We start from the raw sequence: 114,747 nt of genomic DNA, 5'->3' as shown, positions 1-114,747 counted from the left end.
TGGGTCTCGATGCCAGCGGCCCTGAGCTGGTCGAGCGCCCTGACGCCATAGACGGCGCCGGAGGCGCCGCTGATGCCGACGATGATGCGGGGAGGCTGTGGGCCGCCCCCGCCGCCCTGCCAGAGTGAAGCCGATCCGCTCACGCGTTTTCGAACCAGTCCGCAAGGTCGACCTTGTCGGCAAGGCGGATCTTCTTGCGTTCGAATTCGGCCTTGCGGTGGAACGGCTTGGTGGCGTCGACGAGCAGGCGCCCCCAATGATCCTTGGCTTCGTCGCGATAGAAGGAAGGCGTATCGGGAATGATGATCATGTCCTTGTCGGGACGGCAACGGGTCAGGGTCGCCCACATCACGTCGTCCATGCTGTAGATGTCCACATCCTCATCGACGACGGTGACCACCTTGGCCCAGATCGGCTCGGCGCCGATGGTGGCGAGCATCACCTGGCGGGCGTGCCCCTCGAACTGCTGGTCGACCTTGATCACGGCATGATTGACAAAGGGCTGGCAGGTGACGTCGAGAATGCCGGGTAGCGCCGCGCTCAACCGCTGGAAGATGTTGGCGGACACCGACAGTTCCAGCGTCAGCACCTCCTCGGCCGAACCGCACAGTATGCTGTGGAACATGGCGTCGCGCCGCACGGTGACCCCCAAAACCTCGAACACCGCATTTGGGCCTTCAGGGACGTAGTAACCCATGAATTCGCCGAACGGGCCCTCAGGCCGGCGTTCGTTTGGCAGGAAGCGGCCCTCGATGACGATCTCGGTGTCGGCTGGAACCTCGAGGTCGATATACTTGCACTTGCGAATGGCGATGGGGCTGCCCTTCAGCCGCGCCGCGACCTCAAGCTCGTCCACGTCATAGGGCAGCGGAGCCGCGGCGGTGAGGAAGGATGTCGCCGGTGCGCCGATCAGCATCGCCGCCTCCAGCGGCTTGCCCATCTTCTCGGCCTTTTCATGATAGATGGTGAGGTGATGGCGCGGCGCCAGGCGGCAGCGCAACTCGCTGTCGCTCACATACATCGAACGGTGATAGGACAGATTGCCGACCCCCGTTTCGGGATCCTTGGCAATGAACATGGCCGAGGTGAAATAGGGCGCGGCATCGCGATCGGAGTAGGTGATGAGTGGCAGTTCAGACAGCTTGCATTCGGTCAGTTCCGGGTCCTCGACGGTGACGAAGGGTTCGCCAACGCTTGTCGAGCCGAGATTGGCAAGATTGCTCCACTGACGACAGAAATCGGTGGAATCGATGCCGATCACCTCCGCCAGGCGCTCCCGCGAGCCATAGACGTTGGTAACGACCGGAAAGCGTGTGCCCTTGACGTTGTTGAAAAGGATCGGCTTGCCCCAGCGCTTCTGGGCCACATGGGTGACAGCCGCCAGTTCGTGGAACGGATCGATCTCCTTGTCCACAACAAGCAGGTCGCCGCGTTCACGCAAGCGGGCAACGTAGTCTCTCATCGGATTCTCCTGGATGCCGGGGCACTTCGCTGTTGCATAGTGCCGCCGCGGCTCGGTGTGGCTTCATGTGAACTGCGCAACCGGTAACGGTCGCCCGGATAGAGGAAGCGGCTGCGGGTGACAGGCACGCCTTCGCGCCATGTGCGGCGATCGAGCAGAAGGCAAGGCTGGTTGCCGTCGATCTCAAGGGCCCGCCTGCTTTCTTCGTCGGCCCGGATGGCCCGGATCGTATTGTCGACATAGGTGACTTCGGTTTCCCGCAGGAGGTAGGCGTGAGGCGTAATGCGGGTGAAGTCCTGCTTCAGATAGCCGGGGGCCTCCGCCGGGTTGACGAAGCGATCCTCGATCTGGATGGGCGTTCCATCCTCCTTGTGAAGCAGGCGTGAGTGGCAGACCGGCCCTTCATAGGGCAGGGGCAGCATGCCGGCGAACGGACTTTCGGGGGGCACAAAGCCCAGAAAGAGCACTTCGCTGGTATGCACGCCGCCACTGAGGGCGATTTCCTCCGAGACGTCGGGCAGATCGAATATGGCGCACTGCATCCGGGGGCCGACGACGAAAGTGCCGCGACCCTGGATTCGAACCAGCATGCCTTCTGACTGAAGTTCCCGCAGGGCCCGGCGCACTGTCAGGGAAGAGGCGCCGAATTCCTCGGCGAGCAGTTCCTCGGAAGGCACGCGGAAATCGGCAGGCCATTCGTCGCCGCGTATGCGCTTTTCAATGGCCGACTTGATCTGCCCGTAGAGGGGTTGCGAGTTTTGAAGTTCGTTCGCCATTCCAGCCCCATTGTAATATCATATGTTAGGTTAATTGATACGACGAGTTCGGCTGGATTGTCCAGCGCCATTTGGTTCGCTTTGATCATGGCGAGTCTGGAATCGGCGGCAATTCGCGGGAAATTGGTGAAATCTGAGACCAGTTGGGAAACGACGGTCTGTTAAGCCGCGAATCCTAACCGCTTGACAAAGGCTATGCGTCACTTATCCTATCATATATTTTCTAATGTAATATATAAATCTCTTGGTGCGGGAAGGGTTGGAATGAGCAGCGGGATCGTTCGACATAGCGAGAACAATCGCATGAGTCTTGCCGTGGAGGCGGGTGGCTTCGTTTTTCTGGCTGGCCTTACCGCGGTGGAGACGCGCGGCGCTACCGTGGCCGCGCAGACAAAAGAGATCCTCCAGAGGATCGACCATCATCTCGCTGAAGCAGGCAGCAGCAAAGGGAATCTCGTCAGCGCGCAGATTTGGTTGACGGACAGCGCTACGTTCAACGAATTCAATACGGTTTGGGAAGAATGGGTCGCCGATGTCGGCAAGCCCGTTCGCGCCTGCGTGGAGTCGCGGTTGGCTGATCCTGCTCTTAACGTGGAAATCATGGTCACGGCTTGGCGGTGAGCGGCCAGTCTTTGTTGATAGACGGGACGTCTTCGCGCGGCAAGCCTGCCAAGGTTCTCGATGATCCCGCGTGGAGCGATAAGACTTTCTCTGCGGAACACGGCAACGCGGCGGCATGATGGAAGCGATATCCAAACGCGACTGGGACGTGATCATTATCGGCGGGGGCGTTGTCGGATGCTCCGCGGCATATTATGCCGCCAAGAATGGAATGCGTGTCCTGCTAGTGGAGCGAGACGCACCGGGATCAGCGCAATCTGGCCGCAACGTCGGCTTTGTCCGTCAGCAGAATCGCGACTTTCGAGAACTTCCACTGATGATCGGCGCCCTGTCGATGTGGAAAGAAATCGAAGCGGAACTGGGGCGCCGGGTGGGATGGCAGCAAGGCGGGAACCTGTCTCTGGCGTTCAGCGAGGCTGATCTTGTTTCCCGGCGTGCCTGGCAAAAGCGGGCGGCCGAAGAGTTTGGGCTCGACACGCGGATGCTGTCGGCAACGGAAACCCACGCGCTGGTACCTCAACTGGCAACTGATTGCGGCGTGGTCGGAGCGATGTACACGCCCAGTGACGGGAAGGCCGAGCCTGCCCGAGCGACCCGGGCTTTTTTTGATGCGGCGCTCGGAGCCGGAGCGGCATTCGCTTTCGGTGAGTCGGTCACTCGCATAGAAACCGGCGCCGGGAAAATCTCCGGCGTCCGGATCCGCGGTCGGCTTTACCGCGCGGGCACGGTAATCGTCGCCGCGGGAGCCGGGAGTGCCGCCCTGTTGAGGAAGGCAGGACTGGATCTGCCTCAGGAGTTCGTCCGGGCGACGGTCGCAAGAACGGTGGCGAGGCCCGAATCGCGCATAGCGGCCTGCGTCTCGGGTCAACATACCGGCATCCGGCAGGATCTGAACGGGGCCTATTTGATATCCGTCGCCGGAGGTGAATACGACCTGCGGCTGGATTCCTGGCGGCATATGCGATGGTACGAGGCCACACGAAAGTCCAATCCCGATGCGGCACGCATAGATTATCTTGCGCCGATCAAGCGGTTTTTTCCGTTGCGGACACACTTGCCGGTCGCCGACTTTCCACCCAGCCGCGACAACCCGCGTCCGGAACTATTTCGCGTGGAGCAGGCGAATCGTGAGTTTTCTCGGCTCTTGCCGACATTGGCCTCTCTGGAGATCGAGACCTTTTGGGCGGGGATCATCGACACAATGCCGGATGTCATTCCGGTCCTGGGCCCAATTGAAGGCATATCGGGCATGCTTGTCGGAACAGGGTTCAGCGGTCATGGCTTTGGCCCGGGTCCGATGGCCGGAAAGGTTCTCTCGGACCTCGCCGCGGGCCGGCGATCGCCCGTTGACATTTCGGCCTTGTCACCAATGCGCTTCGCAAAAAGTTGGACCTCGCCGAAGGCAGGATGAATACTGCGGAATAGGTTATCTCGCAGTAGGGACCGTCTTGCCGCAACTCGTCGCGGACTCGCGCTTAACCGGATCTTGGTCTCGATCTTGATGGCAGGCGCTTCAGCCGCTTCAAGATGCGCAACTGCCAATCCGCAGGCCGGCCGGGAAAGACTAAAAAGGCGGCCGCGAGGAGGGGGAGCCATACAGCCCGGAAGCAGAGCGGTCCACTCCGGGATTGTCCGTTCACCCCAGGATTACCGAGTCGGATCTGGACGCGGTGATCTCAATCTCGACCCGGGCACCGGAAGCAGGAATCTGGCAGATGAGGAAGGTGCTTGTTGGTCTGATGTCGCCGAAGACCTCACCAAGAACCGGTACGACGGCCGATGCCGCCTCGGCATCCGTAACGAAGACGCGGCTAACCACAGCATCGGCCAAGCTCGATCCCGCCTGGCGAAGGGTATCGTTGATCGACGACAGGGCATTTCGTGCCTGCTGGGCTGGATCCTCGGGAAACTCGTTTGTGACTGGATCGCGTCCAGTAGTGCCCGAAACGTAGATGATCCTACCATCGATGACGGCTTTGGCGTAACCGGCTATGGCTTCGGACGAGGCCCCGGAAAAGATTCGATTGCGCATGAAAGTTCCAGCCTCAAGTTGAGTGATGCTGCCGATGGGTAGGGTAGGCCCGGTATTCCTGCGCATCACAGAAAAGGGACATGGCACTTGCGCGGCCCGACAGGACATCCAAAGTCAGATCGGCCCAGCCGGGTTGCGCATAGTTGCCTTTACTCGATCGGTTCACCAAGCACCGGCATTGGGCATTGAGGCCCAAGGCTCCCCCGGCGGCAACGGTGTACCTCGCTGCATCAGTTCGATTGAAATGAGGTCGGGCGATCGGACAAACGCCATGCGACCATCTCGCGGTGGTCGGCTCAGCGTAACGCCGCCCTTCACCAGCCGCTCGCAGACTGCGTAGATGTCGTCCACTTCGAGGCCCAGGTGCCCGAAATTCCGGGCCGATCCATAGTCCTCGATATCCCAATTGTAGGTGAGCTCGATCTGCGGCGCGCTGCCTCCGAGAATCTCGATATCGTTGGGAGCACAGAGGAAGACCAAGGTGTAGCGGCCTTTTTCATTTTCCGTGCGCTTCACTTCGACAAGCCCGAGCTTGTGCACGTAAAAGTCCAAAGCAGCATCCAGATCGCGCACTCGCACCATGCTGTGGTTGAACTTCATCTCATCCTCCGCAGTTAATCAAACTGGGACAGTGCTATACGTTTCAGCAGCCAATTTCCATATCAATAAACGTCAATAATGATATTTTTGATCTGCGCTGCCCACTCGGTCCGCTTTACGGCGCGCATATTGCCAATTCTGCTGTTTTTGCCCATCCTTGCAAGGGCTTGAGCTTCTCGGGTGGCGTCCAGGGAATCGTCTCGGCCTCCGTGCCCATGGGATGGGATACCGGCAAGCGGCGAAGAAGAGGCCGGATCAATCAGGGGATTCAGGCATTGGGCTTGATAAAACTGATATTATAGCATAGAAGAAAAAATATCATATCCACATGGAGCGAGAGAGTGTCGATTCTTGAGGCGATTGGCCGGGTAATCATTGGCGGTTTTTTCCTGATCGCCGGCGCGCGGCACTTTCTGCATTTCAAGCAGCGGGTCACGGTGGTGAAAACCAGCTATGGCTGGCTTTTGCCGGCGCCGATAATGGCTGCCGGGTTTGCGACTCAGGCAGTGGCGGGCCTGGCGCTGATCGCCGGATACTGGGTATTGCCGGCCGTCGTTGTGCTGATCGCCTTCCTTGTGGTGGCGACCCCGCTTTACCACAACATGTTTATGTATAGCGGGCCGGAACGCGACCGACACTTTTACATGATCCTGGTCAATTTCTCGCTTGTGGCGGCGTTGCTGCTCCTAGCGGCAGACGCGGTCTAAGGGTCAGGCCGATGGCAGAGCCTGATGAAACGTGCGACGTATTGGTCGCGGGATCTGGCTCGGCCGGCCTGGCAGCGGCACTTCGCACTTCCGCCGCAGGTCTATCCACCATCATTCTTGAACGGACCGGTCTCGTCGGCGGGACCACGGCGATGTCCGGAGCGGCCGTCTGGATTCCGGCGAACCACCACGCTGCCGCCGCTGGCCTGTCGGACGACCGGGGGCGCGCCCTGACCTATATCCGGGCTGTGGCTCCCGACGGTTGGAGGGAGACCGAAGACGCGCTCTGGCGCAGCTTCGTCGATGAGGCCCCGAACATGCTGGCCTTCCTCGAAAGGGAGACCCCGCTACGCTTCTCGCTGATGACGGAGGGCGATCCTCATCTCGAAAGAGCAGGAGCCGTGAATGTCGGGCGGATGCTGTCGCCCGGGGTGCTAAGACGGAAGCTAGCCGGGCCCTATGCCCGGATTCTGAGGCCCCCAAGTCTCCCGCATGTATTCACTTTCCAGGAGATGCTTGAACTCGACCCATTCCATCATCCGGTCGAAGCCGCCTTCAGAAGGTGGCCGCAACTGTTCTGGCGACTGCTAACCGGCGCCAGAGGGATGGGAACCGCCCTCGTCACGGGGCTGCTCAAAGGCTGCCTGCACCATGGCTGCCGTATAACGCTCGAAGCCCGCGCGGTCGCCCCGATCGTTGAAAAGGGACGTGTGAAGGGGCTGGTGGTCGAGGCGGCGGGCGCGAAACGGAGCATCCTGGCTCGCAAGGGAGTCGTCCTGGCTACCGGTGGATTTGAATGGAATACCGAATTGCGGGAAAAGCATTTTCCCGGGCACTGCGATTTCATCGCAAGTCCGCCGGGAAATGATGGGGACGCTGTTCGTATCGCGGTTGCGGCCGGTGCAGAACTTGCTCACATGGATCAAGCGAACATCACTGGAGGCTTCCCGCTGAGTGGGTCACGTCGACCCTTTGGCGTCAGCTCTTTTTTTCACCAGGAACCCAACGCGATTGTTGTCAACCGGCATGGCCGACGTTTCGTCAACGAATACCGCTTCAACCTCGGGGAAGTCATAGATGAACGCGATCCCTCCACCGGTCAGCCGGTTCATCTGCCGGCATGGCTGGTCAGCGATCAAGCGTTCCTTAAGAACTCGCCCATCCTGCGGCACTTTGCAGCGCGCAATCCGGGTTGGATCAAGAAGGCGCAAACAATCTCGGCGCTTGCCGAAGCAACCAAACTGCCCGCCGATGAATTCGCGCTGACGATCGAGCGTTTCAACGCGTCCTGTGCGTCCGGCGTGGATGGACAATTTCATCGTGAGGGTATGGCATCGGGCCAGGCGAAGAAGGGTCCCGGGAAAAGCCGCCTGTCACCGATCCAAAAGGCTCCCTTCATCGCAATTCCATTCAACCGTACCATCGTCTCAACCAAGGGCGGACCTCGAACCGACGCCGGCGGTCGCGTGCTCAGAGCGGACGGAAGAGTGGTCGAAGGTCTCTATTGCGTGGGCGTGGCGATGGCTAATCCGTTCGGCACGTGGGCGGTGGGAGCCGGCACCACATTGGGGCCCAACCTGACGTGGGGCTACATCTGCGCGGAGTCCATCGTCTGCGCAAACGACTGAGCCATTTCGAAGGGTGCCTGAAAAACGAGCAGTCAATGACCACGCGATGGCCTTCAAGTGAAAGGACCCGGCGCTGCTGGATGCCGAAGGGCACGCCGGCCAGCATGGCCGGCCAAGGCGGCGCTTGCCTTCCATGGCGGCGGCCTCGTCGAAGCGGCGTAGCGTTCCCGAACCTTTTGGCATGCGCCCCTTCCAGGTTCGTGCGGCCGTCACCATCGACGGAAGCGGGAAGGCGGCGCCAAAAATCGCCGTCCGCGTCCATGGATTGCCAGGTTCAGATGATGCGCGAAAGAAACGCGCGTGTCCGCTCATGACGGGGGCTGCCGAAAATCAGCTTTGGTGGCCCTTCTTCAATGACCATCCCGCCGTCCATGAATACGACCTTGTCCGCCACATCTTCGGCAAAGCGCATTTCGTGAGTGACAACGATCATCGTCATGCCGTCGGCGGCGAGCGAGCGCATGACGTCGAGCACCTCGCCGACGAGTTCGGGATCCAGTGCACTCGTCGGCTCATCGAAAAGCATGAGCTTGGGCTTCATCGCCAAAGCGCGCGCGATTGCCACCCGCTGCTGCTGGCCGCCGGAAAGCTGATCCGGATAGGCATCGAGCCTGCTGCCCAGCCCGACCCGTTGGAGGAGTGCGATCGCCTCGCCGACAACCTCCTTCCGTGGGCGCTTTTGAACCAGGATGGGGGCCTCGATCACATTCTGCAGCGCAGTCATATGGGCGAACAGATTGAAACGCTGGAAGACCATGCCGATATTGGATCGCCTGACGGAGATTTCCCTTTCCTTAAGTTCATAAAGTCGATCTCCCCTGCGGCAGTATCCCACCAGGTCGCCATCGACATAGAGCGCCCCGGAATCGATCTTCTCCAAATGATTGATACATCTGAGCAAGGTCGACTTGCCTGAACCGGAGGGGCCGATCAGGCATACGACCTCTCCGAGTTCGACATCGAAATCAATTCCCTTGAGGACTGAAAGGGCGCCAAAGCTCTTGCCCACCTGAACGGCGGAAACCATGGGCATTATCATTTCGAATTCCTTATGCCTGAGCCACCGAACATCCGTCTCGACCATGATACCGTTGCCGTGCGGTCTCCCCGAGCAAATCGTTTCTCTATCCGTCCCTGTATCACGGTCATCACAGAGGTTATGGCGAGGTACCAAACGCAGGCGACGAGCAGCAGCGGGATGGTCTGGAAGGTGCGCGATGAGATCGTCTGGACCGAATAGAGAAGATCGGATAGCGCAATGACGCTCACCAGCGACGTCATCTTCAGCATCCCGATCGTCTCATTGCCCGTCGGCGGCACGATGACTCGTACTGCCTGCGGGAGAACGATCCGCCTCAGAATCTGTCCCGGCCTCATTCCCAGCGCCCGAGCAGCCTCCTGCTGACCTTGATCTACCGACATGATGCCGGCGCGGACGATCTCCGCCATGTATGCGCCCTCGTTGAGGCCGAGGCCGAGCAGGGCGGCAGAATAGGGTGTGATCAGATCGTTGGCCGAACCTCTGAAGAAGGTCGGGCCGAAGGGAATTCCAATAACGATTTCCGGTATCAGGAAGGCGAGATTGTACCAGAAAATGAGCTGCACAAGGACCGGCGTTCCGCGGAAGAACCAAAGGTAGAGCCCGGCCGGGACATTGAGAAAAGGGTTCTCCGAAATCCGCATGATCGCGAGGATGACGCTCAAAACGGTTCCGATGCACATCGCGGCAACGGTCAGCCATAGTGTCAGTCCAAGCCCTTGCAGGACGATCGGCTCAAACACGTTCGCGAAGACCACGTCCCACCCAAAGTTGGCATTGGTGACGATTCCATGAGCCAGCCATATCGCCGCCGCCGCCATGGCCGCTGCGGCGATCCATCTGCCCGGCTTGCGGACAGGAACAACCATCAGCTTGTGATCAGACGCAAGATTGCGTTGCAGCCGCTTCTGCTCCGTCTGGTCGAGCGGCGTCTCAGGCACGAGCCGGCCAAACTTTCGTGGTTGCATGGCTTCCAACATTTCCTCCCATGCGCCGTAGTCTTGCAAGAAGATTCGGCGCTGTCTTCATCGAAGTCCGGATGGTTGTCCCGGCCGGTTTTTTCCGGCTCCGATTCCCGATTGGGCGATCGGAGCCGGAAAGCTGCGGTGCCAAGGCAACGATGGAAGCTTGTGCCTTGGCCGTTCGGGTCTCAGTTGGCGGTCGCGCCCTTGGAGACCAGATTGATGCCGGGCGTTTTCAGCTTCAGAGCCGCGATATCCCACTTGTCCATGATGCGGTCATAGACGCGTTCATCCATCAGCGCTTTCGTTCCGGCCAATAGCGCATTGGCCAGTTCCGTGTTGTCTTTCTTGACGATGAAGCCGTCGATTTGCTTCGGCAGCACGTCAAGCACAATCAGCTTCACCGGCTGAGACGACTGTTTCTTGATAAACGCGGCGGCGGAAGCATCATTGACCAGGAAGTCGACGCGGCCTGAAAGCAGCGCCAAGATAGTGGCATCCGCCGAAGCGAACTCGTTCGTTGCGATCGGCGCCTTGCCGTTCTTCACGCAGAGAGGCGAAAGCAATTCCTTGATGCTCTGGACAAATGTCGTGCCCTTCTGCGCGCCGCTTTTCAGGCCGCACAGGCTCAGCGGATTGTCGGTGATCGCACTGTTCTCAAGCGTGAAGATGCCGTTGATGGAAATCGACAGATCGACGAACGTCACCTGTTTCTCGCGCTCGACCGTGTCGGAGATGCACTCCATCGCGGTGTCGTAGCGACCGCTCTGGACGCCGGGAATCAAGCCATCGAAGTTGATTGATTCCGCTTTGACCTTGACCCCGAGCTTCTTCGCCAGGGCATCCCAAAGGTCCGGCTCCCAGCCGATCATCGTGACATTGTCTTCCGCGAAGCTCTCGCACGGAGGATAATGCGCATCGGTCGCCAGCTTGATAATTCCGGAATCCTGGATGCTCTTGGGCAGCATCGCGTGCAGGGCCGGATCGGTCTTGACCGAAGCTGTGATTGCGTCATCGGCAAGCGCGACTGTCGGCCTGCCGAGCACGAGAGCGGTCACGGCAAGGAGCCCGACCGAAACTGCAAGTATCACTTTCCTCATTTTACTTCCCCTTCGCTTGTGTGGTTGAATGGGTTTGACACCCTTTTGTTTGCTCACCCCTTCTGCCGAGGGTGCTCCTGCCGGCCAGCTATCGAACCGGCTAATTTTGTTCGCGTCAGGCAGGATGGCTCACGCCCTTCCCGATCTTCGGTTTCTTAAATCTGTCAGCGAGTAACGCGTGTGGATCGCCTCGGGATCGAGGGCGAGTTCGATCAGGGCAGGCGTGCCAGAGCCGATCGCGCGCTCGAACGCCGGAGCGAAATCCTCGGTCTTACGCACACGCTCGGCGTGGGCGCCGTAAGCCTTGGCAAGCATGCAGAAATCGGGATTCGTCAGGTTGGTCCCATTGACGCGGCCTTCGAGCCTGTTTTCCTCATGGATACGGATCGTCCCGTACATGTTGTTGTTGAAAAGCAGGATGATGACGTTGGCGCCGTACTGGACAGCGGTTGCGAGTTCTTCTCCGCACATCTGGTAGCAGCCGTCGCCGACGAAATTGACGACAACCCGCTCCGGGTAAAGCAGTTTCGCCGAGATGGCGGCCGGAAGGCTATAACCCATCGAGCCGCTAATCGGACCAAGTTGCGTATGCAGCTTGTAGTGGGCGAAATATCTCTGACTCCAGGTCGCGTAGGCGCCCACGCCGTTCGTCACGATCGCGTCATCGGGCAACCGGTCCCGAAGCCATTTCATCATGTTTGGCAAGTCGATCGGACCTGGGCACGGTCCCGGCGTCGTTTCCATCTCGAAGGTTTTGCGCAGCCGGCGGACCCATTCCGCTCTCGCAGCGCGGTCGACCGGAGGAAGCTTGGCTAGCGCGGCGGCGAACGCGTCGTTGCCGGCAAGTATTGCGAGGTCGACCTGAAAGACCCGGTTCAATTCTTCCAGGCTGCTCGTCACATGGACGAACTTTTGCTTCGGCACGGGAATATCAAAGAGCGTGAAGCCCTCCATATATCCGGCACCAATCGTGTTCACATCGCTGAGCGCGTCATTGACCATGATCACCAGGTCGGTGTCCCTGATGTGCGAAAGCAGAGCCGGATTGGCGCCAATGCCGATCTCTCCGGCGTAGCATTGCAGTCGATGGTCGATGATGTCCCGACGACGAAACGTGGTGACGACCGGCACGCTGCAATTCTCGGCAAACCGCTGGATGTCGTCGCGCGCCTGCTCGGTCCAGCCCGAGCCGCCGACGATAATTAGCGGCCGCTCCGCATCGCAGAGCATGGCGCGCACCTTCTCCATGTCGGCGAGCGCGGGTGTCCCAACCGAGGCTCGCCTGTAAGGCTTTCCTTCCGCCACGACGCATTCCTCCTCGAGCACGTCCTCCGGCACCACAAGGACGACTGGACCCATCCGGCCGGTCATGGCCGTGTGGTAGGCCCGCTGGATGAATTCCGGGATACGTCTCGGGTCATCTATCTGCGCTACCCATTTCGTCATGGGCGCGAACATCGTGCGAAAGTCGTAGGACATGAACGCTTCGCGCTCCATCAACCCACGCTTCACCTGGCCCACCATCAGGACCATCGGCGAAGAATCCTGGTAGGCCGTGTGCACGCCGTTCACAGCGTTGGTGGCGCCGGGACTGCGTGTGACAAATGCAATGCCGGGCCGTCCGGTCAGTTTGCCATGGGCCTCAGCCATCTGGGCAGCGCCGTTTTCGTGGCGGCAGGTGACTGTGCGGATTTCCGGATGACGGCACGCCAGAGCGTCCAGAACGGAAAGAAAGCTCTCGCCAGGGACGTGGTAGACAAGTTCGGCTCCGTTGAGCCTAAGTTCGTCAGCGAGGATCTCGCTGCCTTTCCGCTTCATCATCTGCGCACCCGCTCCCCGGCCCGACTCCAATCTACCCGCTGACCTTCAACCGATGACAAAGGGGTTCTCGATTTCTTTGGCCATAGATAGCCACACCGCCTTCGTCTGGAGGTATTCGCGAATGCCCTCCACGCCGTTTTCGCGCCCTAAGCCGCTCTTCTTGTAGCCGCCGAACGGAGTCGTGTAGGAGATGTCGCGATAAGTGTTGATCCAGACGCTGCCCGCATCGAGTTGTTCGGACATGCGGAGCGCACGCTTCATGTCTGAAGTCCAGACGCCGGCCGCCAAGCCGAACTCGCTGTCGTTCGCGATCGCTACCGCTTCTTCCTGGTCGTCGAATACGATCGTCGAAAGGACCGGGCCGAATACTTCCTCGCGGGCGATCCGCATATCGTTTTTGACGCCGGTGAATATGGTCGGCTCTATGAAGAAACCGTCCTTGCACTCGGCAAGCTGGGGTCGCTTGCCTCCCAAGACGAGGCTTGCGCCCTCCTGCCTTGCAATGTCTATGTAACCCAGCACCCTGTCGTACTGCATGGCGTTGGCAATCGGGCCGATCTGGGTCTCTACCTTGCGCGGATCACCGACGCGTGCCGCGCCGCTAAAGGCCGAAAGCTTCTCGACGAACTGGTCGTGAATGCGTCTTTGCACGAGCAGGCGCGAACCGGCGATGCAGGTCTGTCCTGTCGCTCCGAAAATGCCACCGACCACGCCGCGGACAGCGTTGTCCAGATCAGCATCATCGAAGACGATATTTGGCGATTTGCCGCCCAGCTCGAGACTGACCCGCTTCACGTCGCGAGCCGCAAGCGAATACAGATGCGCTCCAGTTGCCGTCGAGCCCGTGAAGCCCACATGACGCGTCAATGGGTGCGTTACGAGCGGCTCGCCAATTTCCTTGCCAAACCCGGTCACGACGTTGATCACCCCAGGCGGGAAGCCAGCCAGTTCGACCAACTCCATAAGCTTCAGGGCGGTGGCGGACGTATGTTCCGCCGGCTTCATGACGATGGTGTTCCCCGCTGCGAGAGCGGGCGCGGCCTTGAGCGAGAAAAGGAGCAACGGCGCGTTCCATGGAACGATGCCTACGCAAACCCCCAAAGGCTCCGGACGGGAATAGCTCAGCGCCGGCTTGTCGCAGGGATGGACGACGCCTTCGATTTTGTCGGCCAGACCCGCATAGTAGTAGTACCATTTGGGAATGTAGCGGATTTGATGCCGCATTTCCGCGAGCAGGCGGCCATTGTCGCGCACCTCGATTTCCGCGAGCGCGTCGGCATGTTCTTCGATGAGGCTGCCAAGCCGATAAATAAGCCTTCCGCGCTCGGAGGGATGCATGGATCCCCAGGGACCTTTTCTGAAAGCACGGTCCGCAGCGCGAATGGCGCGGTCAGCGTCCGCGGAATTTCCTCTCGGCACCAGCGCCCATGGCTTGGCCGTGAAGGGATCCACCGTCTCGAAGTAATCCCCTGATGCCGGCTCGACCCACTCGCCGCCGATATACATCTTCATTTTGCTGAGCTCGCCCGCCATCCGGTTCTCCTGTCTTCCTCACTCAAGGCCCTCGTCCGATGCCCTGATGCGGGACATCTGAGAGGTGAATTAAACATCTTTTCCAGATAATAATAATATCATTTCATGGAGAAAATACCGATACTTTCCGCTTGTCAAGGGCACCGAACCGGGAAAAGGGGGCAGGATGCGTGATGGAGAGGCTAAAAATGATATCCATACCGAAGCTCCAGATGAGCCCTCAGGCGCAGCACGGGGGACCAAATCTGTCGTCGAGAAGCGCATGATGTTCGTGGCGGTCGGATTGCGCGAACGGCTCACCCCGCTCAAGGTGCGTCCGCCCGGCACGCCGTGCTTTGAGGCGCAGGCCGGCACGCAAGCGGCGATCGAGCACATCGCGTGGCTCGGCGAGCAATGTGCTGGTGTCGACGCGGCGCCGCCGCTGGACCGGCGCATCGTGACGGGATTGGAGGCGGCGACCGCCTACGAGGCTGGGTTGATGGATCGATTCCTCGCCGGTACGACGGCCATACCCGGCCTGACGCTCTCGGCATCGCCAGCCGCAACCGACTGGACGCGCGCGTGCCGACCTTTAGCTTCCGGCTGGCCAATCGCTCGCCGCTGGAAAACGCGGCTGCGCTGGCTGAGGAAAAACATCTTCGGCTGGGCCGGCGACTCTATGCCATGAAGCCTCCGGCAGGCTTGGACCGCGCGAAAAAAGGCGTCGCACGGCTGGGTCTGTCACACTACACCACGACGGACCAGGTCGACCAAGCCATAGAGGCCGTCGCCCGGCTCGCGGTCCGACGGGGGGAGCATTAAGTAGGCAAAAAGGGGACCAGCTGTGGCTGCTGTGGATAATGGGTCCTGGTGTCTTGCTGATTGGGCCAGCTAGCGCGCACTCTCACAGCTATGGTGGCAGAGCATGTCGAATTGGCCTTGTTTGAGCAGTCACTCGGCAACATCGAAGGCCTCAATCGACCGTTCTGTGATCGTGTGGCGGACGCTGCGGAAAAAACCGAAGGGTCGGTTCTGTTCGATGTCCGCGTTGACGGCGATACCTGGGTTCAGCGGATAGCTGCGATTGGATATGGCGTGATAGGTACAGCTATAATCGTGATGGGGAAGAACGGACAACTTAGATGCGCATCGGTAGACGGGGATACCGCTCTTTTGGTGTCAGAACTGGCTGCCTGGAATGCGTCTCCGCTTGGTGAGCAAGCGAAGATTGATCAACGCGGAGCAGCCAACATCCTGCTGGCGACGCTCCGTAGTTCAGGTCACTTCGGCAGTGGTGGCTGGCGTTCCTGAGCGAGGCTTATGCAGCCTTCTGGCTAACCACCAGCGGGATAGTCGAGTTCCAACGATCCAGATTTCCAGGGCGGCAAATTGCTTGCCCTGTGACGTCCCGTGACTGACGGTCAGGTCTCCCTACCTGGGCGGGTTGGGCTACAATACCGGCTTCGCCAAAGCGGTCGATCTTGCTGGAAGCTTGCTGCCGCGGTCACGGGTTGAGCCATGCCGCATGGCAGCTACGTACAGGCAGCCTTACAGCAGCAGAATGAAAACCGACCACCCTATTCCCGCCTGTACGGCACGCCCAGCATAGCCGGTGCGCTGGTCCGCGAGCGACGGATCATCAACGCAACGATCGCCGCAACATAAGGCATCATCAACATATATTGGTAGGGAATGGCGATACCGACGCCCTGGATTTGCAATTGCAGCGCGTCGAGGAAGGAGAACACCAGAGCCGCCACGAAAATCGGGTAGGGGCGCCATAGGCCGGCGATGACGATGATGATGGCCAGCCAGCCGCGCCCGTTGGTCATGTCCGGCACGAAACGCGCCGCCTGGCCGACGGAGAGAAACGCGCCGGCAACGCCCGCCATCAGGCCGCCGAAGAGCACGGCGGCATATTGCACCGGCGCGACCTTTACCCCCTTAACATCGAGGGCCTTGGGATTGTCGCCGGCGCAGCGCACGATCAGTCCATAACGCGTCCGGAACAGGAAGAGCCATACCGCCGGCACCATCAGAAAGGCTATGTAGGTCAGCACCCGCTGGTCAAACAGGATGGGGCCCAGCACGGGAACATCGCTCAGCCCTGGCACCGGCACATCGGCGAAGAAAGGGATGGTCGGCGTCTTGCCATCGCCAGCGAAAGCGGAACGCAACCAGTATGTGGAAAGGCCGGCGCCGAGCAGGTTGACGGCAAGACCGGTGACGATCTGCTCTACTTTCAGCGTGATCACCAGCACGGCAAAGACGAGAGCCATCAGCGCGCCGGTAAATCCGGCAGCGAGGACGCCCAGCCATAACGACCCGCTTTCATAGGTGGCGAGATAGCCGGTGAAGGCTCCCATCAGCATCATGCCCTCAAGACCCATATTGTAGACGCCGCTGCGCTCGGCGATGAGTTCTCCAAGTGCGGCGAGCAGGAGCGGGGTGCTGATGCGGATGGTGGCCGCCGCCACACTGACCAGGATTGAGGTTTGAAAGAGTGCGTCAAGCACGGCCGACCCTCCGCAGGCGGAAATTGCACGCTGCCCAGCCAGCTAGGAAGAACAAAAGCAGGATCGCCTGGATGGCGTATATCAGCGCCGAGGGCACGCCGGTCTTGATCTGCATGAGCGTAGCGCCGTTGAGCAACGCTCCGAACAGCACCGAGGCAACGACGACGCCAAGCGGATGCAATTGGCCGAGGATGGCCACGATGATGCCGCTGTAGCCGTAACCTGCTATTACGCCTGCCTTCAGGCGGTAATGGACGCCGTAGACTTCCGTGATCCCCGCGAGCCCCGCAAGCGCGCCGGAAACCAGAAGCACAACTATGACCAGCCTTCGAGTATTGGTGCCCTGTACATCGAGCGCGCGCATGTTGGACCCGGCAGCCTTGATCTCATAGCCCAGCGGTGTGCGCGTCAACAGCATGTGAACCAAGCCAGCCGCCACAATCGCCAGCAGGAAGCCGGAATGCAGGCGTGAACCGGAAAACAGCAACGGAAGCACCGAGCCCGGATCGACCTTCGGCGTCTGTTCGAAGAAGGCGCCCGCCTCGCTCCATGGGCCGCGCAGCAGCAGCAGCGAAAGGACATAGACGATGATGTAGTTGAGCATGACGGTCGAGATCACCTCATCGACCGAGAAGCGGGTCTTCAGCACGCCCGCAAGGCCGGCATAGAGTGCGCCGCCGACAATGCCACCGGCTATAACCACAGGAATTTGGATGAAAGGCGAAAAGCCGGTGAGATTGTGCTGCGCCCAATAAGCGAACATGGCGCCGGCAAAAACCTGGCCTTCGGCGCCAATGTTCCAGATACGCGCGCGGAAGGCGACACACGCGGCAAGACCGGTGAAGATCAGGGGCGTTGCCTTGACCAGCGTTTCGCCGGCGGCGCGCAACGAGCCAAAGCTGCCTTTCAGGAGAGCCGTGAAGGCGGCACCCGGGCTGGCGCCCGCGGCGGCGAAAAGCAGACTGCAAACCAAAACCGCCGCGATCGCCGCCAAAGCAAGTGCAACGATGCGCGCGGTCGGCCGCGGTTCCAGCCGGCGCTCGAGGCGCCACTCCACGAGGTTGAAATCGGTCACGCCGCAGCCTCGCTCCCATGGCCGGCCATCAGGCTGCCGATTTCGTCATAGGTGGTTTTTTCCGTATCGCGCACCGCAAGGACGCGGCCGCGAAACATCACACATATACGACTGCTGAGAGCGAAAAGATCCTCCAGTTCCTCGCTCGCAAGCAGGATGGCGCAGCCTTCGTCGCGCTTGTGCAGGAGTTGTCGGTAGACGAATTCGATGGCGCCGACATCGAGTCCGCGCGTCGGCTGGTTGCACAGCAGAAGCCGCTTCGCTTTGGCAAACTCGCGGGCGAGGATGACCTTCTGCGCGTTGCCGCCAGACAATTTGCGAGAGGGTGACGACGGCCCGGTTGCGGCAATCGAATAGGCAGCGATGACCATGCGCGCATTTGCGTCGAGCGCCGCGGTGTCGATAAATGGCCCATTGCGCCAGCGCGTTTGCCATTGTTGGCCGAGTACAAGATTCTCGCCGATATCGAGATCGGCAACGAGCCCGTCGCGGAAGCGGTCGCTGGGCACGTAGCCAATGCCTTTCGCAGCAATCGTCGCCGGTGAGTACGCCTGCAGAGTTTCGCCATCGAGCAAGACCGTGCCGCCGTCGGGCGCGGCGAGGCCTGCGAGGCACTCGAACAGCTCATCTTGGCCATTCCCGGAAACGCCGGCGATGCCGACGATCTCGCCGGCTGCGATGTCGAGCGATGCGTTGTCCAGCACGGGCCTTCCATCGCGCAGGTGCGTGAGCCCACGCACCGAAAGCACCGTCTCGCCGGTCGCTTTCGCATCTGCGGCGCGCGCCGGCGCCGCAACGGAGCGGCCGACCATCATGGTGGTGAGTTGGTCGCGGCTGACGTTCGAGGTTACGACCGTTCCGACCAGTCTGCCCTTGCGAAGCACGCTGACCCGGTCGGATTGCATCACTTCCGACATCTTATGGCTGATCAGCACGACCGACAGATCTTCACTGGTGAGCCGCCGCACGATCGCAAACAGGCGGCGCGATTCCTCGGGCGTCAGCACCGCCGTCGGTTCGTCGAGGATAAGTAGTCTGGCGCCAGTGTAGAGCGCCTTGACGATCTCGACCCATTGCTGTTCGCCGACGGAAAGGTCGCCGACGTGCCGGTGTGAGTTGAGCGAGATGCCGTAGGTGGAGCAGATCGTCTCGATCCTGGACAGAGCCTCAGCCCGGCCCAGCCGCCAGCCGGAGCCCGTGCCTACCGCCACATTCTCCAGCACAGTGAAGCTGGGCACCAAGACGAAATGCTGGTGCACCATGCCGATGCCGGCGCGGATGGCTTCGCCCGGCGAGCCTAGCTGGACGGTCTTGCCGTCCACCCGAATTTCGCCGGCGTCTGGCTGGTAGAGCCCGTAAAGGCAGGACGACAGTGTCGACTTGCCTGCGCCATTCTCCCCCAACAAGCAATGCAATTCGCCGGGCATGACGTCGAGCGAGACGTCGTCATTGGCGGCAAGCGCAGCGAAACGCTTCGTCAGGTGCCGAACCGACAGGCGCGGTATCTTGCTCATCTCGGATCGGCCCGGCACCACCTCCGGCGTCAGTCCGATTTCGGCTCGTTCAGATTGAGCTCGATTTTCTTCTTGCCGCCCTGGATGGCCTTGGCCGTTTCAGCCGCAAGCGCCTTTACGTCATCGGGCATTTTGGCTTCCCAGGCAGGATTGAGGATGAGGTCGCCCGAACCCTGCTGCCAGCTGAACCACCTTGGTTCCTTCGGCGCGTCGAATTTGGCGTTCATGGTCTTTGCCTTCCACCATTCATCGATGATCCAGTTAATGTGCGGATCCCATTTGACGATGGTGGAGGCGACGATCGACTTCGGCGCCACTTCCGACATGTCCACATAATTGCCGAAGCAGCCTATGCCGCGCTCCTCGCAAACCTCGAAGGCGCCCGACATCTGGTAGATCATGTCCGCGCCGGCGGCGATCTGCGCCGAGGTCGCCTCGTTCGATTTAGCCGGATCGAACCAGGACTGGATGAAGGTGATCTTCTGTTTCACGTTTGGGTTCGCTTCCTTGGCGCCGGTGAAGAAGGCATTGATCTGATCGTTGGTATCTTCGGCCGGGAAGGTGGAGATGGCGCCGATGACATTCGACTTCGTGAGTTTGCCGGCCAGTTGCCCCATCACGTAGGCAGGCTCGTGCGCGTGGACGAATATCCAATAGGCATTGCCGCCGAGTCCGCGATTGCCCGAACCGCTCATGACGAACATCGTATCGGGGAATTCGTCCTTCAGCTTCTCGATCGCATCTGCATAGGCGGTGTCGCCGAACAAGATGTCGTAGTCGCCGGTCTCAGCATAGGTGCGGAACACCTGCTCGGCATTGTCGTAAACGTTCTCGGTATAATTGACCTCGATGTCGAGGCCGTGAGGCTTGGCGGCGATGATCCGGTCCATGGAACTCACGAAGGATGATTCCCACGGTGCTTCCTTGCCCGCCGAAAGAATGCCGGCGATCCTGAGCTTGGTCGGCTCTTCGGCTTGTACGCGGCCGCCCCACAGCCACGTCGCGGCCACGAGCGAAACAGCGACAACAAGGTTTTTCAGCATGGTTCCCTCCCTTTTCTAGCGTTCCCAGTCATGAAGCCGGCTTAACGGATCGACCACCGTCAGGTTTATGCAATCGATCAGGCCGAGATCGGTTATCGCGAAATCGGGTATCGCGGTGATCTGCAGCACGAACATGTACATGAAAGGCCATGGCAGCCTACAGCCGAGCGCGCGCGCGGCCGCGTCGAGATCCTGCTCTTTCTTCGCCATCTCTGGAGGATCAATGTCCGATACGATTCCGCCGATCGGCAGGGGCAGGAATGACACGATCCGACCGCCGTCCGCCACCGCCTGGCCGCCATTGTTCTCGATAATGTGGTTGATTGCCAACGACATGTCGTGGGGATTGGTGCCCACACAAACGATGTTGTTATCATCAGGCGCCGTCGAAGTGGCGAGTGCGCCGGAGCGCAGTCCGAAGCCTGAAGCGAACGCGACCGGCCGATGGGAAGTGCGGCCGTAGCGTTCGACGACGGTGAGATACTGCACGTCCTGTGATGGATCCGCGTCTATATAGCCGTCGCGGACCGGGAGCACGACATCACGTCGCGTGCGTACGAATATTCTCTCGGGCGTAACGGCGATCGCCAGCACGGCCGCCTTGTCGCCCGCTCCGGGCGCGCGCACCAATAGGTCTTTCTGTGAAACCGGCGCTACCTTGAATGTGTTGGTGACAACGGCGCTGCGGGCAGGCGGCGCAAGATCGTCCACGAGCTTGCCGTCGCGAGCGGCCAGCTTGCCTTTCGCGATGACACCTGAGACATGGAAGTCCGCGATATCCTTGACCAGCAGGATATCGGCGGCGAGCCCGGGCGAGATCGAGCCGACCTTCTGGCCGATGCGCAGCGCCTCGGCGCCGTTGATGGTCGCCATCTGGATGGCGGTGAGCGGCGGAACTCCCATCGCGACCGCCATGCGGATCATGTTGTCGAGGTGGCCGCGGGCCAGGATATCCGAGGCGACCACGTCATCGGTGCAGAAGCTGACCCGGCTCGTCGCGGCTATTCCCATCTCGGTGACCATCCGCAGGTTCTCTTCGAGAAAATGGGAGATCGAAGATTCGCGAATGACGACATGCATGCCTTTGCGCAGCTTCTCCAGCATCTCGTCCGCCGTGTAGCTCTCGTGGTCGGAGCGCACTCCGGCCTGCAGGTAGCTGTTCAATCGATTGCCGCGACACATCGGCGAGCAGCCGAGGATCGGCAGACGGCTCTTTTCGGCGATCTCGACCGCCTGCAGAACGTGCTCATCCATCGTGTCGACGAACTCGCGCACCGTCTCCCATATGCCGACGCATTCCGGCCAGGAATGGGTGGCGCGGTGATCGTCCGGTCCGAAATAATAGCCGACGTTGGAGCGAGGCAGTGTGTAGGGCGTCTTGCATGGTGCGCCCCAGAAGATCTTGAGAGGGGTTGCCTTGGCCTCGTCGAGGAATTCGCGGGCGCCTTCCAGGCCGGACACCACGAGGATCTGGTCGAGGCCCGACACAATCGAAGTGGTGCCGAGCGGCACCACCGCCTTGGCGAAGCTAGTTACCGACATCTTGGAACATTCAACGTGGAGGTGGCCGTCTATCAGGCCAGGGCAGAGGAAATAACCAGTAGCATCGATCATCTCGGTCTCGGGGCCGCGGTACTCCGAGACGTCTCCGACAGCGACGATGCGATCCTTGTAGACGGCGACGTCGGCCGGATAGATCTCACCCGAAGCGACGTTGACTAGTGTGCCGCCGGTGACGATGAGAGTCGATTTATGCTCGGCGCGACCAGCACGGATGAATTCGCGTATGTCGGACAAATTCATCTCCGCTCGTGTGGCCTCGCTCGGGCTTGGGACCAAGCTTGTCTGCGCCAAAAATCCCACCTTGCGCGCTCTGATCCTGTCGTATTAGGGTCGTCCATGCAAATGGCAGTTTCTGGCTAGTTCTGGACGCACCGTTCAAATTCTTGGACGATCGATGGATTTTGAAGCGATCGATTATTTTATCAAAGTGGCGGAGGCGCAGTCGCTCTCGCACGCCGCGAAACTGTATGGACTGCCCAAGTCCAGCCTCAGTCACAAAGTGCGCGCGTTGGAGGATTCGCTCGGTGTCGCACTGTTTGTGCGCGACGGTCGGGAATTGCATTTGAGCGATGCCGGGGCCGAGTTCCTCGACCATGCGCAACGCATCAAGGAAAGTTGCGAAGGAGCCAAGGCGGCGATCGCCGAGGCGGGCCACGATATCGCCGGCACGCTGACGATCGGCTCGACCGGCGAGTTCGGCACTTCCTTCACCTCGGAACTGCTGTTCGCCTTCCGTCAACAGTATCCGCAGGTGAATGTCGACGTGATCTTCCTTTCGCTCGGCTATTTCCTGGCGCCCGAAAAGCACCAGCCTTTCGACGGCATATTCCATTGGGGCGAGCCGGCGAACTCAGACTACATCGCTCGCAAGCTCGGGGAGGCTTCCTTCTGTCTCTACGCCAGCCCGCGCTACATTGAGCAATTCGGGGAACCGTCGACGCCCGCAGACTTGGCGGGCCATGGGGCCGTCGCCTTCCGCCGCCCGAGCGGCGTGCAATCCTGGCACCTCGAGCGCGGCGCGGAAACGGTCGACTTCATGCCGACCGCGCAGTGCATGGCGAACGACTACTGGATGCTGAAATACTTCGCCGTAGCCGGCGAGGGTATCGTCTATCTGCCAGCCTTCTTCACCGAGATCGAGTGCAAGAACGGCGATCTGGTGCCGGTGCTCCCGCAATGGCGCTCGCCACTGGTTCCAATCAATCTGCTCTACATGCGACGCCGGTATGTGTCGCGTAAGTTCGCCGCTTTCCTTGATTTCTGCCTGGACTATTACCGCCAGCGCGCCGCTTACAGTTCGCCAAGATATTGCGTCGAGGTCGTGCGGCCCTTTGCGGGCGCGCGCGCCGGGGGAGAAAACAACAGATGATCCAGAGCTGGTTCGAATGCGCGCCGCAGTTGGTTGATGTCGCCATGGGACGCACGCCGGCCGACATGGTGGTCCGGAACGTGCGCTGGGTGAATGTCCATTCGGGCGAGATCATCCCCGCGACGGACATTGCCATCGCGGTCGGCCGCTTCGCCTTCGTCGGCCCGAATGCCGACCATGCCGTGGGCCCCGAGACGCAGATTATCGACGGAGAGGGCCGCTACGCGCTGCCGGGGCTGTGCGATGCGCATATGCATGTCGAGAGCGGCATGGTTACCGTTACCGAGTTCGCGCGTGCGGTCATCCCGCATGGCACCACCTCGATGTTCATCGACCCGCACGAGATCGCCAACGTCCTAGGCATGCCGGGCGTCAAGCTGATGCACGACGAGGCTGCCGGACTGCCGATCAATGTGTTCGTGCAAATGCCGAGCTGCGTGCCGAGCGCTCCGGGCCTCGAGAACGCGGGTGCCAGCCTCGGTCCCGCCGACGTGCGTGAGGCGATGTCGTGGCCGAACATCGTCGGCCTCGGCGAGATGATGAACTTTCCTGGGGTGGTCGCCGGAAATGGCGACATGCTGGCCGAGATCGCTGCCACTCAGGCGGCAGGCAAGACGGTGGGCGGCCACTATGCCTCGAAGGATCTCGGTCTGCCCTTCCATGCCTATGTCGCCGCCGGTCCGTCCGACGATCACGAAGGCACCAGCCTGGCCGACTGCGTTGCGCGGGTGCGCCAGGGCATGCGCGCCATGTTACGGCTTGGCTCCGCCTGGTACGACGTCGCCGCGCAGATCAAGGCGCTGACCGAGCTCAGCCTGGACTCGCGCAATTTCGTGCTGTGTACCGACGACAGCCATTCCGGCACACTAGTCAATGACGGCCATATGAACCGCGTTGTGCGCCATGCCATCGCCCAGGGATTAAAGCCGATCACCGCGATTCAGATGGCCACCCTGAATACTGCTCAGCATTTCGGCATGGAGCGTGAGCTTGGCTCGATAACGCCCGGGCGGCGCGCCGACCTGGTTTTGACCTCCGATCTCACCGAACTCCCGGTCGAAACCGTCATCGCACGCGGCTGTGTGGTGTCGAACGACGGCAAGCTCGTCGCCGACATCACGCCCTACGACTATCCCGCCTCGACCAAGAACACGGTTCGCTTGGGCAAGAAGCTCTCAGCGGCGGACTTCGACATCGTGGCGCCCGAGGGTGCGAACCAGGTCATGACGCGGGTCATCGGCGTGCTCGAGAACCAGGCACCGACCCGTGCCCTGGAGGCTTCGCTCGGCGTCTTGCATGGTATCGTTCAGATGGATCGGACCGGTGACGTCTGCCAGATTGCGCTGGTGGAACGGCATCACGGCACGGGAAAGGTCATCAACGCGTTTGTTTCCGGCTTCGGTTACGACAAACCATGCGCCATCGCCAGCACCGTCGCCCATGACAGTCATCACATGATCGTGGTGGGTACCGACAAGAACGACATGGCGCTGGCGGCGAATCGGCTGGGACAGGTCGGCGGAGGCGTCGTGCTGTTCAGCGAAGGACGCGAACTTGCGCTTGTCAGGCTGCCGATCGCCGGACTGATGTCTGACCAGCGCGCCGAGATCGTGGCAGAAGAAGCCAATGGCCTGATCGCGGCGATGCTTGCCTGCGGATGCGCCCTCAATAATGCCTATATGCAGCACTCTCTGCTGGCGCTTGTCGTCATCCCGGAATTGCGCATCTCCGACATCGGACTGATCGATGTGTTGAAGTTCCAGCCGACCGAAGTGCTGGTCGCCACGACCGCATGAGGAGGCGGATTTAACCTGACATCACCTTCGTCCTGATCATTTTCGGGTCACTCCTCGTCTCTTCGGCATTCATCCAATAAATCATAGCCCTTCCTCCCGCGCATAGGCAGCAAGAAGGTCCGGAAAGTCATTTTCGGGTTTCGCTTTCAGCAGTGCACGTGTGGTGATTGCATCAATATGATGGTCCATCAAGGCAGCAGCCTTGTTCCGGTCGGCCGCGGCCAGGGCGGCAATGATCTCGTGATGCTCGGATACGGCACAGTCGGACGAATGCGGCCGTCCGTAGAGCGACAGGATGAGCGATGAACGCGAAACGAGTTCCGTGACATAGCGCAGCAACAGTTCGTTTCCGGTGAGCGAGGCAAGCAGCACATGAAATTCGCCGGCCAGCTGAATCGACGACGCGGCATTGTTGGCTTTGGCCATCTCTTCCGCGTCGACATGAGCTTCGAGCTGTTTGATCTTTTGCGGCGTCAGCTTGCCGATCAGCGTGTCGACCACCAGCGCTTCAAGCGCCCGCCGCACCTCGAATATATTGTGGCCTTCCTCCAGGCTCGGCTGCGCGACGCAGGCGCCCTTGTGCGGGCGCAATTCGACCAGGCCTTCGCCGTTCAGCCTTGCCAGCGCCTGCCTGACAATGGTGCGGCTGACGCCCAGCCGCTCGCCGATCGAATCCTCAGGCAGCTTTGTTCCCGCGGTCAGCGCCTGGTCGAGTATGACGCGCTTCAACGTGCGATAGACCGCGTCGGACTTGGATACGGCGGATTTCGGATTTTTATTGCGAATGTTGATTGTCATGACCGATCCTGAAATTCATATCCAAGCACACAAGAAGAAAAGCATCCGCAAAGCCGGAGTTTAGAGATGCAAACGGCCCGGCGTCGAGGGCCAATGCCGTCGGCTCGCGTGCCATCAAGGTTTATTCCAATCGTTGTGTGTCGTTTCTGGAGCCCTCATGCCATGAACATCCGATAGCTGGGAGGGAAAATCTCGGCGACCGTCGGATGTCGCCAGGTGCGTTGCGGATAACGCTGGACAAGCCGTTCGAACTGGGCCTGTGCGCGCTGGTGGGCTGCATCGAGATCGAAACCCGGAATGGTTCGGGCGCTCATCACGGTGCGCCCGTCAATGATGACCGTGTGCACATCGCGTCCGCTTGCGGACGTCGTCAGGCAGGCGATCGGATCGAGGACCTGTCCCAGATGGTTGCCGGACAGGTCGAACACGACGATGTCGGCGGCTGCTCCCGCCTGCAAACGTCCCAGGTCCGACCGGCCGAGCGCGTCGGCGCCGCCAATCGTTGCCGCGTCATAGAGATCGGCTGATTTCGGCGTCTCCAGATTGCCCGCCATGACGCGGCCGAGCATCAGGCCGACCTGCATGTTCTGCACCATGTCGGGTGGCCAGGTGTCCGTGCCCATGCCGATGCGCAGACCCTGGCCGCGAAGGCGGGCGAAATTGTCGAGCGCCGCGCCATGCCGCGCCATCACCAGCGGGCAATGCACCAATGTGGCACCCGAACCGGCGATGATTTCGAGATCATCGCCGTCGGCGTGGGTGCCATGCGGCAACAACGCTCTTTCGCTGAGAAAGCCGATGTCCTGGAGCCAGCGGGCGGATGTCGTGCCGAACCGGCGACGCACTGTCTCGATCTCGAATGAAGACTGGCAGCAATGCAGACGGACCGGCACGCCGAGGTCTCGCGCGGCATTGGCGGTCCTGCGCAACAGGTCGGCGGTCCAGAACTCGACACGGTCCGGTGCAAGCATGGTTCGCACCAATCCGCCGAAGCCCCCTTCGTGCTCCAGGCAAAAGGCAACGGCCCCGTCCAGACCCTCCGCGCCGCGCTCTTCGTCCACCTCGACGACGATGCCGCCATCCGCTTCGATGACGGAATGGCCGGCGCGAAAGGCAGGCCCGAGATAGACGCGAAGGCCCAACTCTGCGGCGCTTTCGGCGGCGGATGCGAATTCGTCCGATGTCTCGTTCCATGCACGATAAAACAGCGATGCGATCGGCAATGCAGTAGTGATGCCGTTGCGGATGAGTTGCGCGAAGGCATAGTGTTTTTGAAACGTCAGCTCCTCGCGCGCCAGCATTTCTACCGGCCCGGCTTCCACATAGTCGCGCGGCCAGACGCGGCCCTTCTTCCAGCCGGGTTGATGATCGAGGCCGAGCACGCCCGTATCCAGGTCCGAAAGCGCATCCAGATCGATGAAACCCGGGCCGATCAGCGCCCTGCCATGATCGATCCGCCGCTTTACAGGCCCGCCGTAGCGATGGCCGACGAAGACGATCCTGCCGTTCTCATGGACGACCTCGCCATTCTCCAGAAGGACATGGCGCCCGTCCCGGTGGCCGACAACCCATCGTGCGGTGAGCAGGACGGGTCCGTCGTCACGCTGGTTCGTCCGACGACTATGCGACATCGGGCAGATCTCCGGCCAGCGCACCGTCACGCACGAGCACGCGGCCGCCGCGGATGACCGTGCGCTTCCGTGGGGTCAGGGCCACGGCTTCCGCCAGGGTCCGCGCGCAAACCAGCACGACATCGCCGTGGCAACCGGGCGAAAGCCCATAATCCGTCAGGCCGATACCTTGCGCGCCGCCAAAGGTGCAAACGCGCGCCGTCTCTTCCAGATCGGCATCGTTGGTCATGCCGTTGCGCTGCGCAAGATATTTGGCCCGCTCCAGTATGTCGCCATTGCCCCATGGCTCCCAGGTGCCCTGGATGCCGTCGGAACCGGATGCCACGACGAGGCCGGACTGGCGCATCATGCGCAGCGGAACCGCCGGCGCGGATGGGCTGCCGACCGTCATGACGGCGATGTCTTCAGCCGCCAGCGCGTCGATCAACGTGTGCTGCCTATGCGTGTCCAGCATGCCGAGACAATAGGCATGGCTCACCATGACGCGGCCCTGAAGGGAGAGCGCCTTGGTCCGTTCGACGATCAGCTCAAGGCAGAAGGCGCCCAATTCTCCCGGTTCGTGCAGATGAATGTCGACCGGCTTGCCGTATCGATCCGCGAGCGCGAAGATTGCGTCCAGGTGGCGAACCGGATCCCGCTCGATCGTTGCCGGGTCGATGCCGCCGACAATATCGGCCCCCGCCTTCAATGCGTCCTCCATCAGCGCCTGCGTGCCTTCGCGTCCCAGCATGCCGCTTTGCGGGAAGGCGACGACCTGCACGTCGACCAATCCCTTGAAGGCTTCGCGCGTTGCAACGACACCCTCGATGTTGGTAATGCCGATTTCCGTATCCACATCGACATGGCTGCGGATATGCGTCACGCCGAAAGCCAGCGTCTGCACGATCTGACGCGCCGATTGCCTGCGCGCATCGATGCCGAGTTCCCGCTTGGCCTTCCTGTCGGCCAGGATCCTGTCGTTGCGCGTGGGTCCCACACGGTTCTGAAACCAGTCCATGCCGACAAGCGTCTTATCGAGATGCGTGTGCGCCTCGACCAGGCCGGGCAGGGCAACCTGTCCAAGCCCGTCGATTTCATGCGCCGCTTTCCCGCTGGTTGCTTGCGCGAACCGACCGTCGCGAATGTAGAGGTCCGTGACAGCGCCGCCCAAGGGCCTGACATCGCGAATGAGAAGGTCTTCGGTCATCTGGGTCTCCCTGTTTGCGCCCCGGAACTCGGCCTATGCCAGCCCGGCGCGTTTCATCATCAGATGGAAGGCTCCTTCGGCGCGATCCAGAATGGCGTCTTCATCGTGATCGACGAGGCGGCGTCCACGCATGAGGACACGCCCGTCGACGATCGTCGTGTCAACATCCGCGCCGTTGGCGAAGCGTGCCAGCCGCTGCGCGGGGTGCGCCGGCGGCCACAGATGCGGCTGGCGCATGTTGACCAGGATGATGTCGGCGCGCTTGCCCGGTTCCAGCGAGCCGATTTCGTTCTCCATCGACAGGGCACGCGCGCCCTCGATGGTCGCCATCTCCAGCAATTGCATCGGCGGCAGGACCGCATCGTTCCTGAAGTGCCGGGCATGATAGCGGTGCGCCTGGAACATGTTGCGGAACATGTCGAAAGAGCGATCGGGCGCCGCCGCGTCGGTGCCGAGCGACACGGTGACACCCCTTTCCATCAGTTCCGTCGCCGGACAACGGCCCGAGACCGACATCAGAGCACTTGGATTATGCGCCACCTTGGCGTGGCTGCGTTTCAGCGCGGCGATGTCTGCCTCGGTCAGTTCGATGCAGTGCGCCAGCAGCGAATGCTCGTCGAACAGATCGAGCCGTTCCGCATTGGCGGCGATGGAACCGTCGCGATGGCCATCCTGGATGAACAGCACGTTTTTTGCGCGAGCAAGGTCGCGAGCATTGCGGGACAGATTGTATACCGTTTGTTCGTCAAGTTCGCGCCGAGTGAACACCGGGAGAGAGACCGCAATCCGCACCCGGCCATCGCGACCAGCCCAATCATCGATGATTTCCGCGCACACTGCCAACTGGGTTTCCGGCGAAATGGTGATTTCGACATACGGAACGTATGCGTGGTCCCGATAGACATGGGACGAGGTCGGCCGGTTCGGCCCGACGGCGAGTATCTCGCGCACTCCCATTTCGGCGATGGCGGCAAGATGTGCCCGTGCTGCCCCCGGCGCCTCGGTGCGCATGATGTCCGGCCCGCCGCCAAACAGCAGGGCAGCGGTGGTCGTTCCGCATTTTATGCGCTCAAGGGCCGACAATGTGGCCTCGGCTGCCCAGAATTCCGTATCCGACGCCTCTGCATAGATACGCCCCGCGATAGTCATCCAGGCTTCGGAATCGTCTCCCAGGCCTTTGGTCAGCATGTGACCCGCATGCGCGTGCGTGTCGACGAGACCCGGCATGACAACCATTCCCGAAGCATCGATGCGCGCCACCTTCTGATCTGTGGCGGGGGCCGCGCCGTCGCCGGCGGTGACGATCCGGCCATCCTCCACCAGGACATGACCCCTCGAGAAAATCCGGCGCCCCGCATCCATGGTGACGATGACACCGTTTTCTATCAGCAAGGCCTGGGTCATTCGGAATCCCTTTTCGGAACGGTCACTTGAGCGGTTTTGCACATGAGAAACGAAATCGAACATGCCTGCCTTGATATTGTGCACAATGTGTGTACGATATCAATGGGGATAAATGGTATCCAATAGATCGGAAACTTCGTATACAAATGGGAGAAGAAAATGAGAAAATGCGTTAGGGTCCTGCTCGCCGGACTTGCGATGGTAATGTCGGTGACAGCGCCTTCGCTTGCACAGACACTGCGCTGGTCATCGGCCGGCGACGTCATTTCGTACGATCCGAATGCCCAGGTCGACAGTTTTACCCAGAGCGTCCAGAACATGGTGTTCGACGGGCTGGTGCGCCGCAACAAGGAAATGGCTATCGAGCCTGCGCTTGCGACCTCCTGGGAGATCGTCTCGCCGACGCGCTGGCGCTTCAAGCTGCGGCAGGGCGTCAAGTTCCACGAAGGTCAACCCTTCAATGCCGACGATGTCGTCGCCACCATCCAACGTCAGATCGATCCCGGCGCGCGCAACCGAGAAAACCTCTCCGCCGTAACCGGCGTCGAGAAGGTCGACGACTACACGGTCGACCTGATCCTGCGCGGACCCTATCCGCTGCTCCTGAACGATCTCGTCGCCATCTACATGATGAGCAAGCCATGGATGGAGGAGCACAATGCCCTCAAGCCCGGCAATGCCTCAACGGGGGTCGTCACCTACGCCAGCAATCATGCCAATGGCACCGGCGCGTTCAAGCTGGTCAGCTACGAGCCGGACTCGCGCTCGGTCTTCGCCGTCAACAAGGAATGGTGGGACAAGCCGCAGCACAATCTGACGGGGGTGGAATTCCGCCCGATCGCTTCGAACGCCACGCGCGTCGCGGCGCTGCTTTCGGGCGAACTCGACATGATCGCGCCGGTCCCGTTGCAGGACATCGACCGGGTCGCCAACACCGCCGGCCTGAAGGTTGTCGAGAACCCGTCGCTGCGCGAGATCTTTCTCGGCTTCAGCTTCCGGCCGGAGCTTCATGCAGCGCCCGGCAAGCCCAATCCGCTGCTGAACGTGAAAGTGCGCCAGGCGCTTTGGCACGCGGTCGACCTGAACACGATCCAGAAGCGTTTGATGCGCGGAAAGTCGCGCACCTCCGGCACACTGGTCGCGCCACAGGTCACCGGCTACGATCAGTCGATCGACGTAGCGCTGGACTATGATGTCGCGAAGGCGAAATCCATGCTGGCGGAAGCCGGCTATCCCGACGGCTTCAAGGTTGGACTGGCCTGTTCCAACGACCGCTACATCGCCGACGAACAGATCTGCCTGGCAATCGCGTCGATGTGGGCCAAGATCGGCGTCGAGGCCGACGTGCACGTCGAAAGCAAGACGACCTATTTCCCTCGAATGGATAAGGGCGATCTCGATATCTATATGCTCGGATGGGCCTCGCTACCGCCGATGGATGGCTACAGCGTGCTGCAAGCCTTGCTGGCGACCAATGACGGCAATTATGGCGGCAGCAACCCCAACGGGCTTTCCAACGCCAAGATTGACCAATTGGCCCGTTCGGCATCGACCGAACTCGACGAGGCCAAGCGGGTGGATATGCTGAAGGCGGCCTTCAAGATCACGCATGATGAGGCCCTCTATCTGCCGCTGCACCAGCAGCCGGTCGCCTGGGCGATGAGCGACAAGGTCGACATGCCGCAATTCCCCGACGAGTATGTGCGTCCCTGGTTCGCGCATATGAACTAGGAAAATGCGCCGGTAAGGCGTGCCCGCGCTTGCGAGGGAGCTTTCGCGGACACGCCTGACTCGGTTGGAGCGCCTGCTATCCGTGGTGGATCGCGAGCTGCTCCAGCGGTGGCGCAAGCCCCGCCTGTCTCGATCCGCGCTTCTTGAAAGGTTTTTCCTGATGATCCGGATTCTATCGGTGCGGCTGTTGCAGGCCATCCTCGTGATGGTTGCCGTAACCGCCATCGCCTTCATCATGTTCCGTTTCGTCGGCGATCCGGTCGCCACGATGGTGCGCGAAGGCGCGAGCCAGGCTGAGAAGGATGCCTTGCGCGTCGCTCTCGGACTCGACAGGCCACTTTTCGTACAGTTTCTCGAATTCGTCGGGCGCGCGCTTCATGGCGACCTCGGCACCAGCTTTCGCTACCAGGAGCCTGTCGTCAGCCTGCTGTTGACCAGGCTTCCCGCAACGCTGGAACTGGTCGTGGTCGCGACCCTCCTGTCGCTGTTCATCGGCATCCCGACGGGGGTTCTCTGCGCCCTGAAGCCGAACGGCTTTCTGTCGCGGCTGATCCAGTCGCTGACCCTCGTCGGGATATCCATGCCGACATTCGTCACCGGCCTGCTGCTCATCCTGATCTTCGCCGTCAGTCTGCGCTGGCTGCCGTCCTCGGGGCGTGGCGAGCTTGTCGATCTCGGCTTCTGGAAGACAGGCTTCCTGACGGCCTCCGGCCTCAAATCGCTGATCCTGCCTTCGATCACACTGGCGCTGTTCCAGTTGACGCTGATCATGCGCCTCGTGCGCTCCGAGATGATCGACGTGCTCTCTTCGGACTATGTCCGCTTCGCCTTCGCGCGCGGTCTGCCCCGCCGCTACATCTACGGCCGTCTGGCGCTGCGCAATGCCTTGATGCCGGTCGTGACCGTCACCGGGCTGCAGATCGGACAACTCATCGCCTTCGCCATTGTCACCGAAACCGTCTTTCAGTGGCCGGGCATGGGGCTGCTTTTCACCAACGCCGTCGGCTATCCGGACATCCCCGTCCTCGCGGCCTATCTGCTGTTCGTCGGCTTCCTGTTCGTCGTGATCAACATGGTCGTCGACATGCTCTACGCATTGATCGATCCGCGGCTGAGGACAAAATGATGGCAACGCAGGTATCTCTGTCGCGCAGGCTTCCTCCCATCTCGGTCATGATCGCTGGCTTGATCCTGGTGACCATGCTGGTGCTGGTGATCTTCGCTCCGTTGATCGCACCCATCGATCCGCGCGATGTCTCCTCATATTCGCTGATCGACATGGAAATCCCGCCCGTGTTCATGGACGGTGGCGATCCGCGCTTCCTGCTGGGCACCGACAATCAGGGACGCGATCTGGTCTCGGTCATCCTCTTCGGCCTGCGCATATCGATGCTGATCGGCGCCGGGGCGGTATTGTTGGCCGCTGCCATAGGCGTCACACTGGGATCGATAGCCGGCTATTTCGGCGGTATCATCGACAGCATCGTGATGCGGATCGCCGATGTTCTGGTGAGCTTTCCGACGATCCTCGTCGCGCTTCTGATCAGCGGCATAGCCCGCGCGCAATTGAGCGCCGATACGGTCTCGAGCTGGGCACCGGTCATCCTGATCTTCGCGATCGCCGTCAACGAATGGGTGCAATATGCCCGCACCGTGCGGGCCTCCAGCATGGTGGAAATTTCCCGCGACTATGTACGAGCCGCCAAGGTCATCGGTCTTCCGTCCCGCCGCATCATGATGCGGCACATCCTGCCCAACGTGATGAGCTCCGTCATGGTGATCGCCACCATCAATCTGGCGGGCGCGATCCTGACCGAGGCGACCCTGTCGTTCCTCGGCGCCGGCATGCCGGCCACCTATCCCTCGCTCGGCACGCTGATCCGCATCGGCAACGAGTTCCTGTTCTCTGGCCTGTGGTGGATCGCCGTTATGCCCGCCGTCGTGCTGGTCGTCCTGGTTCTGGCAGTCAACATAATCGGCGATTACCTGCGCGATCGCTTCAACCCCAAACTGATGGCGAACTGATGGAAAACACAACGCCACACGCACTCGACATCAGGAATCTGCGGGTCGAATATCCGCTTGCCAACGGCAGCATTCTCGCTGCCGTCGATGACATCGACCTGACGATCCGGCCCGGCGAGATACATGCACTGGTGGGAGAATCCGGTGCGGGAAAAACCACCGTCGGCAATGCGCTGATGGGCTTGTTGCAGGCTCCCGGCAGGATTGCTTCCGGCACCATCACCATAGCGGGCAAGCCGATCGACATCCGAACCGGCCGCACCAAGGGGATCATTCCAGGCCGTGACGTCGGCGCGATCTTTCAGGATCCGATGACAAGCCTGAACCCGCTTTTCACCGTGGAAAGCCAGTTGTGCGAAGGCATGCTGGCGCATCTGAAGATCGGGCGCCGCGAAGCCAGGGCCCGCGCGCTCGAATTGATGAGAGCCGTCGGCATTCCCGAGCCGGAACGCCGGCTGGGCAACTATCCGCATCAATTGTCGGGCGGCCAACGCCAGCGTGTCGTCATCGCCACCGCACTTGCCTGCGACCCAAGGCTGATCGTCGCCGACGAGCCGACGACGGCGCTCGACGTGTCGGTGCAAGCGCAAATCCTCAAGTTGATCCGCGAACTTGCCGATGATCGCCGCGTCGGCGTCCTGCTGGTTACCCACAATATGGGCGTGGTTGCGGAAATTGCCGACCGGGTCACGATCATGCAGAACGGTTGCGTGGTCGAGAGTGGATTGACACGCGATGTGCTGACGGCGCCCAAGGCGCCTTACGCGCGCACGCTGATCGCCGCCGTTCCGCCGATCGACATTCGCCTTGACCGTCTGCCGGTCCCAAGCGAGGAAACGAAGACGACACTGGAGGCGCGCGAAGCCGTGCGCTCCAAGAACACCGGCACCGCTGCGGGGCGCAACGGCGAAGCCGCGCTGACTGTACGCAATCTTTGCGTGGAATACGGCCAGCGCTCGTTCATCCCGGGCCGCAAGGCATCGGTCTTCAAGGCCGTGAAGGACGTCTCCTTCGAGGTGCGCCGCGGCGAAATCTTCGGGCTTGTCGGCGAGTCCGGTTGCGGCAAGACCACGGTCGCGAACACCATTGCCGGTCTCGTGGCGCAGAGTTCGGGAACCATAGATTTTCAGGGCACGGCATTGGCTGCCCATCGCGACAAGACCGTGCGCCAGTCACTCCAGATGGTGTTCCAGGACCCGTATTCGGCCCTCAATCCAAGGCTGCGGATCAATTCGGCGATCGCGGAGCCAATCCTGTTCTACAAGCTTGCCTCCAGCGCGGCGGAAGCGCGGTTGGACGCCGAGACATTGCTCGAGGCGGTGGGCCTGCCGGCGCAGGCCGGCTCTCGGTTTGCCCATGCCTTTTCAGGCGGCCAGCGCCAGCGCATCGCGATTGCAAGGGCGCTCGGCCCTCGGCCATCGCTGCTGATCTGCGACGAGCCGACATCGGCGCTCGACGTGTCGGTGCAGGCGCAAATTCTCAACCTGTTGAAGGACCTACGAGATCTTGCCGGGCTGTCGATGCTGTTCATCAGCCACGACCTCGCGGTGATACGGCAGATGTGCGACCGGGTCGCCGTGATGAAAGGCGGCGAGATCGTCGAACTCGCGGATACCGAAACATTGTTCTCCGCGCCCACTCACGAATACACGCGCGAACTCCTGCGCCTCGCGCCTTCGCTCGACCGCATCCTTTGCAGCGAAAAAAGAGAAGCGAGCCTGTGATGGCAGACATTCTGATCAGAAACGGCACCGTCATCGCTGTCGATCCCGATCGGCGGATCATTCCCGATGGCGCCGTAGCCATCGAGGGAGACCGCATCGTGGCCGTCGGCGCTTCGCAAGACGTGGCGCGGGACCATCCGGCGCGCGAGACGATCGACGCCCGCGGCATGGCCGTCATGCCAGGCTTCGTCGACAGCCACGCCCATGCCGGGCACGGGCTGATCAAGACGATGGGCGGCGGCCGCAGCGACCTCTGGTACAGGGCATGCCAAGGTGCCTATACGGTGGGTTCGACGCCGGAATTCTGGCATGCGGAGGCGCAGCTTGCCGCGCTGGAACGCCTGCGTTTCGGCGTGACGACCGGCGTGTCCTTGCTTGGCGGCGGCGATTCGGTCATGCGCACCGACGATCCGGCCTATGGCAACGCCCATATGGAAGGCGTGCTTGGCATCGGCACGCGCTCAGTGGTCGCCGTCGGCACCACGCGCCCGCCGCACCCCCTGACTTATGCACGTTGGAAGGGCGCCAGCCGTACCGATTATCCGGTGTCGTTCGACCAGCAGCTTGCCACCTCGCAAAAGCTGGCCGACCGCTGGCACGGCACCCACGAGGATCGTCTGCATCTCGCCCTGCTGACGCCGACCATGCATCAGGAACATCTCGATGGTCCCGGGGCAGGGGACGCCATCGCGCAATCGCGCAAGGTCAGGCAGATCGCCGAACAGCGCGGCCTGATCTTCACCCAGGATGGTCATACCAAGGGCAGCGTGAAGATCGCCGGGGAGATCGGCATTCTGGGGCCGCGCACACTGCTGTCGCATGCGACCGCCCTGACTGACGAAGAAATAGCGATCTGCGCCGAAACCGGCACGAGCATCGTGCACAATCCGAGCGCCGTGGCCGCCATTCTCGCGCGCTGCCCGGTCACGGAACTTCTCGACGCTGGCGTCGTGGTGGCCATCGGCTCCGATGCGACCGCGCCGGACCGCTCCGCGGACATGTTCCGTCACATGCAGCAATGCATGCACTATCATCGCACTCATTTCCACGATCCGAGCTGGCTTCCGCCGGGCAAGGCCCTGGAGATGTGCACCATCGACGGCGCGCGTGTCCTGGGCCTCGACCATCAGGTCGGATCGCTGGAGCCCGGCAAGAAGGCCGACGTCATTCTTGTCGACCTGCGGCGCCCGCATCTCTACCCGGCCAACATGCCGGAATTCCGTGTCACCTATTTTGCCAACGGCAACGACGTCCACACCGTGCTGGTCGGCGGACGCGTGCTGTTGCGAGACCGCAAGCCGGTTCATATCGATCAGGATGCCGTGCTCGATGCCGCGCAGCGGGAGACGGAACTGATGATCGAGCGGCTGGGCCTGCGCGATCTGCTCAGGACCCCGGACCGGTTCTGGCGGCACAGCCGCGACACGGATCTGATCGAATAGGCTTCAATATCGAGACAGTCCCATCAGCGATGCGGAACGGCAGCGATGCACGTTCCATCGGACGGCGGCTATAGGAATTTTCGCATGGTACGCATCGGCATCATCAATCCCAATTCGACCGTGTCGATGACGGGATCCATCGCCGTCGCGGCGCGGCTAACCGCGCAGGCCGGCACCGAAATCATCGCAATGCAGAACGACAGCGGCCCGGCTTCCATCGAAGGCCCGATCGATGGCGCGAAGGCGGTCCCGGGTCTTCTCGACCGGATCGAACGGGCCGAGCGCAGTGACGCCGTGGAGGTCTATATCATCGCCTGCTTCGACGACACCGGGCTCGACGCCGCGCGGATGCTGACGCGCAAGCCCGTTATCGGCATAGGCGAGGCCGCCGCCCGCGTCGCCAGCATCGTGGCGAGGCGCTTCACGGTGATTACCACCTTGCCGGTTTCCGTTCCTATTCTCGAGGACAATCTGGTTCGCTACGGCCTTTCGCCATTCGCCACCGTGCGGGCGAGCGGCATTCCCGTCCTGGCGCTGGAAGCGAATGGCGAGGCAGCCTTGTCGATCATCAGCGAAGAAATCCAGGAGGCGCTGCGGGTCGATCGCGCCGACGCCATCGTGCTTGGCTGCGCCGGTATGTCGGATATGGCGCGGCGACTGGCCAGCCTTCACGGTGTCCCGGTCGTCGAAGGGGTGTCGGCGGCTGTCAGGCTCGCGGAATTGCTCGTCGGCCTGGAACTTCATCCCAGGCAGGATGCTTTCGCCACCTCTCGGCGGAGCATGACGGCTTCGCTCGCCGCAGCAACCCGCTCGGCTTCCACGCACAGCGTGTCGGGGGGCTGATGCCGATGGTCAAGCGCAGACTTTTGCTGGGCGTCATCGTCGCCTGCATTCCATTGATAGCGTTGGGGCAGAACATGAATGAGACAAGGCTTCACTCGGCTGCGGCAAATGACGATGTCTCCATGATCAAGATGCTTGTTTCCGAGGGGGCCCGGATCGACGCGCGCGACGAGAACGGCCGCACGGCTCTTCTCGTCGCGACCCACGGCAACAAGGTCAGCGCTGCCAGGACTCTCATCGAGGCTGGCGCGGACGTCAACGCTAAGGACGATATCCAGGATAGTCCATATCTCTACGCCGGCGCACGCGGGCATCTCGAAATCCTGAAGATGACGCTTGCGCACGGCGCCGACCTCAAGAGCACCAATCGCTATGGCGGCACCGCGCTCATTCCGGCCGCCGAACGCGGACATGTCGAGACCGTCGGCGCGCTGATCGATGCCGGTGTCGATGTCGATCACGTCAACAAGCTCGGCTGGACCGCGTTGCTGGAGGCCATCATCCTCGGCGATGGCGGGCAGCGTCATGTCGAGATCGTGAGGCGGCTGATCGAGGCCGGCGCCAACGTCAATCTCGCCGACAAGGACGGGGCGACACCGCTGCGGCACGCGCGCAGGAACGGCTATGCGCAGATGATAACCCTGCTGGTGCAAGCGGGCGCCAGATGAACAGCGCGAAAATGTCGATGACCGCGCAACCTGTAACCGACAGGCAATGGACCCTGCTTGCCCTCGTCGTGCTAATCGGGATCAACCTGCGTCCCTTCCTGACGGCCCCGGGACCGATATTGGCTGATATCGTGGCCGACACCGGGATGGGCTATGGCAGCCTGGCCATGCTGACGCTGTTGCCGATGCTGCTGATGGGCCTCGGTGCGTTCGTTGCACCGGGCATCCAGGCGGCCGTCGGAACGCGCCGGGGCCTGCTCGCGGCGCTAATGGTGCTGACAGCGGGCTCGCTGCTCAGGCTTGTCGTGCCCGGCGGCCTGTCGTTGATCCTGACGGCGGCACTTTGCGGGGCGGGGGTGGCCTTCATCCAGGCCGCGTTTCCGGGGATCATCAAGGCAAAGTTCCCGACCAGCACACCCGCCGTGACCGGCCTCTATTCCTGCATGATCATGGGCGGTGGGGCGCTTGGCGCACGTCTGGCGCCCCTGCTCGTCAACAACGGATACGACTGGCGGGCAGCCCTTGCCTGGCTCGCGGCTCCCGCCGCCATCGCGCTGTGCGCCGCATTCCGCGTTCTGTCCGACGCCAAGGCTTCAAGACCCGATCGCGCCTTGACTGGCTTTCTGCTTCGCCGTCCACGGACCTGGGTCCTGATGGCGGCCTTCGGCCTGGTCAACTCCGGTTATTCATCTATGGTCGCCTGGCTTGCGCCCTACTACCAGGCGCAAGGATGGAGCAGTGCCGCCAGCGGCAATCTTGTGGCCGTGATGGCCATTTGCCAGGCGGCTTCGGCCCTGGTGCTGCCTGTCCTGGCGCGCCGGGGCATCGACCGCCGTCCCTGGCTCTGGCTGACCCTGCTGTTGCAGGCTGCGGGCTTTGCCGGACTTGCGGTTTTTCCCGCACTGTCGCCCGTTCTGTGGGTGGGGATATGCGGGGCCGGTCTTGGCGGAAGCTTCTCGCTTGCAATCGTCACGGCGCTCGATCATCTGCCGCGCCCGGAGCAGGCGGGCGCGCTGGCTGCGCTGATGCAGGGCGGCGGTTTTCTGATCGCCGCGCTTGGTCCATTCGCCACCGCGCTCCTGCATGGCTGGAGCGGGAGCTTCAGCAGCGGATGGATCATGCATCTCGGCTGCGTGACCGTCACAGCGTTTCTCTATCTGCACTTCAACCCAAAACGGTACGCCGACGTCATGAGGGGCTCGGAACAAGAGCAGTGCGAAATGGTAGTTTAACGAAGCGGAATGCAAGTTCTGAACTCAATGACGACGTACGTCTCCGCGGGGTGAGCAGCAGGCGCTTGCGCCGCATCTCGGCCGTGGAGATCGGCTCTGCCGGATCATCGGGGCCGGGCTGGCGCAGACGACGATATACCTCCTGCAGCTCATCGTCGCCGGCTATGCGCTGTCCAAGCGCCCGCCGGTCGCGCGCTCTGTACTTCCCCTCCTCGGCCGACAGTTCTCCATCCGCCAAATCGCAATTGGGGTTGCAGGCGCCCAGACAACAGCCGGGCCGATAAAGTCACACGCCATCGTTGCGAAACTACACAAACATCATCACGATGATCGCTCCGATAACTATCAGGACAAGCCCACCGATAAGCATCGGCAGCAGAGTGTTGTCCGGGTCGATATCAGAATCAATGTCCTTTGTGACCTGTTGATCATTCTTCTTTGGTTCAGCCATGGCCCATCTCACATCCGAGCAAAAACAGCGCGCGTCGAAGCCGCGCAACATTATACGGTCTTGCGTGTCGCCCCGGTGCGAACGGGTGGTATCTGACCGCCGAGGAAGTCTTCGGGCATCAGTGTGATGTCGGCGAGCGTGTAGCGGTCAAGGACGTTCAGGAAGGAGGCTGTCGCTTCGTCAAACATGCCTGAAAGCTTGCAGGAGGCGGTTAGCACACACCGGTTTCCGGTCGCGAAACATTCGACCAGCGCGAAATCCGGCTCGGTTAACCGCACGACATCGCCAATCCGGATCATCTCAGGCCGGCGCCCGAGAATGAGACCACCGGAACGGCCGCGGATTGCCTTCATATAGCCGCCACGGGTCAGGGTGTTGGCGACCTTGTTCAGATGCGTCTTCGACACGTTGAAGGTGCGGGCAACCTCCTCGATCGTTATAAGCCGGCTACCGGCGGCGGCAGTGTACATCAGCATCCGCAATGCATAATCCGAAAAGCTGGTCAGCCGCATGAATCACGGCTTCCTGTCGATCGCTGTGCATTGTAGGAACCACTCACAAACCGGTCGTGCATCACAAGTCTCTCTCGACGATAGGTTCGATGCCGATCGTGGTCTCGCCGCGGTTGAAGGCGATCGCGAGACGGAAACTGTGAGCAATTCGCAGCGCGCGATCCATAAAAAGCGTCGCCACCTCGGCCGGGCAAATGCGACGCACCGTTGTCCGAAACAATATTAGCCAGCGACGGAAATGCGCCGCGCCGAGGCCAGCTATGACCAGGTGCGGCGGCAGTGGCCTGCCGTCGTATCGGGATGTCCGAAGTAGAGTAGCGGACCAGAAGTCACACATCTTCGCCAGATGCTGCGGCCATTTATCTGGCTCGATCCGATCGTGGAAAATGGGACCGAGAAGGTCATCACGGCGAATTTCGTCATAAAACCCGTGGACTACACCGCGGATCATTGCCTCGTCGAGTATGTTGGGCAATGGCACGCCGTCGACCACGATTGTTCTCTTGCTTCGACCGTTCGCGGTCATTCCGAAGCTCCTGTTTTCTCCGATGCAAGCTGGCTGAAGCCTTGGTTCGCTCTTCGATGTGATCCTCTATATAAGATATATTATCAATCTATCTTATTGCGTGGCAAGACGCCGTGATGCCGCACCAGAAATGGGTCTGTCCGACCAAGCGGCGAATGACGAGCCCTTAATCCTAGGCATTTCCGAACTGCCTGGACATCACCCCAGGCCCGAGGCCGGAAGTATCTAAATTGGCGGGGAATTCCCGATGTGGCTCAGTTTCGAGAGTCGCCAACGCCTCATCAGATGACCGTGCCAGCCGGAGTCGCTCCCGAACCTGAAGTGCGATCTACGACAACGGCAAATCCTTCACGACGGAAATCCTGGCGTCCTCAATTCGCACTCCACTCCATGTCAAACAGGCGGCGATCGCAGGCGCGGATGTCGCGACCGTACCACCAGCGATACTCAGAAACCTCGCCAGACATCCACTCACCGACAAGGGCCTCAAGTCGTTTCTTGCCGACTGGGGAAAGACTGGGCAGGCGATCTTGTAGTTGTGCGCAGTGGAATCGCGGAGGGAAAGCCATCATGAAAACTGCACTCAACTATCGATTAAATTCGTTTGCATGATGTCCGCGAGAGCGGGAGACTGCGGTCTGAGCCACTCAGCCCAGTACATGACGCAGTCGGAATGTCGGCGCGGATAATGCTGAGAATCTGAAGGCGCACTAGCCAGGCAGAAGGTACCCCGAAGCAGTGTGCCGCTTCGCCGCACGAGCGGTTTTGACACGGATCGCCAAGGACGAGAATATGGCTGAAGCTGATACCAAATCAAACGGACCGGATCTGGTCCAGGGGATCGCGCTGTCCGACCTTCTCGATGGCGGAAAGCTTGTCGGCCATTGCGGCGACGAGCAGGTGTTGCTGGTGCGCCGCGGGGCCGAGATCTTCGCCATCGGCGCGACATGCACACATTACGGCGGGCCGCTCGGTGACGGTCTTGTGGTGTCGGATTCCATTCGATGTCCGTGGCACCACGCTTGCTTCGATCTGCGCACAGGCGAAGCCTTGCGAGCGCCTGCCTTCAATCCACTCGCTTGCTGGTCGGTGGAACAGCGCGATGGGCGGATATTCGTGGGCGAGAAACTCAAACGGACGGCGCCGAAGCCGCGCGGCGGAAGCGCGGGCGGGGTCCCCGAGAAAGTCGTCATTGTCGGCGGCGGCGCGGCCGGTTTCGCGGCGGCCGAAATGCTGCGGCGAGAGCAGTACCAGGGCAGCATCGTCATGATCAGCGACGACCATGCGCCGCCCGTCGACCGGCCGAATCTCTCCAAGGACTACCTCGCAGGGAAGGCCCCGGAGGATTGGATTCCGCTGCGCGGCCAGAAATTCTATTCAAAAAACAACATCGACCTGCGTCTCGATACGAAGGCCGTCGATATCGACCTGCGTTCTCGCGAGGTCATTCTGGCTGATGGAAGCAGGAGTCCTTACGATAGACTGCTACTTGCCACGGGGGCCGAACCGGTGCGCCTCTCCATCCCCGGCGCGGATCAGCCACATGTTCACACGCTGCGCTCGTTTGCAGATTGCAAGGTGATCATCGAGCGAGCCACGACTGCGCGCCGCGCCATTGTGCTTGGCGCCAGTTTCATTGGCTTGGAAGTTGCCGCAGCGCTGCGCGCGCGCAATATCGACGTTCATGTCGTGGCGCCGGATAAACGACCCATGGAACGGGTCCTCGGTCCGCAAATGGGTGACTTCATCCGCGCACTCCATGAGGAACATGGAGTCGTGTTCCATCTCGAGGACACCGCGAGCAGCATCGACGGCAACAAAGTGAAACTAAGCAGTGGCAACATGTTGACGGCGGATTTCGTCGTCGCCGGCGTCGGCGTGCGTCCGCGGACCGGGCTTGCCGAAAGGGCGGGGCTCACTCTTGACCGCGGCGTCGCCGTAAATGCCTTTCTGGAGACGAGCGCACCGGACATATTCGCGGCTGGCGACATTGCGCGGTGGCCGGATCCTCACACTGGCGAGAACATTCGGGTCGAGCATTGGGTGGTTGCAGAGAGGCAGGGGCAAACCGCGGCCCTGAACATGCTCGGCCATCGCGAGAAATTCGCGGCCGTGCCGTTCTTCTGGAGCCAGCACTACGACGTTCCCATCAACTATGTCGGCCATGCCGGGCAATGGGACGAGATTGCTGTCGATGGAGACATCGGTGCCAGGGACTGCCTGCTGCGCTTCAAGCGCGAAGGGCGCACGCTGGCTGTCGCTTCGATCTTCCGTGACATCGAAAGTCTAGGGGCGGAGATGGAAATGGAGCGCCAAATGGCAAGGTAGCAAGCGCTCTTGGGCACCGCGATCCATAGACAGTGCAACCCGTATGGCGCAGCGGTGCGTCGCTGTGACTGAAAGGAGTTCGACTTATGTCCACAATGCAACAGGAACCGAGCACCACCAACGGATTGGACGCCGTTCATTCAAAGATCGTCAAGTTCGCTACCGGTGTGGCCAGGGAAGCGTCCGATGAGGCGCCGACCTCGGTCGAAATCTTTTCGGACAGGGGCCGCTGGTACTGCAGGGTCCGTCGCGGCGATGAAAAGACTCGGCCAATGGGTCCTTATTCCAAACAACAGGCTGAGCGGATCCAAGAGGCTCGGAGACTGTTGATTGCCAAAAGAGGCACCGTTCGGATCATGTTCGAGTAGGGAGGACATTCACGATCACGTCGGCCGGCGTACTTCTCACCACAACCATCGTTCCGTTCATCATCGACTTTTTTGAAACTGTGCAGGTAGACCTCCGGCATTGAGGGTTGTCGCGTTGTGAAGCCGCGTTGCGCGGCAGGGTGTCTGTTGACGTTTTCCCCTTGGCCAAGCCGGCATCGTTGCAGCGTCGCCCGAGGGCGCCTCTTCTGGCAATTTTCATCGTTCCACCCACCTGGTAGCCTGATCCTCCAGGCAGGACGGCCTGTCTTCGTCGCCTCGACCAACCAGGAAATTTCCGCAACAAGGTTCTTGTCGGATGGAGGATACGCGTGAAGCGAAGCGTCCGGTTACCGATGCCATGCCATTTTTGCAAATGGCTCAGGGGGTTGGTGCAATCACGATCGAGGATGCCGCGACCGATGAAACCTGGAACAGCCTGAACAATATCGTCGCCTTCCTTTCGAGCCACGGCGTAAGGGCGAAGGCTGACGTGTTTCCGGAAAGATCTGATGGTGGATCAATCGCTGATGTGGCCGATGCGATGCATGCGGATCTGACCATATCCGGCGCCTGAGGCCACAGCAGGTTCAGGGAGTGGATCTTTGGCGGTGCTACCCGCTCGCGGCTTGAGAATGATCGACTGAACCGGTCATGCCGATTTGATCGTGATACACAAGTCGTGGATGCACATTGTCAAAAGCTGGAAATTCTGCGCGGCTTGAGCGCTCCGGGTTGACCGCCCATCTATAGTGACAAGGCTGTCAGGCAGGCATCGGGTGAGTATGCACTCGTTACTCGCCTTCCGTGGCGATCAACATCCAATTGCGCTTTGTTGACTGGGTGTCACAGGCGAACGTCCACGTATCGATCACCTCAACGATCTGCTGGGGATCGCCGGCGACGATTGCATCGTTGGCCGAGCGTGTAACGCTGACCACGTCGGAAACGAAGCGAACGGCAATCTCAGCGGTGCTATTCTCCGCAAGAGCGTCGACGACCTTTGCTTCCTTCGTGCCAATGAAGGTGAGTTGCAGCATCTCCCCCCGATCCCGGCGGCCGGCAATCGCTCGTCCGAAGATATCGAGCACTTCCGGCCCGACGAGACGCTTCAACGTTGGGATGTCGCTGTCCGCATACGCGCGCAGGATAGCTTCATAAGCCATATTGGCACCGGTCAGAAACGCGGCAAGGTCGAAAGTTGGGTCGATCTCTCGGATCGCATCCAAGCGTGTGTCCGTATAGGATATATCGTCGATACTGCCGGTTCGCTGCTCTCTCGGCGCATCGTCCTGCTTGGCCTTGTCGTTGCCCGAGCGCGGCAGAGTTTGGCCCCAACTGCCCAGCAATGCCCAATAAAACGCTATGATCGCCACGAGCAGGATCTGGTTGTTTGGATCTGTGGTTTCGTTCATGACGTTCTCCCGACAGAATGTCGAAACAGGCGCCGGTTCGGAACCGGAGCGAACACTAGGCAATGCGCGGCAGCTTCTCCCATTGATGGAAGGGCGGCGGCGATGGCAGCTGCCATTCCAGCGTCGTCGCCCCTTCGCCCCAAGGATTGGCGCTTGCCTGGCGTCTTCGGCTGAAGGCCTCGGCAACCGCGATGAAGAAGACGACAAGCCCGGCCGTTGAGATGTAGGAACCGATCGACGAGACGAAATTCCAGCCGGCAAAAGCATCGGGATAGTCGGCGTAACGTCGCGGCATGCCGGCCATGCCCAGAAAATGCTGCGGGAAAAAGACGAGGTTGACGCCGATGAACATCAGCCAGAAATGCAGCTTGCCGAGCGTTTCGCTGTACATATAGCCGGTCATCTTCGGGAACCAGTAGTAGAAGCCGGCAAAGATCGCGAAGACCGCCCCCAAAGACAGCACATAGTGGAAGTGAGCGATCACGAAATAAGTGTCGTGGTACACGCGGTCGATACCGGGGTTCGCAACCATGATGCCAGTGACGCCACCAATGGTGAACAGCAAGACGAAGCCGAGAGCCCACATCATGGGTGTCTTGAACTCTATCGATCCTCCCCACATGGTCGCCAGCCACGAAAACACCTTCACGCCGGTTGGAACGGCGATGACCATCGATGCGAAGGCGAAGTAGCGCTGCGTGTCGACCGACAGGCCGGTCGTATACATATGATGTGCCCAGACGACAAAGCCGATCGCGCCGATTGCCACCATTGCATAGGCCATGCCGAGATAGCCGAAGATCGGCTTCTTGGCGAAGGTTGAGATGACGTGGCTGATGATGCCGAAGCCAGGCAGGATCATGATGTAGACTTCGGGATGGCCGAAGAACCAGAACAGATGCTGGTAGAGGATCGGATCACCGCCGCCGGACGGCGAAAAGAAGGTCGTCCCGAAATTGCGATCGGTCAACAGCATGGTGACCGCGCCGGCGAGCACCGGCAGCGACATGAGAAGCATGAAGGCGGTGACCAGCATCGACCAGGCGAACAGAGGCATCTTGTGCATGGTCATGCCGGGTGCGCGCATGTTGAAGATGGTCGTGATGAAGTTGATCGCGCCGAGGATCGAGGAGGCCCCCGAAAGGTGGATAGACAGAATAACGAGGTCGACGGCGGGACCTGGCTGGCCATCCGTCGAATAAGGCGGATAGAGCGTCCAGCCGCCGCCATGGCCGAGCGTACCGGGCGCTCCCGGAACGAACATCGAGGTGATGAAGAGGATGAATGACACCACCAGCAGCCAGAACGAGATGTTGTTCAAGCGGGGGAAAGCCATGTCGGGTGCGCCAATCATGATCGGCACCATCCAGTTGCCGAAGCCACCAATCAGCGCCGGCATGAGCACGAAAAAGATCATGACCAGCCCATGGGCACTGACGACCACATTGTAGACGCCCGGATCGCCAAATATCTGCAAACCCGGTTCCTGCAACTCCATGCGGACCAACACGGAAAGCGCCGTACCGAAGACGCCTGCCATGATCGAGAACAGCAGGTAAAGCGTTCCGATATCCTTGTGGTTGGTCGAAAACAGCCATCGGACGAGAAACCGGGGCTTGTGACCATCCAAGGTCGAGGCTGGATTGGACATGATGTGCTTCCTGCTCTCCACTGCCGGCAGGCAGACGGGCTCAACGATGGACGATCCCCGCGATCCGCCATCACACGAGGCCAGCTCTTGCCCGCGTTTATTCATTCATCCGTGACGACCACATCCATCGGAATGTCGTGCGGTTGCGGATAGATGGTTCGGATCCTGCTGCGGGCGTAACCGACGCCGACGACGAGAGGCCGCCTGGGCGCCGCCGCCAGGGTCCGGTCGAAGAAGCCGCCGCCATAACCCAGGCGATAGTTAGCCTCGTCGAAACCGACAACGGGCGCGATGACCACATCCGGTTGGACCGATGGCCCGTGTGGCGGGACAAGAATATTCCAGATGCCGCGTTCCAGCGGATCTCCGGGTCGCCAGACGCGAAACTCCAGCGGCCAACCTTTTTTTATGACGACCGGCAACGCGATCCGACCGCCGCGCTCGATCACCTTTATCGCCCAGTTGCGGAGGTCGGGCTCACCGCGGAACGGCCAATAGCCGCTGACGATCCGCCCGCTCACCCGACCGACGGCCAGGTCGAGAACGGAAGCGATGCGTAAAGACCTCGCATTGCGTTCCTCGGCGTCGATCGCGAGACGCTCATCGATTAGACGCTTGCGTTCCGCCTTGCGCCATCGACAGACATCGGGCCATGCGTCCTGAACGGCCGGCTCAGTGCCGTACCCCGGGACAAGCTCATCCATAAAGGATGGTGGAGAGGCGTATTCTCTCGTCTCCGGACATACATCCTCCTGATCAGACATCGCACGCTCCATATCCGTTACAGCGGAGACCCTCGCCTACGTGGACGTTGCGCTGCGTAAAACAGGAAGGCAAACGGAATTAAATGCTGTATTGATGCAAGATTATTGCACTAATCGGGAACCAGCATGGACATCGACCGCGCGCGCACGTTTTTGGAAATCGTCCATTCCGGCAGCTTTCTGAGAGCTGCCGACCGACTCCACGTCACCCAGACCACTGTCAGCGCGCGGATACGCACGTTGGAGGAAGAGCTCGGACGTCAGCTCTTTGTCCGCAATCGCAATGGTGCGCAGTTGACGCAGGCGGGCCGGGAGTTCGAGCGGTTCGCGCAATCATTCGTGCAAATCTGGGAACGAGCACGCCACCAGCTCGCCATCCCATCGGGACGGACAAGCGTCGTTGCCCTGGGCGGGGAGCTCAGCCTGTGGAACCCGCTGCTGCTCGATTGGCTGGTCTGGATGAAGAAGACCAGGCCGGAAATCGCCATCCAAGCCCAGGTCGGCGTGCCGGACCAGCTCCTCGAGCAGCTCAGGACTGGCGTTCTCGACATCGCGGTGCTCTATGCGCCGAAGCTGCTGCCAGGCTTCAGGGTGGAGCTCCTCGTGGAGGAGCAGCTCGTCTTGGTTCGGAGCACGGACGGGGACTCAGAGTTGGACGCCTCAAGGGACTATGTCTATGTCGATTGGGGGCCGCTGTTTGCGGCCCAACATGGCGCCAGTTCCTCTGCCTTCGGCGAGCCGGGATTAATGGTCGGCCTTGGTCCGCTTGGGCTGAGCTACATTCTGCGCGCCGGCGGAATGGGCTATTTCCGTAGGGGCGCGGCAGCGCCCCATATCGAGGCCGGGCAGCTGGAGGTCGTGGAGGGCGCGCCGGAATTCACCTATCCGGCCTATGCAGTCTATCCGGATGCAAGCGCGTCGCGAACCGACGTACAGGAGGCGCTACGTGGATTGAAGCAGGTGGTGAAATGACCGTGTTCTGTCAGTTCCAAATCACTGATCATGCGGCCGGAAAGAAATCCACCGCCATGGGATTGATCGAACATGCCTTATCCGTTCCACACCATCGGCCACTCGACCCGGCCGACCGCCGAATTCGTCGCCCTGTTGCGGGTTGGCGAGATTACGCTCGTGGTCGACATAAGGACCATCCGGCGATCGCGGACTAACCCGCAATTCAACAGCGAAACGCTGCCGGACAGCCTTGCGGATTTCGCGATCGGATATGAGCATATTGCCGAGCTTGGCGGCCTGCGCGGCAGGGCGCACGCCATTCCACCGACGCTCAACGCATTCTGGCTCAACCAGAGTTTTCACAACTACGCCGACTACGCGCTGTCAGCGGAGTTTCATGGCGGTCTGGAGCGGCTTGTGTCCCTTGGCAGGCAGCAGCGGTGCGCCATCATGTGCTCGGAAACGCTTTGGTGGCGTTGCCACAGAAGAATCGTCGCGGACTATCTGATCAGTCGTGGCGAGTCCGTTTTTCATCTGATGGGCCATGACAAGGTCGAGCCGGCGAAGCTCACCGACGGTGCGGAGGCAAGGCTCGACGGAACGCTTGTCTACCCGCTTTCCCAGCGTTCTGGGTAGTCAAGGCCTCAGGCGGCCGACGGCCCCGGGTCGTCGAACCCGTCGTTGAAAGCCGCCATGACCCTGTTTTCCGCTTTGGGTTGTGACTCATCAGAGTGATGGGCGATGCGCAAAACCGGTCCGTTCGGTCGCCACGGGTCCGGCGCTGCACCCCCCGCCAGCTCCAATCTCTCCCGCCTTGCCGCTTCCGGCTGGTAGACCACTTCATGCACAGTCAGCGTTTCATGGCCGCCCTGCGCGGTCGGAATGGACATGGACTGACCTTCGGCCAGACCAAGCAGCGCCAGGCCGCGCGGGTTGGTGATCGGCAAAAGCATGCCAACCAGACCGCGCATCTCGTCATGTGCGACGATGCGGGTCTCGGCAGGGCCGTCGTTTACACGATAGGTCACTCGGGTGCTGAGCGTCACGACCGTTGGCGGAATGTCTTCTCGAAACATCACGATTGCGCTCGAAATCTTCCGTTGAAGGACAACGGACAAGGCATCGCCGCGGGGGTGGCGCTCTTGCATCACTTCAAGAATCGTGAAGTCCTTGGTGGTCAGTTGACAGCTATCGATAGTGGGCATGGTGCGTCTCCAAGACGGACCCGTGAAAGGGTTCCGGCGTCAAGCATTTGATCGGATGTGAAAGCTACCCCTGTGCCGGACCAGGACAGGCCGGCGCAGGGGTCACACTCCCGCGATCAGGCTGCCTGCGTGATTAAGGAGACGGATGGAAACGCCCATGTCTAGGCGTCTGCCGGGATCGCCGAAGACGCTGGTGCGCGCCGATCGACTGCATCGCCTTCCGCAGCGGGTTGGCCTACGGCAAGCACCGACAGTTCGTGCCGGCGCCCATCGCGCGCTGTCCACATGATCGACTGTCCGGCCGAGAGGCCGATCAGGGCCGTGCCGATCGGCGTGAGGACTGAAACCTTGCCTTCGGAGATGTCCGCGTCGCCAGGAAAAACCAGCGTGACTGTTTTGGCATTGCCAGTATCGGGCTTGAATGTCACCGTCGAACCCATCTGGACGGTGCCGGCGGAGACCCAATCATCGGCGACGATACGTGCCCGCTCGAGTTCGGCGAGCAGTTCATCGGAGGCCTCCGGATTGCGCGCGGCCACGGTGCTCGCAACCGCCGACAGACGCGCATGGTCTGACTGTGAGATGCGGATGTTCGGCTTGCGCCGCGTTTTCGTGTTGTCTTGCATTTGAATACTCGTGCTTCCGCTCGGACCAGCCGCCACGGAGGGTGCCGGAATCGAGCCAATTCGTGAAAATCTTGATGGAACGCCAATGCTCCGGAGGCTTGAGGTCCTGCGGAACCATCCCATGTGGGTAATCGCACCGCCCCTCGGCTCGGGGCACGCATGGCAGCCGAGCCGGGGGCTACATTCCCGCTATGGGGCAAACCCGGAAAAGAAAATCGCGACGAATTCTGACTGCGGCGTTCATAGGACCATAGTTGGTGAAGCAATCCGGGAAGTCAAGTCAGCCACCTCGGTGCAGTTTGGCGGGTATCAATCCTAAACTAGTCAGAGCGGGCGCCAAGCAACGTTCTTATCACCAGCTCTCTTCCGGCCCGGTTTATCCCGGTCCCGCTGGGTCTTTCTTCAGCCAGCCCGAGAAAGACAAGACGTTCGGCCAAGGCTTTCGATAGAGATGGGTAGGGTCCGCGGTTCATTCGCTTGAGTGCCGTCTGCTCCTCCTTGGTGAGATCGTCCCAGATAACTGTCATGAGAGCCATCTCCCTTGTGTGCACTATCAAGCCGATGCCGATCCTGGATTGTCCAGCGACGGGCTGCGACCATGAATTCATTGGGCCCCGAAGGTCTTGCTTATGGAACGGCATCTGTTCCGACAATGCCGCCTTCATTCTCCAGAACGCCGATCCGCTTGACTTCCGAGCGGTTGAGCTTCAGGCGAACGCCAATACCGCCGCCGTTCTCGGCAATGAAAACGGCGCCGGCGCTTTCAAGCGCGGTTTGCAGCGTGTCGCAGATATCTCGGTCAGGAAGGTTGATCCGGCGCTCGAATTCTTCGATGACCAGCGCATCCACGCCTGAATTGCCGGCGAGCTTTTCACGGGTCCATTCGACCAGTGCGCGAGCGGCACGGCATTGAGCACCAGTGATCATCCTCAAAATCTCCTTCTGGATCGCTTTGGGAGCGAATTGCCGCCTGCTGAAACCCAGGACGCTGGGGGTGCGACGGCCGCGTCCGTAAAAAATGCATATCGAATCCGAAAAGGAAAGGGTTGCGCCCCTCACCGCGATCGGAATCATGATGCAAAATAATTGTGCTGAAGCGGCAATAAATTTCGTTTGTCTTGCAGATAAGGATGAGTGAAGCTCGTGCGTAGCGAAACGACAGATTGGGTGCCAGCCAGCAGGTCTCAACGCTAGGGGACTGTTTGGCGATATCGCGCGAAGGGCACCTTGGGCTCGGCAATGACAATAATGGACAGGCTTGAACACGATTTCGGCAGGATCCTTTCTGGCCCGGACATTCGGCGTCATGTCGTCGGTCGAATGGTATCTGCCAATCGCCCTGACGCAGATGACGGCATCCCAATCGTACCCGTGGATGACAATGCTCTCAAAACGCGGCTGCGCGAGGAACTGCTCCTGCAAGCACGGACCCGGCTGCCGATCACCTATGCAAGACTGGCCGAGAGCATGGTTGGTTCGCAAGCAACAGGCGTGATCCGGGGTGCACTCGAACAACTGATGGACGACGATGCGGACGAAGGCCTGCCATTGCTTGCGGCTGTTGCCGTGAACGCGCTCGATCCTGGTTTGCCCGCTCCCTGGTTCTTCCACAAAGCCGAGGACATGGGGCTGTTCGCTGGCGATCCGGCCGATCTGGAAGCTTACGCTTTCCATGCAAGGGAGTTTTGTCGCGCGATCCATCTCCATGCTGGCAACGGGCAAGGTTCAGGAACGACCTTGCCGCCGGTACTGCCGCCTGCAGGCCGGTGAAGGAGAACGAAATGCTGATCGCCAAGGACGTCATGACGTCGCCGGTCATCGCGGTAGGGCCTGACAGTACGGTGGACGAGGTCGCCGGTATTCTTCTGTCGCACGGGATCAGCGCCGTGCCGGTGATTGATCGAGGTGCGCTGCTGGGCATCGTCAGTGAAGGGGACCTGATCCGCCGGGCGGAGATCGGAACAGCGCCGCAGGGCTGTTCCTGGTGGCTTCATTTATTCACCAACAACGCGGTTCAGGCGGAAGGCTATGTGAAATCTCATTCCGATCATGTGGTCGACGTCATGACACTGCAGGTTGCGACGGTGGTCGAGAGTACGCCAGTCGCCGAGATCGCAACCCTGCTTGAACACAATCGGATCAAGCGTGTCCCAGTGCTGCGAGACGGGCAGGTGGTTGGGATCGTCAGTCGCGCTAATCTGCTGCGAGCGCTGGTCATTGCCAGGAAAGGGTGGCGCGCTCCGGCCTTGCATGACGACAGCAGCATCAGGATGGAGATTGTCGATGCCTTGCGATCCGAATCGTGGCCCTCGAGTTCGGACGTGATCGTGAACAACGGCGTGGTCACCCTGTGGGGAACGTATCTGTCGGAGCAGGAGCGGAAAGCCTCGATCGTCCTGGCTGAAAACACCGCTGGCGTGCGTGCTATCGATGACCATCGCATTCCCCTCGATATGACCTACGGCTTGGTCTGAAGGCCACCGAATGACATTCGTGGTCACCGACAATTGCATCAAATGCAAATACATGGACTGCGTGGAAGTCTGCCCGGTGGACTGCTTCTACGAAGGCGAGAACATGCTGGTCATCCATCCCGATGAATGCATCGACTGCGGCGTCTGCGAGCCAGAATGCCCGGCGAAGGCCATTTTTCCCGATACCGAGCCTGGTCTCGACGATTGGCTCGCGCTGAACGCCGAGTATGCGTCTGTGTGGCCCAATATTGCGATCAAGCGCGATCCACCCGTCGACGCTAAGGCGTTCGACGGCGAAGCGGACAAGCTCGCGAAATATTTCTCGCCGGAACCTGGGTCGGGTGACTGATCAAAATGAACGCATATGCGCTCCAGCCGCCGCCACTTTATCTGGGCATCGATACCGGCGGCACGTACACCGATGCCGTGCTGTGGTCGGAATCCACAGGCATCGTGGCCAAGGCCAAGTCGCTGACCACGCGGCACGATCTTGCCGAGGGCATCGCCGGCGCCGCAGACGCTGTTTTGTCCGAGGCAGTCATCGAGCCCAGCGCGATCAAGCTCGTCTCGATGTCGACCACGCTGGCCACCAACGCCCTCGTCGAAGGGCAGGGCGGGCGGGTCGCGCTGGTGATGATCGGCTTCACTGAAGCCGACCTTGCCCGGAACGGATTGTCAAAGGCCCTTGGCTCCGATCCCGTGATCTTTTGCCCGGGCGGACATGACGTCCACGGAGATCCGCGTGAGCTGGTGCTCGACGCTCTCGTGGCTGCGCTGCCGTTTCTCGCCGACACGGTTTCAGGCGTCGCCGTGGCCTCCTATTTTGCCGTTCGCAATCCCGAACACGAAATCGCGGTACGTGACGTCATCCGCGAGCGCATCGGGCTCCCGGTGACCTGTTCGCATGAATTGTCGTCGAAACTCGGCGGCCCGCGTCGGGCGCTGACCACGCTTCTCAACGCCCGGTTGATCTCGATGATCGATCGCCTTGTCGACGCCACGGAGGGATTTCTGGCAAGACGCGGAATCGTCGCTCCGCTCATGGTCGTGCGCGGCGACGGCGCGCTCATTACCTCAGAATTCGCCCGCGCTCGGCCGATCGAGACCATTCTGTCAGGACCAGCGGCAAGCCTGGTGGGGGCGCGGTACATGACCGGCATCGATGATGCGGTGGTGTCCGACATCGGCGGCACCACCACCGACATCGCAGTTCTGGACGGCGGCCGCCTGGGGCTCGATCCGGAAGGCGCCACCGTCGGCGGAATGCGAACCATGGTGGAAGCCGTGGCCATGCGCACCTTTGGCCTTGGTGGGGATTCGGAAGTTTCGCTTCATGAGCAGTCGTTGGCTTCGACGATCGTGCTCGGGCCCCGGCGGCTGGTACCGCTGGCGCTCGCCGCGGTGAAACACGGCGATGCCATATGCCAAGGTCTCAACCGGCAATTGCTCAGTCCCAACACCAGCCGGCTGGACGGCCGCTTCGCATTGCGCACAGGTGTGCCCGAACGTCTAGCCGCAGGCCTGACGGTTACCGAGACGCGGCTCTATGCTGACATTTCGGCAATTCCCGCCGCGCTCGACCGGCTGCTCGTATCGACGTCACAGGTCGCGACGCTCAATCGCCTCGTCGCACGTGGCCTGGTGCATATCGTCGGCTTCACGCCATCCGATGCAGCCCATGTGCTCGGCCGGCAAGGGAACTGGGATCCTGTCGCGGCTCGACTGGGCGCCGAATTGTTCTCACGCAAGCGCGACGGCCAGGGGCATCGTGTCGCCAAAGGCGCAGAAGCGTTTTCCGAGATGGTTCTTGCCGCCGTCACCCGGCGTTCTGCCGAAGTAATTCTTGAATCGGTATTTGCCGAGGACGGGCTGGAGGGCGGCGTCTCCGTTGCCAACCCGCTGGTTCAGCGGGCGGTTGGCGGGCGAGGCGGCATGGCGCGGCTGTCGATCGCGCTCGACCGGCCGGTGATCGGCCTCGGGGCGTCGGCTTCGCTGCACTTTGCCGGGCTGCCGCAATTGATCGGCAATGAATGCAGCATTGCCGAACACGCCGATGTCGCAAATGCGTTGGGCGCCGTGGTTGGACAGGTGCGAATGTCAGCGGAAGCGCGCGTCAGCCAACCGGAGATCGGGCTTTTCCGTCTCAATTCCGGTGAGCGGCTGGACGACTATGACACCGAGGACGAGGCGATGGCCGCAGCCGAAGCCCACATTCGAGTCTTGGCGGCAGGTCTTGCCGAGCGCGCCGGGACCGATCAGGCTCGGATCGAGATCGCACGCGACATAAGAGTTGCTACAATCGAAGGCGAGCGCAGTTTCGTGGAAGCCATCGTCGTCGCGACAGCCACCGGGCGACCGCGAATCGCGTCGTGACATGCACGCGTTGTTGTGGTGGAGCGTTGTCGGGTGACAATGCTCTGACAGTATTTTTCCTGAGGCGGCGATCGCCTCGTCGAGATCGCGACCTTGCCAATGTTCATCCGCAGCCGCCCGTTCCGCACCTGCTGGACGATCTCGCTCAACTGGCCACGACCGGACTCGACGACGAAATCGACCGCCAAGCCATCCCCGGGCTGCGCCTCGGCTGGTCCGACGACGGTCACCAGCATACCTCGCCCCGGATCAGGGCTGCAGACCGCTTCTGGATGTTGCCACCGATGACGTCGAACACCAGATCGATGCTGCCGACGTCTTATCGGTGCCTTCCACGACAATATCGGCACTGAATTGCTTTGTGATTTGCACGGCCGCGGTGTGCGCCTGCAGTTACAAGTCTATCGACACCGCTCCCATGGGATGAGTGCAGCAGGCGAGCACATATCCGGCGTCCTTCTCCTGTGCGCTGAGTCCGCCGAAATCAGCCATTTCCACGTCGCCGCTGACCTTCAGCACACGACAGGTCCCACAAATCCCTTGCTGGCAAGCGCTTGGCAGGTACAGACCAACGCTTCGAGCGATTTCGAGCAGGGTCTGTGTCGAACGGCATTGGTGGGTGACACCTGTGCGAGCAAAACGCACGGAAGCGGCCTGGGCTGTTTGCAACACCGGTGCAGGCTTCAGCAGGCCGCCAAAGCTCTCCTCATGGTACCGACCAGGATCCAAGCCGATGCTGTTGAGGGCGTTCCGGACTGCGTTCATGTAAGGCTCGGGCCCACAGGCATAAACGGTGCGCTCCCTAATGTCGGGAGCAAACTTCAGCAACATGGACTCACCAACCAATCCAGTTGGACCGGCCCAATTATGCACAGCTTCGGCGCAGACGACATGGACGTGAAAATTGCGATGGTCCCGTGCCAGGTTGTCAAGCTCGTCACCGAAGATGATGTCCTTCGGCGAGCGTGCGCTATGAATGAAGCAGACATCCTTGTCGGAGCCACTGTCGGCGAGCGTGCGCAGCATCGACATCACCGGTGTTATGCCGCTGCCGCCGGAGAGGAAAAGCGGCCGGTCGCTCCGCAGGTCATCCCAGTTGAAGCTGCCGGACGGGCCGTCGATCTCTATTTCGCTTCCCTGTTCGAGATTGTCATGCAGCCAATTGGAAGCGAGGCCGCCGGGGACGCGCTTGACGGTTATCCTGAGGTCTCCCGCCCGGGTTGGCGGCGAAGAGATCGAGTAAGTCCGGACGGCCGGAGCGCCGTCGATCACGAGGTTCAGAGTGATAAACTGCCCGGCTTTGAACTGGCCGGCCTGCCCGCGCTTTGGACAAAAGACGAAGGTCTTCACGTCGTGCGTCTCCTGAACGATGCCGCGACAGATCAGCGTGTGACGTCCGCTGACGCGGTCGGATCGGCAGGAGGGAGCGAAAGAAACGAGGGCGTTCATCATCTGGCTCCCATTAAGGGGCCAAGAATGCCAGCAGGCCTACGTTCGATACAGGAGGAACCTCAAGCATCTATGATCGACAATATCGATCAACCTTCCAGCGACATGACCGCAAGATGAAGCGCGCGAATGCCTTTCTTTATGATTGGCTCATGCCGGCGTCGCGCGAGAATTGCGGTGTAGACGGGCTGATGCAGAGTTGGAGCACCTTCCACAATGTGGGAGGGTTGCTCGGCGGCGAAGCGACGCGCATCGTCGGCGCGCATGTAGCAGGTGCCGCCTGCGCGTCTCAGCATATTGTCGGCCAGCGTTTCGGAGCCCATCGAAAGCCGGCACGCAGTCAGATTTGGCAACGCCTCGGCATGAGCCTTCTCGAGCGCAACGGTGTAACCCGGCCGGATGTAATTGTCCGGGCTTACATCGCTAAGCCGGCGTGCCTTGGTCGAGACCATTGTATATTCCTCGACCATCAGTTGGTCATATGTGATCTCGGGCAGGTAGCGTGGAGCATAAATAACAGCAATATCGAGGTTTCCCAGGCTCAGATCAGATATCATCTGCGGCGAGTAGTCGGATTCGACATGGATCGAGGACCGCGGCAAGACTTGCAGCAGCATTTCCAACCAACCCGGCAGGATCGAGCGGGTCATTCCAACCTGGGCAGCGACCCGAAGGCTGCCTTCGAATCTGTTAAAGGCGCGCACGTCGTGACGGGCCTGGGACCAGGTCGACAGCATTGACCGCGCGTAAACCTCAAACCGCCGCCCTGCCGCGGTCGGCTCGGCACCGGCGCGGCCGCGATGGAAGAGCTCGGACCCCACGGCGGCCTCCAGGTTCTTGACACGGGTGCTGACCGTCGATTGCGTCAGTCCGAGGCGCTCCGCCGACCGGTTGAAGTTTCGCGATTCAATGATGTCGAGAAACGTCTCTATTTGTTCCAACTGCATAGGCGAGCCATCGATTTTTGCGATCGTATCTAGCTGTTCATACGCTTGATCCGAGCACTATCAAAGCGGAAGTTCGGTGCAGAAGCCACGGTCTGTGACGGCCGCATCAAAGGGAGAGGGAAAAGTGTTCATAGTCGATTGCGATTGCCACAACTATTGGTCCAACGCGACGGTGCTGGAGCCCTACCTGTCCGGTGTCTGGAAAGACATGTTCATCGAGGGCGAGAAGACCGGCCCGGTCGGCGCTTTTCCGCACGGCCATCGCCCCTGGTTTCATCCGCAGGATTTCTCCCGCAAGGATGTGCGACCGAAGGTGGAGGCGGACAACTACCTGATCATGAAGGAGAAGCACCTCGATAAATACAATGTCGGAGTGGCAATCCTAACTGGCGACGAGCCCATCGAAGCGTCGACACTCGCAAATCCCTATTACGCTAGCGCGCTGGTAAGCGCCTACAACGACTACCAGATCAATGAATGGCTGCCGAAAGACAGCCGCTTCATGGGCTCCATCATCATCGCACCGCAAGACCCGCGCCTTGCGGCGGCGGAGATCCGGCGCCTCGGCGAGCATCCCCGGATGGCGCAAGTTCTGGCCTCCCAAGGCTCTGTGCGGCCGTATGGCGACCCGTTCTATCACCCGATCTTCGAGGCCTGTGCCGAGGTCGGTTTGCCGTTCGCCATACATCTTGGTGGACATGGCGGCATCAACTGGAACGCTGTCGCGCCAGCGCCCACCACTTTCTTCTGGGAGACCCATGCGATCCTGCACATGTCGGCCATGTCGCATGTGGCAAGCATGATTGCCCATGGCGTTTTTGAGAAATGGCCGGACCTCTACTTCGTGATCATCGAGTGCGGCGTCGCCTGGGTCCCGTCGGTCCTGTGGCGCCTGGATGCCGACTACAAAGCACTGCGAAAAGAGACGCCATGGCTGAAAATGCTGCCGTCGGAATATTGCCGGCGCAACATCCGCTTTTCCACCCAACCGCTGGAGCAGCCTTCGAATGTCAACCACCTCTGGGCGATCCTGGAGGCCATGGACGGGGAGAACACGCTGCTGTTTGCGTCCGACTACCCCCATTGGGACTACGATGACGTCAACACTTTGCACATCCCGCCGGAATGGCGCCGCAAGGTGCTCGGCCAGAATGCGCTAGACGTTTACAAGCGCATTCCCCGCCCGCAAGCCGCTGCTGCAGCGTGACGACCTGACATGGCTGAGAAGACATATATTTGTCGCGCCGACGAGATCCAGGTCGGAACGCCGTTCATCGCCAAGGTGCGCAGCCTGTCGATCGGCGTGTTCCGGATCGGCGATAGTTTCCATGCGCTGCTGAATGTATGCCCGCATCGAGGGGCCCCCCTTTGTGAGGGACCGCAATGCGGAACGACTGCTCCCGTCGAGCGAGCCGAATTCATCTATCACCGTGAGAATGAAATCGTTCGCTGTGCCTGGCATGGGTGGGAATTCGACATCAGGTCGGGCGCAGCATTGGTCAACCCGTCCGTTCGCGCGAGGACGTTCCCAGTCTTCGTCGAGGCAGGGAGCATATACGTGACGGCCTGAGCATGGAGACACCCTCTGCCTACAGAGCGGGTATCGGAATCTCAACGACCGCCTAATGCGCTTCATCGTTTTTGCTAATGCGGCACAATTTGGGATGGATTGCCTGCACGTTTCGCTAATTTGACCAATAAGCTGAGAAAAATCAGCGCAACTCAACTGGGGAACGAAATGAAAAACCGACTTCTTGCACCATCTCTCGGCGTTCTATTGTTGGCGCCGGTATCGTCGGCGTTCGGTGCAGACGTGACTATGCCGGATCCAAACTACGCTACCGCAACGGCGGTCATGAACGTCATCAAGAACGCGGCCGAACAGGAGCTTGGGCTCGACGTTTCCACCGTCACCACCACCGCAGTCCCAGTCATTTGGGAAGCCATGGATCGCAACAAAGGGGAGGTCGACATCTGGCCAGATGTCTGGCTGCCGAACCAGCAGGGCCTGGTAGACAAATATGTCAAAAGCGCCGGCACGGTGAAACTCGCGCAGAACGGCTACGAAGCCAAGCAAGGCTACTGCGTCACCCAGGTCACGATCGACAAATATGGCATCAAGGATGTCGCGGATCTCACCAATCCGGACAACGCCAAGATCTTCGACACCAATGGCGACGGCAAGGGCGAAATCTGGATCGGCGCGTCAGGCTGGCAGTCGACAAACATCGAAAAGGTGCGGGCCCGCGACTATGGATTCGCCGATTTCTTCGATCTCCAGGTGACCGACGAAGCGGTGGCCGCGGCATCGCTCGACCGGGCCGCGAAGGCAGACAAGCCATGGGTCGGCTACTGCTACGGCCCGCACCAGAATTTCGCCCGCTACAAGCTTGCCTTTCTCACAGAACCGAAACACGACCCAGCCAAGTTCGTGATGCTGCAGCCGAGCGAGGATCCTCAATGGTTCGAAAAATCGAAAGTGTCGTCGGCATATGCTGACACCACCGTGCACATCGCCTATGCTGCTTCGCTGGCCCAGCGGGAACCGGAACTGACCGCCGCTTTGGATCGGATTACTTTCAATCCGGACGACATCAGCAAATGGGCCTATGCAATCATCGTCGACAAGAAGCCGGCAGGCGATGTGGCGAAGGAATGGATCAAAGCCCACCCCGACGACGTGGCGAAGTGGTTCGGTCATTGAAGTCCAGGGCCGGCATTGCAGGCTCTGAACCGGCCTGCACTGTTGTCCGGCCGTTCAAATCCCTGATCGGACGGGAGCGGTAGCCGGTGGACACCGCACCGATCATTGCGCCGGGAGGAGCGGGCCTGGCGGACCCCGGAGACGCGGCAAGCCACGGTGCCGCCATCACTTTGAAGGGCGTCTGGAAAATCTTTGGCGCCCGCGCGCCAGAGGCGATTGTGGCGGTTTTGCGCGACGGCCTCGACAAGGACGAAGTGGCCAGGCGCTTCGGATGTGTCGTGGGCGTCGCCAACGTCAACATTTCGGTTCGGCCGGGTGAAATCTTCTGCGTCATGGGCCTGTCGGGCAGTGGCAAATCGACATTGATCCGCCATATAAACCGCCTACTCGAGCCGTCCGCCGGCGAGATTTTCGTCGACGGTGAAAACGTCATGGCCAAGTCGCCCGCTGAGTTGAGGGCATTGCGGTCTCGCAGGATCGCCATGGTGTTCCAGAGCTTCGGTCTGCTTCCGCATCGCACCGTACGCGACAACGTCGCGCTCCCGCTGGAGATCCAAGCCGCGACCAAGCAGCGGAGATTTGACGCCGCCGAGACGGCACTTGCCAAGGTGAACCTGTCGGGCTGGGGGGATCGCTACTGCCATGAGCTCTCAGGCGGGATGCAGCAGCGCGTCGGCCTCGCCCGCGCTTTGGCTGCCGATCCAGCGATCCTGCTCATGGACGAGCCATTCAGCGCGCTCGATCCCTTGATAAGGCGGCAACTTCAAGACGAGTTCCTGGCCCTCTCACGCTCGATGGGAAAGACAGTGATCTTCATCACCCATGACCTCGACGAGGCGATCCGGATCGGCGATCGCATCGCGATCATGAAAGATGGCGTCATCGTCCAGACCGACACGCCCGAGGAGATCGTCACATCTCCGAAGCACGACTATGTCGCGAAATTCGTCGCCGACATCTCGCGCCTGAAGGTGATCACCGCCGGGCGCATCATGGAGTCGGTCGAGAGTTTCAAGAGCCGGTCTCATCCGGAATTGGACGTCGAGCGGTTGCACAGGGTGGATTCTCGAGAATCCCTGGCCGAACTCGTCGAACTCGCGGCACGGGATGCCGCACCGCTTGCTGTGACAGATCCCGGTGGGTCTGTCGTCGGCATCGTCGACAGGCAGATCCTGCTCCACGGTCTGCGAAAGGGCGAAACCCGTGAACGCCCATGATCCTGTCGCTGTGCAATCGCAACCGGCAGAGGAAGGACTCGTTCGGGAATTCGTCCTCCGCAACCCCGATTACTATATCGATGTGTTCGCCCGCATCCGGCGGGCGTCCGGTGCCGTCTGGCCGTTCAACCTGGCGGCCGCACTGCTTGGGCCGGTCTGGGCCGCTGCCCGAGGCATCACACTTCTGTTCTGGCTCATCTTCTTCCTGGAGACGCTTGCGGTGGTTCAGATCGGCGTCGGCGCGGCTGGTAACCTCGGCGCCGCAGAGCAAGCACGAGCCGAACGCGTGACCAAGCAGGCACAGGCGCGCGCGGAACAGGCAAAAGCCGCCGAGGCAGCGGGGGCGGACAATGCAGCTGGCCTGAGATCATCAGCGGCCGCTCTGGAGAAAGCTGCCAACACGGCCAGAATGCGGGCCGACGCCGCAAAGGCGAAGGCGCCGGTTGTAATTGGGTCCGGTATTGTCACTTTGCTCTTCGCCAGGCTGATCGCCGGTTTCCTCGCCAACCGGATGCTGGAGCGGCGCTTCGCGCGCTGGCGTTCGAATCCGACGCTTCAGCGCGGGCTCAATCATCCGCTGGCGCTATGCGCCCTTGCCTTCTGCATCGCAGCCTATGGGCTTTCGGTCTATCGCTTCGCCGCGCCGACACCAGCCGTCTGGCTGATTGCCGCGCCCTCGAATCGCGAGTGGCAGGCCGCGTTGTCATCGGGTCTGGACAGCCTGATGGGAGCGGTGTCGCATCTCGGGGAGGGCTTTTTCGGCGGCATCACAGGCGCAATATCGTTGGTGCTCGATGCCTTGGCCTATGGACTGACGGGCATGCCCTGGCCAGTGACAATGGCGATCATTCTAGCCCTGGCCTGGCAACTGGCGGGGCCGCGCGTCGCCATCTTCACCGCGGCTGCGCTCGCCTATCTTGCCGTGCTTGGCTTTTGGGAAAAGAGCCTGGAAACAGTCGCCCTGTTGGGCACATCGGCCATTATCTGCCTCGCGATAGGAGTTCCGCTTGGGATATGGTGCGGACGCCGACCGCGCGTCTATGCCGCCGTGCGGCCGGTGCTCGACTTCATGCAGACCATGCCGGCATTTGTCTATTTGATCCCGGTGATCGCATTGTTCGGCATCGGCAAGCCGCCCGGCGTCATCGCCACGCTGATTTTCGGTACTCCGCCAGTGGTGCGCCTGACTGCGCTCGGTTTGCAGGGTGTCCCGCCGGCCATTAGAGAGGCCGCGCAAGCCTATGGTGCAACAAGATGGTTTCTCCTGACCCGGGTCGATCTCCCGCTAGCGATGCCTTCCATCATGGCCGGCATAAACCAGACCATTTTGATGTGCCTTTCAATGGTGGTCATCGCTTCCCTGATCGGCGCCAAAGGGTTGGGAGAAGATGTCCTCAATGCGCTTCAATACGCAGCTGTCGGGCAGGGACTGCTCGCGGGCTTCGCCATACTTCTCTGCGCCATGATCATCGACCGTATCGTGCAAGGACGAACCAGATAAAGCCGTTTGGGAACGATCTTCTCGTGGAGCTCGGCCGGTCAACATTCCACGAACGGGCCATCAAAGATGCGGTACCGGCTCTAGAAATAAGCCTGGTCCGGCTCGCTGGCCTTGCGGTTGGCGATGAAGGCCTGGAGCGCTTCGTCGATCGCCGGATCGAGCCCCGGATCCTGGTAGTCGTCGAGCAGCCTCTTCCATTGCCGGTTGGCGCGTTGCGCGGCGTCGAGCCGGCCGTCCTCGTTCCATTGCTCGAAGGAATTGTTGTCGCTGCTGGTGGAGCGATAGAAGGCCGAGAGGAAATTGGACTGCGTATGCGCACTGCCCAGGAAATGCGATCCCGGCCCGACCGCTTCGATCGCCTCCATCGCCTGCGCATTGAGCGACAGATCGATGCCTTCGAACAGGCTGGCGACCTTGCCGCAGAGATCGGCGTCGATGACCGTCTTTTCGAAACCGGTGACCAGTCCGCCCTCGAGCCAGCCGGTGGCGTGGTTGATCACGTTGGCGCCGGCAAACATCGACATCAATATGCCCCATGTCGCTTCCTGCTCGGCCTGTGCGTCGGGAAGCTTTGAGGCCGACAGCGAACCGACGGTGTGGAACGGAACGCCGACGCGACGCGCCAACTGCCCGCAGGCGAGCACCATCTTGCCCGCTTCCGGCGTCCCGAAGGTCGGCGCTCCACTCTGCATCGAGATCGTGCTGGCAAAGCTTCCCATCAGGCAGGGCGCGCCGGGGTTGATCAGCTGTACGAGGCTGAGACAGGCGAGCGCCTCGGCCAGCACCTGCGCCAGCGTGCCGGCGACCGTGCACGGGCTCATCGCGCCGGCCAGCGTCCATGGCGTGCAGGCGACCGGCTGATTGTTGCGGGCGCAGACCTTCAGCGAACCCGACATGTTGGCGTCGAGCACCAGCGGCGCATTGGTGTTGGAGACGTTGTAGAGCACAGCGTTGTTGGCGACGAACTCCTCGCCGAAGACGATCTTGGCCATGTCAACCGCGTCCTGTGCTCGCCTCGAACCGATGAACGCGCCCATGAAGGCACGGTCCGAATGGCGGATGTGGGTGTAGAGCATGTCGAGATGACGCTTGTTGGCCGGCAGGTCGACAGGCTCGCAAACGACGCCGCCCGAATGATGCAGATGCGGGATCATCTGATGGATCTTCACCAGATCGCGGAAGTCCGCGATCGTGGCGTAGCGCCGTCCGCGATCGAGATCGTGGACGAAGGGCGGCCCCCACGACGGACACAGCACGGTGTTGTCGCCGCCGATCACCACCGTGTTGGCCGGGTTGCGGGCGTGCTGCTTGAATTGCGAAGGCGCGGTGGCGCGGACGATCTTGCGGCACATGCCGGGCTCGAAGCGGACTCTGGTGCCCTGCACGTCGGCGCCCGCATCGCGAAAGATGTCGAGGATCTCGGGATCGTCATGGAACTCCATGCCGACCTCCTTGAGCAGCCGGTCGGCGTTCGCCTCGATCAGGCTCAGGCCTTCTTCGTCGAGGATATTGAACGTGCCGATCCGCCGGCTGATGTAGGGACGCCGCGGCGCCTGCTGGGCCAGGCGCTGGCCTTGCCTTCCCGCTCGGCCCCCGCTTCGTGGCGCTGGAGCGTCGATCATCGCGTCCTTGTCCATTTTCGTCTCCGTGATCAGGCAGGCATGAAGGCGGCCGGCGCATCGGCCTGAAGGCCGCGCAGCCGCAGATTGTCCGGATCGTAAGGCGCTTTCTTCAGCTCCCGCGCCGTCAGTTCCCTGCCGAGGATCGAGACGGTCAGGCCTTCCGCCGCAACACCGGGTCGCAGATAGGCGAGCGCAACGGTCTTGCCGGTGCGGAAGCCGTGGCTGCCGGAGGAAACGATCCCGACCGGGCGCCCCGCCTGCATCACGGCATGGGCGTAAAACGGCAGTCGCTCGCCGTCGTCGTCGATTTCGAGCAGCAGCATGGACCAGGCGTTTTCGCCGACCCGCTCCAGCATCGCCTCACGACCGACGAACATCCGGTTGTCAGTCTTGACCAAGGCACCCAGTCCGGCCTCCAGCGGCGTGCGCTCCGTGGTCAGGTCGGCGCCCCAGGCGCGGTAGCCCTTTTCCAGCCGCATTGCGTTGAGCGCGTAGATGCCGAACGGACGCAAATCGAACTGCGCTCCGGCCTTGGTGATCGCTTCGTAGAGCTTGCCGAACTGCGCCAACTGAACGTGCAGTTCCCAACCGAACTCACCGGCATAAGAGACCCGGAGCGCTGCCGTCTTGATGCCGGCCACGCGGATGATCTGCGCCGAAAGCCAGGGGAATGCCGCGTTCGACAGATCGGCCTCACAGATCTTTTGCAGCAGGTCGCGAGCACGCGGTCCCATTACGCCGAGCACGCCGCGCCTTTCGGTGACGTTGTCGATCGTCACACCTGGAAAGGCTGCGGCGCGCGAGCGTAGCAGACCTTCGTCATGTCGCTCCGCAAGTGCTGCGCTGGTCAGGTAGAACCCATCGTCGCCGAGTCGGGTCACGGTAAATTCCGACGCCACGCCGCCCTTTGCCGTCAGCGCGTGAATGAGCCCGATGCGGCCGTGACGTTCCGGTGGTCGGTTGGCGCCGAGCGAAGCCATGAAGGCGCTGGCGCCTGGTCCGCCGATCTCGAATTTGGAGAAGGCCGAAAGGTCGATGGCGCCGACGCTGGCCTGCACGTCACGGCACTCGCCGCGCACCGCGTCGAACCAGCCGGGCTTGCGGAAGGTCAGTGGCGGGTCACGGTCGGCGCCGTTGGCAGCGAACCAGTTCGGCCGCTCCCAGCCATAGGCGGCGCCCAGCACTGCCCCCTGGCTTCTCTGAAGTTCGAGCGCCGGCGTCGTGCGGCGCGGGCGGCCGGCCTCGCGTTCCTCGTTGGGATAGTGGATGCCGAATTGCAGGCCGAACCCTTCCACCGCCTTGTCGATGCGATAGTCGCGGTCGGCATAATTGCCGAAGCGGCGTGGGTCGATGGCAAGCGCATCCATTGGCGGTGATCCGTCGACGATCCAGTCGGCGAGGAAGCGACCGGCGCCGCCGCCTTCCATCACGCCCATGCTTGAGCCGGTGAGCAGCCAGGCATTGCCGAGGCCGAATGCCGGACCGACCAGCGGATTGGCATCCGGCGTGAAGGTGATCGGCCCGTTGACCACCGTCTTGATGCCGGCATTGGCGAGTGCCGGGACACGCTCCATCGCCAGCGCGATGATGTGCTCGACCCGATCCAGGTCGGGCGGCAGCAAGTCCATGCCGAATTCTGGTGGCACGCCATCGACCGCCCAGGGGTGAGCCGACTTTTCATAGGGACCGACGATAAAGCCGTCGCGCTCCTGGCGCAGATACCAGCTTTCTTCCGGATCGCGGATGATCGGCAGTTCCTTGGCGCCGGCGGCGATCCGGTCGGCAATCTCGGGGACGGTATCGGTCACGACATATTGGTGCAGCATCGGCACCACGGGCAGGTCGAGCCCCATCATGGCGCCAATCTCGCGGCACCATGTGCCGGCCGCGTTCACCACATGCTCCGCGACAATGTCACCCTGTTGTGTGCGGACCAGCCACTCGCCCGATGGCTTGCGCTCGATTGCCAGGACCGGATTGTGGCGCACGATCTCGGCGCCGCGCGAGCGCGCGCCGCTGGCCATTGCGTTGGTCGCCAGCGTCGGATCGACATGACCGTCATTGGGCTCGTAGATCGCGCCTATGATGCCGTCGGTATGGCAGAGCGGATAGATCTGCTTGAGCTCATCGGGACTGAGAATGTGGAAGTCATGGCCGACGAACCGGCCAAGCCCCTGCACATGGCGGAATTCGTCCATGCGCTCCGGCGAGCGCGTAATGCGCAATGCGCCGCTTGGGTGGAAACCTGTCGGCAACCCGGTCTCGGCGGTCAGGATTTCGCGATAGAGCCGCACCGAATGCGCGCGCATCTCCATGATCGTCGCATTGTGGGCGAAATGCGTGCAGAGCCCGGCGGCGTGCCAGGTCGAGCCTGCTGTCAGCTCCTGCCTCTCGACGAGCATGACATCGCTCCAGCCGCGCTTGGCCAGGTGATAGAGCAGCGACACGCCCATGGCGCCGCCGCCGATAACGACCACGCGGGCCTGTTGTCTCATGAATTTTCCTCCGCGCTTACGCGCATGCGCGATCCGGTTGGGTCATAGGGTGGCTTGTCGAGTGGGCGCAGCCTGTAGCGCGCACCGGCCACCGCGATCTGGTAGTCGCAGGCAAGCAGCTGCGTTTTCGTCTCGCCTGGATCACAGGCAACGTAGCCCAGGCAAAGGCTGAGCCCCGTGCGAACGCCGAGGCCACCTGACGTCGTCAACCCGGCAAGTTTGCCGTCGCGATAGATCGGTTCGTCATGCAGCAGAAGCGGATTGTCGCCGTCGACGGCGAAATGCATGAGCCGGCGCTTCAGGCCATCGGCCTTCTGCTTCAGCAGGGCATCGCGGCCGATGAAATCATCCCTCTTCCAGAACACCGCGAAGGACAGGCCCGCCTCCAGCGGCGTGTCCTTCGGCCCGATATCATGGCCCCAATGGCGATAGCCCTTTTCCAACCGGCAGCCATCCAGCGCGTAGTGGCCACAAAAGGTCAGGCCATGGGCGCCGCCCGCTGAGACGATCGTGGCAAGCAGGCTCTCGGCGTGTTCGACCGGCACATAAAGCTCGAAGCCGAGCTCGCCGACAAAGCTGACTCGGGTCGCCCGCACATTCGCGGTGCCGATGTCGATGCGGCGCGAAGTCGAGAACGGGAAGGCTGCGTCCGAAAGATCGACGTCAGTCAGGCTCTGCAGCAGCGCCCGCGAATTCGGCCCCATGACCCCGAGAACGGCCTCCGCGGACGTGGCGTCGAAGACCGAGACGTTGAGACCAAGATCCTCAGCATGGCGCGCGATCCAGGCAAAATCTTTCTGTCTGGTCGCGGCACCTGAAATAACCCGGAAGCCGTGCTCGTCGACTCGCGTGACCGTCACATCGGCCTCGATGCCGCCGCGTGCGTTGAGCATCTGCGTATAGACGGCGCGGCCTTCGGGCCTGTCGACGTCCCCCGCGCACAGGCTTTGCATCAGCTGGATCGCGTCGCGTCCACGCACATCGATCTTGGTGAAAGGCGAAAGCTCGAACAGGCCAACGCCTTGCGCCATTCGCTCGGCTTCGGCCTTGGCCGGGCTCCACCATTTCTGAGCGCCGACGGAATAGCCGCGCGTCTCCGTGCCGCCGAACCAGAGCGGTCGCTCCCAGCCGGTCGGCGCGCCGAACACAGCACCCGCTTCGGCGAACGTACGGTGAAAGGCGGAACGCCGCACCTCGCGCCCGGCGGCGGCCTGCTTGTAAGGCCAATGCATGCGGAAGAGGTCGGCAACCGCTTCCTCCATCCTGGCGCCGACGAAAGAGCGCGCCGCGGCGGCGCGGTCGAAGCGGGCGATGTCAAGCGCCCACAGATCGAGGCTGGGCTCGCCGTCGACGATCCATTCGGCCATGGCCTTGCCGGCGCCGGCCGACGACATCATGCCTGTCGAGTTGAAGCCGGCGGCGACATAGAAGCCGCGCAGATAGGGCGACTCGCCTATCAGCGGCCGCGTGTCGGGGGTAAAACTCTCCGGGCCATTCATGAAGTGCCTGATGCCGGTCTGCGACAGCGCCGGCAGGAGTTTCAGCCCGGCCGACATGAAAGGCTCGAACTGCTCCCAATCCTCGGGCAGTTCGAGGAATGGCCTGTCGCCAACCGGTCCGCGAACGTCGAAGAGCTTGGCGTTCGGCTCGAAGCCGCCCAGCACCAGCTTGCCCGAATCACCCTTGATGTAGATGCCTTCGTCGAGGTCGCGCAGGATGGGAAACGGATCCTGCAGGCCGGCGATCGGCTCCGTCACGACATACATGTGCTCGACGGCCTGCAGCGGCACAGGAACGCCGGCGAGCGCGCCGATATCGCGCGCCCAGGCGCCGGCACAGTTGACGACGGTCTCGCAATCGATGGTGGCGCCGGAGGCCAGCTTGACGCCAGCGACCCGGCCGTTGCGGGTCACGATGCCCGAACAGGCTAACCCCTCGAGGATGCGGATACCGGCGGCGCGGGCCCGTTTTGCATAGGCCGCACAGATATCAACTGGATTGGCCTGGCCGTCTTCCTCGACCCACAGCGCGCCCTCGACGCCATCGGTGACGATGCCGCGCACGTGCTCGGCCACGCCCGCCTGATCGACGATCCCAACCGTCAAGCCGCAGACATCACCCATATGCGCGATGCGCTTCAGTTCGTCCATGCGCTCCGCACGTCGCGCCAGCCACAGGCCGCCGGTGCGGCGGTAGCCGGACGCCTGGCCCGTCAGGTCCTCGAGGCGTGGAAACAGCTCGGTCGCATATTGCGCCAGCCTTGTTAGGTTGAGGCTGGCGCGTAACGGACCGACGATTCCGGCGGCGTGCCAGGATGTGCCGCTGGTCAGTTGGTGGCGCTCCAGAAGGACGACATCGCTCACGCCCAGTTCGGCAAGGTGATAGGCTATGCCGAGGCCAATGACACCGCCGCCAATGATCACGATGCGTGCGCTGCCATTCACCTTGTGGGATACCTTCGCTGGATTGGAACAGCGCGATCTTCTCCCGCTAAACCACTTGCGCTCAACCCAAATTTCGCAACATTAGGAAAACTTATGATGCTTCACGGGCGGAGTTGCGGGTGAAGAGCGGCAGTTTCGATTTCAACCTTTTCCGATCGATCGAGGTTTTCGTCGCCATCGTCGAGACCAGGCACGTCACCCAGGCGGCACAGATGCTGGGCATGACGCAATCGGCCGCTTCGCAGCATCTGAAGAACCTGGAAAGCGCGCTCGGCGTCAGCCTGATCGATCGCAATTTGCGGCCGATCGAGCTCACCAAAGCCGGCATCGCGCTGCATCGCCGCGCCGTTGCCATACTGGCCGAGGTCGAGGGCCTGCGCACCGACGCGCGGCGCGTCAATGCAGCACCGCTGCCGCTGTTGCGCATCGCGCTTCTGGCGTCGATCGCGACAACGCTGGCGCCGGCGCTTTCGGTCCTTGCCCGCAAGGGTTTCGGCATTCCCGAGCTCAGCCTGTTCGCGGGTTTGGCGACCGACCACGTCGCCTTGCTGCGGGCCCGCCGCGCCGACCTCGCCGTCACCTCCGGCGAGCTGTTCGAGATCGAGGGACTGACACGTTATCCTGTGATGACCGAAAAATTCCTGCTGGTGACGCCAAAGGGTTTTGCCGGCGATGTCGGTGACATCGTCAAGCTCTCCAAGAAGCTCGCCTTCGTGCGCTTCTCGCGCGAGACGCCGGTTGGCCTGCGCGTCGACCAGCATCTGAGCCGCCTGCGCATCGAGATCCCGCGTGCCATGGAAGGTGACCGCTCCAGCGTGGTGATGGCGCCGGTCGCGGCCGGCATGGGCTTTGCGATCCTGACGCCGACCCTGCTCATCGACGGGCTGGCGGAGGGTATGGAGATTGACGTCCATCCCTTGCCGTTCACCGGGCTGTCGCGCAACATCCTTCTGGTCGCGCGCGAGCGGGAGCTCGGAAACCTCCCCGAGGCTTTCGCCACGCGTACCGCGGAAGTGCTGACCAACGCGATCAGCACCCGCCTGCCTGGCCTTCCCGCCGACTGCTATGCCGTCGATCGCCCCTCGTCGCATGACTAATCAACTCCATCAGTTATCCTGATAAGGAGGTTTGGCGGTGTGCGCGCCGCGCATTCCGTGTTTTCAATCCAGGAGTTCGCAACACGGGAGACACGGCATGAACGCTCCGCACGTCCATTCCAATCTGGACATCGACTGGTCGACCGAGGCCATCGTCGATCGGCGGAACCGCTTCTATTCGGCCACGCAGCGCAAGTTCGTTCCTTACAAGGACCCGCTGATCCTCAAGCGCGGCAAGGGCCAGTATGTCTGGGACGAGAAGGATCGTAAATACATCGACCTGCTCGGCATGAACCTTTGCATCTCGGTCGGCCACGCGCATCCGCAGGTGGTCAAGGCGGCCACCGAGCAACTGGCGGAACTGACGCATTGCACGACGATGTTCTACCACCCGGTTCCGGCTCAGTACGCGGAGGAACTGGTGGCAACGATGCCGGCCGGTCACGATTGGGTCGTACATTTCACCAACAGCGGGGCCGAAGCGATCGATCTTGCGCTGCTGATGGCGCGCTCGCATACCGGCAACATCGACATGCTGGCGCTTGCCTCGAGCTATCACGGCGCCACTTTCGGCGCGCAGTCGGTGACCGGGATAGCGGGTTTTCGCCATCCCGTGCCCCAGCTTGGCGGGGTCACTTTCGTGGCCGAGCCCAACCAGTATCGCGGCATTCATGGCGAAGGCTTGCAGCCCTATCTCGACGAGGTCGAGCGCGCCATAGCGAGTTCAACCAGCGGCGGGCTGGCCGGCATGATTATCGAGCCGGTGCAGGGCTATGGCGGCATCGTGCCGATGCCGCCGGGCTACATTGCCGGCGCTGTCGAGCGTGTCCGCGCGGCCGGCGGTCTCTGTATCATTGATGAAGTGCAATCCGGTGTCGCCCGAACCGGCGATGCCTTCTGGGCGTTTGAATCCCATGGCATTGTGCCCGATATCGTCGTCATCGCCAAAGGTGTGGGCAACGGCATCCCGCTCGGCGCGGTCATCGCCAAGCGAGATGTCGCTGAATCCATGGCCGATAAATTTCTGTTCCACACCTATGGCGCCAATCCGGTGGCATGCGCGGCCGGCCGAGCCGTGCTAAAGGTCATAAAAGAGGAACGACTCCAGGAGAACGCCCGGGATGTTGGCGCGGTGCTCAAGGGTCGCCTTAACGACATGAAGGAGCGCTTTCCAATCATCGGCGATATCAGGGGCCGTGGGCTTATGCTTGCGATCGAACTCGTCAAGGACGGCGCGACGAAAGAGCCGGCGCCGGAGGAGACGCTCGCCATTTTCGAGGAAACGCGCCGCAACGGGCTCGTCGCCAGCCGCTCGGGACCGTACCGCAATGTCATCCGCATGTGTCCGCCGCTTTGCTTAGCAATGTCCGATATCGAGGATGTCGTCGACCGCTTCGAAAAAAGCTTTGCGGCATTCAGCGGTCAATAACGGTTCCTGTGCTCGGAGGGGCACAAACCTTTGGCGGCGGCTGAGCAGCAGAGAGAATCATTCGGAAAGGACCGGGCCCGCCCAAACCGGCTCTGTCGACGTGCGGAGGCTGAGCTGTCAGAAACATGCTTGTTGGATTGAGGTCAGTTATCCTCTGGGAGCCATCCAGTCTTTGCTCGGTCATAGCAAGATCGTGAACACGGTCCGCTATCTGGGAGTCGATGTAGAAGATGCTCTCGAACTTGCCGAGGCAACTGAGGTGTGATCAAGAGCGGCTCCACTTCACGAGTGGAGCCGTGAACAATTTGCGCGTGCATCTCGGCCATTTGGTGAACGCTGCCAGTGGCTGAAAGCTGGCATTCGACGCATGCAGAGAAGGCTTTCTGCTCATCGTTCGTCATGTGATAGGGTGATTTCAATTCGATAGGAAGATCATCCTTATGGCTGCGTCGCCGCTCGTGAGGTCCCGCCGTAGCCGGTGAACAGACATGCACGCTTTCAACTATCCGAGCTGGAACAGGATCGTCTTCGACCGCAGCCGTGGCACGCCGTTGAACGAGCAACTTTTCGAGCAGTTACGCCGCTGGATACGGGATGGCATCGTGGCGCCAGGAGCGCGCCTGCCGCCAAGCCGCGTCATGGCCGAGGAACTCGGGCTCTCGCGCAACACCGTTGTCCTCGCCTATGAGCGACTTGCCACGGAGGGCTATGTCGCACGTCGGATCGGCGCCGGCACCTTCGTCGAAACCATGCTGCCGGAAGACAATCACCCCCGAGCCGAGACGGCGGTCATACCGGTGTCAGGTCCAAATGCGCTCCCGGCACCCTCGCGCCGCGGCCAGGCGCTGCTCGACATGAACCTGCCAGCCGAACGCATCGAGACCTACGATCTCAGCGCCGGCGTGCCGGCGCTGAACGAGTTCCCCTATGACGAGTTCGCTCAGATCGCTAGCCGCCGCTGGCGCGAGCACGCCAGCGCCCACACCGGCTATGACTATTCGCGCGGCGCGCCACTGCTGGCCACCCGCATCGCGGGCTATCTGGCGGAGGCTAAAGCGATCAACTGTCGTCCCGAACAGATCATCGTCATCGGCAATACGCTGCAAGCGGCCGCTCTCGCGTCTCATGTTCTGCTCGACCGCGGCGACACCGTTCTGGTCGAGGATCCTTGCCACATGCCCGAGATCGCCACGCTGGAAGCCTTCGGCCTTGTCACCGTTCCCGCCCCGCTCGACAGGCAAGGCTTCGATACAGAAGCCGCCGGCGTGATGGTCCGAGAGGCGCGTATGGCCGTTGTCTCCCCGACCGAGCAATGGCCGTTCGGCTGCACGATGACGTCGGATCGCCGGCAAAAGCTGCTTGATTGGGCGGCGGCCCGGCCCGGCTGGATATTCGAGGATGATTCCAATAGCGAGATCCGCTGGTCGGGCGAAGCGCAGACGACGCTCTACGCGCGCGATCCGCGGCGGGTCATCTATGCCGGCTCGTTCAACCGCATGCTGGCGCCCGGCCTGCGGCTCGCCTATTTGATCGCGCCGATGCCGCTGGTCGAGGCGTTCGCCCTCGCCCAGCGTATTTTCTCCTTCTACGCACCGCTACCGGACCAGGCGCTGGTCGCCGACTTCATGGACCAGGGGCGACTCGCCTCGCACCTTCGGCGTATGCGCACCATCTACCGCGATCGCGCCGCCTGCCTGACACAATGCCTGCGCGCAAAGCTGCGAGACGGCTTCGACGTTCCCGACGTTCACGCCGGCCTGCACCTGACCGTCCACGCACGCGAACCGTTTGACGACGTGGCCGTATCGCGAACACTGCTCCAGAAGGGGCTGGACTGCCCACCACTCTCGCGCTACGCACGCCGGGAAACCAAGCCGAGGGGTCTTGTGCTGGGCTTCGGCAACACGTCGGTCCGCCGCATCCCGCGTTGCGTCGACATCCTCGCGCAGACTATCCTCGAACACGGTTGACGACGCATTCACAGCCCACGGGACTGGAATTGGTCCGCTGCCCGTCGGCGAAATTGGCTCTTTGGGCAGCCGCGCTTCCGGGACAATCTCCGTGTCCAGCCGATCGGGAGGCAAGGGCACCAAGTGGACATGGACCAAAACACCGTCCTGCGGGCAAATAACATCCGTAAGAGCTTCGGCGCTCTGGAAGTCTTGAAAGGCGTCGACCTGGTCGCCCATGCCCATGACGTGATCACCATGATCGGCGCCAGCGGGTCGGGCAAGAGCACCTTCCTGCGCTGCATGAATCTTCTGGAAATTCCCGACGCCGGCACGATCGCGGTGGAAGGCGAGGAATTGACGCTGGATCGCAGTTCGGGGCGCGCGAAGCTGAATGCGCGCCAGATCAATCGCATCCGCAGCCGCATCGGCATGGTCTTCCAGAGCTTCAATCTGTGGAGCCAGCGCACCGTGCTCGACAACGTGATGCTTGCACCGATGAAGGTGCTCGGCCTGTCCAAACAGGAGGCCCGGCAGCGAGCCGGGGCCTATCTCGCCAAGGTCGGGCTGTTCGAGAAGCGCGACCACTACCCCGCGCATATTTCCGGCGGCCAGCAGCAGCGCGTCGGCATCGCCCGCGCGCTGGCGATGGAGCCGAAGCTGATGCTGTTCGACGAGCCGACCTCCGCGCTCGACCCGGAACTGGTCGGCGAGGTGCTCTCGGTCATGCGCACGCTCGCCGAAGAAGGACGCACGATGATCGTCGTCACTCATGAAATAGGTTTCGCGCGCGAGATCTCGCGCGAGGTGCTCTTTCTCCACCAGGGCATGGTGGAGGAGCGTGGCCCGCCGGGACAGGTTCTCGGCGATCCGCAATCGGCGCGCTGCCGGGCCTTCCTGCAGCGCGTTCTTTGAACAGGACAAACAACAGGGGAACATGATGAAAAAACTTGTCTTGATGCTTGCGGCCGGCCTCGCCGCCTTCGCCACGCAGGTCTCGGCGCGCGACCTGCGCGTCGGCAGTGAATGCACATACCCGCCGTTCAACTACAAGGACGCGAACGGCGAGTTGCGCGGCTTCGACATCGATGTCGCGAAGGAAGTTGTCAAGCGCCTCGGCGCCGACGCCTCCTTTGTCTGCATGCCTTTCGATTCGCTTATTCCGGGCCTTGTCGCCGGCAAGTTCGATCTTCTCGCCGCGTCGATGTCGATCACCGACGAGCGCAAGAAGAGCATCGACTTTTCGATCCCGTACCGCTCCTCCACCGCCCGGTTCGTCGGTCCGGACGGAAGCGATGCCAAGCCGCTGACGAACGACGGCAAGCCCAACCCCGATGGTCTCAAGGGCAAGACCATCGGGATCGAGCGTGCCTCAACTTACGAGAACTACATGCGAGACAACTTTCCTGAGGCCACGATCCAGCTCTACGACACGGCCGACAACATGCTGCTCGACCTGACCTCGAAGCGGACCGATCTCGTCTTCGCCGGCCCGATCAAGCTCGCCAACGACTTCCTCAACAAGGACCGAGGCAAGGGTTACAAATTCATCGGTCCGGAGATCAAGGACGTGAAGTATTTCGGGCCAGGCGTGGGCATCGGCATGCGCAAGGACGATGCCGGCCTTCGCGACGAGCTCGACAAGGCGATGAAGGCCATGATCGACGACGGCACGTTCAAGACCATCAACGACAAGTACTGGTCGTTCAGCGTGCTGCCGGCATCGAACTAGGCCGAGCCGTACGGTTCATCGCCGGCCATTTCACCCGATGGCCGGCGTCTTTCTTCTTGCCACCGCAGGAGCGGCAGATGGACATTTTCCAGGGATGGGGTTTGGAGGTCGCGCGCGGGCTCATGACCACCGTCGAGGTCGCGCTGCTGTCGCTGGCGGTCGGCCTCGTTTGGGGCATTCTCGGCGCGCTGGCACAGCTCTCCTCGAACTGTGTGCTGCGCGCCATCGGCCGGGGCTTCACTCTGGTCGTGCGCGGCACGCCCGAACTCCTCATCATCCTCATCGCCTATTTCGGCGGCACGGTGGCCCTGACCGGCTTGGCGAAGATGATTGACCCCAGCATCCGCTTTCTCGAAGTGCCGGCGATGCCGGCCGGCGTCTTCGCGCTCAGCCTGGTCTTCGGCGGCTACGCGGCCGAGGTGCTGCGCGGCGCCTATCTCGCCATTCCCAAGGGCGAGATCGAGGCGGCAGATGCCTTTGGCATGTCGGCCGCGACCAGCTTCATCCACATCCGCCTGCCGCTGATGTGGCGCTACGCGCTGCCCGGCCTCGGCAACAACTGGATCTCGCTCATCAAGGACACGTCGCTTATCTCCATCGTCGGGCTGGAGGAGCTGATGCGCATCTCCACCATGGCGACGCAGGTCAATGGCGAACCCTTCCGCTTCTACCTCGCCGCAGCGCTGATCTACCTCCTGCTCACCATACTGAACACCTCGATTGTCGACGCGCTGGAACGGCGTGCGACGCGCGGCGAGAGGAAGCTGGCGCGATGAACTTCGAGCTTATGGTCGAGAGCCTGCCGGCGCTGCTGTCGGCCACCGTCACGACGATCGAACTGCTCGTCGCCTCACTCTTCTGCGGCATGGCGGTGGCACTTCCCGTCGCCATCCTGCGCGTCAGCGGCCCGGCGCCGGTGCGCCTCCTGCTGCACTGGTACATCTACTTCTTCCGCGGCACGCCGCTCCTGGTCCAGATCTTCCTTGTCTATTACGGTCTCGCCCAGCTCGAGGTCGTTCGCGACAGCTTTCTGTGGCCATATCTGCGCCAGGCCTGGGTGTGCGCCATTCTGACCTTCAGCCTGAACACGGCCGCCTACACCGCCTACATCCTGCGCGGCGCCATCGAGGCGGTGCCAGCCGGTGAGATCGAGGCGGCGCGTGCCTGCGGCATGTCGACGGCGTTGACCTACCGCACGACCATCCTGCCGGGCGCCTTCCGCATCGCCCTGCCGGCTTACGGCAACGAGGTGGTCAGCATGCTGAAATCCACATCACTCGCCTCGACCATCACCGTCATGGAGCTGACCGGCGCCGCCAACACGATCGTCGCCCGCACCTTCGCGCCCTATGAGCTCTTCATCACCGCGGCGCTTATCTACCTCACCATTACCTACGTGCTCACCACGGCGTTGCGCGCCCTCGAATACAGGCTTTCACGACACACGCGTCCTCTGGGCGAACCCGCAACCCCACTCATAGAGGGAGCCGACAATGCCGGCATCTGACCCCAAGACCTTTACGGCTTTCGCCGGTTCGCTGGCAGACGTCAGCCGGGCGACAATCCAGGAAGCGCTCAGCGAGCAACACGGCTTCGTTTCCAAGGGCGATGCAAGCCCTGTCACCGCGGTAGACCGGGAGGTCGAGGAGAGGCTGCGCGCGCGCATCCAGGAGGCGTATCCCGACCACGGCATCCTCGGCGAGGAATTTGGGTCCGTCGGCCTCGACGCGGAATGGGTCTGGGTCATCGATCCGATCGACGGCACCAAAGCCTTCATCACCGGCATTCCGACCTTCGGCACGCTGATCGCGCTGGCCCGCAACGGCGTTCCCATGCTCGGGGTCATCGACAATCCCGTCACCAACGAGCGCTGGCTGGGCGCCGACGGTTCGCCGACCACCCTCAACGGCAAGCCCGTACGCACGCGCGCCTGCCAGGACCTTAGCGAGGCCCTTGTCGGCAACGGCAACCCGGAATCCTTCGACGACAAGGATACGGCCGCCTACAAGAGGCTGCGCCGCCAGGTGCGCTGGAGCGTCTATGGCGGCGGTTGCCATGCCTATGGCCGCGTCGCCGACGGCGCGCTGGACATCAATGTGGACGGGGGGCTGGACGCCTTCGATTATTGCGCACTGATCCCGATCGTGCGTAACGCCGGTGGCGTCATGACCGACTGGCAGGGCGGCGAGCTGACGATCCGTTCCGGCCGCCGTTCCGTCGTGGCCAGCGCCACACCTGAGTTGCACAGAACTGTGCTAGGCATCCTGGCCAACGCGACCTCACCGGCCCGCGCGGCTTCCTGAAGAAGAGGAATCGTACACACATGCAGATCGAAGAATTCACCCTCGAACGCATCCAGTCGCTTTACGAGAACATCGTCGAGTACAACCTCTCCGATAGCGGGGTGCACCCCTATTCGCTCAACGAACTGCTGAGCCCGGAGGAACGCGAAAAGGTGCTTGCCGCCGAACTCGGTTACGGCTGGACGAACGGTGCCGTCGTCCTTCGCGAGGCGATCGCGGCCACATACAAGAATCGTACGGCCGACGAGGTGATGGTTACCAACGGCTCGGCCGAAGCCAATTTTCTGATGGCGATGACGCTGCTGGAGCCGGGCGACGAGATCATCGTCGTCGTCCCCAACTACCTGCAGATCAGGGGATGGGCGAAGGCGCTCGGGGCGGTGGTACGTGATGTGCCGCTGCGCGAGGAACTGGGCTGGCTGCCCGATCCGGCCGACATCCGCGCGGCGATTTCGCCCCGCACCAAGGTCATCACGCTCTGCACGCCCAACAATCCGACCGGACGCGTGGTGCCGGCGGACCTGCTCGGGGAAATTGTGGCCATCGCACGCACCAACGGCATCTGGCTACATACGGACGAGGTCTACAAGGGAGCCGAATACGGTACCCTCGAGCCGCCGAGCAGCGTCGACCTTTATGAGAAAGCCATCGTCACCGGCGGCCTGTCGAAGGCGATGGCGATGCCGGGCCTGCGCATCGGCTGGCTGGTCGGCCCCGCTGCCGAGATCTATGCCTCCTGGCAGCGCAAGGACTATACCTCCATCACTACCGGCGCGGTCAGCGAACTGGTCGCGTCGATGGTGTTGCAGCCGGCGCGCCGCAAGGCGATCCTCGACCGCAGCCGGGACCTCCTGTCACGCAATGTCGACATGATGGTGCGCTGGGTCCGCGCCAACGAGGGGCTGGTCTCGCTGGCGCCGCCGCAGGCAGGCGGCATGGCATTCGTGCGCTATCACTTGCCGATAAATTCGACCGAGCTGGCGCATCGCGTCAAGGACGAGCAGGGCGTGCTTGTCGCGCCGGGCGACGTCTACGGCATGGACGGCTATTTCCGCGTCGGCATCGGCGCGCCGGCGCATGTCCTGGAAGGCGGGTTGGAACGTGTGCAGCTCTTCCTGCGCGGCCTTGCCCGCTCGGCGGCCTGAACGGAACGACCATGGCTAGGCCAGCCGCAAACATGCCGCTCATCCTCGACCGGGCGGAGATCCTGCGGCGGCTCGACCACGCCGCCGGTATTGCGGCCGTTCGCGAAAGCCTCGTCGCCTACAGCGCCGGGGCAGTCCAGCAGCCGCCCGTCGTCCACATGGGATTCGCGGCGGCGAACGGCGATTGCCATGTGAAATGCGCCCATGTATCGGGCGCGTCGATCTTCGTCGTCAAAGTCGCGACTGGGTTCTACGACAATCCGACCAAGGGCCTTCCAAGCGGCAACGGCATGATGGTGGCGCTGTCGGCCACGACAGGCGAACCGGTAGCGCTGCTGTTCGACCAAGGCATGCTGACCGACTGGCGCACTGGCTATGCCGGCGCGCTGGCGACCCGGCTGTGCTGGCCTAAGGGCGCGACGCGCCTCGGCATCGTCGGCACCGGAACCCAGGCACGCATGCAGTTACGCGCGCTGCGAGCGCTGGCTCACGGCGAGCCGCTTTCGGTCGCGTTATGGGGCCGCTCGCCAGCGGCGGCGGGACGCTTCGCCGCCGACGTGGCCGACCTTGGCCTCCAGGTATCGCCAGTCGGCTCGCTCGCCGACCTTTGTTCCGATTCACAAGTGATTGTCACCACGACGCCCGCGACCGCGCCGCTGGTGCGCGCTGAATGGATCGCGCCCGGCACGCACATTACAGCCATCGGAGCCGATGCGCCCGGCAAACAGGAATTGGAGAATACGCTGGTCGCGCGCGCCAACACGTTGCTCGCCGATTCGGCCCTGCAGAGCATCGACCATGGCGAGTTCGCTCATGCCATCGCGGCCGGCCTCGTCGAGCCAGAGCGGATCGGTGAGATCGGCGTATCGCTGCGGACTGGCTCATTGACGCGCAAGCCTGGTGACATCAGCATCGCCGACCTGACCGGCCTCGGCGCAGAGGACGCGGCAATCGCCAGCGCCATTCTCGCGAGCGCCGGCACAGCCGCAAACTCTTGACCCAGGACAGAACCATGTCGAACGAAGGTGACATCGCCGCCGCTGCCGCGCGTTCCGTGCGGGCGCATGCCCGCATCCGCGGCCACATCGCGAAGACGCCGCTGCTGGGCGCGTCCGCCGTCGGCGACGCGATCGGTAGCACCGTTTTGTTCAAATGCGAAAATTTCCAGTTCACCAAGTCCTTCAAGGCGCGAGGCGCCTTCTCGAAGCTGACCGCGATGGACGATGCGACCGGGGGCCGGCCGTTCGTCACCGCCTCGTCCGGCAACCACGGCATAGCCTCCAGCTTCGCGGCGTCGCGCCTGTTCCGAAAATTGTCGGTCGTGCTTCCGCACAATGTCACGAAGGCCAAACTGGCGCGCATACGGTCCTTTGGCGTCGACGTGATCCTGCATGGCGACGAAAGCGGCCAGTCCGAGGCGCACGCGCGCCGCCTGGGCGAGGAGAAGGGACTCGTCTACGTATCTCCGTACAACGATCCCGACGTTGTTGCTGGCCAGGGCACGATCGGGCTCGAACTGCTGGAAGAGCATTCGCGTATCGACAATGTCTTCATCGCCATGGGCGGCGGCGGGTTGATCGGCGGCATCGGTGCCGTGATGAAGGCCTTCAGTCCGCGCACGCGGATCATCGGCTGCGCGGCCGCCAACAGCATGGCGCTGGCAGCGTCGATGGAAGCGGGCAAGGTGATCGATGTCGAGCACTTGCCGACGTTGGCCGACGGCGTCGCCGGCGGCATGGATGAGGATTCAGTCACGCTCGGCCTCGCCCGGTCGGTCGTTGACGATGTGGTCATCTGTTCCGAAGCCGAGATCGCCGGCGCGCTCGCCCGTCTCGCGATCGAAGAGCATCTATTGGTCGAGGGTGCAGCCGGCCTAGCGCTGGCAGGGCTGATGAAGCACCCGGAACGGTACCGCGGCCAAGTCAATGCGATCGTGCTGTGCGGCGGGAATTTCGACTACGACGAACTGACGGCCGCGATCGCGGCGGTGCGACCGACCTGAAAGGGAATTCCATGACGACTGGACGATGGGACATCGAGGCGGTGCGCGGGGCCTTCCCGGCGCTGGCGATCACCGACGACGGCAAGCCACGTATCTATCTCGACGCGCCGGGCGGCTCGCAAGTACCGGCACGCGTGGTCGAGCGCATGAGCGAGGTGATGCTGCGAAGCTGCGCCAACGAGGGCGGTGCCTTCCACACCTCGCGTGATAGCGACCGCATCTTGGTGGGAGCGCATGCAGCGGCGGCCGCCTTGCTCGGTGCACAGCCGGACGAGATCGTCTTCGGCCTCAACAGCACCTCGCTGATCTTCCATTTTTCGCGCATGGTGGCACGCGACTGGAAACCGGGCGACGAGATCGTGCTTACCCGCATGGACCATGATGGCAATGTCGGCCCGTGGATCATCGCAGCCGAGGAACGTGGCGTCACCGTCCGCTGGCTCGAGTTCGATACCGAAACCTTCGAATATCGCTACGACATGCTGGACGAACTGATCGGCCCGCGCACGCGTCTGGTTGCCTGCAATCACGCGAGCAACATCTTTGGCACCGTCAACGACGTTGCCCGTATCGTGGCTGCTGGTAAAGCTGCCGGCGCCGTCACCATGGTCGATGCCGTGCAGTCGGCGCCGCATTTGGCCCTCGACGTGTCGGCGATCGGCTGCGACCTGCTCGCATGCTCTGCCTACAAGTTCTTCGGTCCGCACGCCGGTGTCATGTATATACGGCCGGAGCTGCGCGACCGGCTCACGCCGCTCAAGGTGCGGCCCGCCTCCTTCGACATGCCGTGGCGCCACACCCCCGGCACTCCCTCCTTCGAGGCGCAGGCCGGCACGCAGGCGGCGATCGAGCACATCGCTTGGCTCGGCGAGCAGTGCGCCGGCGTCGACGTTGCCGCGCCGCTGCGCCAGCGCATCGTGGCGGGATTGGAGGCGGCGACCGACTACGAAGCCGGACTGATGGACCGGTTCCTGGCGGGTGTTGCCGGCATTCCCGGTTTCAAGCTCTGCGGCATCGCCAGCCGCAACCGGCTGGACGCCCGTGTGCCCACCTTCAGCTTCCGGCTGGCCAAGAGGTCGCCGCAGGAGATCGCAGCCGCGCTGGCGGGCGAAAACATCTTCGGCTGGGCCGGCGATTTCTACGCTTATGAAGCCTCCGGCCTGCTCGGCCTGCGCGAGCAAGGCGGCGTCGCTCGGCTCGGCCTATCGCATTACACCACAGCAGACGAGGTCGACCAGGCCGTTTTGGCCGTCGCCCGGCTGGCAGCCTGACGGGGGAAAGCATGGACTACGCACGCATGGTGATCGAGAAGGAATCACCGGAGGAATACGGCTATGACCGCATTCGCTTCAACCTGTCGGAAAGCTCCGTACGAGACCGTAAGCTGTCCGATTTCCATCTCTCCGTCCCTGACCTGCTGCTGCCCTATGGCGAGCATCGCGGCGACCCTGAGCTTCGGGCGTTGGTAGCCGCGCAGGGCAAGGGCCTCGGCCCCAACAACGTTTTGGTGGCCGCCGGCGCCGCTGGCGCGCTGTTCATCATCGCCACCACGCTTCTATCGCGCGACGACCATCTTGTCGTGGTGCGGCCGAACTATGCCACTAACATCGAGACGCCGCGCGCCATCGGCTGCGGCATCACCTTTATCGACCTCAAATTCGACGATCGGTTCGGCCTCGACATCGATGCCGTCGCCAGCGCTCTGCGCCCGAACACCCGCTATGTCAGCATCACCTGCCCGCATAACCCAACCGGCACGATGATCGGCCGCCCTCAACTGGACGCGCTGATCGCCTTGGTCGAAAAGGCGGGATGCAGGCTACTGGTGGACGAAACCTACCGCGACCTGACCCATGGCGAGATGCTGCCCCCCGCCGCCTCGCTCAGCCCCGCCGCGATCAGTGTGGCTTCGCTGTCCAAGGCTTACGGCGCGCCGGGCATCCGCATGGGCTGGATCATGACGCGCGACGTGCACTTGATGGAGCGCTTCCTGGCGGCGAAGGAGCAGATCGGCATCTGCGGCAGCGTCGTCGACGAGTGGATCGGCGCCCGCATCCTGGAAGGCCGCGACGCCTTCCTCGCCGCGCAGGCGCCAGTGCTGGCCGGACGCCTTGCCATCATGCGCGATTGGATTGAGAGCGACGAGCTGATCGAATGGGTCGAGCCCCAGGGCGGCGTGGTCTGCTTCCCCCGTTTCCGTCATGGTCCGGGATTCGATTTCGACGACTTTTACGCCGACCTGCTGGAAAGCTATGGCACCTATGTCGGTCCGGGCCACTGGTTCGAGATGCCGCGCAACCACATGCGTATCGGCTTCCTCTATCCTCTTGAGGACGAACTGCGGGGTGGCCTAGCGGCGATCTCCGCAGTGATTCGCAAGCATTCTTCCCGGCAAAGGTCGTGACATATACGGCGATGTCCTGCCGCCGAAGGCGGATGTAGTCCCGCCTCTGGGACGTGGCACGCGTTTCAGAGCCCTTTGGAAACTCGATCCAAGGCTTGTCGGCCTACCAGCCGCTCCAACGCTGCGATCCGCGCTCATACGTCTGCATCGTGTCAGCCGCCGCCACGTCTCGTCGAAGGAGCCGGCCTCGTAATTCAGGACCCAGATGCGGATCAGGTTTACGCGGCAGTTCGTGCCGCCTGGCGAGACCATGCAGCGTCTCGCCAGAGAGGAACTCCTGCACTACTTGACGTTTGAACTCGATGCTGTGCGTGCGATAAGTCACCATCGCTTCCATCCTTCGAAAGCCCGGCTTCCAAGTCAATTCTGCTTGTTCAATTTGTCCGGTCCCAGGGGCGAACTCCAGATGGAACGCGAATTTCCGCAGCCTTGGGTGCGATTCAGTCAGCTCGTGACATTCGTGAACGCGCGCAGCAAAGAGAGCGTTTATTCTCGGGGCATCCCGAAACGGTCGCGAATTTTCCTTAACGGGTACCGCTTTTGACGATCTATCTACTCGCCATCCAGGGGCATAGATTGCAGGAACAGCAGATACTCTCGGATCCGCCACTCTGCGTGGGCGGCTCTACGCACGGGCGAGATCATTTTGGGTCACTTAGTCAGGGTGCAGCGTGGGCTATTGCGTGAGTTTTCGAACCCCAAGTCGGCCAGGGGCGAAAGGAAAATACGCTATGGGCTGTGGCACAAAGAGAATGGATCGGCCACCTAAGAAGGCCGGGCGAGGGCCGTCCAGTGTGCGTGGCCCAAAATGTTAGTGAGCCGGACAACAGCCGTTTAGCAGTACATGCAGAGCTCAGAGGCCGGGTGACAGTGAAGGGAAGTGGCCGCACCAAGGGGAGTTGTTCTACGAGCAACTCACAATGTCCTACTCACGCATTCGTGGCTGTCATTATCCCTGCCTACAACGCAGAACAATTTATCGAACGCACCTTGGCGTCGGTGATAAACCAGACATACAGAAACATCGAAATAATAGTCGTTGACGACGGTTCGATTGATGAAACTGCATCAATTGTCCGCCGACTATCCAATGACGATCCGCGTATCAAGTTGCTACAACAGAAGAACAGTGGCGTCGCGTCGGCGCGGAATACGGGGATACGTGCAAGCAAAGGCATCTATATAGCTCCTATAGACGCCGACGATCTCTGGCACCCAACCAAACTCGAAAAGCAGCTGCGTGTTTTCGCTGCAGCAGGCAATGATGTTGGGCTTGTCTATACGCTTTACCGGACGATCGATGCCGATGATAAGGCGATCATTACGCCTAAGCGCATGCACCCGCACGGATGGGTATTCATGCAGCATCTCGGACAGAACTTTATCGGTCACGGAAGTTCGGCAATGTTCCGGCGCGATGTCTTACTCGAAATGGGTGGCTATTCCTCGCGACTGCGCGAAAACGGTGCGGAGGGTTGTGAGGACTTCTTCCTCCAATTGAGTATCGCCTCGAAATACCGATTCGATGTCGTCAAGGAGCACTTGGTCGGATACCGCCGAACGCCAGGAGCCATGTCGCAAGATTTCGTCCGAATGCTCATCTCGCGTCGGATGGTGCTCGAGAGCCTCTTTGCTCGCTGCAGCGAGATGGTGAGCCCGATCCTATCGGATGTGATGTTCCGTAACGATGTCGAGATCGCCAGGCTCGGGCTTAAAAGGCGCCGCTTTGCTGCCGTCGGCATGAACTTCGCCAGAGTGCTCTGGCGATCGCCCTCGCAGTTCGCGAAAGTCGTCGGTGCGACGCTTGCCATTTTCCGGCGCAAGGCGAAGCAAGGAACCAAACTGGAACGCGAAGGCCGCAGCTCGGGGATCGGGAAACCGTTCTGGGACTACGCTGTCGATGAGCTTTTCGATCGCGGCGAGAATACCGATTACCGTGCCTTGCTCAACAATCTGGCTGCAATGGACAGCAAACTTGGACCCTGCGGAGGCTATTTGGCGCAGCATCCCGAACGAGGAACCTTTGCAATGCCCCAAGAGGGCAGCGGCTCAGACAGCCCGTTTCTCCTTAGAGGCTTGGAATGAAGAAGCTGCTGCTGTCGGAAGAGCAGATGTCGTCGGGCCGCAATTTGGCTCAGAGGGCAGAATGCACTTTTGAGCGGACAGTGAATGAACCGACGGTCAGTGTGACCGTGCTCATTGTCACCTACAATCACGCTCGCTACGTAGCGGCAGCGATCGACAGCGTTCTCATGCAAGATACGGAATCCGGTGTCGAGATCCTGATCAGCGAAGATTTTTCGACCGACGGTACCCGGGAGATCGTGGAGCGGTATGTATCCGATTATCCCGAAAGACTATCGGCGATCTATTCTGGCAGCAATTTGAGATCCAACGAGGTCGTTGCGAGAGGACTCCGGGTTGCGCGCGGGCGCTATGTCTCGATCCTTGATGGCGACGACCTGTGGACATCCAAGACCAAGCTGCGAGATCAGGTGGCCCATCTTGACGCGCATCCTGAGCTCTCGGCCATATTTTACAATGCGCTCGTGGCGCACGGCGACGAGATCACGTCGCGGCGGTGGACGCCACGGGATCAGAAGCCCTTAATCACACAAAGGGAAATTTGGGAAGGCAATCCCTTCGCCACTTGCGGCGGTATGATGCGAACCGCGTGCGTTCGGGATGTACCGTCTTGGTATGCAGATTTCTTTCCGATTACTGATTGGCCGCTGTATGTGCATTGCGCAAAGACAGCAGACCTCGCCTTTGTCGACGAGGTGGCAGGTATCTATCGTCTGCACCCGGGTGGGCTTGTATCGGCGCTGCCAAGCCCGCTCAGGCTTGATGCGATCGAGGGATTCTACCGGCGAATGGCGAATGTCATGGATGCCCGTGGGGCACAGTTTGCCCGTGGCGGCTGTTCCCGCTACTTTTACGAATGGTCGAAGCAGTATCTGAACGGAGGTGACTTGCCGTCGGCCAGATCGTGCTTCCTACGATTGCTGCGAAGCGGCACTGGCGGAAACAACGTGCCGAAACGCGATATCGCGCGGTTGGCACTGCTCCTGCTGAAATCCTCGGTGCTCGGGAGATGACGGCTTTCCGCAACTTCGAGAATCGCGATCCGGTCCCGTCATTGCCACAGGCGGCTGTTCGTCCGAAGTGGTCGGTGATGATCCCCGTCTATAATAGCGCCCGCTTTCTTGCCTCAACGCTGCAAAGCGTGCTCGCGCAAGCCCCTGACCCGGCTCATATGCAGATCGAAGTGGTTGACGATTGTTCGTCCGACGATCCGCAAAAAGTCGTGAACGAAATCGGGGGAAGGCGTGTCGGCTTTTTCCGCCAGCCGCAAAACCTCGGCCACATCGGCAACTTCCATACCTGTCTGAGCCGAGCCCAGGGGGAACTTGTCCATCTCCTGCACGGCGACGATGCCGTCCGACCAGAATTTTACGAATTGCTCGGTCGGGGTTTCGATGCGGATCCGAGAGTAGGAGCGGCGTTCTGCCGGACGGTCTTCATGGACGCCCACGGACAGGAGTTGTCAATCGAACCTGCAATGCAGTCAATCTCCGGAAGGCTTGAGAATGCGGTGGTCCGATTGGCGCTCGAACAGCGCATCATGACGCCGTCCATCGCGGTCCGACGCGCGGTCTACGAAGAACTCGGCGGCTTCGACCGGCGGCTGAAATGCAGCGAAGACTGGGAGATGTGGATACGCATCGCTTCTCGTTTTCCTGTCTGGTACGAACCGCAAGCCCTTGCGCTTTATCGGATGCACCCGCAATCGAACACAGGGCGCCATATCCGGAATGCCGCGGACATGGCCTACACGCGAATGGCGATTGATATTTTCAAGAGCTATCTTCCAAGCGAACTCGCGGACGATGTCGCCGCATCGGCTCGGCGGACTTATTCGCAAAGCGCTCTCGAAACCGGACGGCGGCTGCTTGGCTCTGGTGATTGGGCTGGATGCCTCGCGCAAATGAGTGAAGCCTTCCACCTCGATCCGTCGCTCAAGACAATTGGACGTATGCTGTGGCTCGTTGCGAAGCAGGGAGGCGAGATTGTCCGCCCAAATTGAAACTGTGCAACGGCAGCCGGCACGGCTGCGGCAAGGTGAGCCTGTCCGTCTCGTTTTGGCCGGATGTGGCGCCGTCACGAAGCTCTACTATGCGGAAGCGCTGTCGCGCCTTCAAGGCAGAGGCCAGATCGCAGTCGCAGCCATCTTTGATCCCGAAGCGAAATCCGCCGCGGTCGTACAGGCGCGGCTGCCCGGAGCGAAGGTTGCAGCCAGTTTCGACGGCCTTCTGGCTGTGGGCGCCGATGTGGCGATCATCGCTTCCCCGCCTCGATACCATCTTGATCAGTCGATGCAGGCGTTGCGGGCCGGCATGCATGTTCTGTGCGAGAAGCCGATGGCCACGAGCAGCTCCGACGCAGACCTTATCCTGGCGGTAGCGGCAGCCAACAATCTGCATGTGGCAACAGGCCTCGTCAGAAGGCAGTTCCCTGCCACCCGATCGATAAAGGCCATGGTCGAGGGCGGATTGATCGGAAAAATTCAAGGTGTCTGTTGTTTTGAGGGTGGCCCTTTCCAGTGGCCTGTCGCTTCGACGAGCTATTTCAGCCGCGCGGAATCCGGCGGTGGCGTGCTTCAGGACATAGGCACGCATTGCCTTGACCTCCTGACCTGGTGGTTCGGAGAGCCCCATGAAATCCACTACGCCGATGACGCAATGGGCGGCGTCGAGGCGAACTGCCTTGTCCGGTTAGGTTTTGGCGGCTTCGAGGCAACGGTCCGGCTGAGCCGTGATTGGGCTCGTCCGAACCTTTACCGTCTTGAGGGCGAACGTGGCTCGATTTCTTGGGCAGTCAATGAGACGGAGCTTGTAGAGATCGCCTTGAAAGGATGCCGCACGGCAGCCACCGCCTCCTTCACCAACACCGACGACCGGTCGCGCGATTTCGTCGACGCGTTCTGCGATCAGATTTCGGACTTGGTCGACACGGTCCGAAATGGAACCCTCCTTTCCGGGTCAGCCACAGCGGGACGCAACGTGCTCAAGCGAATCGAGGAATGCTATGCCAGACGGAAACGGCTGGACATGCCTTGGCTCGGAGCAGAAGACTTTCGCCACGTCATTGCTTCCGCCGAGACCAGACAATGACCGGCACTGTTGCCGTGCTTGGCGCCAACGGCTTCATAGGTTGCCGGACAGTGGAGTTGCTGCATCTTTCCGGCTGGGCTGAGGTGAGGCCGATCGTTCGCAGGCCGAGTGCTTTCGCCAGCCTGTCCCGCTTTGCGATCGATGGAAGGGTGGCGGACGCGCATGACGTTCCGGCTCTTACTGCGGCCCTTCTTGGCTGTCAGTCCGTTGTTCATGCAGTTGCCGGTGATAGTCGCACGATCGTCGATGCCGTCGAGCCTGTCTATCGTGCCGCCGCCGCTGCGGGCGTCGTTCGCCTGGTCTACCTCAGTAGCGCATCCGTTCATGGCCAATCGCCGCCGCCCGGAACGGACGAAACGAGCGCGCTGCACGACGGCCAGACGGTCGAGTACAACAATGCCAAGGTTCGTGCTGAACGTCGTCTCGGGGAATTGTCACGGGACGGTGCAGTCCAGGTGGTGGTGCTGCGGCCCGGAATTGTCTTTGGCCCGCGCTCCAGCTGGACGGGGGGCTTCGCCAACGATCTCCTCGACGGCTCTGCCTATCTGGTGGATGGCGGCCATGGCATCTGCAACAGCGCTTATGTCGACAATGTCGTTCATGCGATCAAGCTTGCCATCGAAGTGCCCGAGGCGGCTGGGCGAACCTATCTGGTCGGGGACCGCGAAAGGATAAGTTGGGCAGATCTTTGCCGCCCGATCGCCGAGGCATTGGGCTTCGACCTGGCTGCGATTTCGGTTTCCGCGCCATTGTCATTCGCGCCGAACTGGACACAATGGCTGAGAGATGGCGACCTTTACCGGCGGCTTGTCCGAAGCCTCCCGAGACCCGTTCGTAGCGGACTAAAGGTAGGCTATGCCGAGTGGCGGAAATCAGGGCTCGATCAGAGGCCACCTATGGCTCCAAAGATCAAGGTATCTGAAGAACGTGCGCTGTTGCACCGGTGTCGGGTGAAACTCCCGTCGGCCAAGGCCGAGCGCGAGCTCGGATACCAGCCGGTGGTCGGCTTCGAGGAGGCATGTCGGCGCTCAGTCGCATGGCTAACCTTTGCCGGCTACCCGACTGCGCAGAGCCAAGTGGGCGAAAGATGACCGCCAGACCCGCCCCAGCCTGTGTCTCGGTTGTCATTACGACCTATAACCATGCTCGATTTCTCGCGGAAGCGATCGACAGTGTCCGGAACCAGAGCGTGCGGCCCGATGAGATCATCGTTGTGGACGATGGTTCGTTCGACAATCCCGAAAATGTTGTTCGCCGGTATGTCGACGTCCACTACATCCGCCAAGAAAACCAGGGTTTAGCCGCTGCCCGCAATACGGGAATGAAGGCAGCACGTGGCGAATTCATCGCGTTCCTGGATGCCGATGACAGGCTGCGCCCGACGGCGCTCGCTACCAATCTTGCTTTGTTCCATGACAGTCCGGATTGCGCCTTGGTCTATGGAGCCTATTGCTACATCGATGAGGCCGGCGCAGTCAGGAATTCAGTTCCGCTGAGGCCGGTGGGAGAGGACCCGTATGCCGGATTCTTGACCGGCAACCTGATTGGAATGCATGCGACAGTGCTCTATCGGCGTAGCACATTGGATGCCGCTGGCGGATTTGACCGATCCCTGCGGGCTTGCGAGGACTACGACGTCTACCTTCGCCTGTCTCGGGCAAACAAGGCCGCATGCACCCCGGAGTGTCTCGCAGATTACCGCAGGCACGCAACGAATATGTCCAACAGCAATCCGATGATGTTGCGCGCGGCGCTAAAAGTCCTTGGCCGGCAGAGGAATCGTGCGCGGACCAATCCAGACTGGACGGCCGCCTACCATCAGGGCGTCGAAAATTGGAAACGCTATTATGCGCACATGCAACTGGGACAGCTTAGTACAGCGGTTCGATCCCGTTCTTCGCTCGGCGGTCAGTTCCTGAACACCATTGCCGTTTCGCTCGCAGCACCATTGCAGACCACCATGATGCTGCGGCAGCGTTTCAAGGGTTGGTCAAGTCGGCGCCGCTCAGGCGTCCGGTTCGGTGACCTCAGCCGCCCGCTGCCCTTCAGTACAAATTTCGGTTTTGATCGCGGCAAGCCAGTGGACCGCCGCTATGTCGAGACTTTCCTCGCATCATGTTCGCTGAACATATCCGGCAGGGTTCTGGAGATCGGGGACAACGCCTATACGACCCGCTTCGGAGGCAGTCGAGTTGCCAGGAGCGACGTTCTAAACCGATATGAAGGTCACCCGCTGACAACCTTCGTGGGCGATCTGGCCAACGGCGACGACCTGCCGCCCGAGACATTTGACTGCATCGTGCTCACCCAGACACTGCACCTCCTTTTCAACATGCCTGTCGCGGTTGCAACCCTATGGCGGATGCTGAAACCGGGAGGCGTGCTTCTGGTCACGGTCCCTTGGGTAAGCCCGATTGACCGAGGAGAATGGGGCGAGAGCTGGTTCTGGTCGATAACCCCGGCGGCACTGGGCCGGCTTCTCTCAGACAGGTTCGGGGTGGAGAATGTCGAAGTCCGCCACTATGGAAACGCCTATTCGGCTACCGGGTTTCTCTATGGCTTGGCGGAGCATGAGCTGAATTCGGCAATGCTCGATGTGCATGACCCATGTTGCCCGGTGATTGTCGCCGCGCGCGCTTTCAGGCGACGAGCGGCGTGACAGTGCGTCAAGCTCTTAGCAAGCTCCTGCGACGGGGCCGATTGCTTGCCGGTTACAACCGGCCGCTCGTGCTGATGTATCATCGCGTCGGAGAACCACGCGTCGATCCTTGGGAACTCTCGGTCTCGCCACAAAATTTCGCACGCCAAATCGAAATCCTGACAAAGGCGCGCGATATTGTTCCCTTGCAATGGCTGGCACAACGGCTTCGGGACGGAAAGCCAGCGAGAAATGCCGTGGCAGTTACCTTTGACGACGGTTATGCGGATGTCGTGCAAAATGCCGTGCCGGTCATGCTACGCATGAACGCTCCTGTGACCGTCTTCGTCACTACCCACGCGCTCAGCGACCCCTCAGTGTTCTGGTGGGATATTCTGTCGCGCATCACTTTGGAAACGCCTGCTCTCCCGGAGAGGCTCGCGATCCAGATCGCAGGCCGAAACTATGATTGGCTGGTGACGGAGGACGCCACGCGCGCGAAATCGAATCTCGTCATCAGCCGCACGGCGCTCCATTTCGGCTTGCACGCACTGCTGAAGCCGTTGAGAGTACACGAACGGAGGAGGGCGCTGCAGCAGCTGGCAAGATGGGCAGGAACCGACGCCAGCCCCCGAAGGCGTGACCGCGCCATGACTCATTCGGAGCTGCGGCATCTCGCCGACACCGATGGCGTTTCGATCGGTGCCCACACCTGCACGCATCCATCCCTGCCGTTGCTGAAACGGGACAGTCTTGAACGCGAGATCTCCGCTAGCCGCCAACAATGCGAAGAGATTACAGGGCGGAGGGTGGCGGGATTCGCATACCCCTTCGGAGACTTCGACGACAGCACCGCCGAAGCGGTAAGATCTGCTGGCATGGACTATGCAGTAACCACCCTGCCGCGTGAAGCTGGGCTCAGGGTCGACCCTTTCCGACTGCCGCGGGTCACGGTCGCTGATTGGGGTGAGATAGAGTTCCGGCGCGCGGTCCTTTGCCATGGCTGACCATGCATGCCGAGAACCGCGCGTCACGGGAATCATCGTCGTGTTCAACGGCGAGAGATATCTCCGGGAAGCTATTGACAGCGTTGTAGGTCAAAGCTTCACCGACTGGGAACTCCTCGTCGTCGACGATGGCTCGACGGACCGTTCATCTGTCATCGTGCGCGACTATGCGCAGCGCTTGCCAGGCAAGGTGCGACTACTCTCCCATCCCGACAAGGGCAATCATGGTATCAGCGCGTCGCGCAACCGCGGGCTGGCCGAGGCGCGGGGCGCCTATGTCGCGTTTCTCGATGCAGACGATACATGGCTGCCCGAAAAGCTGTCCGAACAAGTCTCCATCATGGAAAACGATCCGGCGCTCGGTCTAATCTACGGCCGGACGTTGATCTGGCATAGCTGGGCAAAGCTTGCTGGTCGTGCGGACTACTATTACCCGCTCGGAGTCGAACCGAACGCCCGATACGATCCGCCCGTGCTGCTGGAACTGCTGCTGCAGAACCAAGCCCAGACGCCGACAACTTGCAACGCCCTGATGCGTTCAAGTTTGTTGGCAACGCTCGGGGGATTCGAGAACAGCTTCCGCCTGATGTTCGAAGACCAGACCTTCTTTGCGAAGGCGCTCGCATTCGCGCCCGTCTACGTGTCCGGCCAGACCTGGGCGAGATACCGCCAGCACGTCGAAAGCTGCTCTGCCGCTTCTGCCAGGGCAGGCGCTGACGAAGCCGCGCGTATCACGTTTCTCAGATGGCTGAATGGGGTGATGGCGGATCAGGGCGCCTCCTTCCGCATTCGTTCCGCAATCTGGAAAGTGCTCGCGCGCGAAACCTGGAAGACGAGCAAGCGAAGCATCGTAAGACGGCTGCAGCGATGACTTCCGTGCCGCGGGTGACGATCATAACCCCCTTCCTCAATGCGGCGTCAAATCTGGGTGAAGCGATCGCCAGCGTCCGGGCCCAGACGATTGCAGATTGGGAGCTCTTGCTGGTTGACGACAATTCGACGGACGACAGTATCAGGATCGCCAATGATGCCGCGGCAATCGATCCTCGAATTAAGGTGCTGCGCAGGCCTCCCGGATCCAAGCGTGGCGCCGCGGCAGCGAGAAACGCCGGAATAGCAGCCAGCTGCGGCGATTTGCTTGCCTTCCTGGATGCAGATGATTTGTACGAGCCGCATATGCTGCAGACGGTCCTGGCGGCAGCCGATGCCAACCCGGATGCCGCAATGATTTTCGGGCCGACCAAATGGTGGTACCCGGATGGAGCGCGCTCCGACTGGGTCGAGCCGACGGATGGACTTGCCGCACGCTTACATCAGCCCGCCCGGCTTTTGGGTCGGCTGCTGCTGATGCAGGACGGCCACGTTCCGTGTACCTGTTCCGTGCTCTTGCGGAGAAGCGCGGTTAGCACGGTTGGTGGCTTTGAGGAGCACTTTGAGCTCTATGAAGACCAGGCTCTGTGGGCGAAGCTGTTCCTGCGATTCCCAGCCTTTATCACTCCTGTAACTCTCGCACGCTACCGGCAGCATTCCAGTTCGGCCTCGGCGATTGCCACTCAGCGAGGGCTCTATGATCGGATGGGGAAACACCCCGCCCGCGCCGCTTTTCTGGACTGGATCGCGGAGCATATGATGGAAAGTGGAACGCGGGATTTCCGCCTCCAATTGGCGCTGCGGCTGGCACGCGCGCCCTATGTCACGCCTGCAACGATCGGAAGCAAAGCCGAACGGCTTGCCCTGAAGATCATGATGTGGACAGCAAAGCAGCGGCGCAGGATTCGGCGACAGCTTGCGCACGTGGCTAGGTGAAAACAGGCGTCACTTCCTGACCACCCATCGATGCGGGAAGCTGACATTGCCAAAGCCAGGCTGGGCGCTGACCGGTCGATCGTCGAGCAAACCGGGCATGACATCGAACACAGCGGCCGTCTCGACATGGTCTTCGACCACCCTGTCGTCCGCCACCAGCGCTACGTCAATCCTGTAGCGCCCTGGTCTCAGCATAAGGCTGTCCACATGTACCGTGTAGACTTCGCCGTGACGGTCATGCAGGGAATGCTCCCGGCTATCAAATGAGGTCACAGGATCCCCGAGATCATCAATGATAGTCACAAGGCACTGCAATGTTTCGCGCGGCCCATCAACCTGAAGCCGAAAAGTTGCCGGCTGCCCGGACGCGACGGGACCCATTTCATTGAAAACTTCGATGCCGACCACACGGAGGCGGCCGCGCCCGGTGCGCGTGGATCGCACACTCAGATCGGTTCCTGCGCGGGCCTCAAGCGTCTGGAGATAATCCCGGACCACGTCCTGAGTCGGACCGTCCGCCTGGATCATCCCGCCGTCGATAAGGATTGCGCGGGTGCAAAGTCGCTGCAGAACCGGCATCTGGTGACTGACGATCAGCACGGTGCGGCCTGTCCCGGCGATGCTCGCTGCCTTGGCGATGCATTTCTTCTGGAACGTGGCATCGCCGACGGCCAAGACCTCATCGACCACCAGAATGTCGGGATTGACGTGGGCGGCAATCGCGAAGGCCAGACGCAAGTACATGCCGCTTGAGTATCGTTTGACAGGCGTATCGAGAAACGGCTCGACCCCGGAGAAATCCACGATCTCGTCAAGCTTGGAATTGATCTCGATGCGCCGCATGCCGAGTATGGCCCCGTTGAGATAAATGTTCTCACGGCCGGTCAGTTCGGCATGGAACCCCGTGCCGACCTCCAGCAAAGCTCCCAGCCGTCCATGTATCGTCGCGCGGCCGGAAGTCGGCTCCACGATCTTCGCCAGTATCTTGAGAATGGTGCTCTTTCCTGCACCGTTGGGACCGATCACGGCAAGGACTTCGCCTGCGTGCACCTCGAAGGAGACGTTTTTCAACGCCCAGAACGGCTCGTCCGCACCTTTGCGGTGGCTTGTATCGGCCTCCCCGCGAAGACCCCGCCTTTTGCTGGCGAGCGCGTCTCGCAGCGTGGGGAAGCTGTTGTTCGCCACACCAAGTCTATACGCCTTGGAGAGATTGGCAGCCTGGATCACGATGTCGGTCATCACTCAGATCAGGTCCGGAAACGCGCGTTCGGATTTTGAGAAGATAGTCAGTCCGGCAACGAGAAGGGCTAGCGAGGAGAGCGTTGATATCGAGATCATGAGCCAGTCCGCAGGCGTGCCCAGCACGCTCCAGCGGATGGCCTCGACTGTCCCAACCATTGGGTTCAGACTATAAAGCGGCCGCCACAATTGAGGGACGAGATTGGCTGGATACACGATCGGGGTCATGAACAGAAGTATCTGAAGGCTGAACGGCAACAGATAGCCCACATCGCGAAAGCGAACGTTGATCGCCGACAATGCCACGCCCACTCCAGTCGCTGACGCAGCCATTACGAGCACGAACAGCGGCAAGAAGACTGCTTGTGGTGCCGGCCAGCTTCCGAATGCCAGCATGGCGGCGAACAAAAGAGCGAAGCCGACGAGCATATCGGTCAGGCATGAGGCCATCGTGGAGATGGGAATGATCAGACGCGGGAAATAGACGCGTTTCACCAGTTCCTGGTTTCTGACGAGGCTGCCCGTCATGCTGGCGACGGCTCGCGAAAAAAAACTCCATGGCACAAGCCCACACAGAACAAATAGCGGGTATGGCGCGCCGTTGGACGAAATGCCTGCGAGCTTGCCGAAGAAGATGCTGAAGACCGACATAGCAACGAGCGGCTGCAGCATTGCCCAAAGGATGCCCAGATAAGTCTGCCGGTATTTGACCTTGAAATCACGCCAGGCCAGGAAGAACACAACTTCCCGATATCGCCAAAGCTCGGAAGGTTCGAACAGTCCTCGCTTGCGGGACGGATCGATGATTGTCACGACAGCTGATTGCGCGCCTGTCTGGTCCGACACGATGATGGCGTCCGCCTCCCTTGACAGCCCCATTGAGGCTTACATTTCCGCGCAGCGCAATCAGCATTTTTGATGGTGCCTGCCGTTCACGAGCCTCACCATTCGAGAGCGCATAGCAGCCGCCCTCAATGCTCGACCAGATCCTCCGGAGGCGCGAGATCGCGCCGCATATCCCCGTTGTTCGATAAGTCCAACCGGACGGAGGGCATTTCTCGCACACGGACTTTACGTTCGATCCGGATGCGAACGAACACCTGCCCGGGCCGTCTGAGTTTCTACCGCTATTCTCCCACCTGTGCTGGGTTGTCGAGGATACATTTCCCTATTGAACTTGTGGTGATGTTATGCCCATCGAAGATAGTCAGGCTACAGAAATCTTTCGTTTTTACAGTGTAGTGTATGCACTGCACCGCTGGTGACAGGGTCCTTAAGATGTGCCATTGTCCAATGGGGTGGTACTATTTGCGCGGATTTGGGTTGTTCGGGCGATGCGCGTTGCGCGAACCATCATTGCGTGGAGGGAGTGACATCTCATTGGCAATTCAGACGGCTTGACGAGTCAGCGTTCATAGCTCCTGAGCAAGCTGCAAAGCTTTGGGTCGGAAATGAAAAGTGTTCTTGTCGCGGGAGCAGCCGGGTTCATCGGATCCCACCTGGTTGATCGACTGTTGTTAAGGCAAGAAATCAATCGAATTGTTGCTGTTGACAATTTCTGGACTGGTACTCGTGCCAATCTGGATCATATCGCCGACCCTCGCTTGGTCGTGGTAGATGTGGCTGTTGAAGATTTTCAGCAGGGGAGCCTTTTTGACGAGATCTATCATCTCGCCTCGCCTGCTTCGCCTCCCTGGTATATGCAAGATCCGGTACGAACCATCTCGGCCAACGTAATAGGAACTATGCGGCTTCTGACCCTTCTTCGCGCCGGGGGCCGTTTCTGTTTCACGTCCACGTCTGAGGTTTACGGCGATCCGCTGGTAACGCCGCAACCGGAAACTTACAGGGGCTCCGTTGATTGCACGGGGCCGCGTTCATCGTATGATGAAGGTAAGCGTTGCGCCGAGGCCCTGCTTTTTGAGAGTAACCGATTGAGCGGGCTCGACATTCGAGTTGCAAGATTGTTCAACGTCTACGGACCTAGGACACGACCTGACGATGGACGTGCAGTATCAAATTTCATCACGAATGCGCTGTTCGGCAAACCTATAATCGTTTTTGGCGACGGCTTGCAGTCGCGGAGTTGGGGATACGTCAGCGATATCGTGGACGGCCTAGAACAATTCTTCTGGGGGGAGGAGCATGGTTATATTGGTCCCCTGAACATCGGAAACGATCGTGAGATTTCCGTTATCGATGTTGCCCGTTACGTCGCAGGCTTGGTGCCAGGCACCAAAATCGTGCATGTTGATCCGATCCCCCAAGATCCGACGAACCGCTGCCCGGACTTAACTCTAGCGCGGAGGATCATCCCCGGCTGGGCCTGTCAAATACCTCTTGAAGAGGGTGTGCGCCTCACCCTGGACTGGTTTCGCCGCCAGCAACAGAACGACTTGTCCAGTGTTTCCTCGGACTCGATGGTTGCCGCATCGGTGTGAGTGGGATCCGCCCCGATAAAATGTGACCGAAAAAGGGGAGAAATGTGCTCGCCGCAATCCGGATTCTTCGACCAACGTCGCGGTATGCTCAACCGGCCAGTTCGATGCTGTGAACGCGCGCTTCCGCGCATCGTTCAGGGCCCACCGAAGGCGACATACAAGTGCGGAAGGCTCCTCCGCGGCAATGCATGCTCCCCCAGCAACTCCTCCAACGCGTGGTCGGCAACCTTATGGGTGTTCGAGCGGCGCGGATGGCCTGCACGCTCTCGCTCGGCGACGATCCGTGATGGTCACTCACATCTTGCGCTGGCAGGTAATAAAGCCCGTACGACCGGACGGCTGGGCGATCAGAGGCAGTGGCATGTCTTGATCAGGAAGATTACTCCCACGGAGTAAGGCAGGGCTAAAAGCCCCAAGGCGATCCAGAAGCCGGGTTCGGCCATTGCGGCGAGATCTGACAGAAGTTGCTTCATGTCGCCTCAGTCCACGCCCCTGATCGCTCCGCATCGATCCACAAGGAAAGAGCCCGCTCTTGAGGGAGGGGGAAGCGGGCTCTTGGCTGGGGCTTATGACCCAGCAGCACGGCGGACTTGAATTTGTACTGCGCCGGCTGCTGTTCAAACCGTAATCGGGCAGCTTTGTTCCCCTGTCGGCTATGGTCCTGGGCACAGCCCGTGATCCCGCCGAGGCGGCGGTCTATCTCAAAGCATAGAGATAGGCGGCGATGTCACGCGCTTGCTGCTCGGTGATGCCGGTGGAGGGCATGGCGGTGTGCGGATTAATGTCCCTTGCTGACCGTATCCAGCGGATCATGTTCTCCGGATTGTTAGCCAGCACACCGCCAACATAGATCCTGTCAGATAGACTGGCGTCCAGGCGTGGGCCGACGTGGCCTACCGCACCGGGTACACCGGTGATGGTGTGGCAGCCGGCGCAGCCATTCGCCAGCATGATCGGTATCGCACGTGCACCGACGCCGCCGGTAGCGGCATCCGCCTCTTGCTGCACCCGACGGGCTCGGTCGGCCCACAATGCGAGCGCGCCGCCCGCGACGACCAGCAGAATGCACACGGCGATGATCAATTTAGATGGGCCAGGGCGCATGCGCGACCTTCCTGGTTCCGCTCGTTGTTATCCAGAGGCCGGCCAGCAATAGCGCTGCCCCGCCATAGATAAGGCCGGCCGGGACCCACATAACGAGCCCGGCAAGCTGCTGGTCCTCGATCGGGCTTAAATTCCACACTGCCGCCCCGGCAGCATTCTCCGGGTACCAGAGCTTCGGCGATAGAAGAAGCAGGACGCCGAGCAGGCCGGTGTGCAGGGAGGTGAAGAAAAGATGCATCACGGCACTTCCATAGGCCTGCTGTTGGCCTTGGCGCGGCAGCAACGCCCACCAGAAGAGCAGGCCTGTGCCGAGGAAGCTCGCATGTTGGGCATAATGCAGCACGCCATGCTCGAGCGCTGCCTCAAACAGGACCGGAATGTGCCACACCCATATCGCGATCCCGTGAACAATCGTTGCGGTGACAGGCCGGCTCGCAACGGTCCAGAGCGCTCGCAGCGATTTGCCATGCCCGACCGTGCCCAGGGCGCGCCGGAACGTTACGGGAAATGCCCACAGCAGAGCAGGGGCGGGGCAGGCGATGACCAGCAACGGCGCCGCCACCGCCATCAGCAACTCGTGTTCGATCATGTGCGCGACAAACAGCCGCTCGCCGAGAGCATGGATCGGACTGACCAACGCTGCCGTCAGTACGCTCCAGCCGGCGGCAAACAGCAGCGCCTGACGCATCCGCAGCGGACGGCCGCGAGTGCTGCGGCGCCACAGCCGCATCGCACCGGCCATGTAGATGAGCGCGACCGCCGTCAGCGGGACCGTGATGGGAAGCGCAAGTGTCCATCCGGCCTCGGGCGCGCCGGAGCCATAGCAGATCGAGGTAGAGAAGAGCGTGGCCAGGTTCATCGCAGACACTCGTCCAGGATGAGTGCGGCGCTTCCCTGCATGATGATGACCAGTGCAAACAGGAGAGCCGCCAGCATGCCGAGATCGGCGACAAAATGCTCGGTACCGCGCGTGCGTTCTGCTTTGAAAGCAGCGCCGCCTTGCCGCTTTGCCTGCCAGGACAGAGCACCGCCCAGAAGCGAGAACAAGGCGAGCAGCAACGCTAAGGGAAGCACGACCGGCACCTGGTGATTGCATTGCCAGGGAACCAGCGAGTAGTTCAGTTGCGTCGAGACCGCCCAAGCCAACGGGCCCGACAAAAGCCCACCCCAAGAAGTTCCCAACCGGACCGCGCGCATGTCAGCCGAGCCTCGGTACCCAGTAGATCAGCAGATAGATCGGAAGCCAGGTTGCGACCACGAAATCCCAATAGAAAACATTGTCGCCGACGTCGCCGAAGCGTCGCCCGCTATAGCCATGGCGCGTGAACATCAGCACCGTCAGCACGATCGTATCGCCGACATCTGTTATCAGATGCGTGGTGTGGAGCCCGAGCAGCACCCAAAGCATCGAGCCGTAGGCGTTCGTATCCCAGTAAACGTTCAAGGCCGGAAACTCGAACCAGCGCACAAGGAGCGGGGCGAGGCCGAGCAGCGACATGACAACCAGTCCGATCCGCACCGGCACGATGGCGCATTGCTTGGCATAGCGATCGAGGATGTGGTTCGGCACCAGGCTGGCGATCAGCAGCAGCGTGACGATCGTTCCTGGCCAATGGTTCGGCTGCGGTGCACTCAACGGCCATTCAGGCCAAGAGACCGCCAGGTAGAGATAGGCGGCTGCGGCGAGCGCAAAGCCGGTGCCCTCCAGAGCCATGAAAGCGAGCGTGCCCCACCAGGTCGGGCTGCGCGGACCATGCCCAAAGGTGGGGAGACCGGAAACATCTGTGACGGGACGCTCGTTCATTCCTCGTCCTCCAGATCACCTTTTGGCCAGAACCAGCCGATCAAGGTGACGGCGATTGGCAGGGCGCCCCACACGATGGCCCAGGGGGTGAAGATCGAATAGAGAAACGTGCCGCCTACGGCGAACGCTGCAAAGAGCGGCCAGATCGACGGTGTCGCCGATTTCTCGCGAATGTCGGGATGCGCTTCAGCGACTGTCGAGACCAGCAGCTCGCGCGCGTCGACGCGAAGCCCGGTCGCTACGGGAAGAGCGTCGCGCTCGGCCCAGAGTGGCTCCGCGTTGGTGACGACCGGAATGCGCGCGAAATTATAGCTCGGCGGCGGCGAGGGCGTTGCCCATTCCAGGGTGCCGGCCTCCCAGGGATTGTTGCCTGCCGCTGCGCCTTTCAACGCGCCATGCACAAGATTGAAGGTGAACAGGACGAAACTCAGGAAGAAGACCACCGCGCCTGCTGTTATGAACAGGTTGATGTTCCCCCAGCCAAGCTCGGCCGGATAGGTGTAGACCCTTCGCGGCATGCCCCACAGCCCCACGATGTGCATCGGGAAAAAGGCGGCGTTGAAGCCAATGAAGGCCAGCCAGAAATGCAAGCGGCCCAGGCGCTCGCTCATCATGCGGCCGGTGATTTTAGGAAACCAGAAATAGGCCGCACCCAGCAGCGGGAATACCGATCCGCCGATCAGCACATAGTGGAAATGCGCGACGACGAAGTAGGTGTCGTGCACCTGCAGATCCAGCGGCACGGAGGCCAGCATGACGCCGGTGAGACCGCCGATGACGAAGATGAAGAAGAAGCCGAACACGAACAACATTGGCGCGCGGATCACCGGTCTGCCGTCCCACATCGTTGCCAGCCAGCAGAAGATCTGTACGCCGTTGGGAATAGCGATCATCATGCTGGAAGCGGTGAAGAAGCTGGCGCCGAGCTTGGGCAGGCCTGTCGCGAACATATGGTGGACCCACAGGCCAAAGGACAGGAAGCCGACCGCGATCAACGACAGAACCATGCCGAGATGGCCGAACACCGGTCGGCGGGCGAAAGCCGGGATGATCGAGGAGACCATGCCGGTCGCCGGCAGGAAGATGATGTAGACCTCGGGGTGACCGAAGAACCAGAACAGATGCTGGAACAGCAAGGCATCACCGCCTTCGGCCGGGTTGAAGATGTGTGTGCCGACCAGCCTGTCGAGGATCAGGAATGTCGAGGTGATCATCACCGCCGGCATTGCGAAGACGACGACAAAGGAGGTGACCAGCATCGCCCAGACGTATAGCGGGATCTTGTCCAGCGACATGCCGGGAGCACGCTGCTTCAAGATCGTGACGATCGTCGCCACTGCCACAGCCAGTGAAGACACCTCGGTATAGGTAATCATCTGCGCCCAGACGTCGGCGCGCTTGCCAGGGGCGAATTCGGGACCGGACAGCGGCACATAGGCGAACCAGCCGACGTCCGGCGCCATGTTGAGAGCGAAAGACACCCAGGCGAACAGGCCGCCCGAAACATAGACCCAGTAACTGAACGCATTCAGCCGCGGAAACGCAATGTTGCGGGTGCCGACCATCAGCGGCACGAGATAAATGCCGGTCGCCTGCACGATCGGTACCGCGAACAGGAACATCATCGTGACGCCGTGCATGGTAAACAGCTGGTTGTAGAGGTCCGGCCCGATCAGCCCACGCTGTGGTCCCGAGAGCTGAACACGCATAGCCACTGCGTTGAGCCCGCCCAGACACAGAAAGATAAAGGCAGTGATCAGATAGCGCCTGGCGATCACCTTGTGGTCGACGCTCGAAAGCGCGCCGACGATGCCGGGGGGCGTACGCCAGGTGCGCTCCAGCCGCCGCTGGAGGTCGGCTTCCTCCATGCCGGTATCGCGCGGTCCGTCATGCTCGGGAGCGAGATCTCCCTTTGCTTGGGCTTCCGCCCGCAGGTCGCGTCCGCTCGTCAGGTCGGCGCTGGTCATTTCAGCCCCTCGAGGTAGGCAATGATGGCATTGAGCTCGTCGCCATTGAGAGCCGTTACAGGCATGTGGGAGCCGGGCTTGATGCCTTGCGGGTCGGCGATCCAAGCGGCGAGATTGCCGCGGCTCATCGTCAGCGTTCCGGCTGCGAGAGTTTGCCGGCTGGCTATATGGGTAAGATCGGGCGCTACCGTGCCACCTGCGGGTGTGCCGCCGATCCTGTGGCACATCACGCAGGGCCGCTGGAGGAAAAGATCCGCGCCGGCCTTGGCTTCGGCATTGGTCGGAGCGGCGGCAGGCCGCAACTGGTCGTCCAGCCACGCATCGAACTGCGGCCGCGGCTCGGCAATGATGAAGGTGCCCATGTTGGCGTGCTGCGCGCCGCAGAACTCAGCACATTGACCACGATAGACGCCTGGCTTGTCAGCCCTGATGTCCAGCACATTCATATGTCCGGGGATGAGGTCGAGCTTGCCGGCAAGGCTCGGCACCCAGAAGGAGTGGATTACGTCTGTTGAAGTCAAAAGAAGCCGAACCGGCTCGCCGGCCGGAATGTGGATTTCGTTCGCCGTCGTCAGGATGCGGCTTGGCTGGGCATTCTCGTAGCGCACTTCCCACCACCATTGGTGGCCGGTCACGCGGACCGTCAGCGCCTCATCCGAGCCGATCCCGGCAAGCGTCCTGTTGGCGAAAAAGCTCAACAGGGTCAGCCCAATTAGGATCGCCGCAGTCACCCCAACCGCGGTCAAGACCACGCGCATTTTGCGATGTTCGGAAGCGAGGTCGAGCACGAGCGGATCTTTTCCTGTTCGAACTCGCTGGAACAGGGTGGCGACCAGCACGACCATCACCAGCATCCACACGGCCGCGCACAGGGCAGTGAAAAACCAGATCAGCCAGGCGAGCTCGCCCGCGGCCGGGCCTTTCGGATCGAGAGCGGACTGCCAGCCGCTGCAACCTGAAAGCGCCAGGAGAGCGGCTGCGCAACTCGCTTTGGGAAAAAATCGTTTCACGGCGATTTCCCCAGCGTCGCGGCATCGGGGAGGCGATTTTCCGACGGATGGACCATCATGTCGTCGTTACGCTGTGGTGCGGCGGAGGAGGGGGCGTTGCCGCTCAGCGAACGTACGAAGGCTGCAAGCTCCCAAATCTGATCATCGGGTATCTTGTTTCGGAAGCTAGGCATGCCGTTAGGCCGCCCGTCCCGGATAGTTGCGTGGATACTCTCGATCGAGCTGCCGTAAACCCACTTCTCATCCATCAGCGCCGGTCCCATGCCGCCGCCGCCATTGGCATGGCACCCCGAGCAATTGAACCAGCTGAACAGGCGCTTGCCCTCGCTAAGATGAAAGGCGTTGGCCTCGAAGCTGGCCGCCTTGTTGTCGCTCGGGAGCGGCCTTTGGCCGCCTGGCTCCAGCGCAGTCACCGGCGTTGGCTGTTGGCCGGACCCAAGGGCCGATTGCGGACGTGTGTCGCGCTCTTCCCGCTGGCAAGCGGCAAGGGCCAGCATCGCCGACAAGAGCACGGTGAGGTTCCGCCTCATCGGTCCGCGCTCCCGCCGGTATCAAGGCGCGGCACACCGTATCGGGCCAGGGTCGCGTCGATCTCAGCCTTGTGCTTGGCAAGGGCTGCATCCACTTCGTCGCGCAGCCCGTCGTCCCCGCGTCGGACGCCCATGGAGATGTCGTAGACCATTGGCAATTGAGGCCCGTCGATTCGAGGTGTCACGGGCGTGATGCGCAGCGGTGTCTTCTGCTTGGCGGCGAAATAACCAGCGAGCGGGCCCCAGACGACGGCAACATCGATCTCGCCGCTGGCCACCGCCTCGACAATGCGCGCGGGCGGGTTGGGAGCCGAATAGTCGCCATAGACTGGATAGCCGACGAGATGACCGACAATGCCGCGGCGGCCGAGTGCCTGGGCCGGTGGGGAGTTGGCCCCGTCATCGCCGATGAGCTGCACGCCGATGCGTAGAGTGCGCAGGCGTGGATCGTTGAAAGACGTGATCTCGGGACTGTCCCGCCGCGTCACGAAGACATAGGTCGAGCGGTAATAGGGAGCGGTGGCGCGGAGAATTTCGAGATTGGCGGGAGTGCCAGGTATGAGATCGCACAGGCCTGCCTTGAGCGTGTTGCGAACGAAACCGCGGCGTTGGGCCCACCAGGTATAGGAAAGTCTTGCATCCAGCTCTTTGGCGATGATCTGGGCAATCTTGTTTTCGAAGCCCTGTCCAGCGGCGTTGGAAAACGGCATGTTGTTAGGGTCGGCACATACCTTGAGTTCACGTGCGTCGGCGGCAACCGCGAAGAGCAGCGAGGCAAACGCTACCACCGCGGCCACAAGACGCCCGTTCGCCTCGCGTCTTCGAACTGCCTTCAACTCGAAAGCATCAGGGGAGCCGGAACACATAGAGCGTGCCTCCCGCCGTGGTCGCGTTCTTCAGGTCTTTCATCGCATTGACGAAGCCGAGCGCGGCGGTAGCGTCGCGCGGGTCGAGGTCGCCCGATACGATCGCGCCGGCCCAACCGCCGACGCCCGACAGGATCGCGACATATTGGTGCCCGTCGGGGCCGCGATAGGTGACCGGCTGGCCGATGATCCCGGACGAGGTCTTGAACTGCCAAAGCAATTCCCCTGTCCTCGCGCTCACAGCTTTGAACCAGCCCTCCATTGTGCCGTAGAACACGACGTTGCCGGCGGTGGCGACCGCGCCACTCCACACCGGAAAATTCTCTTTAAGGTTCCAAGCCGGCTTTGCGGCCGCGATGTCCCAGGCGGTGAAGGCACCGCGGTTGCCACCCGGGCCCGGGATCATGCGCACATTCATGCCGACATAGGGGGTGCCGGCGATGTAGTTCACCTCGAGGCCTTCTTCGTCCATGCACAGATTGTTGTGTGGGATGTAGAGCAGTCCTGTCTTCGGCGAGAACGCAGATGGCTGCCAATCCTTGAGCCCGGATGCTGTCGGGCAGATATCCCGGATCACCCTGCCGGTGCCGGTTTTCTTGTCCGGGTTTTCGATCAGGCGCCCGGTTTTCAGATCGACGCCCTTGCTGGAATTGACGGCCCCATAGGGTGTCGCTGACAGGACTTCCCCGGTGGTCCGATCCAGAATGTAGAGATAGCCGTTGCGCTCCGGGCGGACGAGCACTTTGCGCGGCTTACCCTGCCAATTCATATCGAGCAGGATCTGCTCGTTGATGCCGTCGTAGTCGTGCAGGTCGTGCGGGCTCCATTGGTAGAACCATTTCGCGGCTCCGGTATCGGGATCGCGCGCGAAAATCCCGGAGGTCCATTTGTTGTCGCCGGGCCGAAGGTCCGGATTCCACGGCCCTGGATTGCCGGTCCCGTGATAGATCAAGTTGAGGTCCGGATCGTAAGAGATCCAGCCCCACATGTTGCCGCCGCCGATCTTCCAGGCTTCCGGCGGCCATGTGGTCACGCCAAGGTCTTTGCCATTGTCCATTTCGTAGTGCGGCTTGAAATCCGGCCCGATCAGCACGTCCTTGTCCGGTCCGGTGCCGTAAGCCGTCCAGACGACATGTCCGTCGCCCGCATCCAGCGCCTTGACCCAGCCGCGCACACCCATCTCGCCGCCGGAATTGCCGACCAGCACTTTGCCCTTCACCACAAGCGGCGCCATGGTTATGGTCTCGCCGATATTGATGTTGCCGACATGGGCGTTCCACACCGGTTGGCCAGTGGCGGCATCCAGCGCGATCGTGTGACCATCCAGCGTGTTGAAGAAGAGGCGCCCGTCGGCGAAGACCGCACCGCGGTTGACCACGTCGCAGCAGGCAACGCCCTGCGCGGCAGGCTCAGGATTTGGCTCGTACTTCCATTTCATCGGCGCGCCCGGTTTGGAAAGATCGAGCGCGTAGACGATGTTTGGAAAAGGTGTCACGATATACATCGTGTTGCCGACGACGAGTGGCGCCGCTTCCTGACCCTTGTTCACTCCGGTCGAAAAAGTGAAGGCAACTTGAAGGTTCTTGACATTGTCCTCGTTAATGTCCGCCAGTTCGCTGTAGCGCGTCGAGGCATAATTCTTAGCCGGCATTGTCCATTGGCCGTCATCAGGTGGCGCGGCCGCGGCGGGCGGTGTGATGGCGGGTGTCACCGCGGACTGCGCGGCCGCGGCGTTCAGCAATGAGCAGCCTGCGGCCAGCACTAGCCACTTCAACGGCCTAAAGTCGAAACCGCGGCCCCTTTCCGCTCCTCGGCCGTCTGGTGTCGCAGATGCGTATTTCCCCGCCACTTTCAGAGATCCCCTCATTTGCGGATCGAACCTCCCACTCCGGCGCCGAGTTCGGCCGCGACGTCTGCCTCGGTTCCCGCGCACAACGGATGACCCCAGCCGGAGGCGCTCTTTCCGCCAGGATCGAGATCGTAGACGATGGCGTCCTTGGCGTTGGGGTTGACGCCCGCCGGAACCTTGTCCAGGCCCAGGGCCGCACGCAGGCGCCAAGCGACATTGTGATCGGCGCAGGAGGAGTCGCCGCTGATGCCAAGCCCGCCGACAATCGTTTTGCCGTCGTAGAGAGCAAGGCCGCCGCCAAATGCCACGACGCCGCCGATCGGCTTGCCAATCAGCGGATCGCTCGCACTCCCAAAGTTCTTGCTGTCGCCGGCATAAGCGGCTGCCTGGTTGACAGGATTGGTAAGCTGCAAGCCGAACAAGGGGCCACCCGGCTGAACAGAAGCATATAGATTCGCCGTCGAGAGAGCCATCTGGGCAACGCTGAGCCCGTTGGCCGTGCTGGCCTTTTCGGCTGCGATCAGCCGGCTGCCGGGCCACTGCGCATCGCTGGTGGGGCCGCTGAAAGCAACGGCGCAAACTGTCCCGTCACGCGTAACGATCGCCGCCCATTCATTGGTCTCGAAGCCGCCATTGGCGGGGCCTCCGCTTGCTTTGACGTTTGCCTTGAGGGCAGCCAGGAGCTTGGCGTGGTCGGCGGGGCAGGGTAGCTGTGCCCAGGCCCTGCTTTGCAGCAATGCACAATTAACGAGTACCAGGAGGCTGAAAGCCAGGGAGGAAAGCTGTGGGCGACCCATGATCCGGAGCATTCGTTGAACACAATGTGGAAAGTGGGAGCGCTCACAGAGCAAGGAATCCTCGCCCGATCCCTTGGCAAACTGAGCTATGTTCCCACACTTTCAATGGAACTCGGACGAGGCCCCTATGTTCCTAGTTCCTGAAATTATGATGGAAGGCACAGACGTTGCGACCATGGGCAGCAGCTCATTCTGCCGCCGACCGTGAGCGGGCCGATATAGACATTGCCGGGCCAAACAGCTCGACCAGCTCCTCACCGCTCTCCGCACCTATGGATTTTCGACGCCTGAAAGTGCAGACGCTATGCGCAAGGTAACCGAACCGACGGACAGGCGGTTTTGCGCCCAGGCCACAGACCTGGAACCGCGTTATGGCATCATGTGAGCCTGTTGCGCATCCATCGCTCCCATGTTCTGGCTGAGATGATTCATGATCCACACCGAGCCCAAAACGACCAAGGTCACGATCAGCACACCGAAAGCGAGCGCGAGCACGTTGTTGGTGTTGTCAGGTCCTGTCGTCAGGTGCAGGAAGAAGACGAGATGGACGCCCATTTGTGCGATGGCAAGCACCGTCAGGGCCGAGATCACGGCCGGCTGGTAAATTAGATCGGTTTGTGCCGCAATGAAGGACGCCACTGACAACAGGATTGCCAGGCCAAAGCCCAGCAGATAGCCGGAAAGGCCTCCCGCCACCTCGTGTTCCTCGCTGCGTTCTTCGCCTGGTGCGGAATCGCGGCGGTCAAGCATGTCCTCGTTCCGGCTGTCCATTTCGCTCATGATGACGCTCCCAGCAGATAGACCAGGGTGAAGATGGCGATCCAGATGATGTCGAGCGCGTGCCAGAACAGGCTGAAGCAGTGAAGCCGGCGCAATATGTCGGGAAGAAAGCCTTTTATCCAGAGCTGCGCCATCATGGTGCCGAGCCAAAGCAGGCCAAGTCCAACATGAGTTCCGTGGCAGCCCACAAGGGCGAAGAACGCGGACAGGAAGGCGCTGCGTGATGGGCCCGCCTGCTCATTCACCATGGCCGCGAATTCCTGCACCTCCAGGAACAGGAAGGCTGCACCAAGCAGGCCGGTCACCAGCAACCAGAACTGGGTGGCGGCCATTGATCGGCGGTGGGTCGCGAGCATCGCAAGGCCGCCGGTGAAGCTCGAGGTGAGCAGCAGCGCCGTCTGTGCCGCGACGCGCGTCAACTCAAACAGCTCCTTGCCTGTTGGCCCGCCCGCCGCCGAATTGGACAGGACGGCATACGCGGCGAAGAAAGCCGAGAACATTATGATGTCCGACAACAGGAAGATCCAAAAGCCGTAGGCAACCGTGACGAACTTCGAGGCCGGGCCTCCCTCGCCGTGGCCGGTCGCCGAGAACACGTGATGGCCATGCCCTGCGGTGCGGCCCAGCCGGTAGGGATCGCGCGTTGCGGTGCCGGCGGGGATGTCGCTCATGCCACACGCTCGCGTCTACGCATCCAGGCAAGCTGGGCTGCCTTGCGGTCAAGATCGATGCGGCCGACCTCGTCGGCAGGGATCTCGTAATCGCCATGCTCGCGCCAGGCGAATACAACGAAGGTGGCATAGGCCCCGATGAAGCCGACAACCGCCAACCACCAGATGTGCCAGATGAGCGCGAAGCCAATCAGAGTGCTGAAGAAGGCGGTGACGAAGCCTGTGGGGCTATTGCGCGGCATCTCGATCGCCTCGTAGTCCTCTTCGGTCTCCTGACTCTGCTCGTCCATTGCCCTTTGCTTGATGGTCCAGTAGGGCTCCTCGTTTTCGACATGCGGCAGCCGCGCGTAGTTGAAGACGGGCGGCGGCGAGGATGTCGACCATTCCAGCGAGCGCCCGTCCCAAGGGTCGCCGGTCTCGTCGCGCAACTCGTCGCGATGCCTGATCGAGACGACGAGCTGCGTGATCTGGCATGCGGCGCCGACGATCATCACCACGATTCCGAAGGCCGCCACGACAAGCCACGGCGCCCACATATCCATGTCGATATGCTGAAGGCGGCGGGTCATGCCGAGAAGGCCGACGATATAGAGCGGCACGAACACCAGAATGTAGCCGGCAAGCGTGACCCAGAACGCCGCCTTGCCCCAACCCTCATGCAGCCGGAACCCGAAGGCTTTCGGGAACCAGTAGGTGAAGCCGGCAAAGGCCGCGAACAGCACGCCCGAGATGATGACGTTGTGAAAATGCGCCACGAGAAAGAGCGAATTGTGCAGCATGAAATCGGCCGGCGGAACGGCGAGCAGCACGCCGGTCATGCCGCCGATGATGAAAGTGGTGACAAAGCCTAGCGCCCACAGCATTGGCGTTTCGAAGCGCACGCGCCCGCCATACATGGTGAAGAGCCAGTTGTAGATCTTGACCCCGGTGCCGACGGCGATAACCGAGGTGGCGATGCCGAAAGCCGCATTGACATCAGCGCCGGCGCCCATGGTGAAGAAGTGGTGCAGCCAGACCATGAAGGAGACGATGCAGATGAACATCGTCGCCGCAACCATCGAACGATAGCCGAACAGCGGTTTCGACGAGAAGGTCGAGAAGATCTCCGAATAGATCCCGAAGGCGGGAAGCACGAGGATGTAGACCTCGGGGTGACCCCAGGCCCAGATGAGATTGACGAACATCATCTGGTTACCGCCGGCTTCGTTGGTGAAAAAATGGAAGCCGAGATAACGGTCGAGGGTTAGCATGGCGAGGGTTGCGGTAAGGATAGGGAATGCGGCGACGATGAGCATGTTGGAGGCAAGCGAGGTCCAGCAGAACATCGGCATGCGCAGATAGCCCATGCCTGGCGCGCGCATCTTGAGGATGGTGGTCGCCAGGTTGACGCCCGTGAGCAGGGTGCCGACGCCGGAGATCTGGATCGACCACAAATAATAATCGACGCCGACGCCTGGCGAGTAGGTCGTCTCCGACAGCGGTGCATAAGGCAGCCACCCGGTGCGCGCGAACTCGCCGACGACGAGCGAAATGTTGACGAGCAGCGCGCCGGTCGCGGTCAGCCAGAAGCTCACTGAGTTCAGCGTCGGGAAGGCGACGTCGCGGATGCCGAGCTGCAGCGGGATGACGAAATTCATCAGTCCAATGACAAAGGGCATCGCGGCGAAGAAGATCATGATCGTGCCGTGGGCCGAAAAGACCTGGTCGTAGTGCTCCGGCGGCAGGTATCCCGGCCCGTGGATGGCGAGCACCTGCTGGGTGCGCATCATGACGGCGTCAACGAAGCCGCGCAGAAGCATCAGCGCCGCCAGCACGATATACATGACGCCGATCCGCTTGTGGTCGACGGAGGTTATCCACTCATGCCAAAGGTAGGGCCAGTAGCCTTTGATCGTTACCCAGATCAGAACGGCGGCGGCGGCCAGGAAGACGATCAGGGCCGCGCCGAGCGGAATAGGCTGGTCAAAGGGAACGGCCGACCAGTCGAGCTTGCCGAGCATCGTCATCCTCCTTCATCGTGCTGGTGAGCCATGGGCGGCGCTCCCGCCTTGGGCTCAGCTTTCGGGCTCACCTGCGGCTCTCCGGCGGCGGTTCCAGCAGGTCCCGGCCCCGGACGTAGCGTCTGGTGCACGACCGCATCGAACAAGCCCGGCTGCACATGGCCGAACGAGGATGCCGGCGTGTTGATGCTTTGCCTGGCAAGCTGGCGATAGGCGCTGGCGTTGAGCACGCCGCCTCCGCCATGCAAGGAGGAGGCCCAACTGGCGAAGGCGTCAGCCGAGATTGCCCTGACACGGAAATTCATGTCCGAAAAGCCATCGCCACTGAAATGCGCCGACAGGCCGAAGTACTCGCCCTCGCGATCAGCCTGCAGGTTGACCTCGGTCTGCATGCCGTTCATGGCATAGACCATGCTGCCGAGCTGGGGCACAAAGAAGGTGTTCATGACGCTGGCCGAGGTCAATCTGAAACGCACCGGCATGCCGGTTGGAATAACCAGCTGGTTGACCGTTCCGACACCTTGATCGGGATAGAGGAACAGCCACTTCCAGTCGAGCGCCACCACCTGGATTTCGAGTGGCGGCCGGCTGGAGTCGATCGGCTTGCGAGGATCGAGATGGTACGATCCATAATAGATCAAGCCACCGAGGAAGAGGATGGTCAGCGTCGGAATCGACCAGACGATGAGCTCGATCCGGCCGGAATAGGTGAACTCTGGATCATACCGAGCCCTGCGGTTCGAGGCACGGAATATCCAGGCGAAGGCAAGCAGCGCGACCAGCGTCGGAATGACGATGACCAGCATGACGGCCAGTGAGTTCAGGAGGATCGTGCGGTTCCCCGCGCCGACCGGTCCCTGCGGGTCGAGCACGCCTCCCGCGCAACCCGACAGGGTTACCGCTGCGAAAATCCAGAGAAGCGATAGGCCTCGACTACAACGGTGTAACACTGGAAAACATCATAGCCAACCGCCGTCCCGGGGATGAGTAACTGCATAACTGAGGCGCGGGCTGCTTGTTCCGCAAAGATGCGCTTTTGTCTCCAACGGCGAAGGGCGCTGCATCGAGATGACGGAGCGTCTCGCGCGCCCCACGCTCCGATCTCAACTTGTTCTACGTCAGCGTTACGGCAAGCTAACGTGCTGCAGGCTGGATGCTCTTCCTGCGGAAACGGACAGCAAATGTCCAACTCGGGGGTACCGCGGGTGCTACGGCGAACGCGAGCCCTACAAGATGCAACCCGACCTCGGGCGTGACGCCGTTGCACGCTGGGATGTTTCGCGATCACGCAATATCGGTTGGCTTGGCTCTTAAAGGTTCCGCCCTGTGTGCTCCTTCCCGGCGAGCCGTTGAGCTCGCGGTTCGCGATCCGCGTCGGCAGGTCTCCGATTGCCTGCTATGTAGGTGCGATTTCAGGCAACCAACTCGAGCTGCCAGCATTGATTTGGGATAGTCTCGGGAGAAATGCCATGCTGCAATTCAACCTGCCTCGAGAAGTTGCAATCGGTGATGAAGTTGCCCTGACGAGTACGGTCATGGACATGCTTCCCAGTGGACGCGCCAGGGTGAGCATCCCCTCCTATGATCGTCCTTATGCGATCGATGCGCCCCCCAGAACTCACGTCGGAGACAAAGTCGTTCTTGTTGGGGACGTCACTCGGGTCGATCCCGCAACCAACAAGCTGAGCGTACGGATTGACTGTGGCGGTGTGGTTACCGTCCACAAGTCGGCGATCATAAGGCTCAAGAAGAATTGCGCGGCCCGAAATGGCTGACACATCACCCTGCGACGTAAAGCTCGCCAACGAGGCCGAGCTCGCGGGATGGGATTATCCACGCCATCTCACCGCGCCAGCCTTACCGACGGGCTGCGCTCGATGAAGCTTGACCTCATCGGCGAGGTGGCCGAACTCGCGCGTTATATCGGCTACTGGAAGCCCTATGCGACGAGCCATGAAGGGCTTGACGCCAACCGTGCAATCCAGACCGGGGGTCCGCAACGCGGTGTTGGCACTGGCGGAAGCGGCCAAAAAACGGCGTGCAGGGCAGTTTCCACCGATCGTGACATCAATCGGGACAGGCCACGACGCTCCGCGTCCGATATGGCGTGACGGATGAGGGAGATGCCACACTGGGTTCGCGGTGCCTGGATTCTTTTGAAGGATGCCGTCACCGGCTTCATCAACGACAATGCGTTGAGCCACGGGGCAGCGGTGGCTTTCTACGCCACGACATCGCTGGCGCCGATCCTTCTGATCGTCGTGGCGGTCGCTGGTCTGGCGGTGGGCAAGGATGCGGCCCAGCTCGCCCTGTCAGCGGAGATATCCGGCGCGATGGGCGCGCAGAGTGCCGATCTGCTCAAGGCGACGATCGAGACGGCTTCGCACCGATGGTCCGGGACGCTTGCCACGCTCATCGGATTGGTGACGCTTTTCTTCACTGCCTCCGGTGTTTTCGGTGAGATGCAACAGTCGTTGAACGAGATCTGGAAGGTAAAAGCCGACGGCCTGTCGCTTTCGCGCCTGGTGCGGGCGCGCGCGGCAAGCCTCGGCCTGGTTGCCGCGTTGGGCTTCATGCTGCTGGTATCGCTGGCGGCAAGCGCAGCGATCACCGCGCTGAGCGATGTCATCAATCACCACCTGCCGTTCGGCGAACTGGTGCTCAGCACGGTCAACACGGTTGTCTCTTTCTTGCTAATTGGGCTGCTCTTCGCAGCGATCTACAAGGTCCTGCCGGATCGCACGCTCAAATGGCGCGATGTTGCCGTCGGTTCGGTGGTTACTGCGTTGCTGTTCACCATCGGCAAGTCGCTGATCGGCTGGTATATCGGCACCAGCGCGATAGCGACTTCCTACGGAGCGGCAGGCGCGCTTATGGTGGTGCTGCTTTGGGTCTATTATTCAGCGCAGATATTCCTGTTCGGTGCAGAAATTACGCGCGCTTACTCGGTCAGGCGCGGAAGCCGGCCAGACCTTGCGCCGGTAGTGGCGTTGAGCGGCGACAAGATAGACACGCCGCGCCGGCCTGAGGTGCATGACGGCGAGATCGCCGCATGGATTGTGGTAAGCAGCCTGATCACCGCGCTGCTCTCGCATTTGTCGCGGCGAAAGCAGGATTGACGCCGCGCGGGGGCACCGTTGGCATGGAAAGCCGCACCATC

106 protein-coding genes and 3 pseudogenes (1 of these 109 cut by a window edge) are annotated in these 114,747 nt (G+C 61.4%); 57 read left to right on the top strand and 52 right to left on the bottom strand.

Annotation, left to right across the window (positions count from 1 at the left end; translation table 11 throughout):
- The 3 genes in view from LB547_RS10850 to LB547_RS10840 are tightly spaced (each overlapping or abutting the next) and all read right to left on the bottom strand, a layout consistent with a single transcriptional unit that may run on beyond the window.
- Positions 1–143: the start of a UbiX family flavin prenyltransferase gene (locus tag LB547_RS10850; RefSeq protein ID WP_140567921.1), read on the bottom strand. The gene continues 511 nt to the left of window position 1, outside the view; only the first 143 of its 654 coding nucleotides appear in the window; it begins with the start codon at positions 141–143; its stop codon lies beyond the left edge, outside the window.
- Positions 140–1,462 carry a UbiD family decarboxylase gene (locus LB547_RS10845; RefSeq protein ID WP_140763947.1) on the bottom strand — a complete coding sequence of 441 codons (1,323 nt, stop codon included), beginning with the start codon at positions 1,460–1,462 and terminating at the stop codon, positions 140–142. Before LB547_RS10845 ends, LB547_RS10850 begins: the two co-directional genes overlap by 4 nt.
- The gene (locus LB547_RS10840; RefSeq protein WP_140560684.1) at positions 1,459–2,238 is read right to left on the bottom strand and encodes a UTRA domain-containing protein; all 780 of its coding nucleotides are present in this window, start codon (positions 2,236–2,238) and stop codon (positions 1,459–1,461) included. The genes LB547_RS10845 and LB547_RS10840 overlap by 4 nt, the downstream gene beginning before the upstream one ends.
- 264 nt (positions 2,239–2,502) lie before the next feature.
- On the opposite strand from LB547_RS10840, the gene LB547_RS10835 reads away from it, so the two are divergent.
- Entirely contained in the window at positions 2,503–2,859 is a 357-nt protein-coding gene (locus LB547_RS10835) for a RidA family protein (protein ID WP_140672552.1), read from the top strand.
- Between the two features lie 115 nt (positions 2,860–2,974).
- The gene (locus LB547_RS10830; protein ID WP_140763944.1) at positions 2,975–4,270 is read left to right on the top strand and encodes an NAD(P)/FAD-dependent oxidoreductase; all 1,296 of its coding nucleotides are present in this window, start codon (positions 2,975–2,977) and stop codon (positions 4,268–4,270) included.
- Positions 4,271–4,495: 225 nt separating this feature from the next.
- Here the strand turns inward: LB547_RS10830 and LB547_RS10825 are convergent, their stop codons facing one another.
- A complete protein-coding gene (locus tag LB547_RS10825; RefSeq protein WP_140567930.1) occupies positions 4,496–4,891 on the bottom strand; it encodes a Rid family hydrolase in 396 nt (131 codons plus the stop codon).
- Between the two features lie 162 nt (positions 4,892–5,053).
- A complete protein-coding gene (locus LB547_RS10820; RefSeq protein WP_140560687.1) occupies positions 5,054–5,491 on the bottom strand; it encodes a VOC family protein in 438 nt (145 codons plus the stop codon).
- A gap of 341 nt (positions 5,492–5,832) precedes the next feature.
- Here LB547_RS10820 and LB547_RS10815 point away from each other — a divergent pair, with 341 nt between their 5' ends.
- Positions 5,833–6,198 (top strand): DoxX family protein, encoded by a 366-nt coding sequence (locus LB547_RS10815; RefSeq protein WP_181167694.1) that lies wholly within the window; start codon positions 5,833–5,835, stop codon positions 6,196–6,198.
- 11 nt (positions 6,199–6,209) lie between these two features.
- Entirely contained in the window at positions 6,210–7,826 is a 1,617-nt protein-coding gene (locus tag LB547_RS10810; protein WP_140763938.1) for an FAD-dependent oxidoreductase, read from the top strand.
- 274 nt (positions 7,827–8,100) lie between these two features.
- On the opposite strand, the gene LB547_RS10805 is transcribed toward LB547_RS10810, so the two are convergent.
- The 5 genes from LB547_RS10805 to LB547_RS10785 form a co-directional block, all read right to left on the bottom strand.
- Positions 8,101–8,862, bottom strand: coding sequence for an amino acid ABC transporter ATP-binding protein (locus LB547_RS10805; protein WP_347439609.1), 762 nt, complete (start codon positions 8,860–8,862; stop codon positions 8,101–8,103).
- Entirely contained in the window at positions 8,862–9,686 is an 825-nt protein-coding gene (locus LB547_RS10800) for an amino acid ABC transporter permease (RefSeq protein ID WP_210241357.1), read from the bottom strand. Before LB547_RS10800 ends, LB547_RS10805 begins: the two co-directional genes overlap by 1 nt.
- A gap of 329 nt (positions 9,687–10,015) precedes the next feature.
- On the bottom strand, positions 10,016–10,927 hold the full coding sequence (locus tag LB547_RS10795) for an ABC transporter substrate-binding protein (protein WP_140763932.1): 912 nt from the start codon (positions 10,925–10,927) through the stop codon (positions 10,016–10,018).
- Between the two features lie 129 nt (positions 10,928–11,056).
- On the bottom strand, positions 11,057–12,745 hold the full coding sequence (locus LB547_RS10790; RefSeq protein WP_140763970.1) for a thiamine pyrophosphate-binding protein: 1,689 nt from the start codon (positions 12,743–12,745) through the stop codon (positions 11,057–11,059).
- A 48-nt stretch (positions 12,746–12,793) separates the two neighbouring features.
- On the bottom strand, positions 12,794–14,281 hold the full coding sequence (locus LB547_RS10785) for an aldehyde dehydrogenase (protein ID WP_140560692.1): 1,488 nt from the start codon (positions 14,279–14,281) through the stop codon (positions 12,794–12,796).
- A gap of 262 nt (positions 14,282–14,543) precedes the next feature.
- Here LB547_RS10785 and LB547_RS10780 point away from each other — a divergent pair, with 262 nt between their 5' ends.
- Positions 14,544–14,948 (top strand): hypothetical protein, encoded by a 405-nt coding sequence (locus LB547_RS10780; protein ID WP_140763929.1) that lies wholly within the window; start codon positions 14,544–14,546, stop codon positions 14,946–14,948.
- A 224-nt stretch (positions 14,949–15,172) separates the two neighbouring features.
- The gene (locus tag LB547_RS10775) at positions 15,173–15,571 is read left to right on the top strand and encodes a hypothetical protein (protein ID WP_140500741.1); all 399 of its coding nucleotides are present in this window, start codon (positions 15,173–15,175) and stop codon (positions 15,569–15,571) included.
- Positions 15,572–15,837: 266 nt separating this feature from the next.
- Here the strand turns inward: LB547_RS10775 and LB547_RS10770 are convergent, their stop codons facing one another.
- The 5 genes from LB547_RS10770 to LB547_RS10750 are packed head-to-tail and all read right to left on the bottom strand — an operon-like array spanning position 15,838 to position 22,205.
- Entirely contained in the window at positions 15,838–16,776 is a 939-nt protein-coding gene (locus LB547_RS10770) for an ABC transporter permease (protein WP_140763926.1), read from the bottom strand.
- Positions 16,769–17,851: an ABC transporter permease gene (locus LB547_RS10765; protein ID WP_224655856.1), complete on the bottom strand. Its 1,083-nt coding sequence runs from the start codon at positions 17,849–17,851 to the stop codon at positions 16,769–16,771. Before LB547_RS10765 ends, LB547_RS10770 begins: the two co-directional genes overlap by 8 nt.
- A complete protein-coding gene (locus tag LB547_RS10760) occupies positions 17,848–19,365 on the bottom strand; it encodes an ABC transporter ATP-binding protein (RefSeq protein ID WP_140763923.1) in 1,518 nt (505 codons plus the stop codon). The genes LB547_RS10765 and LB547_RS10760 overlap by 4 nt, the downstream gene beginning before the upstream one ends.
- A 29-nt stretch (positions 19,366–19,394) precedes the next feature.
- Positions 19,395–20,408: a BMP family protein gene (locus tag LB547_RS10755; protein WP_140763920.1), complete on the bottom strand. Its 1,014-nt coding sequence runs from the start codon at positions 20,406–20,408 to the stop codon at positions 19,395–19,397.
- Positions 20,409–20,423: 15 nt separating this feature from the next.
- Positions 20,424–22,205: an adenine deaminase gene (locus LB547_RS10750; protein WP_140763917.1), complete on the bottom strand. Its 1,782-nt coding sequence runs from the start codon at positions 22,203–22,205 to the stop codon at positions 20,424–20,426.
- 160 nt (positions 22,206–22,365) lie between these two features.
- Between LB547_RS10750 and LB547_RS10745 the strand changes: the two genes are divergently transcribed.
- Positions 22,366–23,340: a LysR family transcriptional regulator gene (locus LB547_RS10745; RefSeq protein ID WP_140500716.1), complete on the top strand. Its 975-nt coding sequence runs from the start codon at positions 22,366–22,368 to the stop codon at positions 23,338–23,340.
- Positions 23,337–25,136 carry an adenine deaminase gene (gene ade, locus LB547_RS10740; RefSeq protein WP_140763914.1) on the top strand — a complete coding sequence of 600 codons (1,800 nt, stop codon included), beginning with the start codon at positions 23,337–23,339 and terminating at the stop codon, positions 25,134–25,136. The genes LB547_RS10745 and ade overlap by 4 nt, the downstream gene beginning before the upstream one ends.
- An 81-nt stretch (positions 25,137–25,217) precedes the next feature.
- Here the strand turns inward: ade and LB547_RS10735 are convergent, their stop codons facing one another.
- The 4 genes from LB547_RS10735 to LB547_RS10720 form a co-directional block, all read right to left on the bottom strand.
- Positions 25,218–25,934 carry a GntR family transcriptional regulator gene (locus LB547_RS10735; protein WP_140500714.1) on the bottom strand — a complete coding sequence of 239 codons (717 nt, stop codon included), beginning with the start codon at positions 25,932–25,934 and terminating at the stop codon, positions 25,218–25,220.
- A gap of 155 nt (positions 25,935–26,089) precedes the next feature.
- On the bottom strand, positions 26,090–27,565 hold the full coding sequence (locus LB547_RS10730; RefSeq protein WP_140558788.1) for an amidohydrolase family protein: 1,476 nt from the start codon (positions 27,563–27,565) through the stop codon (positions 26,090–26,092).
- Positions 27,555–28,751 (bottom strand): amidohydrolase, encoded by a 1,197-nt coding sequence (locus LB547_RS10725; RefSeq protein ID WP_140567944.1) that lies wholly within the window; start codon positions 28,749–28,751, stop codon positions 27,555–27,557. The genes LB547_RS10730 and LB547_RS10725 overlap by 11 nt, the downstream gene beginning before the upstream one ends.
- A gap of 33 nt (positions 28,752–28,784) precedes the next feature.
- Entirely contained in the window at positions 28,785–30,155 is a 1,371-nt protein-coding gene (locus LB547_RS10720) for an amidohydrolase family protein (RefSeq protein WP_140763911.1), read from the bottom strand.
- Between the two features lie 159 nt (positions 30,156–30,314).
- On the opposite strand from LB547_RS10720, the gene LB547_RS10715 reads away from it, so the two are divergent.
- The 8 genes from LB547_RS10715 (at position 30,315) to LB547_RS10680 (ending at position 39,820) form a co-directional block, all read left to right on the top strand.
- A complete protein-coding gene (locus tag LB547_RS10715; RefSeq protein ID WP_140763908.1) occupies positions 30,315–31,886 on the top strand; it encodes an ABC transporter substrate-binding protein in 1,572 nt (523 codons plus the stop codon).
- Positions 31,887–32,046: 160 nt separating this feature from the next.
- Entirely contained in the window at positions 32,047–33,012 is a 966-nt protein-coding gene (locus tag LB547_RS10710; RefSeq protein WP_140500709.1) for an ABC transporter permease, read from the top strand.
- Entirely contained in the window at positions 33,012–33,911 is a 900-nt protein-coding gene (locus LB547_RS10705; protein WP_140518197.1) for an ABC transporter permease, read from the top strand. Before LB547_RS10710 ends, LB547_RS10705 begins: the two co-directional genes overlap by 1 nt.
- Positions 33,911–35,635, top strand: a complete 1,725-nt coding sequence (locus LB547_RS10700; RefSeq protein ID WP_140633787.1) for a dipeptide ABC transporter ATP-binding protein — start codon at positions 33,911–33,913, stop codon at positions 35,633–35,635. The genes LB547_RS10705 and LB547_RS10700 overlap by 1 nt, the downstream gene beginning before the upstream one ends.
- The gene (locus LB547_RS10695) at positions 35,635–37,077 is read left to right on the top strand and encodes an amidohydrolase family protein (protein ID WP_140518195.1); all 1,443 of its coding nucleotides are present in this window, start codon (positions 35,635–35,637) and stop codon (positions 37,075–37,077) included. The genes LB547_RS10700 and LB547_RS10695 overlap by 1 nt, the downstream gene beginning before the upstream one ends.
- A 45-nt stretch (positions 37,078–37,122) precedes the next feature.
- Positions 37,123–37,920: an aspartate/glutamate racemase family protein gene (locus LB547_RS10690; protein WP_224655855.1), complete on the top strand. Its 798-nt coding sequence runs from the start codon at positions 37,123–37,125 to the stop codon at positions 37,918–37,920.
- Between the two features lie 5 nt (positions 37,921–37,925).
- Entirely contained in the window at positions 37,926–38,588 is a 663-nt protein-coding gene (locus LB547_RS10685; protein WP_140518194.1) for an ankyrin repeat domain-containing protein, read from the top strand.
- The gene (locus LB547_RS10680; protein ID WP_224655854.1) at positions 38,585–39,820 is read left to right on the top strand and encodes a cyanate transporter; all 1,236 of its coding nucleotides are present in this window, start codon (positions 38,585–38,587) and stop codon (positions 39,818–39,820) included. Before LB547_RS10685 ends, LB547_RS10680 begins: the two co-directional genes overlap by 4 nt.
- Positions 39,821–40,127: 307 nt before the next feature.
- Here LB547_RS10680 and LB547_RS10675 read toward each other — a convergent pair whose 3' ends face one another.
- The 3 genes from LB547_RS10675 to LB547_RS10665 form a co-directional block, all read right to left on the bottom strand.
- Positions 40,128–40,271, bottom strand: a complete 144-nt coding sequence (locus LB547_RS10675) for a hypothetical protein (RefSeq protein ID WP_181165452.1) — start codon at positions 40,269–40,271, stop codon at positions 40,128–40,130.
- 50 nt (positions 40,272–40,321) lie between these two features.
- Complete coding sequence (locus LB547_RS10670) at positions 40,322–40,783, bottom strand: RrF2 family transcriptional regulator (protein ID WP_140518192.1); 462 nt, start codon at positions 40,781–40,783, stop codon at positions 40,322–40,324.
- Positions 40,784–40,844: 61 nt separating this feature from the next.
- Positions 40,845–41,309 carry a group III truncated hemoglobin gene (locus LB547_RS10665; protein WP_140500702.1) on the bottom strand — a complete coding sequence of 155 codons (465 nt, stop codon included), beginning with the start codon at positions 41,307–41,309 and terminating at the stop codon, positions 40,845–40,847.
- 326 nt (positions 41,310–41,635) lie between these two features.
- Between LB547_RS10665 and LB547_RS10660 the strand changes: the two are divergent.
- From LB547_RS10660 to LB547_RS10650, 3 genes and pseudogenes are all read left to right on the top strand, one after another.
- Positions 41,636–41,845, top strand: a pseudogene (locus tag LB547_RS10660) (transaldolase family protein); the annotation flags it as partial.
- 256 nt (positions 41,846–42,101) lie between these two features.
- Entirely contained in the window at positions 42,102–43,637 is a 1,536-nt protein-coding gene (locus tag LB547_RS10655; protein ID WP_140763905.1) for an FAD-dependent oxidoreductase, read from the top strand.
- Positions 43,638–44,321: 684 nt separating this feature from the next.
- Positions 44,322–44,579, top strand: a complete 258-nt coding sequence (locus LB547_RS10650; RefSeq protein WP_140633799.1) for a hypothetical protein — start codon at positions 44,322–44,324, stop codon at positions 44,577–44,579.
- Between the two features lie 217 nt (positions 44,580–44,796).
- On the opposite strand, the gene LB547_RS10645 is transcribed toward LB547_RS10650, so the two are convergent.
- From LB547_RS10645 to LB547_RS10635, 3 genes are all read right to left on the bottom strand, one after another.
- Positions 44,797–45,417: a Tim44/TimA family putative adaptor protein gene (locus LB547_RS10645; RefSeq protein WP_140633802.1), complete on the bottom strand. Its 621-nt coding sequence runs from the start codon at positions 45,415–45,417 to the stop codon at positions 44,797–44,799.
- A 55-nt stretch (positions 45,418–45,472) separates the two neighbouring features.
- Positions 45,473–47,068 (bottom strand): cytochrome c oxidase subunit I, encoded by a 1,596-nt coding sequence (gene ctaD, locus LB547_RS10640; RefSeq protein WP_140633805.1) that lies wholly within the window; start codon positions 47,066–47,068, stop codon positions 45,473–45,475.
- Between the two features lie 101 nt (positions 47,069–47,169).
- Entirely contained in the window at positions 47,170–47,832 is a 663-nt protein-coding gene (locus tag LB547_RS10635) for a 5-formyltetrahydrofolate cyclo-ligase (RefSeq protein WP_140763902.1), read from the bottom strand.
- Positions 47,833–47,958: 126 nt separating this feature from the next.
- Here LB547_RS10635 and LB547_RS10630 point away from each other — a divergent pair, with 126 nt between their 5' ends.
- Together LB547_RS10630 and LB547_RS10625 are read left to right on the top strand one after the other, a co-directional pair.
- The gene (locus tag LB547_RS10630; RefSeq protein WP_140763899.1) at positions 47,959–48,804 is read left to right on the top strand and encodes a LysR family transcriptional regulator; all 846 of its coding nucleotides are present in this window, start codon (positions 47,959–47,961) and stop codon (positions 48,802–48,804) included.
- Positions 48,805–48,876: 72 nt separating this feature from the next.
- Positions 48,877–49,422, top strand: a complete 546-nt coding sequence (locus LB547_RS10625) for a DUF488 family protein (protein ID WP_140763896.1) — start codon at positions 48,877–48,879, stop codon at positions 49,420–49,422.
- Between the two features lie 8 nt (positions 49,423–49,430).
- Here LB547_RS10625 and LB547_RS10620 read toward each other — a convergent pair whose 3' ends face one another.
- The 4 genes from LB547_RS10620 to LB547_RS10605 all read right to left on the bottom strand — a co-directional run bounded on the left by LB547_RS10620 (position 49,431) and on the right by LB547_RS10605 (position 51,691).
- Positions 49,431–49,991: a nucleoside-diphosphate kinase gene (locus LB547_RS10620; protein ID WP_140729573.1), complete on the bottom strand. Its 561-nt coding sequence runs from the start codon at positions 49,989–49,991 to the stop codon at positions 49,431–49,433.
- 161 nt (positions 49,992–50,152) lie between these two features.
- Complete coding sequence (gene rnk, locus LB547_RS10615; RefSeq protein ID WP_140500694.1) at positions 50,153–50,617, bottom strand: nucleoside diphosphate kinase regulator; 465 nt, start codon at positions 50,615–50,617, stop codon at positions 50,153–50,155.
- A gap of 320 nt (positions 50,618–50,937) precedes the next feature.
- On the bottom strand, positions 50,938–51,144 hold the full coding sequence (locus LB547_RS10610; protein ID WP_140500693.1) for a hypothetical protein: 207 nt from the start codon (positions 51,142–51,144) through the stop codon (positions 50,938–50,940).
- 100 nt (positions 51,145–51,244) lie between these two features.
- Positions 51,245–51,691, bottom strand: coding sequence for a hypothetical protein (locus tag LB547_RS10605; protein WP_224519094.1), 447 nt, complete (start codon positions 51,689–51,691; stop codon positions 51,245–51,247).
- A gap of 174 nt (positions 51,692–51,865) precedes the next feature.
- On the opposite strand from LB547_RS10605, the gene LB547_RS10600 reads away from it, so the two are divergent.
- The 4 genes from LB547_RS10600 to LB547_RS10585 are packed head-to-tail and all read left to right on the top strand — an operon-like array spanning position 51,866 to position 55,464.
- Complete coding sequence (locus tag LB547_RS10600) at positions 51,866–52,387, top strand: hypothetical protein (protein ID WP_140763893.1); 522 nt, start codon at positions 51,866–51,868, stop codon at positions 52,385–52,387.
- An 11-nt stretch (positions 52,388–52,398) separates the two neighbouring features.
- Positions 52,399–53,091: a CBS domain-containing protein gene (locus LB547_RS10595; protein ID WP_140763890.1), complete on the top strand. Its 693-nt coding sequence runs from the start codon at positions 52,399–52,401 to the stop codon at positions 53,089–53,091.
- 10 nt (positions 53,092–53,101) lie between these two features.
- Entirely contained in the window at positions 53,102–53,440 is a 339-nt protein-coding gene (gene fdxA, locus LB547_RS10590) for a ferredoxin FdxA (RefSeq protein WP_140763887.1), read from the top strand.
- Between the two features lie 5 nt (positions 53,441–53,445).
- Positions 53,446–55,464: a hydantoinase/oxoprolinase N-terminal domain-containing protein gene (locus LB547_RS10585; protein WP_224655853.1), complete on the top strand. Its 2,019-nt coding sequence runs from the start codon at positions 53,446–53,448 to the stop codon at positions 55,462–55,464.
- Positions 55,465–55,550: 86 nt separating this feature from the next.
- Here the strand turns inward: LB547_RS10585 and LB547_RS10580 are convergent.
- The 3 genes and pseudogenes from LB547_RS10580 to LB547_RS10570 all read right to left on the bottom strand — a co-directional run.
- A pseudogene (locus LB547_RS10580) lies at positions 55,551–55,783 on the bottom strand (NADP-dependent oxidoreductase); the annotation flags it as partial.
- A 74-nt stretch (positions 55,784–55,857) separates the two neighbouring features.
- Positions 55,858–56,913, bottom strand: coding sequence for a hybrid-cluster NAD(P)-dependent oxidoreductase (locus LB547_RS10575; RefSeq protein ID WP_181176998.1), 1,056 nt, complete (start codon positions 56,911–56,913; stop codon positions 55,858–55,860).
- Between the two features lie 89 nt (positions 56,914–57,002).
- Positions 57,003–57,860 carry a LysR family transcriptional regulator gene (locus LB547_RS10570; RefSeq protein ID WP_140649345.1) on the bottom strand — a complete coding sequence of 286 codons (858 nt, stop codon included), beginning with the start codon at positions 57,858–57,860 and terminating at the stop codon, positions 57,003–57,005.
- Between the two features lie 124 nt (positions 57,861–57,984).
- Here LB547_RS10570 and LB547_RS10565 point away from each other — a divergent pair, with 124 nt between their 5' ends.
- The 5 genes from LB547_RS10565 to LB547_RS32495 all read left to right on the top strand — a co-directional run bounded on the left by LB547_RS10565 (position 57,985) and on the right by LB547_RS32495 (position 63,282).
- Positions 57,985–59,067, top strand: coding sequence for an amidohydrolase family protein (locus tag LB547_RS10565; protein ID WP_140500737.1), 1,083 nt, complete (start codon positions 57,985–57,987; stop codon positions 59,065–59,067).
- A 9-nt stretch (positions 59,068–59,076) separates the two neighbouring features.
- Positions 59,077–59,430, top strand: coding sequence for a Rieske (2Fe-2S) protein (locus LB547_RS10560; RefSeq protein ID WP_140763597.1), 354 nt, complete (start codon positions 59,077–59,079; stop codon positions 59,428–59,430).
- A gap of 99 nt (positions 59,431–59,529) precedes the next feature.
- On the top strand, positions 59,530–60,564 hold the full coding sequence (locus LB547_RS10555) for a glycine betaine ABC transporter substrate-binding protein (protein WP_140763594.1): 1,035 nt from the start codon (positions 59,530–59,532) through the stop codon (positions 60,562–60,564).
- A gap of 86 nt (positions 60,565–60,650) precedes the next feature.
- Positions 60,651–61,781, top strand: a complete 1,131-nt coding sequence (locus LB547_RS10550) for a betaine/proline/choline family ABC transporter ATP-binding protein (protein WP_318013590.1) — start codon at positions 60,651–60,653, stop codon at positions 61,779–61,781.
- Positions 61,768–63,282: an ABC transporter permease gene (locus tag LB547_RS32495; protein WP_140558738.1), complete on the top strand. Its 1,515-nt coding sequence runs from the start codon at positions 61,768–61,770 to the stop codon at positions 63,280–63,282. Before LB547_RS10550 ends, LB547_RS32495 begins: the two co-directional genes overlap by 14 nt.
- 80 nt (positions 63,283–63,362) lie before the next feature.
- Here the strand turns inward: LB547_RS32495 and LB547_RS10540 are convergent, their stop codons facing one another.
- Genes LB547_RS10540 through LB547_RS10530 form a run of 3 tightly spaced genes read right to left on the bottom strand, consistent with a single transcriptional unit; the run spans position 63,363 to position 69,843 of the window.
- The gene (locus LB547_RS10540) at positions 63,363–64,919 is read right to left on the bottom strand and encodes a trimethylamine methyltransferase family protein (RefSeq protein ID WP_224618847.1); all 1,557 of its coding nucleotides are present in this window, start codon (positions 64,917–64,919) and stop codon (positions 63,363–63,365) included.
- A 14-nt stretch (positions 64,920–64,933) separates the two neighbouring features.
- Positions 64,934–67,399, bottom strand: coding sequence for a GcvT family protein (locus LB547_RS10535; protein WP_140663439.1), 2,466 nt, complete (start codon positions 67,397–67,399; stop codon positions 64,934–64,936).
- Positions 67,396–69,843 (bottom strand): FAD-dependent oxidoreductase, encoded by a 2,448-nt coding sequence (locus LB547_RS10530; protein WP_140763591.1) that lies wholly within the window; start codon positions 69,841–69,843, stop codon positions 67,396–67,398. Before LB547_RS10530 ends, LB547_RS10535 begins: the two co-directional genes overlap by 4 nt.
- 119 nt (positions 69,844–69,962) lie before the next feature.
- Between LB547_RS10530 and LB547_RS10525 the strand changes: the two genes are divergently transcribed.
- The 14 genes and pseudogenes from LB547_RS10525 (at position 69,963) to LB547_RS10460 (ending at position 83,904) form a co-directional block, all read left to right on the top strand.
- The gene (locus tag LB547_RS10525; RefSeq protein ID WP_140500683.1) at positions 69,963–70,940 is read left to right on the top strand and encodes a LysR family transcriptional regulator; all 978 of its coding nucleotides are present in this window, start codon (positions 69,963–69,965) and stop codon (positions 70,938–70,940) included.
- 97 nt (positions 70,941–71,037) lie between these two features.
- Positions 71,038–72,369: an aspartate aminotransferase family protein gene (locus tag LB547_RS10520; protein WP_140500682.1), complete on the top strand. Its 1,332-nt coding sequence runs from the start codon at positions 71,038–71,040 to the stop codon at positions 72,367–72,369.
- 154 nt (positions 72,370–72,523) lie between these two features.
- Positions 72,524–72,634: pseudogene (locus tag LB547_RS10515) on the top strand (integrase); the annotation flags it as partial.
- 223 nt (positions 72,635–72,857) lie between these two features.
- Positions 72,858–74,339, top strand: coding sequence for a PLP-dependent aminotransferase family protein (locus tag LB547_RS10510; protein WP_140672449.1), 1,482 nt, complete (start codon positions 72,858–72,860; stop codon positions 74,337–74,339).
- Positions 74,340–74,468: 129 nt separating this feature from the next.
- A complete protein-coding gene (locus LB547_RS10505) occupies positions 74,469–75,233 on the top strand; it encodes an ABC transporter ATP-binding protein (RefSeq protein WP_140500680.1) in 765 nt (254 codons plus the stop codon).
- A 25-nt stretch (positions 75,234–75,258) separates the two neighbouring features.
- Positions 75,259–76,050: a transporter substrate-binding domain-containing protein gene (locus LB547_RS10500; RefSeq protein WP_181178037.1), complete on the top strand. Its 792-nt coding sequence runs from the start codon at positions 75,259–75,261 to the stop codon at positions 76,048–76,050.
- A gap of 77 nt (positions 76,051–76,127) precedes the next feature.
- Positions 76,128–76,826 (top strand): ABC transporter permease, encoded by a 699-nt coding sequence (locus LB547_RS10495; protein WP_140500678.1) that lies wholly within the window; start codon positions 76,128–76,130, stop codon positions 76,824–76,826.
- Positions 76,823–77,557 carry an ABC transporter permease gene (locus LB547_RS10490; RefSeq protein ID WP_140663445.1) on the top strand — a complete coding sequence of 245 codons (735 nt, stop codon included), beginning with the start codon at positions 76,823–76,825 and terminating at the stop codon, positions 77,555–77,557. Before LB547_RS10495 ends, LB547_RS10490 begins: the two co-directional genes overlap by 4 nt.
- Positions 77,544–78,353, top strand: coding sequence for a histidinol-phosphatase (hisN, locus tag LB547_RS10485; RefSeq protein ID WP_140500676.1), 810 nt, complete (start codon positions 77,544–77,546; stop codon positions 78,351–78,353). Before LB547_RS10490 ends, hisN begins: the two co-directional genes overlap by 14 nt.
- Positions 78,354–78,373: 20 nt before the next feature.
- Complete coding sequence (locus tag LB547_RS10480; RefSeq protein WP_140672447.1) at positions 78,374–79,498, top strand: aminotransferase class I/II-fold pyridoxal phosphate-dependent enzyme; 1,125 nt, start codon at positions 78,374–78,376, stop codon at positions 79,496–79,498.
- Between the two features lie 11 nt (positions 79,499–79,509).
- Positions 79,510–80,496, top strand: a complete 987-nt coding sequence (locus tag LB547_RS10475; protein ID WP_140672446.1) for an ornithine cyclodeaminase family protein — start codon at positions 79,510–79,512, stop codon at positions 80,494–80,496.
- 14 nt (positions 80,497–80,510) lie between these two features.
- Positions 80,511–81,500 carry a pyridoxal-phosphate dependent enzyme gene (locus tag LB547_RS10470; protein ID WP_140763588.1) on the top strand — a complete coding sequence of 330 codons (990 nt, stop codon included), beginning with the start codon at positions 80,511–80,513 and terminating at the stop codon, positions 81,498–81,500.
- 11 nt (positions 81,501–81,511) lie between these two features.
- The gene (locus tag LB547_RS10465) at positions 81,512–82,771 is read left to right on the top strand and encodes a cysteine desulfurase-like protein (protein ID WP_140500672.1); all 1,260 of its coding nucleotides are present in this window, start codon (positions 81,512–81,514) and stop codon (positions 82,769–82,771) included.
- An 11-nt stretch (positions 82,772–82,782) separates the two neighbouring features.
- Positions 82,783–83,904: an aminotransferase class I/II-fold pyridoxal phosphate-dependent enzyme gene (locus LB547_RS10460; RefSeq protein ID WP_140672445.1), complete on the top strand. Its 1,122-nt coding sequence runs from the start codon at positions 82,783–82,785 to the stop codon at positions 83,902–83,904.
- Between the two features lie 103 nt (positions 83,905–84,007).
- Here LB547_RS10460 and LB547_RS10455 read toward each other — a convergent pair whose 3' ends face one another.
- The gene (locus tag LB547_RS10455; RefSeq protein WP_224655852.1) at positions 84,008–84,232 is read right to left on the bottom strand and encodes a hypothetical protein; all 225 of its coding nucleotides are present in this window, start codon (positions 84,230–84,232) and stop codon (positions 84,008–84,010) included.
- Between the two features lie 611 nt (positions 84,233–84,843).
- Here LB547_RS10455 and LB547_RS10450 point away from each other — a divergent pair.
- Genes LB547_RS10450 through LB547_RS10410 form a run of 9 tightly spaced genes read left to right on the top strand, consistent with a single transcriptional unit; the run spans position 84,844 to position 94,529 of the window.
- Positions 84,844–85,989, top strand: a complete 1,146-nt coding sequence (locus LB547_RS10450; RefSeq protein WP_181170979.1) for a glycosyltransferase family 2 protein — start codon at positions 84,844–84,846, stop codon at positions 85,987–85,989.
- Complete coding sequence (locus LB547_RS10445; RefSeq protein ID WP_140517478.1) at positions 85,986–87,002, top strand: glycosyltransferase family 2 protein; 1,017 nt, start codon at positions 85,986–85,988, stop codon at positions 87,000–87,002. Before LB547_RS10450 ends, LB547_RS10445 begins: the two co-directional genes overlap by 4 nt.
- Positions 86,999–87,991, top strand: a complete 993-nt coding sequence (locus LB547_RS10440; protein ID WP_140672443.1) for a glycosyltransferase family 2 protein — start codon at positions 86,999–87,001, stop codon at positions 87,989–87,991. Before LB547_RS10445 ends, LB547_RS10440 begins: the two co-directional genes overlap by 4 nt.
- Positions 87,975–89,078, top strand: coding sequence for a Gfo/Idh/MocA family protein (locus LB547_RS10435; protein WP_181165249.1), 1,104 nt, complete (start codon positions 87,975–87,977; stop codon positions 89,076–89,078). The genes LB547_RS10440 and LB547_RS10435 overlap by 17 nt, the downstream gene beginning before the upstream one ends.
- Entirely contained in the window at positions 88,988–90,169 is a 1,182-nt protein-coding gene (locus LB547_RS10430) for an NAD-dependent epimerase/dehydratase family protein (protein ID WP_318012487.1), read from the top strand. Before LB547_RS10435 ends, LB547_RS10430 begins: the two co-directional genes overlap by 91 nt.
- Positions 90,166–91,737 (top strand): glycosyltransferase, encoded by a 1,572-nt coding sequence (locus LB547_RS10425; protein ID WP_140763582.1) that lies wholly within the window; start codon positions 90,166–90,168, stop codon positions 91,735–91,737. The genes LB547_RS10430 and LB547_RS10425 overlap by 4 nt, the downstream gene beginning before the upstream one ends.
- Positions 91,738–91,778: 41 nt before the next feature.
- Entirely contained in the window at positions 91,779–92,723 is a 945-nt protein-coding gene (locus LB547_RS10420) for a polysaccharide deacetylase family protein (protein ID WP_181178036.1), read from the top strand.
- Positions 92,716–93,594 (top strand): glycosyltransferase family 2 protein, encoded by an 879-nt coding sequence (locus LB547_RS10415; protein ID WP_140674450.1) that lies wholly within the window; start codon positions 92,716–92,718, stop codon positions 93,592–93,594. Before LB547_RS10420 ends, LB547_RS10415 begins: the two co-directional genes overlap by 8 nt.
- Positions 93,591–94,529 carry a glycosyltransferase family 2 protein gene (locus LB547_RS10410; RefSeq protein WP_181178035.1) on the top strand — a complete coding sequence of 313 codons (939 nt, stop codon included), beginning with the start codon at positions 93,591–93,593 and terminating at the stop codon, positions 94,527–94,529. Before LB547_RS10415 ends, LB547_RS10410 begins: the two co-directional genes overlap by 4 nt.
- A 9-nt stretch (positions 94,530–94,538) precedes the next feature.
- On the opposite strand, the gene LB547_RS10405 is transcribed toward LB547_RS10410, so the two are convergent.
- Positions 94,539–95,768: an ABC transporter ATP-binding protein gene (locus LB547_RS10405; protein WP_140558720.1), complete on the bottom strand. Its 1,230-nt coding sequence runs from the start codon at positions 95,766–95,768 to the stop codon at positions 94,539–94,541.
- 3 nt (positions 95,769–95,771) lie between these two features.
- A complete protein-coding gene (locus tag LB547_RS10400) occupies positions 95,772–96,647 on the bottom strand; it encodes an ABC transporter permease (RefSeq protein ID WP_140521294.1) in 876 nt (291 codons plus the stop codon).
- A 572-nt stretch (positions 96,648–97,219) separates the two neighbouring features.
- Here LB547_RS10400 and LB547_RS10395 point away from each other — a divergent pair.
- A complete protein-coding gene (locus tag LB547_RS10395; protein WP_140500659.1) occupies positions 97,220–98,209 on the top strand; it encodes an NAD-dependent epimerase/dehydratase family protein in 990 nt (329 codons plus the stop codon).
- A gap of 696 nt (positions 98,210–98,905) precedes the next feature.
- Here the strand turns inward: LB547_RS10395 and LB547_RS10390 are convergent.
- The 14 genes from LB547_RS10390 to cyoA form a co-directional block, all read right to left on the bottom strand.
- Positions 98,906–99,292, bottom strand: a complete 387-nt coding sequence (locus tag LB547_RS10390) for a c-type cytochrome (RefSeq protein WP_224618831.1) — start codon at positions 99,290–99,292, stop codon at positions 98,906–98,908.
- A 1-nt stretch (position 99,293) separates the two neighbouring features.
- Complete coding sequence (locus tag LB547_RS10385) at positions 99,294–100,172, bottom strand: cytochrome c oxidase assembly protein (protein WP_140663465.1); 879 nt, start codon at positions 100,170–100,172, stop codon at positions 99,294–99,296.
- Entirely contained in the window at positions 100,169–100,510 is a 342-nt protein-coding gene (locus LB547_RS10380; protein ID WP_140500656.1) for a hypothetical protein, read from the bottom strand. Before LB547_RS10380 ends, LB547_RS10385 begins: the two co-directional genes overlap by 4 nt.
- Position 100,511: 1 nt before the next feature.
- Positions 100,512–101,117: a heme-copper oxidase subunit III gene (locus LB547_RS10375; RefSeq protein WP_140500655.1), complete on the bottom strand. Its 606-nt coding sequence runs from the start codon at positions 101,115–101,117 to the stop codon at positions 100,512–100,514.
- Positions 101,114–103,084 (bottom strand): cytochrome c oxidase subunit I, encoded by a 1,971-nt coding sequence (ctaD, locus tag LB547_RS10370; RefSeq protein WP_140763573.1) that lies wholly within the window; start codon positions 103,082–103,084, stop codon positions 101,114–101,116. Before ctaD (LB547_RS10370) ends, LB547_RS10375 begins: the two co-directional genes overlap by 4 nt.
- Positions 103,081–104,094, bottom strand: coding sequence for a cytochrome c oxidase subunit II (coxB, locus tag LB547_RS10365; RefSeq protein WP_140584239.1), 1,014 nt, complete (start codon positions 104,092–104,094; stop codon positions 103,081–103,083). The genes ctaD (LB547_RS10370) and coxB overlap by 4 nt, the downstream gene beginning before the upstream one ends.
- On the bottom strand, positions 104,091–104,624 hold the full coding sequence (locus LB547_RS10360) for a c-type cytochrome (RefSeq protein ID WP_140500652.1): 534 nt from the start codon (positions 104,622–104,624) through the stop codon (positions 104,091–104,093). The genes coxB and LB547_RS10360 overlap by 4 nt, the downstream gene beginning before the upstream one ends.
- Entirely contained in the window at positions 104,621–105,421 is an 801-nt protein-coding gene (locus LB547_RS10355; RefSeq protein ID WP_224655851.1) for a substrate-binding domain-containing protein, read from the bottom strand. Before LB547_RS10355 ends, LB547_RS10360 begins: the two co-directional genes overlap by 4 nt.
- Positions 105,422–105,470: 49 nt before the next feature.
- The gene (locus LB547_RS10350) at positions 105,471–107,231 is read right to left on the bottom strand and encodes a methanol/ethanol family PQQ-dependent dehydrogenase (protein WP_263483110.1); all 1,761 of its coding nucleotides are present in this window, start codon (positions 107,229–107,231) and stop codon (positions 105,471–105,473) included.
- Positions 107,232–107,353: 122 nt separating this feature from the next.
- A complete protein-coding gene (locus LB547_RS10345; protein WP_224656130.1) occupies positions 107,354–108,076 on the bottom strand; it encodes a GlcG/HbpS family heme-binding protein in 723 nt (240 codons plus the stop codon).
- Positions 108,077–108,505: 429 nt separating this feature from the next.
- On the bottom strand, positions 108,506–108,916 hold the full coding sequence (cyoD, locus tag LB547_RS10340; protein WP_140565671.1) for a cytochrome o ubiquinol oxidase subunit IV: 411 nt from the start codon (positions 108,914–108,916) through the stop codon (positions 108,506–108,508).
- Entirely contained in the window at positions 108,913–109,587 is a 675-nt protein-coding gene (gene cyoC / locus LB547_RS10335; RefSeq protein WP_140622727.1) for a cytochrome o ubiquinol oxidase subunit III, read from the bottom strand. The genes cyoD and cyoC overlap by 4 nt, the downstream gene beginning before the upstream one ends.
- Positions 109,584–111,587 (bottom strand): cytochrome o ubiquinol oxidase subunit I, encoded by a 2,004-nt coding sequence (gene cyoB, locus LB547_RS10330; protein WP_181167678.1) that lies wholly within the window; start codon positions 111,585–111,587, stop codon positions 109,584–109,586. The genes cyoC and cyoB overlap by 4 nt, the downstream gene beginning before the upstream one ends.
- A gap of 2 nt (positions 111,588–111,589) precedes the next feature.
- A complete protein-coding gene (gene cyoA, locus LB547_RS10325) occupies positions 111,590–112,537 on the bottom strand; it encodes a ubiquinol oxidase subunit II (RefSeq protein WP_140763570.1) in 948 nt (315 codons plus the stop codon).
- A 519-nt stretch (positions 112,538–113,056) separates the two neighbouring features.
- Between cyoA and LB547_RS10320 the strand changes: the two genes are divergently transcribed.
- The 3 genes from LB547_RS10320 to LB547_RS10310 are packed head-to-tail and all read left to right on the top strand — an operon-like array spanning position 113,057 to position 114,706.
- On the top strand, positions 113,057–113,362 hold the full coding sequence (locus tag LB547_RS10320) for a preprotein translocase subunit YajC (RefSeq protein ID WP_140521307.1): 306 nt from the start codon (positions 113,057–113,059) through the stop codon (positions 113,360–113,362).
- Between the two features lie 48 nt (positions 113,363–113,410).
- Positions 113,411–113,698 carry a hypothetical protein gene (locus LB547_RS10315; protein ID WP_140559924.1) on the top strand — a complete coding sequence of 96 codons (288 nt, stop codon included), beginning with the start codon at positions 113,411–113,413 and terminating at the stop codon, positions 113,696–113,698.
- 12 nt (positions 113,699–113,710) lie between these two features.
- Entirely contained in the window at positions 113,711–114,706 is a 996-nt protein-coding gene (locus LB547_RS10310; protein ID WP_140559923.1) for a YihY/virulence factor BrkB family protein, read from the top strand.
- The last annotated feature ends 41 nt before the right edge of the window (positions 114,707–114,747 follow it).

The organism is Mesorhizobium sp. B264B1B (genome assembly GCF_020165765.1).
GTDB lineage: Bacteria > Pseudomonadota > Alphaproteobacteria > Rhizobiales > Rhizobiaceae > Mesorhizobium.
Note: the sequence above shows the minus strand (reverse complement) of the source record. Positions and strands in the feature narration are given on the sequence as shown.

Excerpts from the sequence above, each read along its gene's own strand:
- LB547_RS10845 (WP_140763947.1), bottom strand. The coding sequence starts at position 1,462 with ATGAGAGACTACGTTGCCCGCTTGCGTGAACGCGGCGACCTGCTTGTT.
- LB547_RS10840 (WP_140560684.1), bottom strand. The coding sequence starts at position 2,238 with ATGGCGAACGAACTTCAAAACTCGCAACCCCTCTACGGGCAGATCAAG.
- LB547_RS10835 (WP_140672552.1), top strand. The coding sequence starts at position 2,503 with ATGAGCAGCGGGATCGTTCGACATAGCGAGAACAATCGCATGAGTCTT.
- LB547_RS10830 (WP_140763944.1), top strand. The coding sequence starts at position 2,975 with ATGATGGAAGCGATATCCAAACGCGACTGGGACGTGATCATTATCGGC.
- LB547_RS10825 (WP_140567930.1), bottom strand. The coding sequence starts at position 4,891 with ATGCGCAATCGAATCTTTTCCGGGGCCTCGTCCGAAGCCATAGCCGGT.
- LB547_RS10820 (WP_140560687.1), bottom strand. The coding sequence starts at position 5,491 with ATGAAGTTCAACCACAGCATGGTGCGAGTGCGCGATCTGGATGCTGCT.
- LB547_RS10810 (WP_140763938.1), top strand. The coding sequence starts at position 6,210 with ATGGCAGAGCCTGATGAAACGTGCGACGTATTGGTCGCGGGATCTGGC.
- LB547_RS10800 (WP_210241357.1), bottom strand. The coding sequence starts at position 9,686 with ATGGCGGCGGCGGCGATATGGCTGGCTCATGGAATCGTCACCAATGCC.
- LB547_RS10795 (WP_140763932.1), bottom strand. The coding sequence starts at position 10,927 with ATGAGGAAAGTGATACTTGCAGTTTCGGTCGGGCTCCTTGCCGTGACC.
- LB547_RS10790 (WP_140763970.1), bottom strand. The coding sequence starts at position 12,745 with ATGAAGCGGAAAGGCAGCGAGATCCTCGCTGACGAACTTAGGCTCAAC.
- LB547_RS10785 (WP_140560692.1), bottom strand. The coding sequence starts at position 14,281 with ATGGCGGGCGAGCTCAGCAAAATGAAGATGTATATCGGCGGCGAGTGG.
- LB547_RS10780 (WP_140763929.1), top strand. The coding sequence starts at position 14,544 with ATGATGTTCGTGGCGGTCGGATTGCGCGAACGGCTCACCCCGCTCAAG.
- LB547_RS10775 (WP_140500741.1), top strand. The coding sequence starts at position 15,173 with ATGGTGGCAGAGCATGTCGAATTGGCCTTGTTTGAGCAGTCACTCGGC.
- LB547_RS10760 (WP_140763923.1), bottom strand. The coding sequence starts at position 19,365 with ATGAGCAAGATACCGCGCCTGTCGGTTCGGCACCTGACGAAGCGTTTC.
- LB547_RS10755 (WP_140763920.1), bottom strand. The coding sequence starts at position 20,408 with ATGCTGAAAAACCTTGTTGTCGCTGTTTCGCTCGTGGCCGCGACGTGG.
- LB547_RS10745 (WP_140500716.1), top strand. The coding sequence starts at position 22,366 with ATGGATTTTGAAGCGATCGATTATTTTATCAAAGTGGCGGAGGCGCAG.
- ade (WP_140763914.1), top strand. The coding sequence starts at position 23,337 with ATGATCCAGAGCTGGTTCGAATGCGCGCCGCAGTTGGTTGATGTCGCC.
- LB547_RS10735 (WP_140500714.1), bottom strand. The coding sequence starts at position 25,934 with ATGACAATCAACATTCGCAATAAAAATCCGAAATCCGCCGTATCCAAG.
- LB547_RS10730 (WP_140558788.1), bottom strand. The coding sequence starts at position 27,565 with ATGTCGCATAGTCGTCGGACGAACCAGCGTGACGACGGACCCGTCCTG.
- LB547_RS10725 (WP_140567944.1), bottom strand. The coding sequence starts at position 28,751 with ATGACCGAAGACCTTCTCATTCGCGATGTCAGGCCCTTGGGCGGCGCT.
- LB547_RS10720 (WP_140763911.1), bottom strand. The coding sequence starts at position 30,155 with ATGACCCAGGCCTTGCTGATAGAAAACGGTGTCATCGTCACCATGGAT.
- LB547_RS10715 (WP_140763908.1), top strand. The coding sequence starts at position 30,315 with ATGAGAAAATGCGTTAGGGTCCTGCTCGCCGGACTTGCGATGGTAATG.
- LB547_RS10710 (WP_140500709.1), top strand. The coding sequence starts at position 32,047 with ATGATCCGGATTCTATCGGTGCGGCTGTTGCAGGCCATCCTCGTGATG.
- LB547_RS10705 (WP_140518197.1), top strand. The coding sequence starts at position 33,012 with ATGGCAACGCAGGTATCTCTGTCGCGCAGGCTTCCTCCCATCTCGGTC.
- LB547_RS10700 (WP_140633787.1), top strand. The coding sequence starts at position 33,911 with ATGGAAAACACAACGCCACACGCACTCGACATCAGGAATCTGCGGGTC.
- LB547_RS10695 (WP_140518195.1), top strand. The coding sequence starts at position 35,635 with ATGGCAGACATTCTGATCAGAAACGGCACCGTCATCGCTGTCGATCCC.
- LB547_RS10690 (WP_224655855.1), top strand. The coding sequence starts at position 37,123 with ATGCACGTTCCATCGGACGGCGGCTATAGGAATTTTCGCATGGTACGC.
- LB547_RS10685 (WP_140518194.1), top strand. The coding sequence starts at position 37,926 with ATGGTCAAGCGCAGACTTTTGCTGGGCGTCATCGTCGCCTGCATTCCA.
- LB547_RS10680 (WP_224655854.1), top strand. The coding sequence starts at position 38,585 with ATGAACAGCGCGAAAATGTCGATGACCGCGCAACCTGTAACCGACAGG.
- LB547_RS10675 (WP_181165452.1), bottom strand. The coding sequence starts at position 40,271 with ATGGCTGAACCAAAGAAGAATGATCAACAGGTCACAAAGGACATTGAT.
- LB547_RS10670 (WP_140518192.1), bottom strand. The coding sequence starts at position 40,783 with ATGCGGCTGACCAGCTTTTCGGATTATGCATTGCGGATGCTGATGTAC.
- LB547_RS10665 (WP_140500702.1), bottom strand. The coding sequence starts at position 41,309 with ATGACCGCGAACGGTCGAAGCAAGAGAACAATCGTGGTCGACGGCGTG.
- LB547_RS10655 (WP_140763905.1), top strand. The coding sequence starts at position 42,102 with ATGGCTGAAGCTGATACCAAATCAAACGGACCGGATCTGGTCCAGGGG.
- LB547_RS10650 (WP_140633799.1), top strand. The coding sequence starts at position 44,322 with ATGGAGGATACGCGTGAAGCGAAGCGTCCGGTTACCGATGCCATGCCA.
- LB547_RS10645 (WP_140633802.1), bottom strand. The coding sequence starts at position 45,417 with ATGAACGAAACCACAGATCCAAACAACCAGATCCTGCTCGTGGCGATC.
- ctaD (WP_140633805.1), bottom strand. The coding sequence starts at position 47,068 with ATGTCCAATCCAGCCTCGACCTTGGATGGTCACAAGCCCCGGTTTCTC.
- LB547_RS10635 (WP_140763902.1), bottom strand. The coding sequence starts at position 47,832 with ATGTCTGATCAGGAGGATGTATGTCCGGAGACGAGAGAATACGCCTCT.
- LB547_RS10630 (WP_140763899.1), top strand. The coding sequence starts at position 47,959 with ATGGACATCGACCGCGCGCGCACGTTTTTGGAAATCGTCCATTCCGGC.
- LB547_RS10625 (WP_140763896.1), top strand. The coding sequence starts at position 48,877 with ATGCCTTATCCGTTCCACACCATCGGCCACTCGACCCGGCCGACCGCC.
- LB547_RS10620 (WP_140729573.1), bottom strand. The coding sequence starts at position 49,991 with ATGCCCACTATCGATAGCTGTCAACTGACCACCAAGGACTTCACGATT.
- rnk (WP_140500694.1), bottom strand. The coding sequence starts at position 50,617 with ATGCAAGACAACACGAAAACGCGGCGCAAGCCGAACATCCGCATCTCA.
- LB547_RS10610 (WP_140500693.1), bottom strand. The coding sequence starts at position 51,144 with ATGACAGTTATCTGGGACGATCTCACCAAGGAGGAGCAGACGGCACTC.
- LB547_RS10605 (WP_224519094.1), bottom strand. The coding sequence starts at position 51,691 with ATGATTCCGATCGCGGTGAGGGGCGCAACCCTTTCCTTTTCGGATTCG.
- LB547_RS10600 (WP_140763893.1), top strand. The coding sequence starts at position 51,866 with ATGGACAGGCTTGAACACGATTTCGGCAGGATCCTTTCTGGCCCGGAC.
- LB547_RS10595 (WP_140763890.1), top strand. The coding sequence starts at position 52,399 with ATGCTGATCGCCAAGGACGTCATGACGTCGCCGGTCATCGCGGTAGGG.
- fdxA (WP_140763887.1), top strand. The coding sequence starts at position 53,102 with ATGACATTCGTGGTCACCGACAATTGCATCAAATGCAAATACATGGAC.
- LB547_RS10585 (WP_224655853.1), top strand. The coding sequence starts at position 53,446 with ATGAACGCATATGCGCTCCAGCCGCCGCCACTTTATCTGGGCATCGAT.
- LB547_RS10575 (WP_181176998.1), bottom strand. The coding sequence starts at position 56,913 with ATGAACGCCCTCGTTTCTTTCGCTCCCTCCTGCCGATCCGACCGCGTC.
- LB547_RS10570 (WP_140649345.1), bottom strand. The coding sequence starts at position 57,860 with ATGCAGTTGGAACAAATAGAGACGTTTCTCGACATCATTGAATCGCGA.
- LB547_RS10560 (WP_140763597.1), top strand. The coding sequence starts at position 59,077 with ATGGCTGAGAAGACATATATTTGTCGCGCCGACGAGATCCAGGTCGGA.
- LB547_RS10540 (WP_224618847.1), bottom strand. The coding sequence starts at position 64,919 with ATGGACAAGGACGCGATGATCGACGCTCCAGCGCCACGAAGCGGGGGC.
- LB547_RS10535 (WP_140663439.1), bottom strand. The coding sequence starts at position 67,399 with ATGAGACAACAGGCCCGCGTGGTCGTTATCGGCGGCGGCGCCATGGGC.
- LB547_RS10520 (WP_140500682.1), top strand. The coding sequence starts at position 71,038 with ATGAACGCTCCGCACGTCCATTCCAATCTGGACATCGACTGGTCGACC.
- LB547_RS10510 (WP_140672449.1), top strand. The coding sequence starts at position 72,858 with ATGCACGCTTTCAACTATCCGAGCTGGAACAGGATCGTCTTCGACCGC.
- LB547_RS10505 (WP_140500680.1), top strand. The coding sequence starts at position 74,469 with ATGGACCAAAACACCGTCCTGCGGGCAAATAACATCCGTAAGAGCTTC.
- LB547_RS10500 (WP_181178037.1), top strand. The coding sequence starts at position 75,259 with ATGAAAAAACTTGTCTTGATGCTTGCGGCCGGCCTCGCCGCCTTCGCC.
- LB547_RS10495 (WP_140500678.1), top strand. The coding sequence starts at position 76,128 with ATGGACATTTTCCAGGGATGGGGTTTGGAGGTCGCGCGCGGGCTCATG.
- LB547_RS10490 (WP_140663445.1), top strand. The coding sequence starts at position 76,823 with ATGAACTTCGAGCTTATGGTCGAGAGCCTGCCGGCGCTGCTGTCGGCC.
- hisN (WP_140500676.1), top strand. The coding sequence starts at position 77,544 with ATGCCGGCATCTGACCCCAAGACCTTTACGGCTTTCGCCGGTTCGCTG.
- LB547_RS10480 (WP_140672447.1), top strand. The coding sequence starts at position 78,374 with ATGCAGATCGAAGAATTCACCCTCGAACGCATCCAGTCGCTTTACGAG.
- LB547_RS10475 (WP_140672446.1), top strand. The coding sequence starts at position 79,510 with ATGGCTAGGCCAGCCGCAAACATGCCGCTCATCCTCGACCGGGCGGAG.
- LB547_RS10470 (WP_140763588.1), top strand. The coding sequence starts at position 80,511 with ATGTCGAACGAAGGTGACATCGCCGCCGCTGCCGCGCGTTCCGTGCGG.
- LB547_RS10465 (WP_140500672.1), top strand. The coding sequence starts at position 81,512 with ATGACGACTGGACGATGGGACATCGAGGCGGTGCGCGGGGCCTTCCCG.
- LB547_RS10460 (WP_140672445.1), top strand. The coding sequence starts at position 82,783 with ATGGACTACGCACGCATGGTGATCGAGAAGGAATCACCGGAGGAATAC.
- LB547_RS10455 (WP_224655852.1), bottom strand. The coding sequence starts at position 84,232 with ATGGTGACTTATCGCACGCACAGCATCGAGTTCAAACGTCAAGTAGTG.
- LB547_RS10445 (WP_140517478.1), top strand. The coding sequence starts at position 85,986 with ATGAAGAAGCTGCTGCTGTCGGAAGAGCAGATGTCGTCGGGCCGCAAT.
- LB547_RS10440 (WP_140672443.1), top strand. The coding sequence starts at position 86,999 with ATGACGGCTTTCCGCAACTTCGAGAATCGCGATCCGGTCCCGTCATTG.
- LB547_RS10430 (WP_318012487.1), top strand. The coding sequence starts at position 88,988 with ATGCTATGCCAGACGGAAACGGCTGGACATGCCTTGGCTCGGAGCAGA.
- LB547_RS10425 (WP_140763582.1), top strand. The coding sequence starts at position 90,166 with ATGACCGCCAGACCCGCCCCAGCCTGTGTCTCGGTTGTCATTACGACC.
- LB547_RS10415 (WP_140674450.1), top strand. The coding sequence starts at position 92,716 with ATGGCTGACCATGCATGCCGAGAACCGCGCGTCACGGGAATCATCGTC.
- LB547_RS10410 (WP_181178035.1), top strand. The coding sequence starts at position 93,591 with ATGACTTCCGTGCCGCGGGTGACGATCATAACCCCCTTCCTCAATGCG.
- LB547_RS10405 (WP_140558720.1), bottom strand. The coding sequence starts at position 95,768 with ATGACCGACATCGTGATCCAGGCTGCCAATCTCTCCAAGGCGTATAGA.
- LB547_RS10400 (WP_140521294.1), bottom strand. The coding sequence starts at position 96,647 with ATGGGGCTGTCAAGGGAGGCGGACGCCATCATCGTGTCGGACCAGACA.
- LB547_RS10395 (WP_140500659.1), top strand. The coding sequence starts at position 97,220 with ATGAAAAGTGTTCTTGTCGCGGGAGCAGCCGGGTTCATCGGATCCCAC.
- LB547_RS10385 (WP_140663465.1), bottom strand. The coding sequence starts at position 100,172 with ATGAACCTGGCCACGCTCTTCTCTACCTCGATCTGCTATGGCTCCGGC.
- LB547_RS10380 (WP_140500656.1), bottom strand. The coding sequence starts at position 100,510 with ATGCGCGCGGTCCGGTTGGGAACTTCTTGGGGTGGGCTTTTGTCGGGC.
- LB547_RS10375 (WP_140500655.1), bottom strand. The coding sequence starts at position 101,117 with ATGAACGAGCGTCCCGTCACAGATGTTTCCGGTCTCCCCACCTTTGGG.
- ctaD (WP_140763573.1), bottom strand. The coding sequence starts at position 103,084 with ATGACCAGCGCCGACCTGACGAGCGGACGCGACCTGCGGGCGGAAGCC.
- LB547_RS10360 (WP_140500652.1), bottom strand. The coding sequence starts at position 104,624 with ATGAGGCGGAACCTCACCGTGCTCTTGTCGGCGATGCTGGCCCTTGCC.
- cyoD (WP_140565671.1), bottom strand. The coding sequence starts at position 108,916 with ATGAGCGAAATGGACAGCCGGAACGAGGACATGCTTGACCGCCGCGAT.
- cyoC (WP_140622727.1), bottom strand. The coding sequence starts at position 109,587 with ATGAGCGACATCCCCGCCGGCACCGCAACGCGCGATCCCTACCGGCTG.
- cyoB (WP_181167678.1), bottom strand. The coding sequence starts at position 111,587 with ATGCTCGGCAAGCTCGACTGGTCGGCCGTTCCCTTTGACCAGCCTATT.
- LB547_RS10320 (WP_140521307.1), top strand. The coding sequence starts at position 113,057 with ATGCTGCAATTCAACCTGCCTCGAGAAGTTGCAATCGGTGATGAAGTT.
- LB547_RS10315 (WP_140559924.1), top strand. The coding sequence starts at position 113,411 with ATGGGATTATCCACGCCATCTCACCGCGCCAGCCTTACCGACGGGCTG.
- LB547_RS10310 (WP_140559923.1), top strand. The coding sequence starts at position 113,711 with ATGCCACACTGGGTTCGCGGTGCCTGGATTCTTTTGAAGGATGCCGTC.